Source organism: Candidatus Pantoea persica, assembly GCF_013753875.1.
In the GTDB taxonomy this organism is placed as follows: domain Bacteria; phylum Pseudomonadota; class Gammaproteobacteria; order Enterobacterales; family Enterobacteriaceae; genus Pantoea; species Pantoea persica.
The window spans coordinates 1-97833 of sequence record NZ_SMDS01000023.1 but is presented as its reverse complement, the minus strand read 5'-3'; the positions used below and the strand labels follow the sequence as shown (position 1 = coordinate 97833).

Sequence of the window (97833 nt, the reverse complement as noted above, 5' to 3'; positions counted from 1 at the left end):
GAACCTGTGGTTGGATCACCTCCTTAACCTGGATTCTGCCTTCGAAGTGCTCACACAGATTGTCTGATAGAAAGTAATGAGCAAAACGGCTTGCGAAGCCGCGACGCGTTTACGTGTCCCCTTCGTCTAGAGAGGAGGACACCGCCCTTTCACGGCGGTAACAGGGGTTCGAATCCCCTAGGGGACGCCACTTGCTTGGTGACAGGTGAAAGGTGTCTCCACGAAGTATCTCAAAACTGGCCTCAGGGGCACGTTTGAGATATTGCTCTTTAACAATCCGGAACAAGCTGAAAACTGAAACGACACGTCGCGTTCATTCCCCGCAACAGGATTGAGATAGCGATGTGTTTGAGTCTTTCAAATTTTCACATCCGCAGCGTCGCAAGACGCCTGTGGGTTGTGAGGTTAAGCGACTAAGCGTACAATGACCCGTGAGGCTTAACCTTACAACGCCAGAGGCGTTTTGCGAGACGCGATATTTTCAGCTTGTGACGGACAGATCTGCGCGGCCCGGCGGGCGGCGCGGAGCAAAAGGATTTGCCTGGCGGCCTTAGCGCGGCGGTCCCACTTGACCCTATGCCGAACTCAGAAGTGAAACGCCGTAGCGCCGATGGTAGTGCGGGGCCTCCCCATGCGAGAGTAGGAAACTGTCAGGCATCCAACCCGAAAAAGCCCCCTGCTGACGCAGGGGCTTTTTTACGTCCGCGTTCTGGCAAAAACGCTGGCGATCCCGCCGGCGTACGATCGTTCTGCTAAAGAAGCCCAGTCCCCAGAGCCTTCAGGCGCTAACCTCTCCAGCTTATAACTACTACTACTCTGCCGGTAAGGCCCGACTCTCCCACACTATCCTTCACTCTTTACCCTGCTTTTCCAGCCATGCAGTAATAAAAGAAACAATCATGTCAGGCTGATTCAGATCGAGCCAAGACTGGGCAACATCCACTCTGAAATCGCTGGCCACCGACACCACATGTTCATCCAGCAGCGGCAAAACATCATCTTTCATGCCTGCGCGCCACAGGATAATTTTTGGCACAGGCTCATGTTTGAACCCCTCAACCAACACGATATCCAGCGAAGCGGGATCCATCCGGCTAACCAGATAGTGCAAATTTAGCTCGTCGCTTTGCGGCGTTTTGCACATCAGCGCCCAACGCTGCGTGCTGGCGACGATAACCTGATCGGCGCCCGCTTTGCGCAGCAGATCGCTGTCTTTTCCCGGTGTGTCGATCTCCATCTGGTGATGCGTATGTTTAATCAGGCCCGGATGAACGCCCGCCGCTTTCAGTCGCGGGATTATTTGCTGCAGCAGCGTCGTTTTTCCTGTTCCGCTCCATGCCGCGATAGCCAGTAAAAGCCGAGTCATTTAGCGCGCCTCCTGTAAATCGTCCAGCGTATTCATATTGCGAAAAGCCGCCTCATCCTGCGTCAGCGTAATCGCATGGCCACCCTGTTCCCGTAAAAACTGCATCAAACGCCGCTCTCCCTGCGCCAGATAAGCCGCAAGTGGTTCAGCGAGCTGACGGTTCACCAAAGCCGGCGCCGGATGGTCGTGCTCGCTTGAACGCGCCCAGACCGCAGGCGCGCGCTTCTTTTGCTGCCACAGCTGCTGAATATAGTCCTCAGGGATTAACGGCATATCACAAGAGCAAAAGGCCACCCATTCCTTTTCGGCGACGAGCAGGGCGCTCAGCATGCCCTCCATCGGGCCAGGATAGTCAAGCAGCGTATCCTCTCTTACAGAAACTGGCGCAGGAATCTGGTTTCGGTGGCCCATTAAGTGAATTAACCGATGACGTCTTGATTTACCATCTGAAAATGCGCGACGCCGACAAGCATGCGGAAATCCCCGGTCACCAAAAAGATTATGAAACGGATTTTAAAACGGCGTTGCTACGTGCGCATGGTGTGATTCGGGATGAGGAGTGATGTTATGCTTGCCGGCTCTCAGTAAAAGACAAAACAGGTAACTCCATGGATGCCGCTTTTAACTTCCGGATGCTCAATCCTGACGCCATCCTTGATGCGCTGTGGGAGACCGGAATTCAGGTTGAGTCTGGATTAACCGCGCTTAACAGCTATGAAAACCGCGTCTACCAGTTCAGCTATGATGAACGGTGCCGTTACGTGGTGAAGTTTTGTCGCCCACAACGCTGGGACGCGGCGCAAATCGAAGAGGAACATCAGTTCACGCTCGATTTGCAGGCTGATGAAGTGCCGGTTTCCGCGCCGCTTGCCCTACAGGGAACAACGCTGCATAGCCATGCGGGCTTCCTGTTCACCGTCTTTCCCAGCCTCGGCGATCGTCAATATGAGACAGACAGCGACGAGTAGCTGGAAGGCGTGGGCCGTTTCCTGGGAAGCGTACACCAGACCGGGCGTAAGCAGCGCTTTCAGCATCGCCCGACAATCGATCTTGAGGAGTATCTGCACCAGCCGTGCGCTGAGCTGGCCAGCAACGATCTGGTGCCCGCCGCGCTGATGCAGTCGCTGGATAAACTGGGCGCCGAGCTGCTGCAGCGCTGGCATCGCGACTGCCATCCTGGTAATATCCTGTGGCGCGACGGTCCGCTATTTGTCGATTCGACTATGCGCGTAACGGACCCGCGGTGCAGGATCTCTGGATGTTGATCAACGGCGATCGGCAGGAGCAGCGCATCCAGTGAGATATTTTGCTGGAGGCGTACAGCGAGTTCAGCGACTTAGATATTAATGAATTGTCACTGATTGAGCCTTTACGCGCGATGCGCATGGTTTATTATCTCGCCTGGGTGGCGCGCCGCTGGCAGGATCCGGCATTTCCTGGCGCATTCCCCTAGATGACTGATGAAGATTTCTGGCGCAGGCAGATTTCGCAATTTACCGAGCAGGAGAAGCTATTGCAGGAACCTCCGCTGCAGCTGGCCCCGCTATTTTAAATAGAGAAGTCAGGATCATTTTTCACAATGAAAAAGATTTGGTTTGCACTGGTTGGTTTAGTGCTGGCTTTCAGCGCCTCTGCTGCCCAGTTTACCGATGGTCAGCAATATGTCAGCCTGCCAAAGCCGGTTGCCGGCGAACCGCAAGTGCTGGAGTTCTTCTCCTTCTTTTGCCCGCACTGCTACCAGTTTGAACGTATTTATCACGTCAGCGAGACTGTGAAGAAAAATCTGCCTGCGGATACCAGATTCACCAAATACCACGTTGATTTCCTCGGCGGCGATTTTGGTCCAGTGTTAACGCACGCCTGGGCTGTCGCGATGGCGCTGGGCGTTGAAGACAAAATCACTGCGCCGCTTTTCGACGGCATTCAGAAAACCCAGACCATTACGGATGCCGCCAGCCTGAAATCGGCATTTACCGCGGCGGCCGGTATCTCCCCGGCGGAGTATGACGCGGCCTGGAAAAGCTTTGCAGTGAAAGCGATGGTGGTGCAGCAGGAAAAAGCAGCGTCAGATGTCGATCTGCGCGGCGTGCCGGCGATGTTCGTTAACGGCAAATATATGATCAACAACGGCGGTCTCGACACCAGCTCGATGGACAACTTCGTTGCGGAATACGCGAACATCGTAAAATTTCTGGTAAGCCAGAAATAAGCGCGTCAGATCTTCTGTGAGCGCCGGCGATGCCGGCGTTTTTTTTTACTCTTTATTATTCCCCAAAACAGCCTGTTTGCTGCGCGTTTGATTTAATATCCACATAAGCCTCTGCCTGTGCAGAAAGCCCTTCCCAGTTGCGGTAATAATATAACTTAATGAATTAGATAATTTTTATATTTTTCTTCGGCATTTTATGGTGAAAGACGTAAGGCGTTATGAATTTTGCGCACAAAGTTATCCACAGAAAGATCCTTACGATCCGCGCCGCGTCCGCAGCAAATAATGGCCGTTCCACCCACCCGCATTCAACATTCTGCTCAAGCTGTGGCATCCTTATAGTTCAATCCCTGGAAACGAAGATTACATAGACTTATGGCGCAAATTGCAGAAAATCCCCTGATTCTGGTTGATGGCTCATCCTACCTTTACCGTGCTTATCATGCGTTTCCGCCGCTCACCAACAGCGCGGGAGAGCCTACCGGCGCCATGTATGGCGTGCTCAATATGCTGAAAAGTCAGTTGGCGCAATATAACCCAAGCCATGTTGCCGTGGTGTTTGATGCCAAAGGCAAAACCTTCAGGGACGAGCTGTTCGAAGATTACAAATCGCACCGTCCGCCTATGCCTGACGATCTGCGCGCGCAGACCGCACCTTTGCATGAGATAGTCAAGGCGATGGGACTGCCGCTGCTGGCGATAAGCGGCGTCGAGGCGGACGACGTTATCGGTACGCTGGCGCTGCAAGCGGAAAAAGAGGGGCGCGCCGTGCTTATTAGCACCGGCGACAAAGATATGGCGCAGCTGGTCACGCCTAATATCACCCTGATCAACACCATGACCAATACCATCCTCGGCCCGGAAGAGGTCGAGCAAAAATTTGGCGTGCCGCCCGCGCTGATCATCGATTTTCTGGCGATGATGGGCGACAGCTCAGACAACATTCCAGGCGTACCGGGAGTAGGCGAAAAGACCGCGCAGGCGCTGTTGCAGGGCCTTGGCGGCATGCAGGCGATCTATTACAACCTGGATAAGGTGGCGGATCTCTCCTTCCGCGGCGCGAAAACCATGGCGGCGAAGCTGGAGCAGAACCGCGACGTCGCCTTTCTCTCCTATAAGCTCGCCACCATCAAAACCGACGTCGAGCTGAAGCTGACCTGCAGCGAGCTGACGGTCGCCGAGCCGGATTTCGCAGCGCTCCAGACACTTCTCGGCCGCTATGAATTCAAACACTGGCTGAGCGATCTGCAGGACGGTAAATGGCTGCAGGGCAAAAAGAGTAATCTGAAAGCGCAGCAGGCGCCGCTGACGGAAGAGGCGCCACCGCAGCCGGAAGCGACCAGCATTCTCGCCTCAGACGGCTATGTCACTATCCTCGATCAGGCCACGTTTGAGACGTGGCTGGAGAAGTTGAAAAAAAGCGGCCTGTTCGCCTTCGATCTGGAAACGGATTCGCTCGATACGCTCAGCGCCAATATCATCGGCATCGCCTTTGCCGTCGCGCCGGGCGAAGCGGCCTATTTGCCGGTCGCCCATGATTACCTGGATGCGCCGCCACAGCTGGGTCGCAGCGCGGTGCTGGCGCAGCTCAAGCCGCTCCTTGAGGACCACAGCGCGAAGAAGGTGGGGCAAAACCTGAAGTACGACCGCGGCGTTCTGAAAAACTACGACATCGAGCTGGGCGGCATCCAGTTCGACACCATGCTGGAGTCCTATATGCTGAACAGCGTGGTCGGCAAGCATGATATGGACAGCCTGGCAGCGCGCTGGCTGAATCACAAGACGGTGACCTTTGAAGAGATTGCCGGCAAGGGCAAAAATCAGCTGACCTTTAACCAGATTGCGCTGGAGCAGGCGGCGCACTATGCGGCGGAAGACGCCGACGTTACGCTTCAGCTGCATCTGAAAATGTGGGCAGAGCTGGAAAACGAGGTCGGACCGAAGAAGGTCTTTGAAGAAATCGAGATGTCACTGCTGACGGTAATTTCTCGCGTCGAGCGCAACGGCGTGCTGATCGATCAGGGCATTCTGGCGCAGCACTCGAAGGAGCTGACGCTGCGACTGGCAGAGCTGGAACAGCAAGCGCACGAGCTAGCGGGCGAACCCTTTAACCTCTCCTCTCCCAAACAGCTGCAAATCATCCTGTTTGAAAAGCAGGGCATCAAGCCCACCAAAAAAACGCAGGGCGGCGCGCCTTCGACCAGCGAAGAGGTGCTGGCGGAGCTGGCGCTCGACTATTCGCTGCCCAAGGTCATTCTGGAGCATCGTGGCCTGTTGAAGCTAAAGACTACCTATACCGATAAACTGCCACAGATGATTAACCCGCTGACGGGGCGCGTACATACCTCCTATCACCAGGCAGTCACCGCGACCGGGCGACTCTCATCAACCGATCCGAACCTGCAAAACATTCCGGTGCGCAACGAAGAGGGGCGCCGCATACGTCAGGCGTTTATTGCGGGCGAAGGCAACCGCATCGTGGCGGCGGACTACTCGCAGATTGAGCTGCGCATTATGGCGCACCTGTCGCAGGACAAGGGGCTGCTGGACGCTTTTGCCCACGGTGAGGATATTCACCGCGCCACCGCTGCGGAAGTCTTCGGCGTTGCGCTGAGCAAAGTGAGCAGCGAGCAGCGCCGCAGCGCGAAGGCGATCAACTTCGGTCTGATTTACGGCATGAGCGCGTTTGGCCTGTCGCGCCAGCTCAATATCGGCGCCGGCGAAGCGAAAAAGTATATGGGTCTCTACTTTGAGCGCTATCCTGGCGTGCTGCGCTATATGGAAAACACGCGTCAGCTGGCGGCCAGCAAAGGCTATGTCGAAACTCTCGACGGACGCCGCCTGTGGCTGCCGGACATCAAATCCAGCAACGCCATGCGCCGCAAGGCCGCCGAGCGTGCGGCGATCAATGCGCCGATGCAGGGAACGGCGGCGGACATTATCAAGCGCGCCATGATCGCGGTGGATGAGTGGCTGCAACAGCAGCCAACGCCGCAGGTCAGAATGATCATGCAGGTGCACGATGAACTGGTGTTTGAGGTGGCGGGCGACGCCGTCGAAGCCGCCAGCCAGCAGATCCGCGCACTAATGGAGGGCAGCATGAAGCTGGACGTGCCGCTGCAGGTTGAGGTCGGCGTTGGTGATAACTGGGATCAGGCGCACTGATAGCCGCTGCGCAGGTCGACAGGCGATTAACGCTGTCGGCCTGGCGTGCGACATAAGAAAACGGTCTGTTTAACCGATTCAGCTGAACAACAAATTTGTGGCAGTTTCTAACTGCCTCTCGGCTAAGCATTTTTTAGTAATTAAACTACAGGCAAAGGCATTTTTTGTGATGAATACATGAAAAATCGTGCAGTTTTCTGAAAATTAACCACAAAAAACCCTCTGTGCGTCAGAAAAAATCAGGTAAAGTTCGAGGCGTAGTGTACAGAGGTAAGATGTTCTATCTTTTAGACCTTTTACTTCACGTAATCGGATTTGGCTGAATATTAGCCGCCCAAGTCATTATATGACTGGGGCGTTTTTTATTGGATTTTTGCCGACAAACTGGCGCCTTTTACGCCTCGGGCGCAGCCGCTTGAGCAGGCTCCAGCTCGTCGAACCAGAGATCCAGTTTTTGACGCAGCTTATCGACGCCCATCTTTTTCAGAGATGAGAAGATCTCTACCTGCACATCCCCCATAAAGGCCAGCGAGGCTTCGCGCACCATATTGAGCTGCGCCTTGCGCGCACCAGAAGCGAGCTTATCCGCTTTGGTCAGCAGCACCATCACCTGGATCTGGCTCTCTACCGCCCACTGGATCATCTGCTGATCGAGATCTTTAAGCGGATGGCGAATATCCATCAATACCACTAGCCCTTTCAGTGCTTCGCGCTTTTGCAGGTATTCGCCCAGCGCGCGCTGCCATTTACGCTTAATCTCTTCCGGCACTTCGGCATAGCCGTAGCCGGGCAAATCGACCAGGCGCTTGCCGTCAGTCACTTCAAACAGGTTGATAAGCTGCGTGCGCCCTGGCGTTTTACTGGTGCGCGCTAGGCTTTTTTGGTTGGTCAGCGTGTTCAGCGCGCTCGATTTGCCCGCGTTAGAACGTCCGGCAAAGGCGACTTCAATACCGGTATCCGCAAGCAGATGGCGAATATCCGGGGCGCTTAGAATAAAATGGGTAGCGTGATAGTTCAGTGCAGACAAAGTTAAACTCCAGAAACAAAGGCGGGCATTGGCGCTGATTATACGCGTTATGGCGCAAAAGTGCCCGGCCGCGTCGATCGCCGTTATTTTGTAAGAGATTGACCATAAATTCTGCCAATTATCATAGTTTTTATAGCAAAACCAAAAAAAATAAAATCACTAAAATTAAAATATTTAATAAAATTAAGGCGCGAAAGTGTGCAAAAGAGGCTGCGGTCAGGTTGTGGCTTTCGTCTATTGGTCTATAATATTGGGCAGTGTAGGGCAGCACCCATCAGGATGATGTGCTCAGGAGCTTTGGGATAATCGCGAGCAGTGGAGAGGAAATGGCCAGGGGAAGCGGCCGGAAAAGGACAAGGATTCGCTCAGGAGTTGAGCAGGCGCGGGATTGACCGGGACGTTGTGAGCCAAAACGGATTAAAAAGATGATTCCTTCCTAGGAAGGTGCGAAAAAAGGCGACAGCATTAAGCTGTCGCCTTTTTTCTTTGCTCGCTTTCTGCTAGATTTCGCCGCAATTCTGTACCCTTTGTTATCCGGCGCCCCTGTCAACGCGAGACTTGCTGGCAGGTGCGCATCGCCGACAAAAAAGCAGCGTCAAAGGTTACGGGTATATACTGATTAAAAAACATCCAGACCGACTGTAATTAAGCAACCTGTACGCGGCGCGCAGGGTAAACCCGTAGCCAAAGCAAAACGTCAATTGCGCGAAGATCTTAAACAGGCCGCGCGCGATAAAAAGCATCGCGGCAACGCGGCCGGCAACTACGCCAATCCGGAGACGCAGACGGCAAAGTCGGGCTAGGGCAAACTGGCCAAAGATTCGCGTATCGGCAGTAAAAAACCGATTCCGCTGGTGGCCGAGAGCGCACCGGTCAGCAAGCCGGAGAAAAAAGCGGCGAAGCCTGCGGTGGAAAAGGTGCGCTTCAGCCCGGAAGAGGAGCTGGCGCAGCTGGAAAACAGCGAGCGGCTGGATGCGCTGCTGGATCGCTATAGAGAGCGGCGAAACGCTGTCGGCGGAAGAGCAGGCCTAGCTGGATGAAACCCTGGATCGCATCGACGAACTGATGGAGCAGCTTGGCATCGACATGGATGACGAGGCGGACGATGAGCAAGCGGAAGAAGATATGTATCGCCTGCTGAAAGGCAACTGAGTCTTCGATCGGCATGCGCGACGGCGCATGTCACGCCAGACAGGTAAATCGTTATGTTTTGGCCTGGATCAATTTTAGCGCTGCTGCTGACATGTTATCTCCTCTGGTTATTGGCTAAACTACGCCGCCTGTCGCGTCTGAAGTCACGTTTACGTCGGGTTCAGTCCCGTTCACCTCTCCTCTCTTCTGCATCGCGACTTTCTCTCAGACGTCACCGGAAGGAGTAAGCATGTCTTTGCAACCCGTCTCTTGGGACCAGCGGCTCATTGAAAAGTATAACTACGCCGGTCCGTGCTATACCTCTTTATCCTACCGCGCTGGAGTTTAGCGAGGCTTACGGCGAGGCGGACTTTTAGCGCGCCGTTGCGCGCTATCCCGATCGTCCGCTGTCGCTCTACGTGTATATCCCGTTCTGCCATAGCTCTGCTACTTCTGCGGCTGAAACAAGGTAGTGAAGTGCCAGCTGCATAAAGCCGATCACTACCTAGACGCGCTGGCGCAGGAGATACACTACCGCGCGCCGCTGTTTCGTCAGCGCCGCGTCACGCAGCTGAACTGGGGCGGCGGCACGTCGACCTTTCTCAACCACGATCAGCTCTCCCGGCTGGTGGCGCTGCTGAGAGAGCACTTCAGCTTGGCGGACGATCTGGAAATGTCGATTGAGGTCGATCCGCGCGAAATCGCGTCCGATACCATCACCCATCTGCGCCAGCTCGGCTTCAACCGGCTGAGCATGGGTGTGCAGGACTTCAGCAAGGCGGCGCAGGAGCGCGTTAACCGCGTGCAGGATGAAGAAGCGATCTTTACGCTGATGGCGCGGGCGCGCGAGCAGGGTTTTCACTCCACCAGCATCGATCTGATTTACGGTCTGCCGCTGTAAACGCCGGAGAGCTTCGCCTGGACGCTTCAGCGCGTGATTCTGAATCCGGACCGCCTGAGCGTCTTCAACTACGCGCATCTGCCCACGCGGTTTGCGGCGCAGCGCAAAATTAAAGAGCAGGAGCTGCCCTTGGCGCAGCAAAAGCTGACGCTCCAGCAGCAGACCATCGCCACGCTGACGCAGCAGGGCTATGACTTTATCGGCATGGACCACTTTGCGAAGCCGCAGGATAAGCTGGCGCAGGCGAAACGCGCCGGTCTGCTGCACCGCAACTTTCAGGGCTATACTACGCAGGGCGATAGCGATCTGCTGGGGCTGGGCGTCTCCGCCATCAGCATGATTGCCGACAGCTACGCGCAGAATGAAAAGGCTCTAAACCGCTGGTATGACGCGGTGGCGACGCGCGGAGAGGCGCTGTGGCGTGGCGTTAACCGACGACGATTGCCTGCGCCGCGATGTGATCAAGACGTTAATCTGCAACTTCGCGCTCGATTTTCGCGCCGTCGAAGCGCAGTACGCGATACGCTTCAGCGACTACTTTGCCGAGGATCTGGCGCTGTTGCAGCCGCTGATTATTGAGGATAGGTTGGTGGTGCGGCGTGCTGAAGGATTACAGGTCACCGGCGCGGGCCGGTTGCTGATCCGCAACATCTGCATGTGCTTTGATATCTACCTGCGGAAAAAGGCGCGCCAGCAGCAGTTTTCCCGCGTGATTTAAGGCAGATGCGACAACAGCGCGCCATTATCCGCTTGCCGGCACAGCAATTAGTTAAACAGATTGACTATAATGGCGCACAGCGCGGCGGCGAAGAGTGCCTGCGGCGAATGGCCGGCGGCGCTGCCAATGGCGGCGACGTTGTGCGACATCATGTGAAGGAAGGATTCAAACATTGCTTCATTTCCCCACAGCCGCCGGTATGATACTGAACGGCTTCGGTGTGTAAAGCGGGGCAAGGCGAAAAAACGGGACAACCGTCGCCTTACTCTGCGTGGCGCTACTCCATGCCTAACTCTTTCAGCTTGCGGGTGAGGGTATTGCGCCCCCAGCCCAGCAGCCTGGCCGCTTCCTGCTTGTGTCCCTGCGTATGGCGCAGCGCCGTGGTCAGCAGGGTGCGCTCCATTTCCGGCTGCGCTTCGGACAACAGGTTTTGATGACCGGAACGCAGCGCGCGGTCGGCCCACTGCGCCAGCAGCGTCGCCCAGCTGTCCGGCAGCGACTGCACCGGGTTCTCCGGCGTGCTGGACTCAAACAGCTCGGGCGGCAGATCCTGGATCAGCACCTCCTGACCGGCCGCCATCACCGTCAGCCAGCGGCAGGTGTTCTCCAGCTGGCGAACGTTGCCGGACCAGTGCAGACGCGTCAGCGCCGCCTCGGTTTCCGGATGCAGGATCTTCGCCTCGACGCCCAGCTCGCGCGCTGCCACCTGCAGGAAATAGCGCGCTAGGCGCGGAATATCCTCGCGGCGCTCGCGCAGCGGCGGCAGATGGACGCGGATCACGTTCAGGCGATGGAACAGATCCTCACGGAACTTGCCCTCCTGCACCCGCAGCTCCAGGTTCTGGTGGGTGGCGGCGATAATACGCACGTCCACTTTCACCGGCGCATAGCCGCCAACGCGGTAGAATTGGCCGTCGGCCAGCACGCGCAGCAGGCGCGTCTGCACGTCTAGCGGCATATCGCCAATCTCATCCAGAAACAGGGTGCCGCCGTCCGCCTGCTCGAAGCGGCCCTGGCGAATCTGATTGGCGCCGGTAAACGCGCCTTTCTCGTGGCCGAACAGCTCTGACTCAATCAAATCTTTCGGTATCGCCGCCATATTCAGCGCGATAAACGGCGCCTTGGCGCGCGGGCTATGGCGATGCAGCGCATGCGCCACCAGCTCTTTTCCGGTGCCCGACTCGCCGTTGATCAACACGCTGATCGACGAGCGCGACAGGCGGCCGATAATGCGGAAAACATCCTGCATCGCCGGCGCTTCGCCGATGATATCGGTGGTCGGCCCGCTGACCGGCTGATTGCGCGGCTGCTGCTGCTCCTGATAGTGGCTGATGGCGCGTTCAACCAACGCCACCGCCTCATCAATATCGAAAGGCTTCGGCAGGTAGTCGAACGCCCCTTGCTGATAGGCGCTCACCGCCGCGTCCAGATCGGAGTGCGCCGTCATTATGATGACCGGGAGCATCGGATGACACTGTTTAATCTGTTTCAGCAGCGCCAGCCCGTCCATGCCCGGCATGCGAATATCTGACAATAAAACGTCTGGGGTTTTGGACGAGAGCGCATCCAGCACCTCGCTGGCGCTGTCAAAGGTGGCACAGCTTAAACCGGCTCCAGTGAGCGCGCGTTCAAGCACCCAGCGGATGGAGCTATCGTCATCGACGATCCAGACTATCCCTCGTTGCATAGAAATCTCACTGGCGAATAGGCAGATAAACCGAGAATTCGGTGTATCCAGGCCAACTGTTAAACTCAATTTTTCCTGAATGCTGATCGATCAGGCTGCGGGCGATAGAGAGGCCCAGTCCGGTGCCGCCTTCGCGCCCGCTGACCATTGGATAGAACAGCGTGTCCTGCAGATGGGCCGGGATGCCCGGACCGTCATCTTCAACGTCGATGCGCGCCACCAGCCGGTAGCGCGTGCCGTGCAGCGTCAGCTGAAAGGCGGTGCGGGTGCGCAGCACAATGGTGCCGCCATCTTCGCCCAGCGCCTGGAGCGCATTACGCACCACGTTAAGCAGCACCTGCTCAATCTGATCGGGGTCGAGCGGCAGTTCCGGTAGGCTGGGATCGTAATCGCGCACCAGCGCGACGTTCTCCGGCAGCTCCATCGACACCAGATTCACCACGCGTTCTGCGACCTGATGAATGCTTTGCGTGATATGCATGCCGGGCTGCTGCGGGCCGAGCAGGCGATCCAACAAATTACGCAGGCGGTCCGCCTGCTCAATGATCACTTTGGTATATTCGTTCAGCGAAGGATCGGGCAGCGCGCGCGAAAGCAGCTGCGCCGCGCCGCGTAGTCCGCCGAGCGGGTTTTTGATTTCGTGGGCGAGTCCGCGCACCAGATCGCGCGCCGCAACCTGCTGCGCATGCTGAAGCTGCTCCTGGCTCAGGCGGCGCTGATTATCCATCGGCGCCATCTCCAGCAGAATAAAGCCGTCTGGCAGACGCTGCGCCGTCAGCGCCATCACGTGCGCACGGCCGTCCACCACCAGCGTTACCTCGCTGTCGGTAAAGCCCTGGCCCGCGGCAAGACTCTCGCGCATCACGTCGATATTCAGCGAAAAATAGCCAGTTAAATCGGGCAGCGGCGTACCGAACAGTTTGCGTGAGCTTTGCGCCAGCAGTTGCTGCGCCGCCGGATTGGCACAGTGAATAACCAGCTCGTCATCCACCAACAGAATGCTGTTAATCAGGGAGTTGAGAATTTGCCCCGCATCGGGCAGGGTGCCAGTTGCCATACAGCGTTCCTCTGCACTAATTCAGTGTATTATACTCTTCCACGCCCAATTTCAGGCGGCTGAACGATGAATTCGCGGCGAAAAAAGCCCATCCGTAGATGGGCTAAAGTTTCCACGCCAAAAAAAATCTTCTGCGTCTTGCGCGTCGCCGCTGCGTCAGCAGCCCTTTATTCATCCCGGCAGGGATGTCTCCGGTTACCGCTCTGCGCGGCAACGCGAACTGTGCAGAATAAAGATTAAACGCTGTAGTAAAGTTCGAACTCAACCGGGTGCGGCGTCATGCGAACGCGGTCGCTTTCCTCTTTGCGCAGTTCAATGTAGGCGTCGATAGCGTCGTCAGCGAACACGCCGCCGCGGGTCAGGAACTCGCGGTCTTCGTTCAGCGCGTTCAGCGCTTCTTCCAGCGAACCGGCCACTTTGGGAATCTCCGCTTCTTCTTCCGGCGGCAGATCGTACAGGTTCTTATCCATTGCATCGCCCGGGTGGATCTTGTTGATGACACCGTCAAGGCCAGCCATCAGCAGGGCGGTGAACGCCAGGTACGGGTTCGCAGCCGGGTCCGGGAAGCGCGCTTCGATACGACGCGCTTTCGGGCTGGCAACAACCGGGATACGGATAGAGGCGGAGCGGTTACGGGCAGAGTAAGCCAGCATAACCGGCGCTTCGTAGCCAGGCACCAGACGCTTGTAAGAGTTTGTGGTCGGGTTCGTAAGGGCGTTGATCGCTTTTGCGCGCTTGATGATGCCGCCGATGTAGAACAGTGCGGTATCAGACAGGCCGCAGTATTTGTCGCCGGCGAACAGGTTAACGCCGCCTTTAGAGAGCGACATGTGGCAGTGCATGCCTGAACCGTTGTCGCCGAACATCGGCTTCGGCATAAAGGTCGCAGTTTTGCCGTAGGCGTGCGCGACGTTATGCACAACATATTTGTAGATCTGAATTTCGTCCGCTTTTTTTGTCATAGTGTTGAAGCGGGTGGCCACTTCGTTCTGACCGGCGGTCGCCACTTCGTGGTGATGCGCTTCAACAACCAGGCCCATTTGCTCCATGGTCAGACACATGGCGGAGCGGATGTCCTGTGAGGAGTCAACCGGCGGAACCGGGAAGTAGCCGCCTTTCAGGCCAGGACGGTGGCCTTTGTTGCCGCTTTCGTACTCTTTACCGGTGTTCCACGCCGCTTCGATGTCGTCAATCGCGACGTGCGAGCCAGAGGTAGAGGAACCGAAACGGATGTCGTCGAACAGGAAGAATTCCGGCTCCGGTCCGAACAGGACGGTATCCGCGATGCCTGAAGAACGCAGATACTCTTCCGCGCGCTTGGCGATGGAACGCGGGTCGCGGTCGTAGCCCTGCATGGTGCCTGGCTCGAGGATGTCACAACGGATGATCAGCGTCAGGTCTTCGAAGAACGGATCCAGTACCGCCGTGGTGGCGTCCGGCATCAGCACCATGTCTGATTCATTAATGCCTTTCCAGCCGCCGATAGAGGAGCCATCAAACATTTTGCCTTCTTCGAAGAAGTCAGCGTTAACTTGGTGAGCAGGGATAGTAACGTGCTGTTCTTTACCTTTGGTATCGGTAAAACGCAGGTCCACAAACTTAACTTCGTGCTCGTTCATCATCAAGAGAACGTGTTCAGCGGACATACTCAACTCTCCTGGATATGGTCATTATGGTCGTGGTGAGAGGCTGCGTCGTCTGGCATCGTTGTGTCGTGTCCGACCGTCATCCCCAACCAACCTATCTCGGCAAGCGCTTCAACCGTCGTGCAACTGCTGTTTTTGCTTGACTTGAGTAAGTATAAGGCGAATTCTGTGCCAACTTTTTTCAACGTGGTTAAATCGCCCTTGCGTGCACGCTTTTAACGCCTGCCGGCTGCATCAGTCTGGCGATAACGCACCAAACAGATGCTTTAGCACTCTTGTTAAGTATCATAATGGTGCATATTACTAACTCAGTGCATAAGCTGCACCGCGTCTCGCGCAAATTTCCGGCAGTGCAATAAATAAACTTGAGTGGAAAAGTGTGATCGTGTTCAGTATCCCGCTTAATCCGTGTACAATAGCGCGCTATTTTCTAATGCCTGAGGCAAAGTTGTGATCGAAAATTTGCGTAACATCGCCATCATCGCGCACGTTGACCATGGTAAGACCACCTTGGTTGATAAACTGCTGCAACAGTCCGGTACCTTTGACGCGCGTACCGAAGCGACTGAGCGTGTGATGGATTCCAATGATTTGGAGAAAGAGCGTGGAATTACCATCCTCGCGAAAAACACCGCCATCAAATGGAATGACTACCGTATCAACATCGTTGATACCCCGGGACACGCTGACTTCAGTGGTGAGGTAGAGCGCGTCATGTCCATGGTGGATTCGGTGCTGTTGGTTGTCGATGCGATGGATGGCCCTATGCCGCAAACCCGCTTCGTGACCAAGAAAGCCTTTGCCCACGGTTTGAAGCCGATCGTCGTCATCAATAAAATCGACCGTCCGGGCGCACGTCCTGACTGGGTGGTAGACCAGGTCTTCGACCTGTTCGTTAACCTGGACGCGACTGACGAGCAGCTCGACTTCCCGATCATTTACGCATCTGCGCTGCAGGGCATCGCCGGTCTTTATCACACCGACATGGCTGAAGATATGACCCCGCTGTACCAGGCGATCGTTGATCACGTCTCTCCGCCGCAGGTGGAAGTCGAGGCGCCGCTGCAGATGCAGATCTCGCAGCTGGACTACAACAACTACCTGGGCGTGATCGGCATCGGCCGCATCAAGCGCGGTAAAATCAAGCCGAACCAGCAGGTTACGGTTATCGACAGCGAAGGCAAAACCCGCAATGGTAAAGTCGGCAAAGTGCTGGGCCACCTGGGTCTGGAGCGTATCGATACCGATCTGGCGGAAGCGGGCGATATCGTCGCCATCATCGGTCTGGGCGAGCTGAACATCTCTGACACCATCTGCGATCCGCAAAATGTGCAGGCGCTGCCGGTGCTGAGCGTCGACGAGCCGACTGTTACCATGTTCTTCAACGTCAACACCTCGCCGTTCTGCGGTCAGGAAGGCAAGTATGTGACCTCGCGTCAGATCCTTGAGCGCCTGAACAAGGAGCTGGTGCACAACGTGGCGCTGCGCGTGGAAGAGACCGAAGACGCCGACGCGTTCCGCGTTTCAGGCCGTGGCGAACTGCACCTGTCGGTGCTGATCGAAAACATGCGGCGTGAAGGTTTCGAACTGGCGGTATCCCGTCCGAAAGTTATCTTCCGCGAAATCGACGGCCGCAAACAAGAGCCGTTCGAAAACGTGACGCTGGATATCGAAGAGAACAATCAGGGCGCGGTTATGCAAACCATGGCCGAGCGTAAGGGCGATCTGAAAAACATGGATCCGGATGGCAAAGGCCGCGTGCGTCTTGACTACGTTATCCCAAGCCGTGGTCTGATCGGCTTCCGTAACGAATTCATGACCATGACGTCTGGTACCGGTCTGCTTTACTCCACCTTCAGCCACTACGACGACATCCGTCCGGGCGAAGTGGGCCAGCGTCAGAACGGCGTGCTGATCTCTAACGGCCAGGGTAAAGTGGTAGCCTTCGCCCTGTTCGGTCTGCAGGATCGCGGCAAGCTGTTCCTGGGCCACGGTGCTGAAGTGTATGAAGGCCAGATCATCGGTATTCACAGCCGCTCTAACGACCTGACCGTGAACTGCCTGACCGGTAAGAAGCTGACCAACATGCGTGCGTCCGGTACTGATGAAGCGACCACCCTGGTGCCGCCGGTTAAGATGACTCTGGAACAGGCCATCGAATTCATCGATGACGACGAGCTGGTGGAAGTTACACCGCAGTCGGTGCGTATCCGTAAACGTCACCTGAATGAAAACGACCGTAAGCGCGCGTCGCGCGGTCCGAAAAAGTAAGACGTTTCCCCTCTGAAAAAGCCCCGCTGAGCGGGGCTTTTTTATTCCCGCCGCCGTTCTCTCTCTGACGCCTGCTATCGCGTCGTCCGACCCGCCGTCTGCCAGCTGTAGCCTCGCATGCGCCAGCTTCCATAACGCATTTTTCTCCGGCCTGTTATCTGTTCAGCCCCTATCTTTGCCGCTAGAGTGAATGATCCAAGGAACCAGAGGAGTAACGCCATGTTGTACATATTTGACTTAGGCAATGTGATCGTTGATATCGACTTTAACCGCGTGCTGGGCGTCTGGAGTGACCTTGGTCGCGTGCCGCTGGCGCTGCTGCAAAGCCGCTTTCAGATGGATGAGGCGTTTGAGCAGCACGAGCGTGGCGAAATCAGCGACGAGCACTTTGCGGCGATGCTGTGCGAGCAGCTGGATATCGCGCTGAGCTACGAACAGTTCGTGGCGGGCTGGCAGGCGGTCTTTATGGGCGCGCGCGCCGACACGCTGGCGCTGATGAACCAGCTGCGCGCCGACGGCCATCGTGTGGTGATCCTCTCCAATAGCAACAAGCTGCACACGGAGTTCTGGCCAACGCAGTACCCCGAAGTGCGGGCCGCGGCGGACACCGTCTACCTATCGCAGGAGCTGGGGATACGCAAGCCCGAGGCGCGTATCTTTGAGCATGTGCTACAGCAGGAGGGCTATCGCGCCGATCAGGCGATCTTATTTGACGACAACGCGGCTAACATCGCGGCGGCAAACGCGCTGGGCATTCAGAGCGTGCTGGTCACCGACAGCAAAACCGTGCCCGCTTGGCTGGCAAGCCACCGCTAGACCATGACGTTACGCCCTTTTGAATCGTCTTGCCACGCGCTCTGGATGTGGCTGAAGCTGCTGTGGCGCCGCATCGACGATGACAATATGACCACGCAGTCGGGCAACCTCGCCTATGTCTAGCTGCTGGTGCTGGTGCCGCTTATCGCCGTGGTCTTCGCGCTGTTTGCCGCCTTCCTGGTCTTTTTCGAAGTCAGCGTCCAGCTGAAAAACTTCATCTTCACCAACTTCGTTCCGGCGACAGGCAACGTGGTGCAGCGCTATCTAGATCAGTTCGTGGCGAACATGCACCGCATGACCGCGCTGGGCGCGGTGGGCCTGATCGTCACCGCGCTGCTGTTGATGCACTCGGTCGACACAGCGCTCAATACCATCTGGCGCAGCCATAAAAAGCGGCCGCTGGTATATTCGTTCGCCGTCTACTGGATGATCCTGACGCTGAGGCCGCTGCTGGCAGGCGCCAGCCTGGCGATCAGCTCCTACGCGTCTTTCCGCTGCTGCTCTCTTGGTTCGCCTTCTGGCTACTTTACAGCATTGTGCCGCCGCGCAGCGTGGCTCCGCGCGATGCGCTGGTTGGCGCGCTGTTTGAGCTGGGTAAAAAAGCTTCGCCCTCTATGTTACGATGTTTCCCTCGTACCAGCTGATTTATGGCGTACTGGCGGTGATCCCGATACTGTTTCTCTGGGTCTACTGGACTTGTTGTATTGTGCTGCTGGGCGCGGAAATCACCGTCACGCTGGACGATTATCGCCAGCTCAGGCGGCATGAAGATGAAAAAACGAGAGGTGGCATGATTGCGTTGATTCAACGAGTGCTCAACGCCAGCGTCAGCGTAGAAAACAGCGTTGTGGGCGAGATTGGCCTGGGGCTGCTGGTGCTGTTGGGCGTAGAGAAAGGGGACAATCAAAAGCGCGCCGAGCGCCTGGTGGAAAAGGTGCTGGGCTACCGTATTTTCAGCGATGAGCAGGGCAAAATGAATCTCAACGTCCGCCAGGCGGGCGGCAGCGTGCTGGTGGTGTCGCAGTTTACGCTGGCGGCGGATACGCAAAAGGGGATGCTCCCGTCGTTTTCCGGCGGCGCCGCGCCCGATAAGGCGAACCGGCTGTATACCTGGTTCAGCGACTACTGCCGACGCCAGGGTGTGACGACGGCTAACGGACGCTTCGCCGCCAACATGCAGGTTGCGCTGGTCAATGATGGGCCTGTCACCTTCTGGTTGCAGGTTTGAGGCTGACAGCCGAGCGACACGGGATCGGCCACGCAAGCTCAGAACGAGAGAACCACTTTATGTATCATCTTCGGGTACCGCAAACCGCGGAAGAGCTGGATATGTACTACCAGTTCCGCTGGGAAATGTTACGCAAGCCGCTGCGCCAACCGCAGGGTTCAGAACGCGACGGCTGGGACGCGCTGGCGCACCATCAGATGGTGGTGGACGAGCATGACCAGCCGGTGGCGGCGGGGCGACTCTACATCAATGCCGACAACGAAGCGTCGATTCGCTTTCTCGCCGTGCATCCTTCGGTGCAGGGCAAAGGGCTGGGCACGCTGGTGGCGATGACGCTGGAGTCGGTGGCGCGTCAGGAAGGGGTCAAGCGCGTCACCTGCGCCGCACGCGAAGATGCGGTCGAGTTCTTCGCCAAGCTGGGCTACGTCAATCAAGGCGAAATCACCGCGCCGCAGACCACGCCGGTGCGCCATTTCCTGATGATCAAGCCTGTGGTGACGCTGGACGATATTCTGCATCGCGCCGACTGGTGCGGCCAGATTCAGCAGGCCTGGTACGACAATATTCCGCTCAGCGAAAAGATGGGCGTGCGCATTCTGCAGTTTACCGGCCAGAAATTCGTCACCACTATGCCGGAAACCGGCAACCAGAACCCACACCATACGCTGTTCGCCGGCAGCCTCTTTTCGCTGGCGACCCTGACCGGCTGGGGGTTGATCTGGTTGCTGCTGCGCGAACGCCACCTTGGCGGTACCATTATTCTGGCGGATGCGCATATTCGCTACAGCAAACCCATTACCGGACGTCCGGGCGCGATTGCCGATATTGGCTCTATAAGCGGCGATCTAGATCGCTTGGCGCGCGGCCGCAAGGCGCGCGTGCACCTTGAGGTAGAGCTGTACGGCAACGAAGAGCTGGGCGCGGTGTTTGAGGGTGTTTATATCGTGCTGCCCGCCGATCCCGACGAGCCGCTGGAAGAGGGTGGTTCCGGCGCGCGCATCAACTGAACGTCAGGGCCGATAATCCGGCCCTGAATGTTACTGTCTGACGTGCTGTTCGCTGGGCCTCGCCAGCCAGAGCACGTATCAACTCCGCCTCTCGCCGTTGCCAGTCGCGCATAGCGCGCCGTCAGAGGTCACTTTACCTCGCCCGCCTGCATCCGCTGCTCGATCTGCTGCATATCGGTACGCAGCGACAGCGTGCCGTTTGCGGAGGGTTTCAGCGGCGCATTCGCCTTGAGCGACGCCTCCAGTCGCAGCTGGAAATTACTTGCGCCGCTGGCCGAGAGCGGCGGCCAGCCCCAGTTTTGCAGCACGCTGGCCGGCACGGCCTGGCCTTTCAGCGTCAGCGCCACCGGGCGATCCGGCTGCTGGCCGATGCTGGCGCTGCCTTCCAGCAGGCCGTCGCCGCTAAAGGCGCTGAGCTCCGTGATTTGAATCTGCTGTTCGTCGGCGCTCAGCGCCAGCGACGGATGACGCAAGTCGGTGCGGTTGAAGGTCGCTTCCGCCGCGTTCAGGTTCAGCTTGCCCGCCCAAATCCCCCACTGATGCTGACGCGCCAGCAGCAGGTTTTCGCCGCTGCCGTCCAGCGACGTCATCTGGAACGGAAATGCCGGGTTGATATCGATAATCAGGTTGCGATTGGAGGTGAAGTGCGTCACCGCCAGGCTATCGAGCCACGCCGGCAGCGCATCCTGCCAGCGATCGCGCCACGTCTGCGGCAGGGCATACTCCAGCCCGGCGACCGCCAGATTGTTCAGGATCAGGCGCTTGTCGCTACGGCTCCAGCGGCCGTCGGCGCGGATGACGCCGTTGGCCCAGCGCGAGCTGAACTGCTTCAGGTCGATGCCCTGTGGCGAAAAGTCGAGATTGACGATGGGATCGTTCAACTCGAAGCGGCCATTGATGAAATTGCTGGCGTTCATTGAAAGCGAACCGTCGCTGCTGCGCCAGTCATCGCCCTTCCAGCTGAGGTTCTTCAGCGTTAAATCGAGATCGGTCACTGCCCAGTCAGGGCCCTGCAGGCGCGCATCGGTCATATCTAGGCGATTAACGGTAACGGACGGCAACGCCTGAATCGGCTGCAGAAAATCCTCCAGCGTCTGGCTGGTTTGCAGGCGAATATCGTTAAGGAGCAACTGGCGAATCAGCCAGTTGCCCTGTGCGTCGCGCTCGGCGCTGCCGGTTATGGAGCCGCGTGCCAGATCGGCGCCGACGTTGCTGAACAGCATGCGGCCCTGCGCTACGCTGCCCTGAATCAACACGTTAGCGCCCGCTACGTTGTTCAGCGTCATTGCGCTGGCGCTCATCTGAAACTGCGCATCGCTACCCAGCACATTTTCCGGCACCGGTTTCCACGGCACGATGCCGCCGTTGACCTGTTGCGCCGCAATCGGCAGCGGCGTCGCCGGGCTGTCGACGCGCATATTATTCAGCTGCAGGCGGCCCGCCTGGAAGGGTAGCTCATCCGCCGGCGTCAGGTTCGCCAGGTTGATTTCGCCGTCGCGCAGCTCAATGCTGGCGAAATGCAGCGGATCGCTGAACTGCAGCAGCGCGAGGCCCAGATCGACGTGTTTCGCCACCACCATGGCGGGCTGGCCGTCATGACCGAAGCTGAAGTCGTCGAGAATCAGGTGCGAAGGCGAAGAGAAGTTATGCTCTATTTTGCTGAGCGAGAGATGCCAGGCGGTCTTGTCGCTGAAGTTGCGGCTGAACCAGCCCGCGCCCCACTGCGTCTGCAGCAGGACGTACACAAACACCAGGCTCAGCGCCAGCAGCAGTACCGTAAGAAAAATTTTTCCAAGAAATTTCATTGCATCCATCCCGCCAACTTTCCGATCAGTGCTTGTTATGCCTGAATTACCGTTGTAGCTCAACAGCCTGGATGTAAATGCGAATAAATAGCAGAGGCGGGTATAGCGTATCAAATATTTTGCCTTTCGGTATCAAATGATTTGCCGCGCTATACGATCGTCACTTTCCGATACAGAAGCTGGAAAATATCTGTCCCAGCAGATCGTCAGAGGTAAACTCGCCGGTGATTTCGCTCAGCGCCTGCTGCGCCAGCCGCAGCTCTTCCGCCAGCAGCTCGCCCGCCCAGGCACCCAGCAGCTGCACCTTGCCCTGCTGTAAGTGCGTCGCCGCCAGCTCCAGCGCCTGCAGATGACGACGGCGCGCCAGGAAGCCGCTTTCCATATTGCCGGCAAAGCCCATCGACTGTTTCAGGTGATCGCGCAGCGCCTCGACGCCCGCGCCGGTGCTTGCCGAGAGGCTAATCAGCGAGTGACCGTTCACTCCCGTCAGTCCCAGGGTTTCGCCGGTGACGTCCGCCTTATTGCGCACCACGGTAATTGGCAGCGCCGCCGGCAGGCGCGAGACGAAATCGGGCCAGATCTGCGCCGCTTCCGTGGCGTCGGTGGTGGTACCATCCACCATAAACAGCACGCGGTCCGCCTGTTCGATCTCCTGCCAGGCGCGCTCGATGCCGATGCGCTCCACCTCGTCGCTCGTCTCGCGCAGCCCGGCGGTATCGATAATGTACAGCGGCATGCCGTCGATATGGATATGCTCGCGCAGCACGTCGCGCGTGGTGCCGGCGATATCGGTAACGATCGCCGCCTCGCGTCCGGCCAGTGCGTTGAGTAGGCTCGATTTACCCGCGTTCGGACGACCCGCAATCACCACCTTCATCCCTTCGCGCAGCAGACTGCCCTGACGCGTCTCGGCGCGCACGCCGTCGAGATCGGCGATCACCTCGTCAAGCTGCGCTTCGATTTTGCCGTCGGAGAGAAAATCGATCTCTTCGTCCGGAAAGTCGATCGCCGCTTCCACATAGATGCGCAGGTGAGTCAGCGTTTCTACCAGCTGGTTGATGCGTGTCGAGAAGGCGCCCTGCAGTGAATTAACCGCCGAACGCGCCGCCTGCTCGGAGCTGGCGTCAATCAGATCGGCAATCGCCTCGGCCTGCGCTAGATCGAGCTTGTCGTTGAGAAAGGCGCGTTCGGAGAACTCGCCCGGCTGGGCGATGCGTAAGCCCGGTAGCGCCACGATGCGCTTCAGCAGCAGATCCAGAATCACCGGGCCGCCGTGACCCTGCAGCTCCAGCACATCTTCCCCGGTAAAGGAGTTGGGGCCGGGAAACCACAGCGCGATGCCCTGATCCAGCACGCTGCCGTCAACGTCTTTGAACGGCAGATAGTCGGCGTAGCGCGCCTTCGGCAGTTTGCCGAGCACCTGCTGCGCCACCTCGGCGGCGCGCGCGCCGGAAATACGCAAAATACCGACGCCGCCGCGTCCGGGAGGCGTCGCCTGGGCGACGATAGTATCGCTGTGGCTCATGGGTTTCTCTCTCTCTCTCTCTCTCTCTCTCTCTAAAAAATAAGGCGGTCTAATGACCGCCTCAGGGTAAACCAGATTGTCAGACGGGCGTAAGCGCGTTACACCTTTTTCTTGTCGCGGCTGTGCAGACCGAGTTTTTCCAGCCCGCGATAGATCAGCTGCTGCTGCTGGATGGTTACCAAGTTGCTGACAATGTAGTACAGCACCAGACCTGATGGGAACCACAGGAAGAAGACGGTAAAGATAACCGGCATAAAGGTCATGATCTTCTGTTGCATCGGATCGGTCACGGTGGTCGGTGACATCTTCTGAATGAAGAACATGGTGATGCCCATCAGAATCGGCAGGATGTAGTAGGGGTCCTGCGCCGACAGGTCATGGATCCAGAGGATAAATGGCGCATGGCGCAGCTCCACCGAACCAGACAGCATGTAGTAAAGCGCAAGGAAGATCGGCATCTGAATAATCAGCGGCAGACAGCCGCCCAGCGGGGCGACCTTCTCCGCCTTATAGAGCGCCATCATCTCTTGGCTCATCTTCTGCTTGTCGTCACCCATGCGCTCACGCATCGCTTGGATTTTCGGCTGCAGCATGCGCATTTTCGCCATCGAGGTGTACTGCGCTTTGGTCAGCGGGTACATGATGCCGCGCACGATGAAGGTGATCACGATAATGGAGAATCCCCAGTTACCGATAAAGCTGTGCAGGAACTTCAGCAGCTTAAACAGCGGCTGAGAGATAAACCACAGCCAGCCGTAGTCTACGGTCAGGTCGAGATGCGGCGCGACGGCGGCCATCTTGTCCTGAATTTCCGGGCCGACCCACAGCGTGGCGCTCAGGTTCTGCTGCTGGCCTGCGCCGATGGTCACCGGCGCGGACTTGTAGCCGATCGCCGCTACGCCGTTGCCCAGGTTGCTGGTATAGAGCGTATTGGTGCCGGCGGTGGTGCGCGGTACCCAAGCGGTCGCGAAGTATTGCTGCAGCATAGCCACCCAGCCGTTGCTGGTGGTCGCGCTCAGGTTTTCGTTATCCGCGATGGTGTCGAATTTGTACCTTTCGTACTTCTCTTCGCTGGTGGAGTAGGCCGCGCCGCGGAAGGTATGCAACGCAAAGTTGTTGCTGCCGGTGTCGCGATGCTTCGGCAGATCGATGGTCTGCTTCAGTTGGCCGAACAGCGCCACTTCCAGCGGCTGCTGGGTGGTGTTGTTGACGCTGTACTCTACGTCAACCGCGAACTCGCCGCGCTTGAAGATAAAGGTTTTGGTGTAGACCACGCCGTTTTCAGAGGTATAGGTCATCGGCACGCGCAGTTCAGTCTGGCCGTCGGCCATTTCAAAGCGATCCTGTGTGGTGGTGAACAGCGGACGCGCGCCATTGTTCGGGTTATCCGGACCATTGCGGCCGGTCAGCCCGCTCTGTGCTTGGTAAACGAAGGACGGCGTGGTTTCCAACAGCTGGAACGGCTGGTCGGAACCCAGCTTGTCTGGGTAGGTCAGCAGCTGCGCTTGCTCGACATCGCCACCGCGGGTGTTGATATTCAATGACAGGACATCAGTCTTAACGGTGATCGTTTTGCCCTGGCTGCTGGCCGGTACGCCCTGGCTGGCGGCATCACCTACTGCGCTGTTGGTGTTCTGCGTGGTCTGGGTCTGCTGCGGCTGCGGAGCGTGGTCCGTCTGCCAAGTTTGCCAGATCATGAAAGACACGAACAGAAAAGCGATGAGAAAAAGATTGCGTTGCGAATCCATCGTTTATGTTCTCTGGTATCAATGGTTTTTTGGCGGCACAGGATCGTCACCACCCAGGTTCAAAGGGTGGCATTTTAATACGCGTTTGAATGTCAACCAACTGCCTTTTATCAGGCCAAACCTGCGTAACGCCTCAATTCCATAATGAGAACAGGTTGGCTGAAACCGACAGTGTGGTCCCAGCAATGGGCTGATGCCGCGTTGATAAACGCAGATCAGGACGATCAGGAGCCGCGTGCCAGGCGACAGTGACGACGCCATAATTTCTCCAACGCTTCCGTCAACGTACGGTTGTCGAGATCGGCAATCCCCTTTTTCGCCACAACGACAAAATCCATCGCCGGCAGTTCATGCTGGCACAGACGAAAGCTTTCCCGGGTCAGACGTTTGATCCGGTTGCGTTCGCGCGCGCGCTTGACGTGCTTTTTGGCGACGGTAAGACCGATGCGGGGATGCCCCTGCGAATTAAGGCGGCCGAGAATGGTGATTTGCGGCGTGCCAGCCCGTTGTGGCTGCTGGAAGACGAAGGTGAAGTTAGTGGGAGTTAACAAACGTAACTCCCTAGGAAATGCGAGCTTAACCACGAGGGGTAGCTTTTATTACTTAGAAACGGCCAAACGAGCACGGCCTTTAGCACGACGACGTGCCAGAACCTGACGACCATTTTTAGTAGCCATACGAGCACGGAAGCCGTGAGAACGGTTGCGCTTCAGTACGGACGGTTGAAAAGTGCGTTTCATGGCGATTTCTACCTAAACTTGAAAAACTTCACTGGGTGTGACGCGTTTTTGGGCCAGTAAAACGACCGACGCCTCAATGTGTCTTTAATAAAGAGGCGGGATTGTAATAATTGTACAGTCCGGAGTCAATTTACTTCGCTGGTCGCGGTACCTGGAAACCCGGATACAGCCCGCTGAGTCCGGGCATTGGGCATAGCGCGGCAACGCTGGGGGAGAATTATACGGTCTCCGCTTTAAAGCGCAAGGATCTGGCGGGATCTTCTTGCAATCGCCCTGCGGCGGGCGGCCTGAAAAAGCGCGCTTTTTCCTGACGATCCCGGCAGCTTTTTTCGCCAGCGAGCGTAAACCGATTTACCTGTCCACGGCCTGTGGATAAAAGGGATCAAAACTGTGTAGAAAGTGAAGATCTCTGCCTCGCTTTGCGCTATGATCCGCCTTTCCGCTGGCGATTCGGTTGCGATCGCAGGGACGGAAACCGTTGATAGCGGTCGCAGGCGCTTTCTACCGTCTGTGTCAAAAATGAACGTTTCTTTATTAGCGCCTACTATTTCTTATCGATTATGTACAAGTGGAGTCCGCCGTGTCACTTACGCTCTGGCAACAGTGTCTTGCCCGTTTGCAGGATGAGCTTCCTGCCACCGAATTCAGCATGTGGATTCGACCGCTGCAGGCAGAGTTAAACGACAATACGCTGGCCTTGTATGCACCAAATCGGTTTGTGCTCGACTGGGTACGGGATAAGTACATCAACAACATTAACGGTCTACTGAACGAATTTTGCGGCGTGGATGTGCCGTTGCTGCGTTTTGAAGTCGGCACGCGTCCGGTGCAGCAGCCGGCGGCGATGAGCCAGCCGGTGATGGCGAGCGTCAGCGCGCCCGCGCCGATCGAAAGCCGTCCCGCGCCCGCGCAGCCGATGCGACCCAGCTGGGACAACGTCCCGGCGCCGGCCGACGTGACCTATTGCTCCAACGTCAATAATCGCCACAACTTTGATAACTTCGTCGAAGGTAAATCCAACCAGCTGGCGCGCGCGGCGGCGCGTCAGGTGGCTGATAATCCGGGCGGCGCCTACAACCCGCTTTTCCTTTATGGCGGCACCGGCCTCGGCAAAACGCACCTGCTGCACGCAGTGGGCAACGGCATTATCGCGCGCAAGCCGAATGCCAAAGTGGTTTACATGCACTCCGAGCGTTTTGTGCAGGACATGGTGAAGGCGCTGCAGAACAACGCCATCGAAGAGTTCAAGCGCTACTACCGTTCGGTTGACGCGCTGCTGATCGATGACATCCAGTTCTTCGCCAACAAAGAACGCTCGCAGGAGGAGTTTTTCCATACCTTCAACGCTCTGCTGGAAGGCAATCAGCAAATCATTCTGACTTCCGACCGTTACCCGAAAGAGATCAACGGCGTGGAAGATCGTTTGAAGTCTCGCTTCGGCTGGGGGCTGACGGTGGCCATTGAGCCGCCAGAGCTGGAGACGCGCGTGGCGATCCTGATGAAAAAGGCGGATGAGAAAGATATCCGTCTGCCGGGCGAAGTCGCCTTCTTTATCGCCAAGCGGCTGCGCTCTAACGTGCGCGAGCTGGAAGGGGCGCTGAACCGCGTCATCGCCAATGCCAACTTTACCGGCCGCGCCATTACCATCGACTTTGTGCGCGAGGCGCTGCGCGATCTGCTGGCGCTGCAGGAAAAGCTGGTCACCATCGATAACATCCAGAAGACGGTGGCCGAATATTACAAAATCAAGGTCGCGGATCTGCTCTCCAAACGCCGTTCGCGTTCGGTGGCGCGTCCGCGCCAGATGGCGATGGCGATGGCGAAAGAGCTGACTAACCATAGCCTGCCGGAGATCGGCGACGCTTTCGGCGGCCGCGACCACACCACTGTGCTTCACGCCTGCCGCAAAATCGAGCAGCTGCGTGAAGAGAGCCACGACATAAAAGAAGATTTCTCTAATCTCATCCGAACTTTATCTTCCTGACACTATGAAATTTATTGTTGAACGTGAGCAGTTGCTAAAGCCGCTGCAGCAAGTCAGCGGCCCGTTAGGCGGGCGTCCGACGCTGCCGATCCTGGGAAATCTGCTGATGCAGGTCAACGACGGCACGCTGTTGCTGACCGGCACCGATCTGGAAATGGAGATGGTGGCGCGCGTGGCGCTGAGCCAGCCGTACGAGCCGGGCGCCACTACCGTGCCGGCGCGCAAGTTCCTCGACATCTGTCGCGGGCTGCCGGAAGGGGCGGAGATCAACGTAACGCTAGAAGGCGAACGTATGCTGGTGCGCTCCGGGCGCAGCCGCTTCTCGCTCTCCACTCTGCCGGCAAGCGACTTCCCGAATCTCGATGACTGGCAGAGCGAAGTGGAATTCAAGCTGCCGCAGGCGACGCTAAAGCGTCTAATCGAGGCGACGCAGTTCTCTATGGCGCATCAGGATGTGCGTTACTACCTGAACGGCATGCTGTTTGAAACCGAAGGTGAAGAGCTGCGCACCGTGGCTACCGATGGCCACCGCCTGGCGGTCTGCTCGATGCCGATTGGTCAGGCGCTGCCGAACCATTCGGTGATCGTGCCGCGTAAAGGGGTTATTGAGCTGGTGCGCCTGCTGGACGGCGGCGAAACGCCGCTGCAGGTGCAAATCGGCAGCAGCAATATCCGCGCGCACGTCGGCGACTTTATCTTTACCTCGAAGCTGGTAGATGGCCGCTTCCCGGATTACCGTCGCGTGCTGCCGAAAAACCCGGATAAGGTGCTGGAAGCGAGCTGCGATATTCTCAAACAGGCCTTTGCTCGCGCCGCCATTCTGTCGAATGAGAAGTTCCGCGGCGTTCGCCTTTATATCACTGAAAATCAGCTGAAGATCATCGCCAATAACCCCGAGCAGGAGGAGGCGGAAGAAATGCTGGACGTGACCTACGGCGGCAGCGAGCTGGAGATCGGTTTTAACGTCAGCTACGTGCTGGACGTGCTGAACGCGCTGAAGTGCGAGAACGTGCGGCTGCTGCTGACCGACTCGGTGTCGAGCGTGCGGATCGAAGATCTTGCCAGCCCGGCGGCTGCCTATGTTGTGATGCCCATGCGCTTATAGTTGTAGAAAATATCGGCTTGGCTTACTTGCTACTTTGCGTCTCGCCATCGCACAGCCACCGGAGCATACTGAAGTACGTGAGGATGGCGAGCACTGCCGGGACGCAAAGTAGCGGCGACGCCGATGGCCTGGTTATGGTTATATTGGGCTAGCTCGCTTCGCCGTTGATGCCTGGGATCGCTAAAAGGCGATGCCTCTTTTGGCCCTTCACGCTGGACTGATTCATGGCTTTAACCCGCCTCCTTATCAAAGACTTTCGTAATATCAAACAGGCCGATCTGGCGCTGGCGCCGGGATTCGATTTCCAGGTCGGGGCGAACGGCAGCGGCAAAACCAGCCTGCTGGAGGCGATCTATATGCTGAGCCACGGTCGCGCGTTTCGCAGTTTGCAGGCCGGGCGCGTTATCCGTCACGATGAGGCCGCCTTTGTGCTGCATGGGCGTATCGAGAGCGGCGAGCGCGAAATCTCGGTCGGCCTGACCAAAAACCGCGCCGGCGACAGCAAGGTGCGCATCGACGGCAGCGACGGCCATAAGGTCGCCGAGCTGGCGCGGCTGCTGCCGATGCAATTAATTACGCCTGAAGGGTTTACTTTGCTCAACGGCGGCCCCAAATACCGTAGAGCCTATGTCGACTGGGGCTGCTTCCATAACACGCCCGGCTTCTTTAACGCCTGGAGCAATTTGCGGCGGCTGCTGAAGCAGCGCAACGCCGCGCTGCGCCAGGTCACGCGCTACAGCCAGATCCGCGCCTGGGATCAGGAGCTGGTGCCGCTGGCCGGGCAGATCAGCCAGTGGCGCGCCGAATACAGTGAGCCCACCGCGGCTGAGATCGTCGCCACCTGCGGCCAGTTTCTGCCGGAGTTTGCGCTTACCTTCTCTTTCCAGCGCGGCTGGGACAAAGAGAGCGCCTACGCCGAGCTGCTGGAGCGCAATTTCGAGCGCGATCGCGCCTTAACCTACACCGCCAGCGGCCTGCATAAAGCGGATTTCCGCATACGCGCCGACGGCACGCCGGTGGAAGATCTACTGTCGCGCGGCCAGTTAAAACTATTGATGTGTGCATTGCGTCTGGCGCAGGGGGAATACCTGACGCGCCAGAGCGGACGCCGCTGTCTTTACCTGATTGACGACTTCGCCTCCGAGCTGGACGACAGCCGTCGACGCCTGCTGGCGGAGCGGCTGAAAGCCACGCAGGCTCAGGTGTTTGTCAGCGCTATTACCGCCGATCACGTCGTCGATATGAGTGACGAAAAGGGCAAGATGTTCCGCGTGGAACAGGGTAAAATAGCGATTCAACCTGAAGATTAAATGAGCGAGAAACGTTGATGTCGAATTCTTATGACTCCTCAAGTATCAAAGTTCTGAAAGGACTGGATGCGGTACGCAAACGTCCGGGTATGTATATCGGCGATACGGATGACGGCACCGGTCTGCACCACATGGTATTCGAGGTCGTGGATAACGCAATCGACGAAGCGCTCGCCGGTCACTGTCGTGATATCGTCGTGACCATTCATGCCGACAATTCCGTTTCCGTACAGGACGATGGCCGAGGCATTCCTACCGGTATTCATGAAGAAGAGGGCGTTTCCGCTGCGGAAGTGATCATGACCGTGCTGCACGCCGGCGGTAAGTTCGACGACAACTCCTATAAAGTGTCGGGCGGCCTGCACGGCGTCGGCGTCTCGGTGGTGAACGCCCTGTCGCAGAAGCTGGAGCTGACCATTCGCCGCGAAGGCAAAGTGCATCAGCAGACCTACGTGCACGGCGTGCCTGAGGCGCCGCTCCACATTACCGGCGAAACCGAGCTGACCGGCACCCGCGTGCGCTTCTGGCCGAGCCATGAGACCTTTACCAAAGTTACCGAGTTCGAATACGACATCTTGGCGAAGCGCCTGCGTGAACTGTCGTTCCTGAACTCCGGCGTCTCTATTCGTCTGGAAGACAAGCGCGATGATAAAGCGGACCATTTCCATTACGAAGGAGGGATCAAGGCGTTCGTCGAGTACCTGAACAAGAACAAAACCCCAATCCACCCGAACGTGTTCTATTTCTCTACCGAGAAAGACGGTATCGGCGTGGAAGTGGCGCTGCAGTGGAATGACGGCTTTCAGGAGAACATCTACTGCTTCACTAACAACATTCCGCAGCGCGACGGCGGCACGCACCTGGCGGGCTTCCGTGCAGCGATGACGCGCACGCTGAATGCCTATATGGATAAAGAGGGCTACAGCAAAAAGGCGAAAGTCAGCGCCACCGGCGACGACGCCCGCGAAGGCCTGGTGGCCGTGGTCTCGGTCAAGGTGCCGGATCCGAAATTCTCCTCGCAGACCAAAGACAAGCTGGTCTCCTCTGAGGTGAAATCGGCGGTGGAACAGCAGATGAACGAGCTGCTGAGCGAGTACCTGCTGGAAAACCCGAGCGACGCTAAAATCGTGGTCGGCAATATCATCGACGCGGCACGCGCCCGTGAAGCAGCCCGTCGCGCGCGTGAAATGACGCGTCGTAAAGGCGCGCTCGATCTGGCGGGCCTGCCGGGCAAGCTGGCGGACTGTCAGGAGCGCGATCCGGCGCTCTCTGAAATCTACCTGGTGGAGGGTGACTCCGCAGGCGGCTCGGCGAAGCAGGGCCGCAATCGTAAGAACCAGGCGATTCTGCCGCTGAAGGGCAAAATCCTGAACGTGGAAAAAGCGCGCTTCGACAAGATGCTCTCTTCGCAGGAAGTGGCGACGCTGATCACCGCGCTGGGCTGCGGCATCGGCCGCGACGAGTACAATCCGGACAAGCTGCGCTACCACAGCATCATCATCATGACCGATGCGGATGTCGACGGCTCGCACATCCGTACGCTGCTGTTGACCTTCTTCTATCGTCAGATGCCGGAAATCATTGAGCGTGGCCACGTTTATATCGCGCAGCCGCCGCTCTACAAGGTGAAGAAAGGCAGGCAGGAGCAGTACATCAAAGATGATGAGGCGATGGATCAGTATCAGATCGCCATCGCGCTGGATGGCGCGACGCTGCATACCAACGCCAGCGCGCCGGCGCTGGGCGGCGAGCCGCTGGAAAGCTTGGTCGCGGAGTTCAACAGCACGCAGAAGATGATCAAGCGCATGGAGCGCCGCTATCCGGTCGCGCTGCTGCGCGGGCTGGTTTACCATCTGACGCTGAGCAGCCTGAGCGATGAGGCAGAAGTCAAAGGCTGGCTCGACGGGCTGGTGGCTTTCCTGACCGAGCGAGAAACGCATGGCAGCGCCTACGTGGCGCAGGTGCGCGCCAACCGCGAGCAGAACATTTTCGAACCGGTGCTGCGCGTGCGCACTCACGGCGTCGATACCGATTATGTGCTGGACGCGGAGTTTATTCAGGGGCCGGAATACCGCAAAATCAACGCGCTGGGCGAGAAGCTGCGCGGCCTGATTGAAGAGGACGCCTATATCGAGCGCGGCGAACACCGTCAGCCGGTCGCCAGCTTCGAGCAGGCGATTGAGTGGCTGGTGAAAGAGTCGCGCCGCGGTCTGTCGGTACAGCGCTATAAAGGGCTGGGCGAGATGAACGCCGAGCAGCTGTGGGAAACCACCATGGATCCAGACAGCCGCCGCATGCTGCGCGTCACCATCAAGGATGCCATCGCCGCCGACCAGCTGTTTACCACGCTGATGGGCGATGCGGTAGAGCCGCGCCGCGCCTTTATCGAAGAAAACGCGCTGAAAGCGGCGAACATCGATATCTAAGCTGCCAGAAAACAAGACGCGGGCGGCATGGCGCGCAACGCCGCCATGCTCGCCCGGGCCGCGCTATCTGGCAGCGCCCCGGTGTTTTGTCTCTTTCCGCGTTGCGTGCTGTCAGCGTGATGGCTTCAGCCCCTTCCCTTCGGGAAGTTTTTTTATGCCCGCCGCCGCCGGTGGGTAAAAAGCCGCCATTAAACTGGTCAATGTGAGCTGAATCGCACTAGCATTTAAGCCAAACCCTGAATCAACGAGGAAGCTATGGCGATTAAACTGGTTGCAATTGATATGGGCGGCACGCTGCTTAACCCACAGCACGAGATTACCGCTGGCGTAAAGTCAGTCATCGATCGCGCGCATAAAAAAGGCGTTGCCGTGGTGCTGGCGGCCGGTCGTCCCTACGTCGGGATCCAGCGCTACCTGATGGAACTTGACTTGGTCAATGAGGGCCAATATCTGCATCAGCTACAACGGCGCGCTGGTGCAGGGCGAAAGATGGTGAATGTGTGGCGGAGATCACCCTTGGCTTCGACGACTATCTCTACGTTGAGCAGATGGCGCGCGAGCTAGGCGTCCATTTCCAGGCGTTAGACAAATCGTCGCTCTATACGCCGAACAAAGACCTGAGCAAATACACTATCCATGATGACCAGCATTCCGGTGTGCTATCGCGCCGTGGTGGAGATGGATCGCGCCACCCGTTTTCCCAAGCTGATAATGATCGACAAGCCCGCGCTGCTGGACAGCGCTATCCAGCGCCTGCCAGCTAAAGCCCAGCAAAACTACACCATTCTCAAAAGCGCGCCCTACTATCTCGAGATTCTCGATAAGCGCGTCAACAAAGGCCGGGGCGTGAAAATGCTGGCGGAGAAACTTGGCCTGGCGCGCGACGAGGTGATGGCGATCAGCGATCAGGAAAACGACCTGGCGATGATTGAATACGCGGGCACAGGCGTGGCGATGGGCAACGCCATCGACGCCGTGAAGCAGATCGCGTAGTTCGTCACCAAAACCAATATGGAAGATAGCGTCGCGCACGCGATCGAAAAGCTGGTGCTGTAACCGGCGCTGCGCAGGCGGCCAGCAAAAAAAAGTCGGCTGCATCTTTAGCGCTTTTGGCGTAGCGTGTGGGGCAACATTGTTAGCCAGGTTGCCCTGTGCGCGAAAAACAACTCACTTCAGCCCATGCCATCATCAACTGACCAACAGCAACGTCTGGGCCGCCGACAGCCAGTGGCTGGTGTTTGACGTTCGCCCCTCTGGCGCCTCGTTCACCAGCGAAACCATCGAGCGCGTCAACGTGTCGACTGGCGCGATCGAGGTGCTCTATCGGGCGACCGAAGGCGCGCACGTTGGCGTCGTCACCGTCAGCCCCGATCTGCCGCCGCGCTACCTCTGCATCCACGCACCGGAACATCCGGACGACACGTGGCGCTACGACTTTCACCATCGCCGCGGCGTTATCGTGCAAAACGGTCGCGCGCAAAACCTCGACGCCTGCGACATCACGCTGCCCTTTACGCCCGGCGCGCTGCGCGGCGGCTCCCATATGTATATGTTCAGCCCTGACGGCTCGCGCATTAGCTTTACTTATAACGATCATGTGATGCACGAGAGTGAGGTGAAAGCGGATCTGCGCAACGTTGGCGTAGCGGTGCCGCTGCGCGCGGTTATCCCGGAAAAGCAGCATCCGTGCGAATATGACGGCAGCTATTTTTGCGTGCTGGTGAGCCAGACCAACGTCGCGCCGCGGCCGAGCAGTGATGAGATCAACCGCGCCTATTGAAGAGGGATGGACAGGCACGCGCGGCTATCAACGGCCCGACGTAGGCTGGCAGCGCTGGGCCATCGCCTTTATCGGCGATACGCTCTCCGCCAGCGGCGAAAAGCGGCCGGAGGTCTTTATCGTCGATCTGCCGGAGGCGCTGGAGGCGTACGCCCGGCCGGGCGAGGCGCCTCTGGTGGGCACGGAAACGCAGCTGCCCGCCCCGCCGGCGGGCGTGCGGCAGCGTCGCCTCACCTTTACGTGCGGGCTGGCGCAGTTGGTACAGTCGGCATTCAGTTGGCATCCACAGGGTGACGCCATCGCCTTTATCAGCGACGATCGGATCATGCGTTGCGATATGTGCAGCGGCGGCTGCCAGCCGCTGACCGATCTCGTTGCCGACGAGCGGCGACGTGGTGGTCTGGTCGTCGGACGGAGAGCCGATTGCGTTTATACGCGACGTCGACGGCTGGTGGCAGCTGTTTACGGTGTCGGCTTAGCGGGCCAAGGCGCGGCCTGTGCCAGGTTTTCCTGCGTGTGGTTCAGCTTTTCGCTTTGCAGAATGCGTTCGCGCGGGGAGTAGAGAGATTTATCGTCGTCGTTGTGCGCATAATCCCACGGGACCAGCAGTGTATCCAGCACGGCGGAGAAGGGCAGATCGATCAGCACCAGCGGCTTGAGCGCCCAGTTGCTGTTGTCGTCGGTCAGAAGCGCGGCGCTGGTGACGATTCGGCCCGGTATGCGCCATCATGCTGGAGCAGCCGGAGGTCGCCACAGTGCAGCAGGCTAGTGCGTCAGCCAGAGGAATTGCCTGTAATAATTTCATTTTCATCATCCCTTCAGCCGCGGCGTCCGCCCCGGCTGAGTTGGCTTGTCTGATAACATTCCGGCTCTGCGGCAGGGTGCGTCATGTCAGAAGAAAGTCCCCTGAGTGTATGCCATATCAGTAGATTGGCGAAAAAAATTACGTTTTCGCCTCTTGAAAGCGTTGCTGGCATACCCATTTTATAGCTACGGATGCACCCGCTGTCGCCGACAGGGACATCGGAGCGCCGCACGGCCTGTCCATTGTGGAAGGTTGACAAAACTTGCTGAATATCAGGAGTCATTCCATGCGTAATTTTGATCTTGCTCCACTTTATCGCTCTGCTATCGGTTTTGATCGTCTGTTTAACCTGCTTGAATCGAACCAGAACCAGAGCAACGGCGGTTACCCTCCGTACAATGTTGAACTGGTCAGCGAAAACCACTATCGCATCACTATCGCGGTGGCTGGATTCGCCCAGAACGAACTCGACATCACCGCTCAGGATAACGTGCTGATCGTACGCGGCGCGCATCCCGAAGAGCAGATCGAGCGTAAATACCTTTATCAGGGTATCGCCGAGCGCAACTTTGAGCGCAAATTCCAGCTGGCCGACCATATCGTCGTACGCGACGCACGTCTGGAAAATGGCCTGCTAAGTATCGATCTCGAACGCATCGTCCCCGAAGAGGCGAAACCGCGCCGGATTGAAATCCTGAACTAATCAGGTTCAATAAAGAGAAAACGCCGCAGCAGCGGCGTTTTTTTTGCGTGCGCTCGGCGGCTCGCCGCCAGACAACGGCGCCGTTGCAGCACCGCGCTCAGGGATTGGGGCGCATGGTGAGATGCTGGCTGACCAGACCGCCGAAGACGTTCACCATCAGCCTCACGATAATCACCGAGGCGCCCAGCATCTGCTGCGCGGTGAGGTGTTCATCCAGCACTAACGCCGCGCTGAGCAGCCCCACCACTGGCACCTTGCGGTTGCGTAGAATAATCTTGTTGGTGATATTGCTTATTCCCCAGGAGAGCGCCGCCGCCAGCGTCAGCATCATGGTCGTCAGGGTAATGCCCGTCGCCGACTGCCCTTCCATGCCCGCCGTCGCCAGCATAAACATGCCGAGCGTGGCGATCATAATGCCGGCGATATGGTTCCAGCGCAGCTTCTCCGCCAGCAGCAGAGAGTAAAAAACGCCTGCGCCTGCAGTACCAGCGACGCTAGCTCGGCGGGAATGCCGAGCTTGATGGCGAGAAAGAGAAAGGCGAACTGCCCAAAGCTGATGGTCATGCCGTACACCACCAGCCAGCGCAGCGGAATGGCGGGACAGCGCACGAAAAAAATCGCCGGAAAGGTTATTAGGGTAAAGCGCAGACCCGCTAGCAAAAAGGGCGGCATGCCCTGCAAACCGAGCTTAATCACCACGAAGTTGATGCCCCAGGCGACGACGTCGCACAGCGCCAGCAGCATATCTTTAACTGACATAGTTTTTCCCCTGCCGTCAGGCGTTAACCGCCACGGGCGTGGCGATATCGGCGCCGCTGGCGTCGCCAACGATGCGGAAATAGTCCGCTGCGTTGAGGGTGATCGATTTTTCTAGCGCCCCGGCGTTGAACCACAGCGTACCGACGTCGCGCAGGCGCGTATCGACGCGCAGCGCCTGCCGGTCATCAAAACTAAAGGGCGGCACCGCGCCCATCACGCAGCGACATCTCCGGCGAGGCGAAGCTCGATTTTTTCCCGCCGATGGCGCGCGCCTCGCTTTTGAAGTTGATTTTGCTGTCGCCCGGAACGATCGCCAGCAGAAAGCGCTGCGCTGTCCGGCATCGTTACTTCCAGCACCATCGCCTTTGCCGCCTGGCTCAGCGCGTTGCCGCGCAGGGCGCTGATGACGTTGGTCTGGCCAATAGCCTCATGCTCCACAACGCGGTAATCGGCGCCGTGACGATCGAGCAGCCCGGTTATCTCTGTAAAGGTGGTTGTATCGTGTTCTCTTCGTCTTGCAAGGCTGCGCCTCAGGCGTCAGCTCCACGCAATCGCGTGTTTCATTTTTTTGTCGGTCAGGCCAAAGAAGAAGCCCATGGTGATGCGGGTATCGCCTTCAACCCGATCGATTTCATGATAAAAAGCGGGATTAAACATATAGATGTCGCCGCTGCGCGGCGAGAACTCGCAGATTTCGCTCTGCGCCACCACGCCAGTCTGGTAGCCCAGCTTGCTCGGCGTCTTGAGGCGCTCATCCTCCGGCAGCCATTTCTTATTGAAAATCCGCAGCGCGCCGCCTCAGCACCTGCGCCGCGTCAAAGTCGCCGTGCGCCAGAATCATTCTGCACATAGTAAATTTCCTCCTGAAATACGCGACGTCGCACGCACCATGTCGTTGAACATCGCCAGAATATTGTCCCGGCCGCCGGCGCTCAGGCGCAGAATACCGAGCAGGCCCGCATGGCGCGTCAGATCGGCGTAGAGCGACGAGAGACGCGAGACCTGCAGGCTGGGGGGATTCAGCAGCAGCAGCACCCCCTGCTGATGTTCGGCAATCCAGCTCTCCGCCTCTTTTCAGCTGCGCCGGCTGGTGCATGCGCAGCTGGCCCACCGCGCGTGGCGATGCCGGAAAGCGCAGCGCGGGCATATTGCCGTGCGCCGGAACGCCACCTCAGCCCATTTGATGTCGGTGACCTCCTGAATCAGATTCACCAGCCCCATGCCGGATAGGCGGAAGCCCATCTCCACAAAGTGCGGCACGCCGTCGACGACGATAAAATCGATATGAAACGCGCCGCAGCGGTAGTCAAAGGTGTCGCAGCAGTACGCCATCAGCCTGGCGAACGCTGGTGGCAGCGCGTCGTCGGCGACCGCGACGTGGCCGGATTCGTAAAAGTTGACGCAGCCCTGCGCGTCGCGCTGCTGCTCTATCACCTTCTGGCAGCAGGTAAAGGCGTGCGGCCGGCCGTTATGCACCAAGCCCTGCAGCGAATACTTATCGCCGTCGAGCAAGCTTTCGACGATAAAACCGCTAAAGCCGCGCCCGCCATAGTTCATAGTCTCCTCCAGCTTGCGCACTACGGCGCCTAGCTGCCCCGGCTCCTTTACCAGCCAGATGTCCAGCCCGCCGCCGCCATCCACCGGCTTGATGAAGCAGGGATAGATTAACGCCTGATGCGCGTCGAGAATGCTGAGCGGCGAGGCGAAGAAGCGGAACTCCGGCTGCGGAAAGCGCGGCTAGGCCTTTTTCAACGCCATGCGCTGGGCGTATTTATCCAGCGGAATAAAGGTGTGCGGCGCGTCAGGCCCCGCCAGTATTTCGCGCACCCGCCCGGCGCAGACGTTGTAGGCTTCGAAGCCCGCCAGCACCACGCGCGGATGCTCCAGCAGCCCAGCGCGCAGGCAGGCCTGCAGCACCTCCCAGGGATTTTCCAGGCGGTCGAGGCGCACGATTAAATCAAACGGCAGCGCGAGGCTCAGCGACTGGTAGTCGACAAAATCGCTCATCTCCGCCAGCACGGTGAAATAGCCCTTGCGCTTCGCCACCACGCAATAAGGGCTCTGGCCGTCGCGCGTCGCGCCTATTTGCAGAAAAATTTTCCTCATCGATCCGCCTTACAGGGATCAGCGCCCAGAGATCACTTCGGTCACGGTATCCTGCAGGACGCCGTTGTTTACCTGAATCACCGCCTTATGCGGGTCGAAGCGCAGCATGCGCGACAGCGGATCGCCGACTCCTCCAGCGCGATGCGCTGCTGCGTCAGCCAGCCGCGTAGTTCGCTGCCCTGTGCGCGATAAAGGGAATAGATCATGTAAACCAGCTGCGCCTCGCTGAGGCCGAAAGCCTCCTGTGCGAAGCGCGCCGCGCGCTGCCGCTGGATGGCGGCCTCATCATGATAGCGCGCCGCCATTTTGTCGATCAGTGGCGCCGGGAAATATTTTTGCGCCATCAGCCCGATCGCAAAGCGCACGTACTCGCGAACGCCTTTGCCGTAGCTGCGCTGCAGCAGCGTTTCCGCGCGCAGGCCGCGGATATGGGCCATCAGCGTTGGATTGCCGCAGTCCGATTCGGAAAAGCTGAACATCAGTGCATCGAAGCGAAAGCGAAAGCGCATAAAGTCGTGGAGCAGCGCCCAGTGCGCCCCAGCTTCGTAGGCGGTGTCCTGATAGATATTGAAGAACAGCGGATCGCGCGACAGCTGGTGCATGATGCGGTGCGCGGGCGTCACGCGCCTGGCGCCGTGAATGGCGGTGGAGTAGCGTTCGGCCACGCCGTCGAGCGTCTGCAAAAAGCCGCGAAAGCCCTGGCCCTTCTCGGCGGCAGGGGCGCTGAACAGGCGAGAACGGTAGCGCGCCCAGGCGACATAGGCGGTCTGCTCCTGCGGCGAGTCACCGGTGATAATCACGTCGACGCCGCCGTCGTAGTACGCGGCGAGGCCGAACGAATTCACCATGCTGAGGTTACAGGCGTTGCAGAAGGTGGAGCGCGCGTCGGCGCGGAAGCGGTGGCCGTTCATCAGAACGTCGTTGCGGTTCTGCTGGCGCACCGCCTCAGGAAATGGCAGATCGGCCTGAAACGGATGGATCTGCATGCCGTCGATCAGCAGACATTCGACAAAGGCGTCATGGGGAATAGCCAGCGCGCGGTAAACGCGATCGATATTCTCCATCACGCTGCTGCTCATTGCGGCGTGGCGGTTGATGCTAATGCGCAGGCGAAAGGTGTCACTGCGCTTGCCAGATAAGCCCCTGAATATAGCGGACGTAGGCCACCATGTAGCTGCTATCTTTGCCGCCGCCGTAGGCGAGCAGGTGCTGCGCGCACCGTTTAGCAGAATCGATGATTGTCGGCGTCAGGTAGCCTTCAATTTCTCTCATCATGGTGGACAGATTATTCATTTTTTGCGTTTTCCTTTGGCAGGTAAATTCGTTTAAATGCGACGGAAGTTGCTGATTCCATGAAAAACAGGCTATAAAGCGGGACGGTAATGAATCTGCTGGCCGCGGCGTTCGCCAGGGCGACGCGCAGGGAAAAGCGAGGCGAACGCGCGTCATAAAATAATTAAGAGATGCAGCCTAAATTACTTTGAATGTACTCTCTTGAATATACACAGATCTGGACGATATAGGGTGGAACAGATGCCGCTTGAAAGGGAAGAACAGGAGAGCCAGAGCAGCCGCTACCGCCAGATAGCCGAGCAGATTAAGCAGGCTATCCACAGCGGTTCTCTGCCGCCCGACAGCCGGTTGCCTTCGGTGCGCACGCTGACAGCTCGCTTTATCCGGTCAAAAAGATCGGGCTGCTGATGCGCCAGATGGGCTACAGCAAACCGGCGCTGCTTGGCACTACGGTAAAGGCACCAGCTACCTGCCGCTGAAGCATGAAATTGCTCGGCGCGCGGTGGAGTATGGCTGTAATATCAACGCTGACGACATCCTGATCACCAACGGCTGCATTGAGGCAGTGTCGCTGCGCGCCACCCTGACGCCCGGCGACGTGGTAGCGGTGGAGTCGCCCTGCTACTTTGTACTGTTACAGATGCTGCACAACCTGAACCTGCGCGTGATTAAGGTCGAGGCGGTGCCATAGGGCTACGTCGACATAGAGAAACTGACCGCGCTGTTCCGCCGTCGGGCGGTGCAGGCGTTTCTCACTATCAGCAACGTCAACAATCCGCTCGGCAAATAGATCCCCAACGAGCAGAAGGCCTATATTGCGCGTCAGGCGGACGAAAACGACGTAGTGATTGTGGAAGATGATATTTTGGCGACACCGCTTTCGGCGAGCGTCGCCCGTTTCCGATGCGTGCGTTCAGCCCCGACGCCATTCTCTGCAGCGGCTTCTCGAAAACCGTCGCGCCCGGCATCCGTATCGGCTGGGTGCACAGCACCAACTTTATGCGCAAGACAGCGTCGCTGAAGTACACCTCCACTATGGGCACCTCAACGCTGTCGCAGGCGGCGATTGCCGAACTGATGCGCAGCGGTGGCTGCGACGCGCACCTGAACAAGCTGCGGCGCGAGCTGGCAAGTCAGATCCAGCGGATGCGGCAGGTGCTGCTACGGGAGTTTCCGCCGGGCATGTGCGTCTCCGATCCGGAAGGGGGCTATGTGCTGTGGGTGGAGAGATGCCGCCGTAGGCGCTGAACGTGCACGCGCTGTTTCTGAAGGCGCGCAACGCCGGCATCGGCATAGCGCCGGGCCATAATCGCTACGACCACTGCTTCCGGCTGAACGCGGGATTTGGCTGGAATGAGGAGGTGGCGCAGGCGATCTGTCAGCTGGCGGCGTGGTGCCGGGAGTCGCTGGCGTAGGTGCCCGCGCCGCGCGGGACGTCACGTTCCGGCGCGATGCTGTGTCAGACCGCCCGGCATCGTGCCTAAAGGCCGCGCGCCATAGCGCCGCCGCCGACAGCAGTTAACGCCGCGCTTCTCCGGCTGACCACGCGCCTTGCGCCGTCAGGCCGCCTGATCCGTAAACGCCTTCTCGATCTCTTCCGCCAGAATATTCACCGCGCGCTCGATATTTTCTGCATCCGGCACGTAGTTCATGCGCATGCACTGATGGATATTCGGCCACGCCTGCTCCAGACCGGGGAAGAAGACGTGGTCCGGCACCATCAGCACGCCGCGCGCCTTCAGGCGCTGATAGAGCGCTTCGTTGGTAATCGGTAGGTCGCGGAACCAGAGCCAGAGGAAAATCGCCCCTTCGGGCTTGTGGATCAGGCAGCGCTCCTCGGAGAGGTGGCGGCGCAGGATGGCGCTGGTCTGGGCCACCTTAGCCTGGTAGAAGGGCTTAATCACCTCCTTCCGACAGACGCAGCAGATCGCCGCGCTGGATCATCTCGGCGGTGATCGCCGGGCCGATGCTGCCTGGCGCCAAGCTGATAATGCCGTTCATATTTCTCAGGGCGCTGATGGTCTTCTCGTCGGCGACGATAATGCCGCAGCGCGCGCCCGGCAGGCCCAGCTTCGACAGGCTCATGCAGAGAATGATGTTGGGATTCCACAGCGGACGCGCGTCGCTGAAAATAATGCTAGGGAAAGGCACGCCGTAGGCGTTGTCTATCAGCAGCGGCACGTCGTGCTGCTGCGCCAGCGCGTCGAGCTGCATCAGCTCCTCGTCGGTCACCACGTTGCCGGTAGGGTTGGTCGGACGCGACACGCAGATCAGGCCGATGTCGTTATGCAGCGGCAGATGGTAAAAATCGATGTGGTATTTGAACTGGCCTTCTGGAGACGAACAGCCCCTCGTCCAGTCCGGCGTCGGCATCGCCGAGATATTCAGGCGCCAGCGGAAAGAGCACGCGCTTTTTGCCGCCGTCGGCGCGGCGGCCGGCGAACAGGTTAAACAGATAGAAAAAAGCGCTCTGGCTGCCGTTAGTCAGGGCGGTATTTTGCGCCGTCACGGGCCAGCCGCGCGGGCCGTCATAGTTGCAGAGCGCTTCGCTCAGCTTGCCCTCGTTGTGCATCTGCTGCAGCTGCTGAAAATAGTTATTTATCGCCGGGATCTGCGCCGGATTGCCGCCACCGAGCATAATGGTGCCGGGGGTGCGCAGGCCCGCGCCCATATCTTCCATCAGGTGGGAAATGCCGGTGTGCTGGGTAAACTTGTCGCCGAACTGAGAAAAAGCCATATAAAAGTTAAAAATATGTGACGAATGGGGGGGATTAACGATAACGCCCGCCAGCGGCGGGCGTGAATGGGAAGGGCGGATTACTTCAGGATGTCCGGGTGGACGTAGTTTTTCTCGACCTTGCCGCTAAGTGCGGCGATCAGGTTTTCCACCGCATCCTGCGCCATGCCGTAGGGCGTTTCGTGAGTGGCGGAGCCAATGTGCGGCAGCGCCACCACGCTGGGCAGCGAGAAGAGCGGCGACGCCTGCAGTGGCTCTTTCTCAAACACGTCGAGGCCCGCGGCGTGGATCGTGCCCGCTTTCAGCGCGGCGATCAGCGCCTCTTCATCGACCACCGGCCCGCGTCCGGCGTTGATCAGAATGGCGCTCGGCTTCATCATCTTCAGCTGCGCCGCGCCGATTGGTGGGTCTGCTCGGTCAGTGGCAGTCTTATGCAGACGAAGTCGCTCTCTTTCAGCAGCGTCTCCAGATCGCAGCGCTGCGCGCCGAAGCGCGACTGCGCCTCTACACGTTCGCGGCACGCGTTATAGAGCACCTTCATGCCTAAGCCCAAATGGGCACGCTGCGCCAGCGCCATGCCGATGCGGCCCATGCCCAGAATGCCGAGGGTTTTATGGTGCACGTCGATGCCGAATTTGTCCGGGCCGATACTCTGATCCCCGTGACCCGCCTTCACCCAAGCGTCCAGCTCGGTGACACGGCGCGCGCTGCTCAGCACCAGCGCCATCATGGTATCCGCTACTGTCTCGGTGAGCACCGTTGGCGTATGGATCAGCAGCACCTCGCGCTGATTAAGCGCCTCGACGTCAAAATCCACAGCACCGTCATCGGGTTGCCGAGGATGAGAAAGGTGTTGGCGCGCGAACGCTCCGATTTGGTGAACCAGTTGATGATGTAGATCAGCATGGCGGGCATCACCGCCGCTTCCACCACCCCGAGCGCGAAGCGAATCGCCGCCAGCATCGGGATATTGCTCACCACGCCGGTCAGCTAGGCGCAGACGCCCCACAGCACCAGACACCAGAAGATCAGCTTTTTCACGCTGCGGCGTTCGGCATAGACCGCGCCGGGGATCTGAAAAAAGAAGTAGCCGAGAAATAAGAGCGCGCTCAGCAGCGAGGACATGCCTTTGGTAATGCCCAGATCGTCGTTTATCCCTGCCGCAGAGGCGAAGCTAAAGTTTTCGCGATCGAGATACGCCAGACTGTAGGTAATAAACACGATGGGCATGATATACCACTAGCGTTTTGGCGCGATTGTCTGCGATTCCATGGTGTACTCCTCTGATAATGCGGTTTCGGGTGCAGATTAATAATCGCCCAGCTCGCTGCGCGTCGGCAGCTCTTCGCTGTCGCCGATCACCCGAATCGCCAGCGAACCAATTCTGTTGCCGCGCCGGATGGCCTGAGGCAGCGTTTTACCTTCCAGCAGGGCGCTGATCACCCCAACGGCGAAGCCGTCGCCCGCGCCGACGGTGTCGACCACGTTCTCCACGCGCATCGCCTCGACCTAGCCCTGTTCGCCGTCAGCGATTTTATACTAGGGCCGTCGCAGCCGGTTTTAATGATGACCGCCTTTACCCCTTTATCGAGGTAAAAGTCAGCTATCGCCTCCGGCTGGCGATAGCCGGTGAGGATATAGCCCTCTTTTTCGCCCGGCAGCACCCAGTCGGCGTACTCCGCCAGATGGTTAAGCTGCTGGCGCATCACCTCTTCGCTGCGCCACAGCACTGCGCAAATTGGGATCGAAAGAGAGGGTTTTGCCGCGCGCGCAAATCTCTTTCGCACTGTGCTTCAGCTGTGCCAGCGAACTCTCGGAGAGCGCCGAGGCGACGCAGCTCAGGTGCAGATGGCGCGCGGCGCCGAAATAGCCGCTGTTGAAATCGTCGACGGAAAGATGGCTGGCGGCGGAGCCTTTACGGAAATACTCCACCAGCGGATCGGAGCCGTCATCAACTTTGGATTTCAGCTGAGAGCCGGTGAGATAGCGCGTGTCCTGCGTCACCTAGCTGTGGTCGACGCCTTCGCTCTCCAGCACCTGACAAATAAAGCTGCCAAAGCTGTCGTCGCCGACGCGGCTCACTCAGCCGACCTTGAGGCCGAGGCGCGCCAGGCCGATAGCGACGTTAAGCTCGGCGCCCGCCGCACGTTTGACGAAGGTTTCGGCGGCAGCGAGATCGCCGGTTTCGCGGGCGACGAACATCGCCGTTGCTTCGCCGATGGTCACGACGTCCAGCGCGCCGTTGTTCTGAATAGCCATGTTCTCTCCTTACAGATTGCGTAGCAGCGTCACGTAGTAGCGCGTGACTGCCAGCAGATCGTCGCCTTCCTGCTGCCGCCAGTCTTCATTCGCCTCATCCAGCGCGATGGCGCGGAAGCGGTCGCCGTGCGGCACCGCGGCCTTGACGTGGATATAGCGCACGAAGCGGCCCAGCTGATCCGCCGCTGCCGCCGCATTTTCCTGCGCCCAGAGCCAGTTGTCCATGTCGAAGGTCATTACCACCGGCAGGTTGGCCTGCTCCGCCGCCTAGAAAAAATGGCGCAACGGCGCCAGCTTGCCGTTGAAGGCGCCCAGCGCTAGCTTCAGGCGCTGAGCCTGCAGCTGCTGCGACTTTTTAAGGTAGTTCTCCAGCTGCGGATTGAGCGTGCCGTCATCACAGAATAGCGTGTCCGGCACCGAGTAGCGTCGGTGTAGCCCACCACGTTTACCGCGGTTTTCGGATACTCTTTCAGCGCCATCGCCACGCCGCTCTGCGTATTGGCGCCGGCCGGTTTCAGGCTGCTGCTGCTGGAGTCGAAGGTGACGTTATTCGGCATATTCAGCACGATGTTATCGCCCTAGCGGGTAACGCTGACGCTGGTGCCGCGCATCTTTTCACGCAGCTTCGTTTCCTGCACGTCCATGTAGTAGCCGATGCCGCCCGCCCATCGCCTGACGCTGCTCCGATCAGGGCACCCTTGCCACGATCTTTTTTCGAGGAGGAGAGAACGCCAACGCTTGCGCCCATCAGCGCGCCAAGGCCCGCGACGATGCCGGACTTACCCGCCTGCGATTCGTTGGTGTAGGGGTTAACGGTGCAACCAGACAGCGAAAGGCTGCCGCTCAGTAACAGGCAAATCGTCAATGTTTTTTTATACGTGCTCATTCCTAAATCAAAAAAGAAAGATACTAAGTCTTTCAAGCGGCAAAATTATGTCGTCTGAAAAGAGAGAATGAGTGGGGGAAACTCCTATTTTTCAGTCTCTGGCTTTAAAAGGTTGTCGGGATGGCAAAAAAAGTTGGTCTGATGGTCGCTGACCAGCCCGCAGGCCTGCATAAAGGAATAGCAAATTGTCGGACCGACGAATTTAAAACCACGTAGTCTGAGCGCCTTCGACAGCGCAAACGCCTGCTCTATGGTGGTGGATGCCGCTTTGTAATCTGCATAGCAATGCACAATGGGCTGGTTATCGACAAAATGCCAGACGAAACGGGCGAAATCCTCGCCCTGCGCCTCCATCGCCAGCAAGGCGCGCGCGTTGCTGATAATGGCGGCCAGCTTGCCGCGATGGCGGATCAGGCCGCTGTCCTGCAGCAGCCGCGCCAGATTCTGCTCATTCATCAGCGCTACCTGCTGCGGATCGAAATCGTGGAAGGTGCGGCGGTAGTTGTCGCGCTTCTTCAGCACCGTGATCCACGACAGCCCCGCCTGCTAGCCCTCAAGACAGATCATCTCAAACAGCGCTCGCTTGTCGGTTTGTGCAATGCCCCAATCCCGATCGTGATAGGCGATATAGAGTGGATCCTGCGTTACCCAGCCGCATCGTTGCATCGTCGACATCCTTATAAAGATAAAATTTCAGCGCTGTGCTTGATCTTACATAGTGTCGGTTAATAGTTATACAGCAGGCGCGGTAAATGGCTGCTTTATTGACGCCTGCATCTCTTCCTCAGCATCGCCTGGAGTGTTTCATGTTGCAAATAAAGTCACTGTCGTCGTCTTCGCGCCGCCGCGTCGGGGCTGGAAAGTGCTTTGCTTTTTTGCGTGGCAACGCCCCTGTTCGCCTGGAGCAATACTACGTTCTCCCCAAAGGAGAGCGGCGCGGGCGCGCGCCCCGATTACAATGCCATCCTTGCGGAGAAGATCGCCCAGGGCGGGCTGGCAGCGGGCAGTGATGAGGCGCGCGCCGATTTTCTTGACGCCGCGCTCAATCCCACGCAGGCGATGATGACGCTGCGCGCCGAGCCTGCACCGGATGGCACGCGCTACCGTGCAGACTGGGCGTTGCTGCTGGGCGCCTCGCTCACCACCGGGCCGGTGGCGCAGTTCGCCGCGGCCGCGGGCCCGCTCAGCTGTCCGGACTGCGTTTTCAGCCGCGACGGCGTCGCCACCCTCGGCTGGCGCATTGATTCCCGCCTGGGCTGAATCGCCCCCCTATGCGCAGTTGGGCTACTGCTACCAGACAGCCGATGGCGCGCATCGCGACGGGCAGGAAAGCTCCAGCGGGCGCGCGCCACGCGAACAGGGCACGCTGGACGTCAGCATCGGCGCCCATCTTCCCTTTAACGATCGGCTGACCGCTTTCGCCGCCTTTTCGCAAAGCGACACCTTCAGTAACGGCGAGCCGCTGATTTATAGCCTGGGTGTGAGCGCCAGTTTTTAACATGGGGCATAAAATGAGAAAGAGCGGGTAGCTGACGTCACATGATGAGCGCACTAATTATTATTTTGATAATAATATGCGCGAACAAGTTTTAATCCTCGGCCGTGAATGCGCGGCTTTTTTATTTGCAACACTATTATTCCTTGTGCTGATGATGTCGGCCGTCTATATCGACGTCAACTGGATGAACGAAGCTATGCATGAAACCTCGCTGACCGAGACGCTGCAGGAGATCATGCTCGCCTCAATGGCGGGTCTGTTTTTCTGGTCGGCGCGTCAACGTCCCGACGCGCTGATGCTGATCGGCGGTTTCTAAAGCTGCATGCTGATCCGCGAGCTGGACTTCGTGTTCGACCTCGTTGAGCACGGCAGCTGGGTATGGTTCGCGCTGGCGAGCGCCCTCGTCTGCCTGGCGCTGCGCGCGCCACGCGCCACGCTCGCCGGGCTGGTCGCCTTCGTCACCGACCGCAGCTGGCTGATGACTGCTTCTGGCCTGCTGGTCTTGCTGGTCTTTTCCCGCCTATTCGGCATGCATCAGCTGTGTCAGCATCTGATGCTGGAGGGCTACAACCGCGTGGTGAAAAACATGGCGGAAGAGGGGACCGAACTGCTGGGCTACAGCCTCTGCTGGCTCGCCTCGGCGCGCTATCTATAGCATACCCGCCCGGCGCGCGTGACCGCCGCCGCAGCGCCGGCCCTCTCGCCGCTGGCGATAAAGCTCGCCTCCTTCTCTTCTTAACGCCCGCTTTTTTGGCGATCCTCCGCGCCAAAAAAGGTACAATACTTACTTATACGCCGGTGTTCTGCCGGCGCAACGTGCTGGTTAACGTCAGGTTTCATCATGTCAGTCAAAATTCTTACCTCTACGCTTATCGGCCTGGAAGCTTTCCGTCAGGATCCGCGCCAGGCGCTGCATCAGGCGGAAAACGGCACGCTGGCGGTCCTAGATAACTATACGCCGGTACTTTACGCCGTGACGCCCGAGCGGCTGGCGCAGCTGCTGGCGCTGGAGGCGGCAGTCCAGCAGTCCAGCGACGTTACGCTGGATGACAGCCTCTATAACGATGCTCCCGCCGTGCCATCCGCGCCAGTCGGCAAGTTCGCCATGTACGCCGGCTGGCAGCCTAACGCCGACTTTCAACGCCAGGCCGCCATCTGGGGCGTGGCGCTGAGCGAGCCGGTGACGCCCGCCGAGCTGGCCGCGTTTATCGCCTACTGGCAGGCGGAAGGCCGCCTGTTCCACCATGTGCAGTGGCAGCAGAAGCTGGCGCGTAGCGTGCAGATGAACCGCGCCGCCAGCGGCGGCCAGCCGAAACGCGACAGCACGCAAATCAGCAATACTGATTACAACATTCCCGATGGGTTCCGAGGTGAGTAATGAAAACGCCGACCGATCTGTTCAGCCGTCTGAAGAAAATGATGCCCGCCAACGTCCAGCCGAAATTCACCAGCGGTGAAGAGTTGCTGGCCTGGAATCAGGAGCAGGGCCGCCTGCGTTCGGAATCTATCGTGCGTGAAAACCGCGCCATGAAGATGCAGCGTGTTATGGGCCGCTCCGGCATCCGTGAGCTGCATATGAACTGCTCGTTCGACAACTATCGCGTTGAGAACGGAGGCCAGCGCCGGGCGCTGGCGATGGCGCGCCAGTATGCGGAGGAGTTTGAGGGCAGTATCGCCAGCTTCGTTTTTTCTGGCCGCCCCGGCACTGGTAAAAACCATCTGGCGGCCGCCATCGGTAACGACCTGATTTTGCGTGGCAAAAGCGTGCTGATCGTCACGGTGGCGGATCTGATGTCCAGTATGAAGGGGACCTTCAGCGGCGGCAGCGATATCACGGAAGAGCGCCTGCTGCAGGATCTCAGCAGCGTCGATCTGCTGGTGATCGATGAAATCGGCATGCAGAGCGAATCGCGCTATGAAAAGGTGATCATCAACCAGATCGTTGACCGCCGCTCTTCCTCTAAGCGTCCGACCGGGATGCTCTCCAACCTTGATCCCGCCGGCATGAATATGCTGCTGGGAGAACGCGTAATGGACCGCATGCGTCTCGGTAACAGCATGTGGGTGCGCTTCGACTGGGAAAGCTACCGCAACCGCGTGCGCGGCGACGAATACTGATGCCGCTGCGCGGCAAGCGAACCGGGCCTGGCCCGGTTTTTTTTCGCCCTTCTTTGCTTAACGGCGACTTGTGTGAAACAGCGCGCAAAAGTGTCAGATAACCGGCGGCGCAGTGCTGTTACACTTAAGATCTTGATGTTCACTAGGTAAGCGCCATGAAAAACATGGGTAAAGGTCCTGCACTCCTCAGACTCAACAACCAGAAGCGCGTGATGACGCAGCTGCGTCGGTTGCGCGTCACCTCCCGTCAAGATTTGGCCCACATATTGTCCCCTCAGCAAAAACACGGTTTCGCTGATTGTGGATGAGCTGCTGGAGCAGAAGCTGGTGCAGGAGCTGGGGCCGGTCAGCGTGGCCGCGGACAGACGGCCGAAGATCGAGATCGCGCTGCGCCCGGAGTAGCTAAAAAGCGCCTGGGTGATGGTGGAGCGCAACGCGATTTACTGGCGCGTTTGCGACTACTTTTCACAGGTGATGGAGGAATAGACGAGACGTATCGATACCGCCAGCCCGGCAACCGTAATGCAGGAGGTAGCAGCGGTGTGCAGCGGACTGGCGGAGAAGCATCCGACGCTGCTGGGTATCGGGCTGGGCTTTCCCGACATCGTCGATCCGCAGCGCGGCTGGATGTATCAATATGTATCAGTCGGTTCACCTTGGCTGGCGCGATGTCGATCTCCTGTCGCCGATTCGGAAAAAAGTCGCGCTGCCGCTGCGCGTCATGAACAACGTCAAGGCGTCTGCGCTGCTGGCGGTGCAGCAGCTTGGGCTGGAAGCGGCGAGCAGCCATTTCTATCTGTGCATCGCGGACGGCGTGGGCGGCGCGCTGGGGCAGCAGGGCCAGGTAGTGATCGGCAATAGCTGGACCGCGGGGGTGAAGCGGGGCACATTATCGTGCAGCCGGATGGCCCGCGCTGTCACTGCGGACGGCAGGGCTGCATCGAGACGTTGATCAGCATGCCGGCGGTGCAGCAGCAGCTGGCGCAGCGTCGTCCCGGTTTAAGCTGGCAGACGAGTGACGAGGCGCCGCCGGTGGTGGATGAGGTGATGCGGCAGGCGGGTGGCCTGCTTGCGAAGGCGATAGGCCAGATTATCCTGCTGCTCAATCCCGCCAGCCTGATCGTCGACGCGCCCTGGAATCTGCACCCCTTGTTCTGTGAAACGGTGCGTAAACGCGTCGAATCCGGCACGCCGAGCTATACCTTCCAACATACTCCGCTGTATTTTTTACAGACGCGCCTCGATCCGGCCGTGAGGCTGTCGCTAGGCGTGATCTAACAGTTTGAAAAGCGTCAGGAGTAACAGGCGAGGGAGAGATGCAGCGGTCGCGTAGCCTAACAGGCGAATAAGGCAGAGCGTAGCGTAAAGCGGGACGCGACTGGGAAAGCGCCAGCGCGATCGGACAATGCGCTGGCCCTGAAACGAACGCACCTCCGGGCGGAGGTGCGTATCAGAGCTGATGGGGATGACGAACAGCGCGCGTGCGCTGCGTCCTCTGTACCCGCCGTTAACCGACAGGTTCAGGCAGGGCTGCCCTGGCCGTTGCGGTTACTGCGCGACGGCCACCGGCGTCGCAGCTTGGTCGTCGTTCGCTTCCGGGGTCAGCGGCGTATAGTCGAGCTGTAGCACGCGGCTGGTTTCCGACAGCTCTTTCTCCGTCGCCGCCACGTTGCCGTTCAGCTTCTAGCCATAGGAGGGGATCATCTCCTTCAACTTGCTCTGCCAGGCGTCGTACGCAACCTTCTCTTTAAAGACCTTTTCCATCAGCGTCAGCATGATGGGCGCAGGGTTGACGCGCCAGGCGAGGCGCCCAGCAGCGCGGAGATAGAGCCATCTTTCGACGCCACAACTTCGGTACCTAGGCGCAGCACGCCGCCTTTCTCCGCATCTTTCTTGATGATCTGCACGCGCTAACCAGCAATTGCCATACGCTAGTCCTCTTTCTTCGCTTCCGGGAAGTACTCTTTCAGCACGGCAAAGCGGTCATCGTCTGATAGTATCAGCTGGCCGATCAGGTATTTCACCAAGTCGAAGTTATCCAGACCAACATGCACCATCGGCATAAAGTTGGAGGTGGTCGTCGCGGCGAACATATCCCATAGCGAACCACTCTTCAGGTACTTGGTGGAGAAGGTAGCGAAAGTTCCGAACAGCAGCACCTGCTTGCCGTCCAGCGTGCGGGTATCCAGATGCGGCACCGACATCGGCGGTGCGCCGACCGAGGCTTCACCATATATCTTCGCCAGATGACGCTTCACCACGTCCGGGTTTTCCGTGACGAGGAACTCGCCGTCCACCGGGAAGCCTGCGTAGTTGTCCTCTTCCGGGATGCCTGACTTCTGCAGCAGCAGCAGCAGCAGCAGCAGCAGCAGCAGCAGCAGCGCCGCGCCGCCGGCGCCGATAAACACGAACTTCGCGTGCACCAAGTGCTCGGCGTTGTTGTTGTGCAGATCGGCGATGGTCACGTTCCAGCCGCCACCGTCGGCGCGCTTGATGTCGCGCACTTCATGGCCAGTCTCCAGCGAGAAGCGATTGCTTTTTTGCAGCGAGGCTACCAGCTGACGGGTGATTTCGCCGAAATTAACGTCGGTGCCGATCGGAATGCGCGTGGCCGCCACTTTCTGTTTAGGATCGCGCCCTTCCATCACCAGCGGGATCCACTTCTCGATCTGCGCATTTTCTTTGAATATTCCATGCCGCGGAACAGCGTGCTCTGCTGTAGCGCTTGTGCAGGAAATTCACGTTGTCGTCGCCCCAGACAAAGCTCATGTGCGGCGTGCTGTTAATAAAGCTTTTCGGATTGGTCAATACGCCGAGCTGAACATGATAGGAGCAGAACTAACGGGAAATCTGGAAAGATTCGTTAATTTCTACTGCCTTGCTGATGTCGATGCTGCCGTCATCTTTTTCCGGCGTGTAGTTCATTTCCGCCAGCGCAGAGTGGCCGGTGCCGGCATTATTCCAGCCATTAGAGCTCTCTTCCGCGACTTTATCGAGACGCTCGACCATCTCAATATTCCACTGCGGCTCAAGCTCCTGCAAATAGGTTCCCAGGGTGGCACTCATTACACCGCCGCCAATCAGCATGACGTCGACATTTTTCTGCTCATCGGCCCAGGCCGAGTGTTGCGCCGCTAGTTAAAGGGGCGCAGAGAGCCAGAAGTTGTGCAATTTTACGCATGAAAAACATCTTCAACCGCTATTCGTGATAACCGGCAAGTGATATCGCGCGCCTTCTGCGGAGGCGCTGCGATCTCCATTTAAATTCAGCTCACATCTGGTGCGAAGCAGCTGCTTGTTAAACAGCAGTTAAAAGCGCGACGGAATATAACATTCAATACACATGCATTAAAAAGAATTACAAATATTGTAACTTTTGAAAGCAGCAAGAGCGCAGAGGTCAAATAAAAGGCGGGGCCTGGGCGGCGACGTTATTTTTCGCGTCGTTTCCCTGCGGCTGAGCGGATTAACCGCAGGGAAGGAAAAATAGTCACTGGCATTAACGCGGCGCGCAGAGCCGGTTTATTGCATCATGCCCGCGCCGTGGTGCTGGCGATACTCTTTCGGCGTGGTGGCGTAGCGTTTTTTAAACACCGAGTAGAAATATTGCAGCGAGGGATAGTCGCACATCTGCGAAATTTCATTGATATTGAGCGAGGAAGAGGCCAGCAGCTCACGCGCTTTATCCAGCTTCTCGCGGTGGATCATGGTGTGAATGGTGTCGCCGGTTTCGTCGCGGAAACGTTTCTCCAGGTTAGAGCGCGACATGCCGATGGCGTCGAGCACCTGCTCCACCTTGATGCCTTTACAGGCGTTGAAGCGGATATAGTGCATCGCCTGAATCACGCCGGGATCGCGCAGCGAGCGGAGGTCGGTTGAGCGTCGGGCGATGACCTTTACCGACGGCACCAGAATACGCTGCAGCGGCTGCTTGTCCAGCAGGTGGTGCAGCACCCGGGCGGCCTGATAGCCCATCTGTCGGGTGCCCTGCGCCACCGAGGAGAGCGCCACGCGCGACAGATAGCGCGTCAGCTCCTCGTTGTCGATACCGATCACGCTCAGCTTCTCCGGCACCGGGATCTTGAGATGCTCGCAGGCCTGCAGCAGGTGGCGCGCGCGCGTCGGTGACGGCGATAATGCCGGTTTGCTGCGGCAGGGTTTGCAGCCAGTCGGCCAGCGCGGTTTCCATGCCCTGATAGATAACGCCCTGATAGCGTTCGCGCTGCACCAGCTGGCGGAAGGCATACTCGCGCTCCTGCGCCCAGCGCTTGCCGTTAGAGGCGGGCAGGCCGTAAAAGGCGAAGTGGTGCAGCCCTTTCTCCTTCAGATGCAGAAAGGCGCTCTCCACCAGTGCCGCGTTATCGGTGGCGATATAGTGCACCGGCGGATAGTCTTGCTGGCGTTGGTAGGAGCCGCCGATGCAGACAATCGGCACGTTGACGTTCGCCAGCAGCTGGGCGATAGAGCTGTCGTCGTAGTCGGCGATCACGCCGTCGCCCAGCCACTCCCCGATATTTTCAATGCGGCAGCGAAAGTCCTCTTCGATAAAGATATCCTAGTCGCTCTGCGACGCCTGCAGATATTCGCCGACACCCTCAACGACCAGACGGTCATACACTTTGTTGGCATTGAACAGCAACGTAATGCGATAGCGTTTTTCATGCATAGTGGCGCGAATCTCAGCGCAATGCATAGCATGGCTGAATGAACAGCAGAAATTGTTTGCGCCACGTTGTGATCGCCGACGCGATTACACCCGGCGGCGTGTAGCGGTATCCATCCACACCGCCAGCAGCAAGATGGCGCCTTTGACGATGTACTGCCAGAAAGTCGGCACGTCCATCATGCTCATGCCGTTATCTGGCGAGGCCATGAATGAAGGCGCCCATCACCGCGCCCGCCACCGAGACGCCGCCGCCCGCCAGGCTGGTGCCGCCGATCATGCAGGCGGCAATCGCATCCAGTTCGGCGAGATTGCCCGCCGATGGCGAACCCGCGCCGAGGCGCGAGCTGAGGATCATCCCAGCGATCGCCACCATCACGCTGTTAATGGCGAATACCGCCAGCTTGGTGCGCGCCACGTTAATGCCCGACAGCCGCGCGGCGTCCAGGTTGCCACCGATGGCGTAGATGCGGCGGCAAAAGGCGGTGCGCGTCGCCATAAACATGCCGCCCAGCAGCAGCAGCACCGGCGTCGGCACGCAGCGGTAGTCGTTCAGCAGCCAGATGGCGCCTGGCGAGCCAGCGTGCCACCGGCGGCGGGCTGCGTCAGCCAGAGCTGCTGGCGACGCAGTCGCAGCCGCCACTGCCACTGCCACTGCCACTGCCACTGCCACTGCCACTGCCACAGCCACAGCATAAACAGCGCCAGCCCGGCGATGCCGAAGCCGACGCCGTCGGAGATATAGCTCTGCCCGATTTGCGACATGGCGGGCGTGGTCGGCGCCACCGCGGTGCTGTTGGTCATGCCCACCAGAATGCCGCGAAACGCCAGCATCCCGGCTAGGGTAACAATAAAAGGAGGGGACTTTGCGGTAGGCGACCCACCAGCCGTTCCAGGTGCCCAGCAGCAGCCCCATAACCAGCGTCACCGCTATCGTCAGCCGAGCCAGACGTCGAAGATAGCCGCCGCGCCGCCCAGCAGCCCCATCATCGAGCCGACGGAGAGATCGATCTCCGCCGATATAATTACGAACACTATGCCGACCGCCAGAATGCCGGTAATTAGGCGCCGTCGGTGGTCCAGGTAAAGAACAGAGCGATCGCTAGGATTGCGCCCAGCATCACTAGCACCTGCAGGTTAGGCAGCGAGAACTTGCCTGGCGACGGCGCACCCGGCAGCGCGCCCTGACGACTTTCGATTTTAAGCATAATGTTCACTCCGCAGGGCCGCTTCCATAACTTGCTCCTGAGTCTGGTTGTTATTAACCAGATCCGCCCTCCATGCATAACCAGAATGCGGTCGCTCAGGCCCAGCACTTCCGGGAGTTCAGACGAGATAACGATCACCGCGATCCCCTGCTGCACCAGGCTCTCGATCAGCAGATAGATCTCTTGGCGCGCGCCGGCTCGTCGAGGATCAAAATGCGTGGATTGAGAAGCAGACATTTGGCGAGGATCGCCTTCTGCTGATTGCCGCCGCTCAGGCGGCCGATCGCCAGCTCCGGCGAAGAGGTCTTTACCCGCAGCCGCACGATTGAGGCATTGATGGTCTGCTGCTCACACGTCTCGTCCAGCGGCGCGAAGCGGTGGCTGAACTGATCCAGTGCCGCGATGCCATCTTTTTACGATCTTCCGGCACCATGGCGATACCGTGGGCAATCGCCTGCTGGCAGTCGCGAATCTGCACCTGCTTGTCGTCGATCCAGATCTCGCCCTGCCAGCGCCCCGGCCAGACGCCAAACAGGCACTAGGCGGTTTCGGTGCGACCAGTGCCCACCAGCCCGGCGATGCCGAGGATCTCGCCGCGCTTCAGGCTAAAGGAGACGTCGTTGACGAGGCGCACGTAGTGGTTAACCGGATGCCAGGCGGTAAGGTGCTCTACCCGCAGTATCGTCTTGCCGACGGTGTGCTGCTGATGGGGATAGAGCGCCGTCAGCTCGCGCCCGACCATCATGGTGATGATATCCTACTCGCTTAGCCCGGCGGCCGGGCGCGTGGCGATATGCTAGCCGTCGCGGATCACGCAGATGGTGTCGGAGATGGCTTTGACCTCGTTTAGCTTGTGCGAGATATAGATACAGGCGATGCCGTGCTCGCGCAGATTCTGAATAATCTCCAGCAGCACCACGGTTTCGCGCTCGGTCAGGGAAAAGGTCGGCTCATCGAGGATCAGTAGCCGCACCTGCTTGTTCAGCGCGCGGGCGATCTCCACCAGCTGCTGCTGGCCCAGACCCAGTTCGCCCACTCTGGCGTGCGGCGAGACGTCGAGGCTGACGCGCGCCAGCAGCTGCTAGCAGCGCAGTGTCATGGTTTCATCGTCCACGATGCCGAAGCGACCCAGCTCCTCGCCGAGAAAGATGTTCTCCATTACCGTCAGCTGCCGCACCAGCGCCAGCTCCTGATGAATAATCACAATGCCTTTGCGTTCCGTATCACGAATGGTCTGCGCCTGAATCTCGTCGCCGGCGAAATGAATACTTCCCTCATATTCGCCGTGCGGATAAAGCCCGCACAGGATCTTCATCAGCGTCGATTTCCCCGAGCCGTTTTCGCCGCACAGCGACAGCACTTCGCCGCTCTCCAGCCGCAGGCTGACGTTATCCAGCACCTTTACCGCGCCGAAGCGCTTGGTGATATGATTCATTTCAGCAGCATTGACCTCTCCTCCTCACGGCAGCCGCGTTCAGAGCTCGCTCTGTTTATGGAAACCGTCTTTCACCAAGGTGCTCTCGATATTCTCTTTATTGACCTGAATCGGCGTCAGCAGGCGCGAGAGCACCTCTTTCAGGCCGTTGTTCAGCTTGCCGTTGCCGGCAGGCGCTTTATCGTTGCCCAGCTCAATGGCGATGTTGGCCGCCTCGGTGGTGAGCTGGGTAATCGGCTTATAGACGGTCATGGTCTGCGTGTCATTGATGATGCGCTTAATAGCGGCGAGATCGGCGTCCTGGCCGGAGATGGCGACTTTGCCCGCCAGCCCCTGCGCGCTCAGCGCCTAGATGACGCTGCCGGCGGTGGCGTCGTTGGAGGCGAAGACCGAGTCGATATGGTTGCCGTTGGCGGTCAGGGCGTTCTCCATGATTTTCAGCGCGTTTCCCGCCAGCTAGGCATCAACCCACAGATCGCCGACCACCTTGATGCTGCCCTTGTAGATATAGGGTTTTAACACCTTCATCTGGCCTTCGCGGAACAGGCGGGCGTTATTATCCACCGGCGATCCGCCCATCAGAAAATAGTTGCCCTTCGGCACCTGCTTAACAATACTTTCCGCCTGCAGTTCGCCTACTTTTTCATTATCGAAAGAGATATAAAAATCGATATCCGCGTTATTAATCATGCGGTCATAGGCGAGCACTTTAATGCCTTCGCGTTTAGCTTCGGCGACCACGTTACTTAATACCTGGCCGTAATAGGGAATGATTACCAGTACGTTGACGCCGCAGTTGATCATATTTTCAATCTGCGACATCTGCGTCTCTTCATTGCCGTTGGCCGACTGTACGAACACTTTCGCACCCTGCGATCCCGCCTGCTTAACGAAAATGTCGCGATCCTTCTGCCGGCGCTCTAGGCGCAGGTCGTCGATCGCCATGCCGATTTTCACTTCTTTCGCCATACCGGTATGAGAGAACAGCGCCAGCGCGGCGCAGGCAGCTAACAGCGTGAGTTTTATTTTCATCGTTTTCATCCTGTAGGTAGAGGCTATCGTGGTTATCGCAGTAGACTCGGCGGATGAATTGTTGACCTGGCTTTAGGACAACATCAATTACTGATTTTTATCCGGCGATTACGTTTTTTGTTTTATTTGCGTTTTATGAATGCGATCGAGATTTAACTCTTTTCAGAGTGCTGTAAGCCTGTTTTCGGAGGCGCTTCGCAAAGACGATTAATATTTTTCGAGCGGCTACACAAAAAATAATTCTCTTAACCAGGGTGTGAAATATTGTAATTGAGCAGGCGAAAAATCCGCACGCAATATAAAGGCTCACTGCTGTCTGTTTGGGTTTTCACGCTGAGGAGCGAAACATGCACGCCTGTTTCGACCAGATCGAACGCGTTCGTTTTGAAGGGGTAAAGAGCATCAATCCACTGGCCTTTCGTCACTACAATCCTGACGAGGTGCTCCTCGGCAAAACCATGGCGCAACATCTGCGCTTCGCCGCCTGCTATTGGCATACGTTCTGCTGGAGCGGCGCGGATATGTTCGGCGTCAGTGCCTTCGATCGTCCGTGGCAAAAGAGCGGCGACGCTCAAGGCGGACATGGCGTTTGAGTTCTTCCACAAGCTGAACGTGCCCTATTACTGCTTCCACGACGTCGACATGGCGCCGGAAGGGGACTCACTGCGAAGCTATCAGCAAAACCTCTCGGTGATGACCGACAAGCTGCTGGAAAAGCAGCAGGAGAACGGCGTGAAGCTGCTGTGGGGCACCGCCAACTACTTCCCCCATCCGCGCTACGGCGCCGGCGCGGCGACCAGCCCCGATCCGGAGATTTTCGCCTGGGCGGCCAGCCAGGTGTGCAGCGCCATGCAGGCGACGCAGACGCTCGGCGGCAAGAATTATGTACTGTGGAGTGGGCGCGAAGGCTATGAAACCCTGCTGAATACCGATCTGCGCCAGGAGCGGGAATAGATTGGCCGCTTTATGCAGATGGTGGTGGAGCACAAGCATAAAATCGGCTCACAGGGTACGCTGCTGATTGAGCCGAAGTCGCAGGAGCCGACCAAACATCAGTATTATTACGATGTGGCGACGGTCTACGGCTTCCTGAAGCAGTTCGGGCTGGAGAAAGAGATCAAGGTCAATGTCGAGGCGAACCACGCCACGCTGGCGGACCACTCGTTCCACCATGAGATTGCTACCGCCATCGCGCTCGGCATTTTCGGCTCGGTGGACGCCAACCGCGGCGACAGCCAGTGCTGCTGGGATACCGATCAGTTCCCCGTCAGCGCCGAAGAGAACGCGCTGGTGCTGTATGAGATTATCAAGGCGGGCGGCTTCACCACCGGCGGCCTCAACTTTGACGCCAAGGTGCGTCGCCAGAGCACCGACAAGTACGATCTCTTTTACGGCCACATCGGCGCGATGGATACCCTGGCGCTGAAGGTGGCGGCGCGCATGGTGGAAGAGGGCGAGCTGGACCGGCGCGTGGTGCAGCGCTACAGCGGCTGGAATGGTGAGTTCGGCCAGCAAATCCTCAACGGAGGATTTTCACTCTCCTCGCTGGCGGCGTATGCTCAGCAGCAGTTCAATCCGCAGCACCGCAGCGGCCGCCAGGAGCAGCTGGAAAATCTGGTGAACCACTATCTTTATGATTTCTGAGACAATCGGGAGCAAGGCATGTATATCGGGATCGATTTAGGCACCTCCGGCGTCAAGGTCGCGCTGCTGGATGCGCAGGGCGAGGTAGCGGCGGTGACGAGCGCGCCGCTGCAGGTATCGCGCCCGCGTGCGCGCTGGAGCGAGCAGGACCCTGAAAGCTGGTGGCGAGCGACCGACCAGGCGATGCAGGCGCTGGCGCAGCAGCCGCCGCTGGGCGAGGTGAAAGCCATCGGCCTGAGCGGCCAGATGCACGGCGCGACGCTGCTGGACGGCGCCCATCGCGTTCTGCGGCTGGCCATCCTGTAGAATGACGGACGCAGCTACGAACAGTGCCGCGAGCTGGAGCGGCGCGTGCCCGACGCGCGCCAGATTACCGGCAACCTGATTATGCCCGGCTTTACCGCGCCCAAGCTGCTGTGGGTGCAGCAGCACGAGCCGGCAATTTTTCGCTAGGTGGCGAAAGTGCTGCTGCCGAAAGATTGCCTGCGCTGGCGGCTGAGCGGCGACTTCGCCAGCGATATGTCCGACGCAGCCGGCACCCTGTGGCTCGACGTGGCGTGGCGCGACTGGAGCGACACTATGCTCGCCGCCTGCCGCGCGCGCAGATGCCGCAGCTGTTCGAGGGCGACGCCGTGACCGGCGCGCTGTCGCCTGACATCGCGGCGCGCTGGGGCATGCCGCCGGTGCCGCTGGTGTAGGGCGGCGGTGAACACTGCGGGCGCGGCGGGGGCCGGCATGACCGAGCCGGGCCGGGGGATGCTGTCGCTCGGCACCTCGGGCGTCTACTTTGTTGTCAGCGACGGCTACCTCAGCAAACCGCAGCGCGCGCTGCACAGCTTCTGCCATGCGCTGCCGCAGCGCTGGCATCTGATGTCGGTGATCCTCAGCGCAGCCTCCTGTCTCGACTGGGCCGCCGAGCTGACCGGCTGCGCGGACGTGCCGCAGCTACTGGCGGAGGCGGAGCGCGCCGACGAGCAGGCGCCGCCGCTGTGGTTTCTGCCCTGTCTCTCCGGCGAGCGCACGCCGCACAATAACCCGCGGGCGAGCGGCGTTTTCTTCGGCCTGACGCATCAGCACCGGCGCCCCAAGCTGGCACGGGCGGTGTTGGAGGGCATCGGCTACGCGCTGGTGCAGGGCATGGATGCGGTGCATGAGTGCGGCGTTACCCTGTCCAGCGTGATGCTGATCGGCGGCGGCGCTCGCAGCGCGCTGTGGCGGCAGATGCTGGCCGATATCAGCGACCAGATGCTCGACTACTGCCGGGGCGGCGAAGTCGGTCCGGCGCTATCAACCGCTGCGCGAGGCCTTCGCCCGGCTCTTTACCCAGCTGGCGCCGCTGATGCAGTAAAGCTGTCCCGCCCTGTCACTCTCTTGTCCCGTTCTGGCCTTCTGTCAAAGCCTCAGGCCCCGTCATTATGGGCCTGAACTTACCTTATCAGGAGACATAATAATGGCACAGGCGGCCCTGTTAGTGATTGACGTTCAGCAGTCCTTTCTGCACCGCGATTTCTGGCGTGAGACAGATTTTCCCGCCTTCCAGCGCAGCATCAGCGCGCTGATCGAAGGCTGCGAGGGCAAGGGCATTCCGGTAGTGGATGTGTTTCACGTTGCGCCGCAGGGGCCTTTCTCACTGGCGTCCGGCTGGGTTAAGCGGATAGATTTTTTGCAGCATCAGGCGACCTTCAGCGTACAGAAACGGGTGCACAACGCCCTGACCGAATCGGGCCAGCTGCCCTGGCTGCAGGCGCGCGAGATCGATACGCTGATTATCAGCGGAATCCGCACCGAACAGTGCTGCGAAACCACCGCAAGCGTGGCGTCCGATCTCGGTTTTAAGGTACTGTTTGTCAGCGAAGCGACGCGGATCTTCCCGATGACGCACGACGGCATTACCCTCAGCTGTGCAGAGCTGATTCACCGCACCGAAACCGTGCTGGTTAACCGGTTTGCCGAGCTGTTGAGCGTGGAGGCGTGATGGCGCTGGATCTGACCGGCCCAGCGGAAGCGCTGGTGGCTGGCTGGCGATCGCTTCGCGCTGCGTTATATCGGCCTGCAGGCGTCGTTGATGAGCTCAACGCAGATGACTAACGCCGACATTGCGCCGCTGCCGGCGAGCCTGCTGCTCGGCAGCCTGCTGGTGGTGCCGGGCGTATGCGACTCCGCCGTCTGGTTCAGCACCCCGCAAGCGGAGCTGGCTGACCGGGCTGCAGCCGCAGCTGCATACGCGGCAGCTGACCCTGATCTGCGTCTGCTCCGACGCTCTGCTGGCGGCGCAGGCGGGCTTGCTCAACGGCGTCCAGTGCACCCCCCATCACCACGTGCTGTCGCGCCTGAAGGCGGCCGCGCCCGCCGCGCTGGTAAAAGCGAACCGCGTGTTTGTCGATGACGATAATATCTGGACCAGCGCCGGCATTACCGCCGGCATCGATCTTTCGCTGCACCTGATCGGTCGGCTGTGCGGCGCGCAGACGGCGCTGGAGGTGGCGCGCGAAATGGTGGTATGGTTCCGCCGCTCCGGCGACGATCCGCAGCTGTCGCCTTGGCTGCGCTATCGCAACCATCTTCATCCGGCGATCCATCGCGTGCAGGACGCGATGATCGCCCATCCCAAACGCAGCTGGCCGCTCGCCGATCTCGCTCGCCGCGCACGCGCACGTCAGCGGCCGTCATCTGGCGCGCCTGTTTCGACAGCACCTGGGAATCAGCGTGCGCGAATATCATGAGCAGCTGCGGCTGGGCATCGCCCGACAGCGTGAGCAGCAGGGCGAAGGGGCGGAAAAGGCCGCGCTGGCGGCGGGCTTCTCCTCGGCGCGGCAGCTGCGCCGCGCGCGCGATCGCTGGCGCGATCAGCTGACCCAGTGATGTTTATCGAGGCGTCTGAGGGCCATCGCCAGCAGCAGGCTGCCCGCCAGCGTCGCGCCAAATATCTAGGGCAGATCGAGTAGCGGCTGTGACATATCGTCATAGTGGCGCGTGCGCAGGAAGTGAATAAACAGCGCGTGGAAGCCGTAGATCGGCTGCGAATAGCGGGCTAGCGTGCCGAGCACCGGTAGCGTCCGCCGGTTCAAAGTGTTTTTAAACAGCACCAGCAGGCTTATGGCGGCGATAAACACCAGCGGGCCGCAGTATAGATACCAGCGGTCGTTGAACGCGCTGTTAACGATCAGCGCCTGCCTGGTGCCGAGCGTAATGCCCACTACGCAGGCGGCGAATAGCCCCGCCGCCAGCGGTATCCATAGTGCCGATGGCGCGACCCAGCAGGGCGTAAAGCAGATAGTAGATGCTGTCGCCGCTGACATAGAGATTCACCGGCAGCCAGTGAAACGGCCCGACCGCCTGATCCACCGTATTCGGATTCGCCAGCACCGCCAGCACCAGCAGTGCCAAGTAGTGCGCCTGCACCTGCTTGACCTGGATCAGCGGCGACAGCAGGTAGATGCCGATCAGCGCGAAGAAAAACCATAATAGAAGACCGGTTTTTGCAGCATTTTCAGCAGCGATCGCTCTTCGCTGATGGGCGTCAGCCAGGTGATATAGGCCAGCGCCACCGCGCTGTAGAACAGCAGGCATAGCACCAGACGCGCCAGATGGCTCGGCTGCGCGCTGCGCTCGCCGAAGAACAGGTAGCCGGAAATCATAAAAAACAGCGGCACGCAGACGCGCGACGCCAAATTAAGCAGGTTGGCGATATCCCACCAGTGCCCGGTCACCACCATCGGCCCGGTGATATACCAGGTAGTGGTATGAATTACGATCACCATCAGACAGGAGACCGCGCGTAAATTGTATCCAGCAAATCTTTTGCGCCATCTGGCCCTCACGCGCATCACGTTGGTGCGAAGAAGGGGAGTCAGTCGCGATGCGAGCAACAACCTCTGTCAGCACGATTTGGAGCCGTCTGCACTACAGTGACGCCCCACAGAATTTCCGGCTGCATATTGCGCGGTCAAAGAGTATACTGGCGAACTATTTTTTCATCCACCCGACTCGCGTGCGAAATCATCATGCAAAAGTTTGATACCAAAACCTTTCAGGGCCTGATCCTGACATTGCAGGATTACTGGGCGCGTCATGGCTGCACCATCGTTCAGCCGCTAGACATGGAAGTGGGCGCTGGTACTTCACACCCTATGACCTGTCTACGCGCACTCGGACCTGAGCCGATTGCCGCAGCCTATGTACAGCCTTCGCGCCGTCCGACCGACGGCCGCTACGGCGAAAACCCGAACCGCTTACAGCACTACTACCAGTTCCAGGTGATCATCAAGCCGTCGCCGGACAATATTCAGGAGCTGTATCTCGGATCTCTGAAGGCGCTGGGTATCGATCCCACCGTGCATGACATTCGCTTCGTTGAAGATAACTGGGAAAACCCGACGCTGGGCGCGTGGGGCCTCGGCTGGGAAGTGTGGCTCAACGGCATGGAAGTGACGCAGTTCACCTACTTCCAGCAGGTGGGCTGCCTGGAGTGCAAGCCGGTCACCGGCGAGATCACCTACGGCCTTGAGCGTCTGGCGATGTATATCCAGAGCGTCGACAGTGTCTACGATCTAGTCTGGAGCGACGGCCCGCTGGGTAAAACCACCTACGGCGACGTGTTCCACCAGAACGAAGTCGAGCAGTCTACCTACAACTTCGAATACGCCGACGTTGATTTCCTCTTCACCTGCTTCGAGCAGTATGAAAAAGAGGCGCAGAAGCTGCTGGCGTTGGAAAAACCGCTGCCGCTGCCTGCCTATGAGCGCATCCTTAAAGCCGCGCACAGCTTCAACCTGCTGGACGCGCGCAAGGTGATCTCCGTGACCGAGCGCCAGCGCTATATCTTGCGCATCCGCACCCTGACCAAAGCCGTGGCTGAAGCCTACTACGCCTCTCGCGAGGCGCTGGGCTTCCCGATGTGCAATAGCAACAAGTAAGAGAAGAGGCAGCCATGACTGAAAAAACGTTTCTGGTGGAAATCGGCACCGAAGAGCTGCCGCCAAAAGCCCTGCGCAGCCTGGCTGAATCCTTCGCTGCGCACGTCACAGCCGAGCTGGACGCCACCGGCCTGGCGCACGGCGAGGTGCGCTGGTACGCCACGACGCGCCGTCTGGCGCTGAAAATCGCACGTCTGAGCGCCGCGCAGCCCGATCGTGAAGTCGATAAACGCGGTCCGGCCGTTGCCGCTGCCTTTGACGCCGACGGCAAGCCGACCAAAGCGGCAGAAGGCTGGGCGCGCGGCAACGGCATTACCGTCGACCAGGCGGAGCGCCTGAGCACTGATAAAGGCGAATGGCTGGTTTACCGCGCGCAGGTCAAGGGCGAAATCGCCCAAGCGCTGCTGCCTGGCATGATCGCCGCCGCGCTCGGCAAGCTGCCGATCCCGAAACTGATGCGCTGGGGCGCCAGCGACGTACAGTTCGTGCGTCCGGTGCATACCGTGACGCTGCTGCTGGGCGACGAGCTGATCCCGGCGACTATTCTGGGCATCAAGTCAGACCGCATCTTGCGCGGCCACCGCTTTATCGGCGAGCCGGAGTTCACCATCCACAGCGCCGATCACTATCCCGATATTCTGGAAACGCGCGGCAAGGTCATTGCCGACTACGCCAGGCGCAAGGCGCAGATCAAGGCCGACGCCGAAACGGCGGCGCGCCAGCTGGGCGGCAACGCCGATCTGAGCGACAGCCTGCTGGAAGAGGTCACCTCGCTGGTGGAGTGGCCGGTGGTGCTGACGGCGACCTTTGAAGAGAAGTTCCTCAAGGTACCGGCGGAAGCGCTGGTCTACACCATGAAGGGCGACCAGAAATATTTCCCGGTTTATGACAACGCGGGCAAGCTGCTGCCGAACTTCATCTTCGTTACCAATATCGAGTCAAGCGATCCGCAGCAGATTATTTCCGGCAACGAGAAAGTGGTGCGCCCGCGTCTGGCGGATGCCGAATTCTTCTTCAACACCGACCGCAAAAAGCGCCTGGAAGATCATCTGCCGCGCCTCGAAACCGTGCTGTTCCAGAAAGAGCTTGGCTCGCTTCGCGATAAAACCGACCGCATTCAGGCGCTGGCGAGCTGGATCGCCGCGCAAATCGGCGCGGATGTGAATCACGCCACGCGTGCCGGCCTGCTGTCCAAGTGCGACCTGATGACCAACATGGTTTTTGAGTTTACCGACACCCAGGGCGTCATGGGCATGCACTACGCGCGCCACGACGGCGAAGCCGAAGATGTGGCGGTGGCGCTTAACGAGCAGTATCAGCCGCGCTACGCCGGCGACGATCTGCCCTCTAACCCGGTAGCGTGCGCGCTGGCGATCGCCGACAAAATGGACACGCTGGCGGGCATTTTCGGCATCGGCCAGCATCCGAAGGGCGACAAAGATCCCTTTGCGCTGCGTCGCGCCGCGCTGGGCGTGCTGCGTATTATCGTCGAGAAGAATCTGCCGCTCGATCTGCAAACCCTGACCGAGGAAGCGGTGCGCCTGTACGGCAGCAAGCTGAGCAACGTCAACGTGGTTGATGACGTGATCGACTTTATGCTGGGCCGCTTCCGCAGCTGGTATCAGGAAGAGGGTCACAGCGTCGATACGCTGCAGGCGGTGCTGACGCGTCGTCCAACCCGTCCGGCCGATTTCGATGCGCGCATGAAGGCGGTGTCGCACTTCCGCACGCTCGACGAAGCGGCGGCGCTGACAGCGGCCAACAAGCGCGTCTCCAACATTCTGGCGAAGTCGACCGAAATGCTGAATGAGAGCGTGCAGGCGTCGCTGCTGAAGGAGAACGAAGAGATCCAGCTGGCGACCTTCGTGACCGCGCTGGGCGACAAGCTGCAGCCCTATTTCGCCGAAGGGCGCTACCAGGACGCGCTGATCGAACTGGCGCAGCTGCGCACGGCGGTAGATAACTTCTTCGACAAGGTGATGGTCAACGCCGAAGACGCTGAGGTGCGTATCAACCGCCTGACGCTGCTGGCGCAGCTGCGAGCGCTGTTCCTGCAGGTGGCGGATATTTCGCTACTGCAGTAAGCGGGCAATCAGCCGTCAGCAAGTAACATAAAGAAAAGGCCGACATCTCGTCGGCCTTTTTACGTTCAGATTTGCCTGCCTCTTTTCCCGCACTTCCGCTTCTTGCTAAACAGATTATTGATCAGCCGGGAGACGAGCGGCGGATTTGATCCTACCAGTAAGGAAGACTATAGTAATGGCTACGAGTTGCATGGATGCAGAGGCAGATATGGGCGTTTATTTGACGCCTGATTTCGATAAGGAGCGCAGGCGGCTGGGGATTACAGATAAGATTATTTGTAAAACAGCGCGCAAGGTTTTTAGCGGACTCAGAGGAAATCAGCTGGGGAAATTTACCTATAAAAGGAGAATTGCCCTGCCGAAGGTAAGCGAAAGAGATGGCGCGCGCTCTATCATTTTCTTTAATGACGGCAAGCACCTCTACTTTTTTTACCTCTACGCCAAAAGCAGCCTTGCAAAAAAGAAAAGAAAGGCAAAGAGATTGAAGATGCAGAAACAGACGTTTTTTGTCATATTGCGCCGGATTTTATAGCAACGGATGATGCGTGCATAAAATATCTTCTTGAAAAGAAACAATTGTCCGAGGTTGAGTGCGATGAGTGAAGATTTGAAAAAAATTTACGCTATGGTGAAACGCTATAACAAGCATGGCGTCGTAGTAAAAGATGACACGCTGCAATCTATTGAGTTTCGCATCAAAGCCGCAGATATTCCTGAAGTCCGTCCGATGACAGGCGAAGAGATTAAGGCGGTCCGTCAGCACTGGAAGTTATCTCAGTCCGTTCTGGCGCGAACAACCGGTATGTCTGTTGAGAGCGTATCTAAATGGGAGCGCGGAGAAAGTAAGCCAAATAAAGCGGTGCTGCGCATCATTAATATGATTTCTGACAATGGGCCGGAAATATTTATGCGTTGAGGCCGCTTTGCCCGCGTTAAACCATCAATCATTCCCTTACTGCTAAAGCAAAATGCCTTTTCTTTTCACGGCTCACGGCTTATTCGCCACGGTTATTCCGCGCCGCGCGTTTAGCTTTATGCTGCAGCTCCAGGATAGCAGTCACTCTCTTCAGCGCTGAGCATCATTACAAGTAAACGCATGTCACTGGCCGCTAGGCCGTTAACGGCGGCGCCGTGCGGGCAAAATTCTCTTGCTGAAACAGCGTCTCCGCCAGCTTCACCAGGGCCGGGCGGTCGACACACCCGTTGGGCACCACATGGCGAAAGTTGATATGGCCGATCATGCAGCCCGCTGCGATATCGGCCAGATTTAGCGTGCCGCTGTTCAGCCATTTTCCCTTGGCAGTGAGCGCCTCCAGCTTATCCAGCCCAAACAAAATCTTCTCCCGGTGGTGTGTCAGCACCTCTGCGGACTGCTGCTCGGGGGCGCGCAGCTTCTCGCGTACGATAATGCTGGCTCAGTCGCTGATGCCGTCCCCGCTCGACCTGCCGCACGTGCAGCGCTTGTCTGGCGTCGTGCGGCAGCAGCACGATGATGGAAGAGTCGAAACAGGCGTGCTGCTCGTCGTCAACCAGCGTCGGCACCTTGCCCAGCGGATTGTGGAGCGAGACGTGGCTGTCGGGGCTGTAAGGCGCATCGTTGATAAACTCAAACACAATGCCCTTTTCCAGCAGGATGACAGAAATCTTCCGTACAAAGGGACTGGTATAGCTACCAATCAGTTTCATCGCGCTTCTCCGTCATCAAAGGATTAATCAGCTCTCATCGGGAAACAGAAAAGGGTTCAGGCTGCTGCGCGAAAAGCCTTCCTGTTCCATGCGCACATCCAGCACCAGTGAGGCGAGATCGTCCGCGACCGGCTCTAGCGCCGGATCTCTCTCCTGATAGAGCATCTTCTGGTAGGTGCCGCAGTCGCCGCAGCTCTCCGCTTTTACCGACGCCTGCTCGCTGTCCAGCGACCAGTAGTGCAGATCGCGGGTCTGCTCGCAGTTGGTGCACTTGCTGCGCGCCACATACCATTCGCTCTCGCACAGGTTGCAGTGCAGATAGCGCAGGCCCTGCTGCATGCCGAGATGCACCACGCTCGCCACCGGCATGCTGGCGCAGACCGGGCAGAACTGGCGATGCTCGCCATACTCGGCGCGCGCTTTGCCGGGGATCAGTGCCGCCATCTGCGCCCAGTAGACGGAGAGAGCCGCCCAGATAAAGGGCGCCTTATCGCTGCTGGCCAGCGCAAACTCCCTCGCCAGCAGCGCGTCGGCCAGCGTCTCCAGCTCTCCGGCGGAGGTTTTCTCTAGGTTTTCCAGCACCGCCAGCGCTTGGCCGCTCATCTCCGGCTTTAGCTCGGCTATCAGCGAGTGCAGCAGTTGCTGCCAGTGCGCCTCGCGCGGCAGCGTCTGGATATCGAGCGGCGGCTTATCCTCGGCGGCGCTCTGCACCAGCCGATCGCGCAGATCGCGATGCAGCGGATGGTCATACAGCACGATCTCCTGCGCCTGCGCGATCTTCGCGGCGAAGCGCAGATAGTCGCCCAGCGGGTTTTTGTCGGCCAGATCGCGCAGGCGCGCCGCGCGACGGCTATAGAGGTTCTTCAGCCGTGGAAAGAGCAACGGCGGAATGGTTTCCGCAGTTGCCTTTTCGCGCTTCTCCAGCTGGTCTTGAGGGATAATGCGAATACTCATTAGGGGCATTTTTCCTGTTGTGTTGAGCGGTTGCGCTGCTCGCGATACCAGCGAGGGGGATGTTTCTCCGCCCAGGCGGCGCTCAACCAGCCTTCGACCATCCCATAATGACGAGGATTAGACCTACGGCGGAAACAGAGTGCAGCACCAGCGCCGCTCGGATAAGCGGTATGCTGAAGGTGCCGGCGAACCAGGGACACCATATCGCGATACCACTGAACAGCAGCAGCAGGCAGATAACCGCAGCCCAAAATAAACACCTCTGGCCAAAATTATAGCGACCAGTATCGCCCACCTCTTCATTAAGGGCAATTTTGTGGATGTTGCGCGCCCACAGCAGATCCACTTTGTTCACCAGATTGTGTGCCAGGGGCGGAAAAACATCAGCGTAAAGGCGACAAACATCGCCACGCTGATAAAGGGATGCAGGATGCGCGCCATCTGCGGCGTGCCGAAGACGTTCATCAGCCAGTTGAAGGCGGGAAAGAGAAAACCCAGCCCGCTCAGCGCCACCAGCATAAAGCAGATGGCGACGATCCAGTGGTTGATGCGCTCCGTCGCGCGATAGCGCACGATGCGCTCAGCCGTTGTTCATTCTTCCTCCTCCTTGTGTCGCGTCTCTTCTACGTGGTTCGGACCGACGCCGACGTAGTGAAACACCGACGCGGCAAAGGTGGCGGCAAAGCCTATCGCCGCCAGCGGTTTCCAGATCCCTTTCCAGAAGGTGACGGCCGGGCTGATACCGGGATTTTCCGGCAGACCGTGGTAGAGCTGCGGCTTGTGGGCATGGTGCAGCACGTACATTACGTGGGTGCCGCCGACGCCGGCAGGATCGTAGAGGCCGGCGTTGTCAAACCCGCGCGCCTTGAGCTCGGCGACGCGCTCCGCTGCCCGCTGCTGCATCGCCTCTTTGCTGACGAAGTGGATGGCGCCGGTTGGACAGGTTTTGACGCAGGCCGGCTCCTGGCCGACGCTGACGCGACGCAGAGCGTGCACTTGTGGGCGCGGTTGTCCTGCGGGTTAATGCGCGGCACGTTGAAGGGACAGCCGGCGATGCAGTAGCCGCAGCCGATGCAGTGCTCAGATTGAAAGTCGACAATGCCGTTGGCGTACTGCATGATCGCGCCCGCCGACGGGCAGGCTTTCAGACAGTCCGGATCGGCGCAGTGCATGCAGCCATCCTTGTGGATTAACCACGCCAGGCGGCCGTTCTCCTCGACTTCGGAGAAGCGCATTACCGTCCAGGCTTTGGCGTCGAGATCGGTCGTGTTATCGTAGACGCCGAGGTTATAGCCGACCTTGGCGCGGATATCGTTCCACTCCGAGCAGGCGACCTGGCACGCCTTGCAGCCGATGCAGGCGGTGACGTCGAGCAGCTTGGCGACCTGTCGCTGATGGTCGCGCGCCTGCAGCGCGGGCGTCAGTGAACTGGTTGCGGAGCGACGAATAATGTCCAGGGAGAGATAAGCCATGTGCGTTCTCCGTTACGCCTTTTTCACTTTAACTAAAAAACCTTTGTATTCCGGCGTCTGCGAGTTGGCGTCGCCCACCGACGGCGTCAGCGTATTGGTGAGAAAGCCTTTGTGCGTCGCGACCTCAAAGCCCCAGAGACAGGGAATGCCGACGGTATCGATCGGCTTGCCGTCGACCATCAGCCGCGGCAGACGTCGTGTCACCACCGCCTTCGCTTTGATATAGCCGCGTCGCAAGGTGACTCGAACGCTATCGCCCGACCAGATGCCTTTTTCCGCCGCCAGCTCGATGCCTATCTCGACAAACTGCTCGGGCTTCGCGATGGCGTTTAGCAGGGCATGTTTGGTCCAGTGGCGGAACAGCTCGGTAATGGAGTAGGTGGTGGCGACGCAGGGATAGTCGGCGGCCTCGCCCAGCTGCGCGGCGTCGCCTGCGAAGAGGCGCGCTGCCGGGCTGTAGCGCTGCTGCGGATGCAGCGGGTTGACGTCGAGCGGGCTTTCCATCGGCTCGTAGTGCTCAGGAAAGGGGCCGTCCGCCATTTTGTCCAGCGCAAAGAGATGGCCGAGACCGTCCGGCTGCATAATAAGCGGCCCCGCCTGCTGTTGCGGTGCCAGCGCCAGCGGATAGTCCGGCACGTCGATGCCCTGCCAGCGCGCGCCGTCCCACTCGATCAGGCGTCGGTTCGGGTCCCAGGCTTTGCCCTGCTCGTCGGCGGAGGCGCGGTTATAGAGAATGCGGCGGTTCGCCGGCCAGGCCCAGGCCCAGCCGGAAACCGCGCCCAGCCCAGAAGGATCGCCGTTGTCGCGGCGCGCCATCTGGTTGCTGTCGGGCGTCCAGCTGCCGGCGTAGATCCAGCAGCCGCTGGCGGTGCTGCCGTCGTTGCGCAGCTCGGCGAAGGAGCGCAGCTGCTGGCCCTTTCTCAGCAGTAGCTTGCCGCTGGCGTCGTAAACGTCGCGCAGCGCCCGGCCGTTGCTCTCCTTCGCCACCTCTTCCGGCGACGGATCGGCAGGGTTGCTGTAGTCCCAGCGCATCGCCATCAGCGGCTCCGGCGCCACGCCGCCTTCCTCGCGGTACAGCTCGCGCAGGCGCAAAAAGAGCGTTCCGAGAATATGACCGTCGTGCAGCGCCTCGCCCAGCGGCCCAGTGCCACTGCAGCCAGCGCGACGAGTTGGCCACCGAGCCCTCCTCTTCGGCGAAGCAGGAGGAGGGCAGGCGAAAGACTTCCGTGGCGATCTGCGCCGGATCGACGTCGTTGAATTCGCCGTGCGGTTGCCAGAAGCTGGCGGTTTCGGTGCTGAGCGGATCGATCACCACCATATATTTCAGGCGCGAAAGGGCGCGGCAGGCTTTGTTTTTATCCGGGAAGGCGGCCAGCAGGTTGAAGCTCTGCACGAGGCAGCCGTTGATGGCGCCCTGTTCCATCATCTCCGCCTGCGCCATGCAATCGTAGCTTTTGTCCCACTTAGGCAGCCAGTCGTAGCTCCACTGATTCTCCTGCGTGGCATTGTCGTCATAAAAACACTTCATAAGGCTGATGAAAAACTTGTCGGTGTTTTGCCAGTAGTTGACCTGGTTCGGCAGCGCGGCGATCTTTTCCGACAGCAGCGGCAGATAGCCAGTCAGGCTCTGCCACAGCAGGCCGAGATCGGTATAGCCCTGCACGTTGGAGTGGCCGCGCAGCGCGTTGATGCCGCCGCCCGGCATGCCGATATTGCCGAGCAGCAGCTGGATCATGGCGGCAGTGCGGATAATCTGTAAGCCGTTGGTGTGGTGCGTCCAGCCCAGCGCATAGAGCAGGGTGGCGGTGCGGTCGCGCACGCTGGTGCTGGCAAACTGCTGGCAGACGGCGAGGAAATCCTCCTGCGGTGTGCCGCACAGGCGCGTCACCATCTCGGGCGTATAGCGGCTGGCGTGCGCCTTCAGCAGATTCAGCACGCAGCGCGGATGGGTGAAGCTGTCGTCGCGGCGCGCGTGGCCTGCCTCATCCAGCTCGTAGCGCCAGCTGCGGCGATCGTACTGGCGCGTCTGCGCGTCGTAGCTGCTAAACAGCCTGGAGGTGCCGACAATAAAGACCTCCACGCCGGAGGCGGCGATTTGCCTGTAAGGTGCGCGCGTTGCAGGAGCCGTCGATCTCGGTGAGGTAGCGATAGCCTCCCTGCTCGCGTATCTCAATCAGCCGGCCGATTTTATCCAGCGTCTCGGGAATAAAGTGCTGCCCGGCGAAACCGGGATCCACCGACATCACGGTGACCTTGTCGAGCAGATAGGCATATTCGCGAATCGCGTCGGTGGGCGTGGCGGGATTTAACACCACGCCGCAGCGGCGACCCGCGTCCTTTATCTGGTCCAGCAGGCGAAAGATTTTGTTGCTGGCCGTCTCGGGATGAAAGCTGATGATATCGGCACCCGCATCGAGACAGAGCGGGATAATATCTTCCGGGTGATTGACCATTAAATGCACGTCAATCGGCACGTCAGTTATCTTGCGCAGGTTTTCGATAAAGAAGGGCGACAAGGTAATATTCTTCACGTAGCTGCCATCCATAATATCCACATGATAAAAGGCAGCGCTTTTATTCATGGCTTCGATCTGTTCGCGAAAGCGCGTTAAATCCATGCATGTCAGTAAAGGTGAAAATTTTGCACGCATGTAGGTTGCCTCATTGAGCAAGCGGCGCGCGCCGCTCGCACGATTAACAGAAAAATGCGATGAGATGGCCGAGAATGATGCCGACGATGCCGAAGTCCGCGTCACCGAAGGTGTTGGAGGCGAAGCACGGCGCCGCGCCGTCCGCCGGTGATATTGACGTAGACGCCTGCGGTCGCGCCGCAAAAGAAGTGCGGCACCAGGCCGGGTACGATCACGCTCAGTCCAAACAGCGGGCAGAGAAACATACTGAGCAGCCCGGCGGCGAAGCTGGAGAGGAAGCCGATAATCACCGCGTTTGGCGCAAAGGGAAAGACGGTGGGGCAGTCCAGCGCTGGTCTGGCGTTGGGCACCAGCTTGTCGGCAATGCCTTTAAAGGCCGGCACGATTTCCGCAATCGCTATGCGCACGCCGGCCAGAATGATATAGACGCCCGCCTGAAGGATGGCGAAAACTAGGAAGTTCTGGCCGCCGCTAATCTGCGTTTCGGTAAAGGTTTTGCCCGCCATCAGCACCAGCGCGATAAACAGGATAATCATGGTCAGCGAGATGGCCACCGACGAGTCGCGCAGGAAGTTGAGGCTCTTCGGCACCTTGAGCTCTTCGACAGAGGGACTGCCTTTGCCCACCGCTTTGCCCGCCAGCGCCGCCATCGCATCGGTATTCGGCACCACGCCCTGAATGGCGAAAGAGTGCTCAAACAGCTGGCTGAATATCGTCAGGATAGCGGCGATAATATTGGCGCCGGCAATCAGAATAACGAAACCCATGATGGTTTTCAGCGTGCCGGAAATAACGTCTGACACAGGTTCTTTTGCACAAGCAAACCGATTAGCGAGAAAAGGCCGACAAGAATGGCGGGTGTTCCCAGAACATCCTTAATAATAAACTGCATCATAATGACTCCCTGTGGGCGGATTCGCCCGAGTAATTACAGGTGTTCAGCCAGGATGGTTTTGATTTGCGCATCGTCCAGCAGGTTGGTCAGGCTAAAAACCTGCGCGCGATGGCCGGTTAATCGGTCAGCAATATCTTTGGCGCTGATAATTAAATCAGCAGGCTCTAACATCGCGGAGGTCAGGTCGGTATAACTGACCTCGGCCACGATCTTCTTGACGTTCATTTCCACGATAAAGCTGCTGCCCAAACCATTGCCGCATACGATTAAAACTTTTTTCATGACGAGACTCGCTGCTGGTTAAGCGTTAAAGCTGCCTGAATAGCAGCGGGCGAGGTGGCCGAAAGCAGCTGCTGCAGGCGAGATTCATCACTGAAGAGTTCCGCCAGCGCGGCGATCATCTGCAAATGCTCGTCGCCGTTCACGGCGCTGAGCATCACGATCACCCGTACCGCGTCATTCTCTCCCGCTTCGAAGCACACTCCTTGCTGGATGCGCAGCGCGTCCTGCCAGTTTTCCATCCTGTCCACCACGCAGATGGCGTCCGGTTTTAGCCACTGGTTGATCATCGCAAGCTCTTGTTGGTTGCTGAATAGGCTGAATAATGGGCGATCTCTGAGGCGTTTTACTGTGAAGTTGTCCCCCCCCCCCGGAGTTAGCTCTAACACAAAGATGTTATTTTCTGTGTTATTGCTAACATTTCTGGCTATGCTCTTTGCACAGCGGCCGGCAAGCCAGGAGACTGACTGTTTACGCGATAACCTCAGGCATTAGACATCACGGAAAAGCGGTTCGAGCGTTGCATGCCGCCGCATTTGGTTTTAAGCTGCGTCCAACGCACGCACACGCAACACACGCACACGCAACAGGAGAGCAGACAGGAGAAGGCATGGCAGAGAAACGGCGACGCAGTACCGGCAAAAGCACGCTGGCCGATGTTGCCCGTTTGGTAGGGGTGAGCACCATGACCGCATCGCGCGCGCTGCGTATGCCCGAGAAAGTCTCGCTGGACATCCGTGAAAAAATCGAAGCGGCCGTGGCGGAGCTGGCCTATGTGCCCAACGTGCAGGCGCGTAACCTGGCGTCCGCTTCGTCGCGCCTGATTACCATGGTGGTGCCGTCCTTTGCGACGCCTGGCTGTGCGGCGGTGTCAGAAGCTCTGCAGCAGGTGCTGAATCCCCGCGGCTATCACGTCATGCTGGCCGAAGCGGACTACTCGACGGCCAAAGAGAGAGAGCTGATTGAGATGCTGCTCTCTTACAATCCCGCGGCGATCGTGCACTTCAGCTTCGACAACACCGCCGACGTGCATCGTCTGCTGAGCCATTCCGGCCTGCCGGTGATGGATATCGGCGGGGTGCATCGCGAGTCGGCCGGCATCAGCATCGGCGTGGACTATGCCAAGGCGATCCGCCTGCTGGTGCAGCATCTGGTAGAGAGCGGCTATCGCCATCCCGGCCTACTCTGCACTCAAACCAACAGCACGATTTTCCGGCAGCTGCTGAACGGCTGGCACAGCGGCATGCTGGCGCTGAATCAGTCGCCGCACCGCGTCGTCAGTTCGCCGCTGTCGGCCTCTTTCGCCGTCGGCCACAGCCTGCTGCCTAAAATCCGTATGACTTGGCCGGAGCTGGACGTGTTGATCTGCACCAGCGACGAGGTCGCCTGCGGCACCATGATGGCGTGCCATGCGGCGGGCATCGCCGTGCCCAGCCAGCTCGCCGTCGCCAGCATTGGCGGCGGGCCGCTTTCTGCCGTCTGCTCGCCGCCGCTGACCACGGTAGCGCTGCCCTATGAAGAGATGGGCGCGCTGGCGGGCAAGCGGCTGCTGGCGGCGCTCGATGGCGATGAGCCGACGATTTTCAATGAGCTACCGGCGATCCTTAAACCGCGCGCCAGCAGCGGCAGAGTGTAAAAACAACGGTTTGCTTGTGAGAAATTTGTAAATTCCTTATGGTTAATGGGGCATTGATTACCCTTTTCCGGATCATGAATTTAACTATAATGGTTCGATTGCTTACGCGGCACGCCATCGGGCGCCGCTGCCCAAATATGAATATGAAATGGAGAGGAAGAACATGAGTTATTCACTGCCATCCCTGCCTTACACTTACGACGCACTGGAACCGCACTTCGACAAGCAGACGATGGAAATCCATCACACCAAACATCACCAGACCTACGTTAACAACGCTAACGCGGTGCTGGAAGGGACCGAATTCGCTGACCTACCGGTCGACGAGCTGATCACCAAACTGGATCAGGTACCGGCAGACAAAAAAACTGTACTGCGCAACAACGCCGGCGGTCACGCTAACCACAGCCTGTTCTGGAAAGGCCTGAAAACTGGCACCACGCTGCAGGGCGACCTGAAAGCGGCTATCGAAAAAGATTTTGGCAGCGTTGAGAAATTCCAGGAAGAGTTTGAGAAAGCCGCCGCAACCCGCTTTGGTTCAGGCTGGGCGTGGCTGGTGAAAAAAGGCGACAAGCTGGCCGTGGTTTCTACCGCTAACCAGGACAACCCGCTGATGGGCGAAGCGATCTCTAGCGCATCAGGCTACCCGATTCTGGGCCTGGACGTGTGGGAACACGCCTATTACCTAAAGTATCAGAACAAACGCCCTGACTACATCAAGGCGTTCTGGAACGTGGTGAACTGGGACGAAGCAGCAGCGCGTTTCGCCTCTGCAAAATAAGTTCGTCTTTATTGAGAGCGAAAACCGGCGAAGCGATTCGCCGGTTTTTTTATCGCGTAAGCGCAAAAAAATAAACCGCAGCTAAACGTCCGCGCAGTTGGCTTTTAACTTTTTCGGACATTGACCCGCCGTTGAGTTTTGGACGAGTATGCTAAAAAGCTCTCAAGTCAGAGAATTAACATTATGTCTATTATAATATCGCCTGTGCCGGCCATCGCGTCGTCGGCTTCGCTGTTTTTCCAGTTAATCAGCGGGAAGTATATCCCGAATAAACTGTGGTTGAGTAAAAGCTTTCGCCTGAAATTCGTCCTGAGAACGCTGGCGTTTCCCGTGACGACGCTGCGTTATTTAAATCAGCTGTCGCATCTGCCGGATATACGCCAGCTGATGAGCGTCCAGGGATTATTACCGGTGAAGCCGCATCGCCCCTATTTACGCGCCGGCATCAGCGTGGCGGCGCGCGCGCAGGCGATTCTCGATCACTATCATCTTATCGCCTCGCTGCCGAACGGCACGCTGCGCCAGCTGTTGCAAAGCCCGGGCGATAATCTGCTGGCGACGCTGCAGGGCAAAAACGGCGAGCGCTTTTCGCTCTTCTCCTGTCCCGGCCGCTTCGACCGCGAGGGCGAAGTTACCCTGGTACTGCGCTATCAGGACGATGTTATCGCCTCGCTCTCTTTTTCACTGATCAATGAAGAGGGGCGGCGCACGCTGTTGATCGGCGGCCTGCAGGGACCGCGCAAGCACGTCTCCAACGAGGTGATCCGCGAGGCGACCAAGGCGGCGCACGGACTGTTTCCGAAACGGCTGGTGATGGAGGTGGTGTTTATGCTGGTGCAGCAGTGCGCGGTGGAAAAGATCGTCGCCGTCGGCGACAGCACGCACGTGTTCCGCAGCCTGCGCTATCGCTACAGCAAGAGCGAGTATTTTTTCGCCAGCTACAGCGAGTTTTGGGCGTCGCTTGGCGGCGTGGCGCGTGAGGATAGGCTGTTCCAGCTGCCGTTCAGCATGCCGCGTAAGCCGCTGGAGGCGATCGCCAGCAAAAAGCGTGCGGAGTATCGCCGCCGCTATGAACTGCTGGATGCGCTGGCGCAGCAGGTATTAACGGCCGTCGGCCAGCGCAGCGAGGATCAGGCGGCCGCCTGATCCCCAACTCAAATGACGATGGGGCAGGCATGTCCGCCCCAAGGACATTCATGCAGAACGTTTAGGCGGTCGCCGTGCTGCCTGACAGCAGATCCAGCACTTCCTGCACGTTGGTGGTATGCGCCAGCTTCTCAATCACGCTCTCGTCGTCCAGCGCGTTGGTCAGGCTGGTGATCACCTGGATGTGCTCGTTGCTGCGCGCCGCGATACCGATAACCAGACGCGCCACGTCATCCGCATCCTCGCCGAACAACACGCCTTGCGGATACTGACAGAAGACCACGCCGGTTTTCAATACGCGATCTTTCGCTTCCAGCGTGCCGTGCGGCACAGCGATCGATTCGCCCAGATAGGTTGCCGTCAGCGCTTCACGCGCCAGCATCGTGTCAAAGTATTCCGGCTGCACGTAGCCGCCTTTCACCAGCTGCTCGCCAGCGAAGCGGATTGCCTGCTCTTTGTTGCTGGCGCTCAGGCCGAGGAACACATTGTCCGCGCCCAGCTTAAACAGGTGCGCATTGCTGGTGTCGTAACTGTCCGCCAGCACGCTCTGCACCGTTTCGCAGTGCGCTTCGCTGCGGTTCACCGCCATCAGACAGACGGTCAGTCAGGTTGCTGTAGAGCGCGCTGTCGAGGAAGTTGTTCAGCGAAATATGCTGCGCCTGCGGCGCCTGGCGCATCGCGCGTTCGGTCTGGTCGCTGTGGGTGATTACCAGATCGACGTCGCCCGGCGGCGAGTTAATCGCGCTGTTGATGACAGAGACGTTAGTCAGACCGGCGTCCTGCACCTTTTTACGCAGCACGCCCGCGCCCATCACGCTGGAGCCCATACCAGCGTCGCAGGGACGATAATTTTACGCACGTGGTGCACGTCAATGCTGTTGGCGTCGGCGACGACTGGCGCGTCCGCTACGGCTTGGCCTTTGGACTGCGCTTTCATATCCTGCATGCGATGGGTCGCCGCTTCAATATCATCATCCTCTTTCACCTTGCTGGTTTTCAGCAGATAGAAGAGACCACGAAAGAGACCGCAAAGGCTGCGAAGATCGCCGAGATATTAGCGAAATAGGCGCCTTTCGGCGTCATCGCCAGCACCGCCAGGATTGAGTCGGGCGACGCGGGAGATACCAGACCGCCGTTGAGCAGCGTCAGGGGGAAGACGCCGGTCATGCCGCCCAGAATCACCGCCAGCAGCAGGCGCGGCGCCATCAGCACGTACGGGAAGTAGATTTCGTGGATGCCGCCGAGAAAGTGGATGATCGCTGCGCCGCCCGCAGACTGCCTGGCGCTGCCGCGGCCGAACATCATATAGGCCACCAGCACGCCCATGCCTGAGCCTGGGTTGGCTTCAATCAGGAAGAAAATGGACTTGCCTGCTTCGCTCAGCCTGCTGAATACCCAGCGGCGAGAAGATGCCGTGGCTAATGGCTTATTGAGGAACAGGATTTTCGCCGGTTCGACAAAGATCGAGGTCAGCGGCAGCAGGTAGGAAATCATCGGACCCACCAGCTTTGCCAGCGTGGCGTTCGGGATCCAGCCGGTTGGAATAAACAGCGCAGTGATGATACCTGAGATGCGCCGCAATATAAGAGAGCGCGTTTGTTTTTGTTAAGCCAGCACGGCGGGGAGCCCCGTGGCTATTACTGTATGCACGCGGACTCTAGCACGCGAATATGACGCTGCGTAGCGGTCGGACTAAGTGTGATCTGGATTACCTATTCAGGGCGGGGTCGGGGGATATTTTAGTGAGTAAGATAACAAAAAAGGGCTTTAAAAACAGCGTTTTACTGCTTTTTCACCGCAACTAGACTGAGTTTGTGATAAATATCACTCTTTTGCCTGGGCGGTTTGTTTAATATATGCAATCATGATAGCAAACAATTTGGGGGCAAAAATGCGGCATATCACACCCCGCTGTGCGGTGGCCTGAGGAAATTCTGAAAGGAAGAAGAGAAAGGCAGGCACGGCGTCGTTTTTGAAGCTGACGTGAGGGCCCTGCTATTCAAGGAAGTCGCCCGCCTGTACCGCGACTTGGCTTAGCTTCGGCACCAGCTGATTTGCCGGCTGCGTGACGACCTTATCGTAGACGCCGTCATAGACTTTTTTCAGATCATCTTCCTGCTCCAGTGCGGCTTTTTTGCTTTTCGCCTGCATTTTAGCGCTCTCCAGCTGCTGCGTCACGATGACCAGTGCGCCGTTCGCCTGGCGCGGCGCGTCAGATAATCCTGCGGCACGCGGATAGCCGACAGCCTGTCCACCTCCGGACGCATAACCTGTTCCACCGCCTTGTTCACCTGCTGGGAAAAGCCGTACAGAATGGCGTGGTCGCCGGCAAATTTACCAAAGTTCTGCTTCTGATTTTCGTTCAGGCTTGGCAGATGCTCGCCGCTGCGCATCACGGTATTTTGCAAGAAGTCGATAAAGACTTTGCGCTGCTCGCCTTCTTTGTCCCCGCACGCAGCGAGGTTAAGCACCAGCAGTGCGGCGCCGAGCAACATGCCGGTCCGCATTCAGATGCGAGAGATTCCTGACGCCATCATAGTGGTAACTCCTGTAATTGAAAAAGGTATCTGACTGATGAATGGTTCTAAAGAATAGAGCAAAGTAGCGGGCGGATATAACGTCCGCAGGCGAATCGCGCGCTGGGCGCAGAAGAGAGCCGGGCAGTGGTCTGCCCGATCTGAGGCGAGGTTAGCCGGTGTTGCGTATGCCGGCCGCGACGCCAGCGATGGTAACCATCAACTCCTGTTCGACGCGCGGATCGGGCTCTTCGCTGCGCGCTTCCTGCTCGCGCGAACGCTGCAGCAGCTCCGCCTGCAGCACGTTGAGCGGATCGGTATAGACTTTGCGCAGCGCGATTGACTGGGCGATCCACGGCTGGTCGGCCATCAGATGCTTGTCGTTGGCGATGGTCAGCACCGCTTTAATGTCGGCGTCCGGGCAAAGATCCACGGAATGGCGCGCAGCGATTCGACGCCGCCGGTCGGGCGACGCTTCGCCGGTCGCGAGCCGAGGGGCAGTTTGCCCAGCTCCTGCTCCGGCGTGGCGGAGCGGAAGTAGGGCACGAAGTCGGGATTTTCGCGCACGTAGCCGCGATACATAGCGCAGGAATGCGCCGACAGCTGATCCATAATGCTGTGCCACTCCTACTTCGGCTCCGGCGGCGGCGGCAGGTTGGCCTCCAGAATCGCGCCGGTGTAGAGTGACAGGCTGGCGATGGTGACTTCCGGCAGACCATATTTAAAGCGGATCATTTCGCCCTGCTCGGTGACGCGCAGGCCGCCCTTCAGGCTGCCCGGCGGCTGCGACAGCAGCGCCGCATGCGCTGGCGCGCCCGTGGAAAAGCGTCAGCGCGATGCCGGCTTTTTCGCAGGTTTTGATCAGCGCGTCCTGCGCCTGATACTGCGCCCAGCTGGTGGCCATCACGCCGGCGTCTTTCGCCGAGTCGGAGTAGCCGATCATCACCATCTGCTTGCCCTGGATAAAGCCGCGATACCAGTCGATGCTCAGCAGCTGGCTCATCACGTCGTTGGCGTTGTTGAGATCGTCGAGGGTTTCGAACAGCGGCGCCACCGGCATGGAGAAGGTGATGCCCGCCTCTTTTAGCAGCAGGTGCACGGCCAGCACGTCGGACGGGGTTTTCGCCATCGAGATAACGTAGGTGGCAATCGAACCTTGCGGCGCTTCGGCGGCGACGCGGCAGGTTTCGAGCACCTCGCGCGTCTCGTCACTCGGCGTCCAGTTGCACGGCAGCAGCGGGCGCTTGGAGTTCAGCTCGCGCACTAGGAACGCCTGCTTGTCGGTTTCCGAATAGCTTTCGTAGTCGCCCAGGCCGAGATAGCGCGTCACCTCGGCGATCGCCTCGGTATGGCGCGTGCTCTCCTGACGCAGGTCGATGCGCACCAGCGGCACGCCGAAGCACTTCACGCGGCGCAGCGTATCCAGCAGCTGGCCGTTGGCAATAATGCCCACATTGCACTGCTGCAGCGACTGATAAATGGCGTAGAGCGGCGTCCAGAGCTGATTGTTGAGACCAGCAGGTCTGCCGGGCGCGGCAGCTGCTCGCCCTTCAGGCGGCGCTCAAGCCAAGCCTGGGTAGTGAGAAGCTGGCTGCGCATGCGCTTCAGAATCATGCGGTAAGGCTCGATCGCCTCTGGATCGCCGCACAGCTCGCGCACTTCGTCGCTGCATTCCGACATCGACAGCTCGGAGATCAGCACGCCGATATTGCGCAGAAAGAGATCGGCGGCCTTCCAGCGGCTGAGCTGCATCGCATGGCGCGTGATAGTGGCGGTCACGTTCGGGTTGCCGTCGCGATCGCCTCCCATCCAGGAGGTAAATATCACCGGTATAAAGTCGACCGGCAGCGTAATGCCGAACGCCGCTTCCACCTGTTCGTTCAGCTCGCGCAGAAAGGCGGGCACGCCTTCCCACAGGCTGTTTTCCACTACCGCGAAGCCCCATTTGGCTTCGTCGATCGGCGTCGGGCGATATTTACGGATTTTGTCGGTGTGCCACGCCTGCGCCACCAGCTTACGCAGGCGGCGCAAAATCTGGTTGCGCTCGTAGTCGGAGACGCCGCTGTGGTCGAGCTGCTTCAGGCAGCTGTTAACCTTGACCAGCTTATGGATCAGGGTGCGGCGGGTGATTTCGGTCGGTTGCGCGGTCAGCACCAGCTCTAGCGACAGCGACTCGATCGCCTCGCAAATGGCGCTTTCGCTGACGTCCGGCTGCTGTTTCAGGCGCTCAAAGGTGCGCTTCAACAGCTCAGGATGGTTGGCACCCTCGCCGCTGCGGGAAATGGTCTGGTACTGCTCGGCGACGTTGGTGAGGTTGAGAAACTGGCTGAACGCGCGCGCCACGGGCAGCAGCTCGTCGTTTGACAGATTTTGCAGCGTCGTCAGCAGCTCCTTGCGATGAGTGTCATTTTCCCGCGCGGGACGACTTTGAGAGTTTGCGGATGGTCTCCACCCGATCGAGGATGTTCTCTCCTAGTGCATCCTTGATCATATCCCCGAGCAGTTTGCCAAGCATACTGATATTACTTCGCATTGCGGAATATTAGTTCGTTCATGTGACCCTGACACCCTTATCATCTTTGTAAACATCTACACCCACAGTTTCCGAGCATAACATCACCTTTTATCTAGCTACGTAAATCCGGCGACGTCAATGCGCATCAGCGCCTGGTAACTTGCGGAAATTCAAATATTTTAATTTGAGAAGAGCGGGATAAGTTATTCTTATCGGCAAATCCCGCACTTTGATCAGGAAATTTACTTACTTAACAGTCGATTGCCCTGTTAATTGCATATCAGTGGCAAAAATGCTGGACAACCTGCGCGATCAGGGCGCGCGTCGGCTTAATAAATGCAGTATCGATAAATTCGTCTGGCTGGTGCGCCTGATCAATCGATCCTGGCCCCAGCACCAGCGTCGGGCACAGCTCCTGAATAAACGGCGCCTCGGTGCAGTAGTTGACCACTTCTGTCGGCGTGCCGAGCAGTTTTTCCACTACGGCGACCAGTTCGTGATCGGCCGGACACTCGTAGCCTGGGATCGGTGGATGCAGCTCGCCGACCGTCAGGCGGCCTGGCCAGCGCGCACTGACCGGCGCCAGCGACTCGTTCAGTAACCCTTCCAGATCGCTCAGCGTCAGGCCCGGCAGCGGGCGGATATCCATATGCAGCTCGCAGCAGGCGCAGATGCGGTTCGCCCCGTCGCCGCCGTGAATATGGCCGAAGTTCATGGTCGGGTAGGGAATGGCGAAGCCGTCGTGGTGATAGCGCTCTTTCAGCGTATTGCGCAGCTGCATCAGATGGCCGATGGCGTCATGCATCAGCTCGATGGCATTGACGCCGCGCGCCGGATCGCTGGAGTGGCCCGACTGACCCTGCACGCGAATCGCGTGCGACAGATGGCCTTTGTGGGCGCGCACCGGCTTCAGCGAGGTCGGCTCGCCGATAATGGCGCAGTCCGGGCGGATGCTCGCCATTTCGGAGAAGTACTTCGCGCCCGCCATCGTCGTCTCTTCATCGGCGGTGGCGAGAATATAGAGCGGCTTGCTGAGTTTGCTGACGTCGACGTCGCGCAGCGTGTCGAGGATAAAGGCGAAGAAGCCCTTCATGTCGGCGGTGCCCAGGCCGTAGAGCTTGTTGTCATGCTCTGTCAGGGGAAAGGGATCGCGCGTCCAGCGGCCGTCGTCAAAGGGCACCGTGTCGGTGTGGCCGGCCAGCAGCAGGCCGCCCGCGCCGCTGCCGCTATGCGCCAGCATGTTGAATTTATGCCGCGTGCCTGGCACCGGCTGCACCTCGACGCTGAAGCCGAGGTCGCGAAACCAGCCCGCCAGCAAATTGATTAAAGTTTCATTGCTCTGATCCAGCGCCGCATCTGTCGCGCTGATGGTCGGGGTCGCGATCAGCTGGCAGTAGAGTTCGATAAAAGAAGGTAATTTTGTCTTCACTGTTGACGGTCCTTGAGTTATATTCATGCATTAATAGTGAATAAAAATACATTAACGCCGGTTGCCTGGGAACCAGAAAACCAGAAATTTCCCGCAAACGGCATTGTGGGCAATTGGGCAAGGCCGCGACCCGGAACGTGTAACTGTAAAAAGGTATACAGCCTGATGTTGAATACGCTGATCGTTGGTGCCAGTGGGTACGCTGGCGTAGAGCTCGCCACCTTCTTCAATCGCCATCCACATATGAACATAACCGCTTTGGCGGTTTCAGCGCAAAGCCCGGATGCTGGAAAGCGTTTGTCCGATCTGCATCCGCAGCTGAAAGGCGTGGTGGATCTGCCGCTGCAGCCGCTAAGCAGCGCGGCGGAGTGGGCCGACAAGGTCGATGTGGTGTTTCTGGCGACCGCCCATGAGGTGAGCCATAATCTGGTACCCGACTTCCTTGCGGCGGGCTGCGTAGTGTTCGACCTCTCCGGCGCGTTTCGCGTTAACGACGGCAGCTTCTATCAGCAGTTTTACGGCTTTACTCATCAGCACGGCGACTGGCTCGATAAGGCGGTCTACGGCCTGGCGGAATGGAACCATGAGAAAATCAAAGAGGCGCAGCTGGTGGCCGTACCGGGATGCTATCCCACCGCGGCGCAGCTGGCGCTGAAGCCGCTGGTCGACGGCGGCCTGCTGAATCCCGATCAGTGGCCGGTGATCAACGCCATTAGCGGCATAAGCGGTGCGGGCCGCAAGGCGAGCGTCACCACCAGCTTCTGCGAAGTGAGCCTGCAGCCCTACGGCCTGTTCAACCACCGTCACCACCCAGAGATTGTGGTGCACCTCGGCGCGCCGGTGATCTTCACGCCGCACCTCGGCAGCTTTCCGCGCGGCATTCTGGCGACCATCACCTGCAGCCTCCAGCCGGGCGTCGGCCACGCCGACGTGGCGGCGGTGTTCGCGCGCGCCTACCATGATAAGCCGCTGGTGCGCGTCTACGGGCAGGGCGTGCCGGCGCTGAAGGCGGTTGTCGGCCAGCCCTTCTGCGATATCGGCTTCGCGCTGCAGGGCGAGCACCTGATCGTCGTCGCGGCGGAAGATAACCTGCTGAAAGGCGCCGCGTCGCAGGCGGTGCAGTGCTTGAATATTCGCTTCGGCTTCCCTGAAACGCAGTCACTGATCTAACGAACAAGGACGCACATGACGACTCCACTGATTATCAAACTGGGCGGCGTGCTGCTCGACAGCGAAGAGGCGCTGGCGCGGCTGTTTGACGCCCTGCAGGCCTGGCGCAACGCGCATCAGCGTCCGCTGATGATCGTTCACGGCGGCGGCTGCCTGGTCGATGAACTGATGAAGAAGCTGTCGCTGCCGGTGAAAAAGAAAAACGGCCTGCGCGTCACGCTGGCCGATCAGATCGACATCATTACCGGCGCGCTGGCGGGCACCGCCAACAAAACGCTGCTCGCTTGGGCGAAGAAGTACGGCATTAAGGCGGTCGGCCTGAGCCTCGGCGACGCCGATCTGGTCAAGGTGACGCCGTTCGACGAGGAGCTGGGCTACGTCGGCCAGGCAGAGCCGGGCGATCCGGCGCTGCTGACGACGCTGCTGGCGGCGGGCTATATGCCGATCGTCAGCTCTATCGGCATTACCGACGATGGCGCGCTGATGAACGTCAACGCCGATCAGGCCGCAACTGCGCTGGCGTCAACGCTGGGCGCCGACTTGGTGCTGCTCTCCGACGTGAGCGGCATTCTGGACGGCAAAGGCCAGCGCATCGCGGAGATGACCGCCGAAAAAGCGGAGCAGCTGATCGCGCAGGGCATCATTACTGACGGCATGATTGTAAAAGTGCACGCGGCGCTCGACGCCTCGCGCACGCTGGGCCGCCCGGTGGATATCGCCAGCTGGCGCCACGCGGAGCAACTGCCCGACCTGTTTAACGGCGTGTCGATTGGCACCCGGATCCACGCTTAACGACTTAGATGCTAGGATGACGACATGAGCACGCAAAATATCAAAAAAATCGTACTGGCTTATTCCGGCGGTCTGGATACCTCCGCGATTATTCCGTGGCTGAAAGAGAACCACGGCGGCTGCAAAGTCTTGGCGTTCGTGGCGGATATTGGCCAGGAGCGTAGCGATCTGGAAGGCGTGGAGAAGAAAGCGCTGCAGTCTGGCGCCTCTGAATGTCACGTCGTCGATCTGCGCGAAGAGTTTATCAGCGATTACGTTTACCCGGTGCTACAAACCGGCGCGCTCTATGAGGGCACCTATCTGCTGGGCACCTCAATGGCGCGTCCGATTATCGCCAAAGCACAGGTTGAGCTGGCGCTGAAAGTGGGCGCGGATGCGCTTTGCCACGGCGCAACCGGCAAGGGCAACGACCAGGTGCGTTTTGAAACCACCTATACCGCGCTGGCGCCGCAGCTGAAAGTGGTGGCTCCGTGGCGCGAATGGAATCTGCGTTCGCGTGAAGCGCTGCTGGACTACCTGAAAGAGCGCAATATCCCGACCACCGCGTCGCTGGAGAAAATCTACAGCCGCGACGAGAACGCCTGGCACATCTCTACCGAAGGCGGTGTGTTGGAAAGCCCGTCTAACGCCCCGAACAAAGATTGCTGGGTGTGGACCGTGGATCCGCTGGAGGCGCCGGATCAGCCGGAGAACGTCACCGTCACCGTGGAAAAAGGCCGCGTTGTCGCGGTAAATGGCGAGCAGCTGAGCCCGTTCCAATGCTTGGATAAGCTCAACGCGCTGGGCGCGAAGCATGGCGTTGGCCGTATAGACATCGTGGAAAACCGTCTGGTCGGCATCAAGTCGCGCGGCTGCTACGAAACCCCTGGCGGCACCATCATGGTCAACGCGCTGCGTGCGGTTGAGCAGCTGGTTCTGGACCGCGACAGCTTCAAATGGCGTGAGCAGCTGGGCCATGAGATGTCTTATGTCGTATACGACGGCCGCTGGTTCGCGCCGCTGCGCAAATCAATTCAGGCGGCCGCCGAGTCGCTGGCGGAAGAAGTCAACGGCGAAGTGGTGCTGCAGCTTTACAAAGGCCAGGCGACGGCGATTGAGAAACGCTCCGCCGACAGCCTTTACTCGGAAGAATTCGCCACCTTCGGCGAAGACGAGGTTTACGACCACCGTCACGCCGGCGGCTTTATCCGTATCTTCTCGCTCTCTTCGTGCATCCGCGCCCTGAACGAGCAGAAGCAGAAGTAATCATGCGGCGAGGCGCGCCTCGCCCAGCCAGATTTCGCAAAGGCGGCTTCGGGCCGCCTTTTGTTTAAGGATTCAGAGGAGTTTCACATGGCACTTTGGGGCGGACGCTTTACCCAGGCAGCAGACCAACGGTTCAAACAGTTCAACGACTCGCTGCGCTTCGACTATCGTCTGGCGGAGCAGGATATTACCGGCTCCATCGCCTGGTCCAAAGCGCTGGTCACGGTCAACGTGCTGAGCGCCGAGCAGCAGCAGCAGCTGGAGCAGGCGCTGACGGCGCTGCTGGCCGAGGTGCAGGCCAGTCCCGAGCAGATCCTGCAGAGCGACGCCGAAGATATTCACAGCTGGGTTGAAGGGCAGCTGATCGAGAAAGTGGGCGCGCTGGGCAAAAAGCTGCACACCGGCCGCAGCCGTAACGATCAGGTGGCGACCGATCTGAAACTCTGGTGCAAGGCGCAGGTCGAGGCGCTGCTGGGCGCGACGCGCGAGCTGCAGCAGGCGCTGGTGGCGACCGCCGAGGCGAATCAGGATGCAGTGATGCCGGGTTATACCCACCTGCAGCGCGCGCAGCCGGTGACCTTCGCCCACTGGTGTCTTGCCTACGTAGAGATGCTGGCGCGTGACGAAAGCCGCCTGCAGGACACGCTGAAGCGCCTCGACGTCAGCCCGCTCGGCTGCGGCGCGCTGGCGGGCACCGCCTACGATATCGACCGCGAGCAGCTGGCCGGCTGGCTGGGCTTCGCCTCGGCGACGCGCAACAGCCTCGACACCGTCTCCGATCGCGATCACGTGCTGGAGCTGCTGGCGGACGCCTCTATCGGCATGGTGCACCTGTCGCGCTTTGCGGAAGATTTGATCTTCTTCAACACCGGCGAAGCGGGCTTCGTTGAGCTCTCTGACAAAGTGACGTCCGGCTCGTCGCTGATGCCGCAGAAGAAAAACCCGGACGCGCTGGAGCTGATCCGCGGCAAGTGCGGCCGCGTGCAGGGCGCGCTGACCGGCATGATGATGATGCTGAAAGGGCTGCCGCTGGCCTACAACAAAGATATGCAGGAAGACAAAGAGGGGCTGTTCGATGCGCTCGACACCTGGCTGGACTGTCTGCATATGTCGGCGCTGGTGCTGGACGGCATTCAGGTGAAACGTCCTCGCTGCCAGGAAGCGGCGGAGCAGGGCTACGCCAACTCAACCGAGCTGGCCGACTATCTGGTGGCGAAGGGCGTGCCTTTCCGTGAGGCGCACCATATTGTGGGCGAAGCGGTGGTCGAGGCGATCAAACAGGGCGTGGCGCTGGAAGCGCTGTTGCTGGCGCAGCTTAAAACGTTCAGCGCGACGATTGAAGAGGATGTCTATCCGGTGCTGGCGCTGCGCTCCTGCCTGGAAAAACGTAACGCCAGGGGCGGCGTCGCGCCGCAGCAGGTGGCGTTCGCCATCGCCGACGCGAAAAAGCGTCTTGGCTGATCGACAGGCAAAAAAGCGGGTATAAATGCCCGCTAACCTCTAGCTTCGGAATTTCATTCTATTTTTATAGGCACATCATCAAAGGGTCAGCACTCCCGGCTGATGCAGTGATTCTTTTACGCTGAATGCAGGTACTGTTCCAGATCGTCGCTGCCGCCAATATGGCGTCCGCCGATAAAGACCTGCGGCACAGTGGGCGCGGCCCGTTACGGCGCGCAGGCTGACGGTGGTCGCATCCTGACCCAGCACGATCTCTTCAAACGGCATGCGGTTATCCATCAGCAGCTGTTTCGCTTTGGTCCAGACGGGCAGCCTGGTTTGGTAAACAGCGCCACGGGTGCCTACACTTTATATTCGGGCACCAGATAGCGCAGCATGGTGTCCGCGTCGGAGATCTCAAAGGGATCGCCCGGCGTTCAGCTCGACGAACATCTTTTCAATTACGTACGCCGTCGCGCACCAGCATCGAATAGCGCCATGCGCGCGCGCCGAAGCCAACGTCCGCCTTTTCAACAAGCATGTTCAAGCATGTTCATCCCACGCGTGAAGTCGCCGTTGCCGTCGGGAATAAAGGTAATGTTTTCCGCACGCTGCTCCGCTTTCCAGGCATTCATCACAAAGGTGTCGTTGACCGACATGCAGAGAATGCTGTCGACGCCATGCTGCGCAAACAAGCTGTACAGCTCATTGTGGTGCGGCAGATGGCTCGACGAGCAGGTCGGCGTAAAGGCGCCCGGCAGGGAAAAGACGATAACGGTTTTCCCCGGCAAACAGATCGTTCGTGGTGACGTCGACCCAGCGATCGCCCTGACGGGTATGGAAGATGACCTGAGGAACAGCGTTACCTTCCTGACTTGCAAACATATTTCCCTTGGGGCAAGAATCGCTTAAATTTGATGCGTGCATTAATCTCATCATTGCTTGATAGGGCTAATCGTTCATTGCTATCCTATCTATCGTCACAGGCTATCGTGGTCTGGAGGATAACAATGAAAATTCGCGATCTTGAATATCTGGTTTCTCTTGCGGAACATCGCCATTTTCGTCGCGCGGCAGATGCGTGCCACGTCAGCCAGCCCACGCTGAGTGGACAGATCCGCAAGCTGGAAGGTGAACTGGGCGTGATGCTGCTGGAACGAACCAGCCGTAAAGTGTTGTTCACCCAGGCGGGCATGCTGCTGGTCGATCAGGCGCGCACTGTGCTGCGGGAAGTGAAAGTCTTAAAAGAGATGGCGAGCCAGCAGGGCGAAGCCATGTCCGGTCCGCTGCATATCGGGCTGATCCCCACCACCGGCCCCTATCTGCTGCCGCAGATTATTCCCATGCTGCATCAGACCTTTCCCAAACTCGAGATGTACCTGCATGAAGCGCAGACCCAGCAGCTGCTGGCACAGCTCGACAGCGGCAAGCTCGACTGCGCGATTCTGGCGCTGGTGAAAGAGAGCGAAGCCTTTATTAAGGTGCCGCTTTTTGACGAGCCGATGAAGCTGGCGGTCTATCAGGATCATCCGTGGCGCGATCGCGATCGCGTTCCCATGTCCGATCTGGCGGGCGAAAGGTTGCTGATGCTGGAGGATGGCCACTGCCTGCGCGATCAGGCGATGGGCTTCTGCTTTGAAGCGGGCGCCGACGAAGATACCCATTTCCGCGCCACCAGTCTGGAGACGCTGCGCAATATGATCGCGGCCGGTAGCGGCATCACGCTGCTGCCTGCGCTGGCGGTGCCGCAGGAGCGCGTGCGTGACGGCGTATGCTATCTGACGTGCTATAAGCCCGTGCCGCAGCGCACCATCGCGCTGGTCTACCGTCCCTGCTCGCCTCTGCGCAGCCGCTATGAGCAGCTGGCAGAAGCGATTCGTACCCATATGCAGGGCTATCTGGACGCTTTGTTAAAACAGGTGGTTTAAGCCGTTCAACGCGGCCACGCGATAGGCTTCGGCCATGGTGGGGTAGTTAAAGGTAGTGTTGACGAAATACTCAATGATATTGCCGCCGTTTTTCTGCTCCATGATCGCTTGGCCGATGTGAATGATTTCCGCCGCGCGCTCGCCAAAACAGTGAATGCCGAGGATCTCTTTGGTTTCGCGGTGGAACAGGATTTTCAGGCTACCGACGTTCATGCCGACAATCTGCGCGCGCGCCAGATGCTTGAACTGCGCGCGGCCCACTTCATACGGCACTTTCATCGCCGTCAGCTGCTGCTCAGTTTTGCCCAAAGAGCTGATTTCCGGAATGGTATTAGAGCAGGTAGTCCGCCTTGATCTTTTTGCCCGACTTCAGGTGCATAATCACACCGTCGTCGACGCCTTCGATTTTCTCAAACTCTTCGTTGTGGCGGATAACGACGCTGCTGTTCCATAAGTGGTAAGAGAGCGAGTCGGACATCTCCTGATCGAGAAACGCCGTTCGACCTCGATGGTGTTGGCGTCGATAAAGTGCGCGTCGCCCTGAAACAGCTCGCAGCAGTTGCGCTCGAAAAAGCACTGGCGCATTGCGGTCTGCTGGCTGATGACGTTTTCCGTGTGGTTAAGAATGTCGGCGAACGACGAGCGCAGCAGGCGAGTGTGATCGCTGTAAAGCGGGTTTTGGTTGAATTCGATGATGCGACTGACTGCGTGGCGAAGCGCTTTAGACGGGATCGTGCCCCAGGGCGAACAACCGCCGCCGATGTTATGGTAGCGTTCGATCATTGCGATGCGCGCTCCCTGCTTCACTAGGCCCATGGCCGCGCCTTCACCTCCCGGTCCGGAGCCAATCATGATGACATCGTAATCGTAAGACTTTTGCATACCAGTACGCCCTATGTTTCTATTTTACAACGAGATTCTAACATCTCGCCGCGCACATCTGAATTCTAACAGTGAAATTCCACCCGGTTTGACAAAGCGAGAGGTTCACAGGCAAGTCACAAAGTTTGGCCTATGTTCGCTGATAAGTTTGTTATAGTGACCGTCTAACACGTCACAAGGTAGAGAGAATGGGTGTCAGAGCGCAACAGAAAGAACGTACAAGACGTACGCTGATCGAAGCGGCATTTAGCCAGCTCAGCGCCGAACGCAGCTTCGCCAGTTTAAGTTTGCGCGAGGTCGCCAGGGAAGCCGGTATCGCGCCCACCTCTTTTTACCGCCATTTTAAAGATGTTGATGAGCTGGGTTTGACCATGGTCGACGAGAGCGGGCTGATGCTGCGCCAGCTGATGCGCCAGGCGCGCCAGCGTATCGCTAAGGGCGGCAGCATTATCAAAACCTCGGTCTCCACCTTTATGGAGTTTATCGGCAATAACCCCAATGCGTTTCGGTTGCTGCTGCGCGAGCGCTCCGGCACCTCCGCCGCGTTTCGCGCCGCGGTCGCGCGCGAAATCCAGCACTTTATCGCCGAGCTGGCCGATTACCTTGAGGTTGAAAACCGCATGCCGCGCAGCTTTACTGAGGCGCAGGCGGAAGCTATGGTGACTATTGTCTTTAGCGCGGGAGCGGAAGCGCTCGATGTCGATATTGAGCAGCGCCGCAAGCTCGAAGATCGGCTGGTGCTGCAGCTGCGCATGATTGCGAAAGGCGCCTATTACTGGTATCGCCGCGAGCAGGAGCGTCTGGCGGTTACCCTAGAAAAACCCGAAGAGTAACGATAAGGATAATGCTATGACACAACCGACTTCCCGCGATAAGGGCACGCTGCTGCTGGCTTTTGTCACCGGTTTGGCGATCAACGGCTCGTTTTCCGTGCTGTTCAGCGCCTTTGTTCCGTTTTCTGTCTTCCCGATTATCGCGCTGGGGCTGGCGGTCTGGAGTCTGCATCAGCGTTACCTGAACCACAATATGCCGGATGGCATGCCGGGCTTGGCGGCGGCGTTTTTCCTGCTGGGCATTCTGGTTTACAGCGCGCTGGTGCGCGCGGAGTATCCCGATATCGGCTCGAACTTTATTCCCACTATTCTGATGGTGGCGCTGGTGTTCTGGATCGGCGTGAAGATGAGGCGCCGTAAGAAAAACGACTGACAGACAAACGGGAACCTCAAGTTCCCGTTTTTATCAGGTGTCGATCGTGCCAACGCAGGGGGGATTCGCCGTTTATCCGGTTTTACGCGTCAGCCACACGCCGCACTCCATATGGTGCGTGTAGGGGAACTGATCGAACATCGCTAGGCGGGAGACGTCGTGCGTCTGCGCCAGCGTCTGCAGATTCGCGTACAGCGTCTCAGGGTTGCAGGAGATATAAAGGATGCGCGGATAGGCCTGCACCATCTTCACCGTCTCATTATCCAGCCCGCTGCGCGGTGGATCGACAAGAATGGTTTCGCATTCGTAGCTCTTCAGGTCGATGCCCTGCAAACGGTTGAAGCTGCGCACACCGTTCATCGCCTGGGTAAACTCTTCCGCCGCCATGCGGATAATCTGCACGTTATCGATCTGGTTGGCGTCGATATTGAACTGCGCCGCCGCCACTGACGGCTTAGCGATTTCGGTCGCCAGCACGCGGCGGAAATTGCACGCCAGCGCCAGCGAAAAGTTGCCGTTGCCGCAGTAGAGCTCCAGCAGATCGCCGCGCGAGCCTTGGGTCACGTCCAGCACCCACTCCAGCATCTGAATATTCATCGCCGCGTTGGGCTGGGTAAAGCTGTTCTCGACCTGGCGATAGATCATCTCGCGGCCCGCTACCGGCAGACGCTCGTCGATATAGTCCTGGTCGAGGCAGATTTTGGTTTTGGTGGCGCGGCCAATCAGCTGCACCGCATAGTCTTTGATGCGCAGCGCGTCACGCAATGCGCTGGCCGCCTCGATCCAGTCGGCCTCCAGCTTACGGTGGTAAAGCAGCGAGATAACGATCTCATTGCTCATGGTCGAGAGGTAGTCGATCTGGAAAAGCTTATGACGCAGCGCGCGGTTATCGCGGATCGCCGCGATCATCTCCGGCATCAGCGCGTTGATCAGTTCGCTGGCGGCCGGAAAGCGATCGACGCGGATACGCTGGCGCGTCTCCTGATCGAAAATAATATGGTAGAGATCGTAGCCATCGTGCCAGAGGCGGAATTCGGCACGCATCCGGTAGTGGCTGACCGGCGAGCGAAACACCTCCGCCTGCGGCGCGGCGAACGGCGTCATCATCGTCTGTAAACGGCTGACTTTCTCGGCCAGTTGCGCGTCGTACTGTTCGGTCGGGAGATGTTCGGTAATCATGATCGGTCCGGTTAATAGCAAACTTGCCGGGCGATTGTAGGCATTCACCTGACGATGTCCAGCGCTGCGCGCGTCAGGACAGATGGCTGTCTGGACTTCAATTATGGCTGCTGTAGACTGCGAGCGCCGCCCTCAGCCCGAGTTAATGGGGAATCCAGTGCAAATCTGGAGTTGACGCGCAGCGGTAAGGAATGTCGTGGCGATCGCCTTGCAGACACTGTCCATGCGGATGGGAAGTCTTCGTCACTTATGGTTCCCAGCCCGAAGACCTGCCGGCGTGACGTCGCAACTCGTACGGTTATCGCGTGCTATCGATCGTATGCCTGCGGCATCCTGCTTGAGTCTTATGGATGCTTATAACAATGAAAAATCACTCGGCTTCACTGTTCGCGTTTAGCGCGACGGCGCTTGCTCTTTGGGCGCAACCTGGTTTCACTCAGGATAATGATGATACGCAAGTCGTTACCGCCAACCGCTTCGCCCAGCCGGTCTCCTCGGTGCTGGCGCCGACGACGGTGGTGACGCGCGCCGAAATCGACTGCTGGCAGGAGAAAAGTCTGACCGACGTGATGCGTCATCTGCCCGGCGTCGATGTGGCGCAGAACGGCGGCCTCGGCCAGAACAGCTCGCTGTTTACTCTCGGCACCAATTCCAGCCACGTGCTGATCCTGATTGACAGCATTCGCCTGAGTCAGGCGGGCATCTCCGGCTCCTCCGATCTCAGCTAGATTCTGCTGTCGTTGGTGCAGCGCATCGAATATGTGCGCGGCGCGCGATCGGCGGTCTACGGGTCGGACGCTATCGGCGGCGTGGTGAATATCATCACCGGCCGCGGGCAGCCCGGCACCACGCTTACCGCCGGCGTCGGCTCGAAGGGATATCAGTCCTGTGACGGCGCGACGCAGTAGTGGCTGGGCGACGCCACCCGACTGACGCTGGCCGTAACTACACCTACACCCGCGGCTTCGACGTTGGCGCAGGCTATCCCAATGATTACGGTCCGACGCAGGGCGACCGCGACGGGTTTATGAGCAAAACCCTCTACGGCAACCTTGAGCATCAGTTCAGCGATGCGCTAAGCGGCTTTGTGCGCGGCTACGGTTTCGACAACCGCACCGCCTATGACGGCTATTATAGCTATGATGACAGCTCCCCGAATATCGTCGGCCTGGCGGATACGCGCTAGCTCTACAGCCAGATCTGGGACACCGGCCTGCGCTTCAACCGCGACAGCTATTCGACCCAGCTGATAGCCAGCTACGGCCGCACCAAAGATATCAACTACGATCCGCGTAACGGCCGCTATGGCGCTGCATCGACCTTTGATGACGTGACGCAGTATAACCTGCAGTGGGGCAATACCGTGAGGGTGGGGCAGGGCGCAATCAGCGGCGGCGTCGACTGGCAGAAAGAGACCACTGAACCAGGCACCAACTATCTGGCAGAAGGGTATGAGCAGCGCAATACCGGCGTCTATCTGACCGGGCAGCAGCAGTTCGGCAGCGTGACCTTAAAAGACGCGGTGCGCGACGACGACAATAACCAGTTCGGCTGGCACAACACCGGGCAAACCGCCGCCTCGTGGGAGTTTATCTCAGGCTACCGCGCGTTCTCCTCTTACGGTTCCGCCTTCAAGGCGCCGAATCTGTCGCAAGTTTACAGTATAGGCTACGGCAATCCCGACCTCGATCCGGAAAAGAGCAAGCAGTGGGAAGGGGGCGTCGAGGGGTTGACCGGGCCGGTTAACTGGCGAGTATCGGGTTATCGCAACGATATTGATAACCTGATTGACAGCGATCCGGTGACCCATCGCTACTACAACATCAGCAAGGCGCGCATTAAAGGCGTCGAGGTAACTGTGTCGTTCGATACCGGCCCGCTGGGACATCAGATCTCCTATGATTATGTCGACGCGCGCGACGGCGAAAACGATGAGCAGCTGGTGCGCCGTGCGAAACAGCAGGTTAAGTATCAGCTCGACTGGACGATTTATAACCTCGACTGGTCGGTGACGTATCATTATCTGGGCGACCGCTTCGATAATGACTACAACAGCTATCCTACACGCCGCGTTAAACTGGGCGGCGTGAGCCTGTAGGATCTCGCGGTGTCGTATCCGGTCACATCTCAGCTAACGGTTCGTGGTAGAATTGCCAACCTGTTTGATAAAGATTACGAGACAGCGTATGGCTATCGAACTCCAGGAACGAAGTATTACCTCTGCGCCAGCTACAGCTACAGCTACAGCTACAGCTACAGCTACAGCTACAGCTACAGCTACAGCTTCTGATCTGCGCCCAACCGTGCTGGTGTTTGACTCCGGCGTCGGCGGACTCTCCGGCTATGGTGAGGTCCGTCAAGTGCTGCCGGACCTGCACTATCTCTACGCTTTCGATAACGCGGGCTTTCCTTATGGCGAAAAAAGTGAAGCCTATATTGTTGAGCGCGTCGTCGACATCGTTGGCGCGATAGCCAGCCGTCATCCCCTTTCGCTCTGCATTATCGCCTGTAATACCGCCAGTACGGTTTCCTTACCGGCGCTGCGCGCGCGCTTCGGCTTTCCCGTGGTCGGCGTCGTGCCCGCCATCAAGCCTGCTGCGCGCCTGACGCGCAACGGCGTGTTGGGATTGCTGGCGACACGCGCTACGGTGCGCCGCGCCTATACCCATGAGCTGGTGGCGCAGTTCGCTACCGCCTGCAAAATCGAAATGCTGGGTTCGGCAGAGCTGGTGGAGCTGGCCGAAGAGAAGCTGCACGGGGAGTCGGTCGCGCTGCAGGATGTGCGGCGTATTGTGCAGCCCTGGCTGCGCATGGCCGAGCCGCCGGATACCGTGGTGCTGGGCTGTACTCACTTTCCTTTGCTGCGCGACGAGCTGCAGCAAGTGTTACCCGAGGGAACATGCCTAATTGATTCCGGCGCGGCAATTGCCCGTCGCACGGCATGGCTGCTGGAGCATGAGGCGCCTAAAGTGCAGTCTTCACAGATCAACTGCGCCTTTTGTACAGAGTTAAACAGCGAAGCGCTGCAATTATCGCCGGTTTTACAGCGTTACGGCTTCCCTTCGCTGGAAAAAGTAGCGATTTAGGGATAGTTTGATGAAAAAAACGACACTCAGAAATTAATTTGCAATTAGCCCTTGTCAGCTGGAAAGAACTCCCTATAACGCGCCTCCACTGACACGGCACAACGGCTTACGGAATGCGGTGTTCAGGAGGTGCAGGCAGCTGAGTCG

At 58.7% G+C, this 97833-nt stretch carries 60 protein-coding genes, 1 tRNA gene, 1 rRNA gene, 40 pseudogenes and 1 riboswitch; of the genes and pseudogenes, 49 read left to right on the top strand and 53 right to left on the bottom strand.

The genetic code is table 11. The features are described 5' to 3' along the window. The first annotated feature begins 115 nt into the window (after positions 1-115). Both EIO60_RS15945 and rrf read left to right on the top strand, forming a co-directional pair. Positions 116-190: transfer RNA gene (locus EIO60_RS15945), tRNA-Glu, on the top strand. Positions 191-540: 350 nt separating this feature from the next. Then, positions 541-656, top strand: a 5S ribosomal RNA gene (rrf, locus tag EIO60_RS15940). A gap of 194 nt (positions 657-850) precedes the next feature. On the opposite strand, the gene mobB is transcribed toward rrf, so the two are convergent. Both mobB and EIO60_RS15930 read right to left on the bottom strand, forming a co-directional pair. Then, a complete protein-coding gene (gene mobB, locus EIO60_RS15935) occupies positions 851-1366 on the bottom strand; it encodes a molybdopterin-guanine dinucleotide biosynthesis protein MobB (RefSeq protein ID WP_258577378.1) in 516 nt (171 codons plus the stop codon). Continuing rightward, on the bottom strand, positions 1367-1705 hold the full coding sequence (locus tag EIO60_RS15930) for an NTP transferase domain-containing protein (protein ID WP_258577377.1): 339 nt from the start codon (positions 1703-1705) through the stop codon (positions 1367-1369). A 32-nt stretch (positions 1706-1737) separates the two neighbouring features. Between EIO60_RS15930 and EIO60_RS15925 the strand changes: the two are divergent. From EIO60_RS15925 to spfP, 5 genes and pseudogenes are all read left to right on the top strand, one after another. Beyond that, a pseudogene (locus EIO60_RS15925) lies at positions 1738-1929 on the top strand (DUF1040 family protein); the annotation flags it as partial. 45 nt (positions 1930-1974) lie between these two features. Continuing rightward, positions 1975-2918: pseudogene (locus EIO60_RS15920) on the top strand (serine/threonine protein kinase). Between the two features lie 27 nt (positions 2919-2945). Continuing rightward, positions 2946-3575: a thiol:disulfide interchange protein DsbA gene (gene dsbA / locus EIO60_RS15915; protein WP_258577376.1), complete on the top strand. Its 630-nt coding sequence runs from the start codon at positions 2946-2948 to the stop codon at positions 3573-3575. A gap of 375 nt (positions 3576-3950) precedes the next feature. Further along, the gene (polA, locus tag EIO60_RS15910) at positions 3951-6740 is read left to right on the top strand and encodes a DNA polymerase I (RefSeq protein WP_258577375.1); all 2790 of its coding nucleotides are present in this window, start codon (positions 3951-3953) and stop codon (positions 6738-6740) included. Positions 6741-7015: 275 nt separating this feature from the next. Next, the gene (gene spfP, locus EIO60_RS17190; RefSeq protein ID WP_445082602.1) at positions 7016-7063 is read left to right on the top strand and encodes a small protein SpfP; all 48 of its coding nucleotides are present in this window, start codon (positions 7016-7018) and stop codon (positions 7061-7063) included. A 71-nt stretch (positions 7064-7134) separates the two neighbouring features. Here the strand turns inward: spfP and yihA are convergent, their stop codons facing one another. Then, the gene (gene yihA, locus EIO60_RS15905) at positions 7135-7767 is read right to left on the bottom strand and encodes a ribosome biogenesis GTP-binding protein YihA/YsxC (protein ID WP_258577374.1); all 633 of its coding nucleotides are present in this window, start codon (positions 7765-7767) and stop codon (positions 7135-7137) included. 644 nt (positions 7768-8411) lie between these two features. On the opposite strand from yihA, the pseudogene yihI reads away from it, so the two are divergent. Together yihI and hemN are read left to right on the top strand one after the other, a co-directional pair. Next, positions 8412-8919, top strand: a pseudogene (gene yihI, locus EIO60_RS15900) (Der GTPase-activating protein YihI). Between the two features lie 229 nt (positions 8920-9148). Then, positions 9149-10517: pseudogene (hemN, locus tag EIO60_RS15895) on the top strand (oxygen-independent coproporphyrinogen III oxidase). Between the two features lie 47 nt (positions 10518-10564). Here hemN and EIO60_RS15890 read toward each other — a convergent pair. The 4 genes from EIO60_RS15890 to glnA form a co-directional block, all read right to left on the bottom strand. Further along, entirely contained in the window at positions 10565-10690 is a 126-nt protein-coding gene (locus EIO60_RS15890; RefSeq protein WP_258577373.1) for a YshB family small membrane protein, read from the bottom strand. A gap of 104 nt (positions 10691-10794) precedes the next feature. Further along, positions 10795-12204 (bottom strand): nitrogen regulation protein NR(I), encoded by a 1410-nt coding sequence (gene glnG, locus EIO60_RS15885; protein ID WP_258577372.1) that lies wholly within the window; start codon positions 12202-12204, stop codon positions 10795-10797. A gap of 7 nt (positions 12205-12211) precedes the next feature. Then, on the bottom strand, positions 12212-13261 hold the full coding sequence (gene glnL, locus EIO60_RS15880) for a nitrogen regulation protein NR(II) (RefSeq protein WP_258577371.1): 1050 nt from the start codon (positions 13259-13261) through the stop codon (positions 12212-12214). A gap of 236 nt (positions 13262-13497) precedes the next feature. Next, a complete protein-coding gene (glnA, locus tag EIO60_RS15875; RefSeq protein WP_258577370.1) occupies positions 13498-14907 on the bottom strand; it encodes a glutamate--ammonia ligase in 1410 nt (469 codons plus the stop codon). A 450-nt stretch (positions 14908-15357) separates the two neighbouring features. On the opposite strand from glnA, the gene typA reads away from it, so the two are divergent. The 5 genes from typA to fabY all read left to right on the top strand — a co-directional run bounded on the left by typA (position 15358) and on the right by fabY (position 20229). Further along, on the top strand, positions 15358-17178 hold the full coding sequence (gene typA, locus EIO60_RS15870) for a ribosome-dependent GTPase TypA (protein ID WP_258577369.1): 1821 nt from the start codon (positions 15358-15360) through the stop codon (positions 17176-17178). Positions 17179-17397: 219 nt separating this feature from the next. Beyond that, positions 17398-17994 (top strand): glucose-1-phosphatase, encoded by a 597-nt coding sequence (yihX, locus tag EIO60_RS15865; protein ID WP_258577368.1) that lies wholly within the window; start codon positions 17398-17400, stop codon positions 17992-17994. A gap of 129 nt (positions 17995-18123) precedes the next feature. Continuing rightward, positions 18124-18762: a YihY family inner membrane protein gene (locus EIO60_RS15860; protein WP_508278757.1), complete on the top strand. Its 639-nt coding sequence runs from the start codon at positions 18124-18126 to the stop codon at positions 18760-18762. Beyond that, complete coding sequence (dtd, locus tag EIO60_RS15855) at positions 18656-19222, top strand: D-aminoacyl-tRNA deacylase (RefSeq protein WP_508278756.1); 567 nt, start codon at positions 18656-18658, stop codon at positions 19220-19222. Before EIO60_RS15860 ends, dtd begins: the two co-directional genes overlap by 107 nt. Positions 19223-19281: 59 nt before the next feature. Next, entirely contained in the window at positions 19282-20229 is a 948-nt protein-coding gene (gene fabY, locus EIO60_RS15850) for a fatty acid biosynthesis protein FabY (protein WP_258577367.1), read from the top strand. A gap of 128 nt (positions 20230-20357) precedes the next feature. On the opposite strand, the gene EIO60_RS15845 is transcribed toward fabY, so the two are convergent. The 6 genes and pseudogenes from EIO60_RS15845 to rpmH all read right to left on the bottom strand — a co-directional run bounded on the left by EIO60_RS15845 (position 20358) and on the right by rpmH (position 26047). Continuing rightward, positions 20358-22034, bottom strand: coding sequence for an AsmA family protein (locus EIO60_RS15845; protein ID WP_258577366.1), 1677 nt, complete (start codon positions 22032-22034; stop codon positions 20358-20360). A gap of 160 nt (positions 22035-22194) precedes the next feature. Beyond that, entirely contained in the window at positions 22195-23559 is a 1365-nt protein-coding gene (gene mnmE / locus EIO60_RS15840; protein ID WP_258577365.1) for a tRNA uridine-5-carboxymethylaminomethyl(34) synthesis GTPase MnmE, read from the bottom strand. 98 nt (positions 23560-23657) lie between these two features. Next, positions 23658-25307 carry a membrane protein insertase YidC gene (yidC, locus tag EIO60_RS15835; RefSeq protein ID WP_258577364.1) on the bottom strand — a complete coding sequence of 550 codons (1650 nt, stop codon included), beginning with the start codon at positions 25305-25307 and terminating at the stop codon, positions 23658-23660. Positions 25308-25312: 5 nt separating this feature from the next. Further along, positions 25313-25568, bottom strand: a pseudogene (gene yidD, locus EIO60_RS15830) (membrane protein insertion efficiency factor YidD); the annotation flags it as partial. Further along, positions 25532-25891, bottom strand: a complete 360-nt coding sequence (gene rnpA, locus EIO60_RS15825; RefSeq protein WP_258577363.1) for a ribonuclease P protein component — start codon at positions 25889-25891, stop codon at positions 25532-25534. The gene rnpA and the pseudogene yidD, both read right to left, overlap by 37 nt. Positions 25892-25906: 15 nt before the next feature. Continuing rightward, positions 25907-26047, bottom strand: coding sequence for a 50S ribosomal protein L34 (gene rpmH / locus EIO60_RS15820; RefSeq protein WP_258577362.1), 141 nt, complete (start codon positions 26045-26047; stop codon positions 25907-25909). Positions 26048-26627: 580 nt separating this feature from the next. On the opposite strand from rpmH, the gene dnaA reads away from it, so the two are divergent. From dnaA to EIO60_RS15790, 6 genes and pseudogenes are all read left to right on the top strand, one after another. Continuing rightward, on the top strand, positions 26628-28031 hold the full coding sequence (gene dnaA, locus EIO60_RS15815) for a chromosomal replication initiator protein DnaA (RefSeq protein WP_258577361.1): 1404 nt from the start codon (positions 26628-26630) through the stop codon (positions 28029-28031). A gap of 4 nt (positions 28032-28035) precedes the next feature. Beyond that, positions 28036-29136 (top strand): DNA polymerase III subunit beta, encoded by a 1101-nt coding sequence (dnaN, locus tag EIO60_RS15810; RefSeq protein ID WP_258577360.1) that lies wholly within the window; start codon positions 28036-28038, stop codon positions 29134-29136. Positions 29137-29360: 224 nt separating this feature from the next. Then, on the top strand, positions 29361-30446 hold the full coding sequence (gene recF, locus EIO60_RS15805) for a DNA replication/repair protein RecF (RefSeq protein ID WP_258577359.1): 1086 nt from the start codon (positions 29361-29363) through the stop codon (positions 30444-30446). A 17-nt stretch (positions 30447-30463) separates the two neighbouring features. Continuing rightward, the gene (gene gyrB / locus EIO60_RS15800) at positions 30464-32872 is read left to right on the top strand and encodes a DNA topoisomerase (ATP-hydrolyzing) subunit B (protein WP_258577381.1); all 2409 of its coding nucleotides are present in this window, start codon (positions 30464-30466) and stop codon (positions 32870-32872) included. A gap of 255 nt (positions 32873-33127) precedes the next feature. After that, a pseudogene (gene yidA, locus EIO60_RS15795) lies at positions 33128-33928 on the top strand (sugar-phosphatase). An 88-nt stretch (positions 33929-34016) separates the two neighbouring features. Continuing rightward, positions 34017-35131: pseudogene (locus EIO60_RS15790) on the top strand (YidR family protein). Here the strand turns inward: EIO60_RS15790 and EIO60_RS15785 are convergent. Beyond that, positions 35115-35457: pseudogene (locus EIO60_RS15785) on the bottom strand (YceK/YidQ family lipoprotein). The pseudogenes EIO60_RS15790 and EIO60_RS15785 sit on opposite strands and share 17 nt — an antisense overlap. Before the next feature lie 286 nt (positions 35458-35743). Between EIO60_RS15785 and ibpA the strand changes: the two are divergent. Beyond that, positions 35744-36160, top strand: coding sequence for a small heat shock chaperone IbpA (ibpA, locus tag EIO60_RS15780; protein ID WP_258577358.1), 417 nt, complete (start codon positions 35744-35746; stop codon positions 36158-36160). A 97-nt stretch (positions 36161-36257) separates the two neighbouring features. Here ibpA and EIO60_RS15775 read toward each other — a convergent pair. Next, positions 36258-36919: pseudogene (locus EIO60_RS15775) on the bottom strand (EamA family transporter). 16 nt (positions 36920-36935) lie between these two features. Then, positions 36936-37453: pseudogene (locus tag EIO60_RS16300) on the bottom strand (YbaK/EbsC family protein). Between EIO60_RS16300 and EIO60_RS17185 the strand changes: the two are divergent. Further along, entirely contained in the window at positions 37349-37771 is a 423-nt protein-coding gene (locus EIO60_RS17185; protein ID WP_309484726.1) for a hypothetical protein, read from the top strand. The pseudogene EIO60_RS16300 and the gene EIO60_RS17185 sit on opposite strands and share 105 nt — an antisense overlap. On the opposite strand, the gene EIO60_RS15760 is transcribed toward EIO60_RS17185, so the two are convergent. The 5 genes from EIO60_RS15760 to EIO60_RS15740 form a co-directional block, all read right to left on the bottom strand. After that, positions 37757-37954 carry a hypothetical protein gene (locus tag EIO60_RS15760; protein ID WP_258577355.1) on the bottom strand — a complete coding sequence of 66 codons (198 nt, stop codon included), beginning with the start codon at positions 37952-37954 and terminating at the stop codon, positions 37757-37759. The two genes, EIO60_RS17185 and EIO60_RS15760, sit on opposite strands and share 15 nt — an antisense overlap. 39 nt (positions 37955-37993) lie before the next feature. Beyond that, positions 37994-38560, bottom strand: coding sequence for an ATP-grasp domain-containing protein (locus tag EIO60_RS15755; protein ID WP_374058215.1), 567 nt, complete (start codon positions 38558-38560; stop codon positions 37994-37996). A 96-nt stretch (positions 38561-38656) separates the two neighbouring features. Continuing rightward, on the bottom strand, positions 38657-39025 hold the full coding sequence (locus EIO60_RS15750; protein ID WP_258577354.1) for a hypothetical protein: 369 nt from the start codon (positions 39023-39025) through the stop codon (positions 38657-38659). Positions 39026-39102: 77 nt separating this feature from the next. After that, on the bottom strand, positions 39103-40104 hold the full coding sequence (locus EIO60_RS15745) for a hypothetical protein (protein WP_258577353.1): 1002 nt from the start codon (positions 40102-40104) through the stop codon (positions 39103-39105). Between the two features lie 40 nt (positions 40105-40144). Further along, positions 40145-40318 carry a hypothetical protein gene (locus EIO60_RS15740; protein WP_258577352.1) on the bottom strand — a complete coding sequence of 58 codons (174 nt, stop codon included), beginning with the start codon at positions 40316-40318 and terminating at the stop codon, positions 40145-40147. Positions 40319-40558: 240 nt separating this feature from the next. Between EIO60_RS15740 and EIO60_RS15735 the strand changes: the two are divergent. Further along, positions 40559-41733, top strand: a pseudogene (locus tag EIO60_RS15735) (aminotransferase-like domain-containing protein). A 144-nt stretch (positions 41734-41877) separates the two neighbouring features. Here the strand turns inward: EIO60_RS15735 and EIO60_RS15730 are convergent. The 7 genes and pseudogenes from EIO60_RS15730 to EIO60_RS15700 all read right to left on the bottom strand — a co-directional run bounded on the left by EIO60_RS15730 (position 41878) and on the right by EIO60_RS15700 (position 46866). Then, positions 41878-43055: pseudogene (locus tag EIO60_RS15730) on the bottom strand (valine--pyruvate transaminase). A gap of 80 nt (positions 43056-43135) precedes the next feature. Continuing rightward, positions 43136-43782, bottom strand: a pseudogene (locus tag EIO60_RS15725) (NAD(P)-dependent oxidoreductase). 83 nt (positions 43783-43865) lie between these two features. Beyond that, positions 43866-44285 (bottom strand): annotated as a pseudogene (locus tag EIO60_RS15720) (MFS transporter); the annotation flags it as partial. Positions 44286-44363: 78 nt separating this feature from the next. Further along, positions 44364-45314: pseudogene (locus EIO60_RS15715) on the bottom strand (sugar kinase). A gap of 9 nt (positions 45315-45323) precedes the next feature. Beyond that, positions 45324-45551: a hypothetical protein gene (locus EIO60_RS17030; RefSeq protein ID WP_374058214.1), complete on the bottom strand. Its 228-nt coding sequence runs from the start codon at positions 45549-45551 to the stop codon at positions 45324-45326. Between the two features lie 182 nt (positions 45552-45733). Continuing rightward, positions 45734-46200, bottom strand: a pseudogene (locus tag EIO60_RS15705) (YMGG-like glycine zipper-containing protein); the annotation flags it as partial. Positions 46201-46284: 84 nt separating this feature from the next. After that, positions 46285-46866 (bottom strand): annotated as a pseudogene (locus EIO60_RS15700) (DNA-3-methyladenine glycosylase I). A gap of 213 nt (positions 46867-47079) precedes the next feature. Between EIO60_RS15700 and EIO60_RS15695 the strand changes: the two are divergent. The 6 genes and pseudogenes from EIO60_RS15695 (at position 47080) to EIO60_RS15670 (ending at position 51094) form a co-directional block, all read left to right on the top strand. Next, positions 47080-47460, top strand: a complete 381-nt coding sequence (locus EIO60_RS15695) for a hypothetical protein (RefSeq protein ID WP_258577351.1) — start codon at positions 47080-47082, stop codon at positions 47458-47460. Next, the gene (locus tag EIO60_RS15690) at positions 47441-47698 is read left to right on the top strand and encodes a hypothetical protein (RefSeq protein ID WP_258577350.1); all 258 of its coding nucleotides are present in this window, start codon (positions 47441-47443) and stop codon (positions 47696-47698) included. Before EIO60_RS15695 ends, EIO60_RS15690 begins: the two co-directional genes overlap by 20 nt. Positions 47699-47774: 76 nt before the next feature. After that, positions 47775-48353 (top strand): annotated as a pseudogene (locus EIO60_RS15685) (hypothetical protein). A 186-nt stretch (positions 48354-48539) separates the two neighbouring features. Further along, entirely contained in the window at positions 48540-49076 is a 537-nt protein-coding gene (gene dnaT / locus EIO60_RS15680) for a primosomal protein DnaT (protein WP_258577349.1), read from the top strand. Next, positions 49076-49816, top strand: a complete 741-nt coding sequence (dnaC, locus tag EIO60_RS15675; RefSeq protein WP_258577348.1) for a replicative helicase loader DnaC — start codon at positions 49076-49078, stop codon at positions 49814-49816. Before dnaT ends, dnaC begins: the two co-directional genes overlap by 1 nt. Positions 49817-49971: 155 nt before the next feature. Continuing rightward, positions 49972-51094 (top strand): annotated as a pseudogene (locus tag EIO60_RS15670) (ROK family protein). 270 nt (positions 51095-51364) lie between these two features. On the opposite strand, the pseudogene mqo reads toward EIO60_RS15670, so the two are convergent. The 7 genes and pseudogenes from mqo to xylF form a co-directional block, all read right to left on the bottom strand. Continuing rightward, positions 51365-52903 (bottom strand): annotated as a pseudogene (gene mqo / locus EIO60_RS15665) (malate dehydrogenase (quinone)). A gap of 435 nt (positions 52904-53338) precedes the next feature. Further along, the gene (locus tag EIO60_RS17025) at positions 53339-53662 is read right to left on the bottom strand and encodes a helix-turn-helix transcriptional regulator (protein ID WP_374058216.1); all 324 of its coding nucleotides are present in this window, start codon (positions 53660-53662) and stop codon (positions 53339-53341) included. An 87-nt stretch (positions 53663-53749) separates the two neighbouring features. Further along, positions 53750-54482: pseudogene (locus tag EIO60_RS17020) on the bottom strand (substrate-binding domain-containing protein); the annotation flags it as partial. A gap of 84 nt (positions 54483-54566) precedes the next feature. Beyond that, positions 54567-55053, bottom strand: a pseudogene (locus tag EIO60_RS17340) (ABC transporter permease subunit); the annotation flags it as partial. A gap of 112 nt (positions 55054-55165) precedes the next feature. Then, positions 55166-55618: pseudogene (locus EIO60_RS17335) on the bottom strand (ABC transporter permease subunit); the annotation flags it as partial. 61 nt (positions 55619-55679) lie between these two features. After that, positions 55680-57122 (bottom strand): annotated as a pseudogene (locus EIO60_RS15650) (xylose ABC transporter ATP-binding protein). 39 nt (positions 57123-57161) lie between these two features. Further along, positions 57162-58154: pseudogene (gene xylF, locus EIO60_RS15645) on the bottom strand (D-xylose ABC transporter substrate-binding protein). 347 nt (positions 58155-58501) lie between these two features. Between xylF and xylA the strand changes: the two are divergent. The 4 genes and pseudogenes from xylA (at position 58502) to EIO60_RS15625 (ending at position 62660) form a co-directional block, all read left to right on the top strand. Further along, positions 58502-59798: pseudogene (gene xylA / locus EIO60_RS15640) on the top strand (xylose isomerase). Between the two features lie 18 nt (positions 59799-59816). Next, positions 59817-61124, top strand: a pseudogene (gene xylB / locus EIO60_RS15635) (xylulokinase); the annotation flags it as partial. A 124-nt stretch (positions 61125-61248) separates the two neighbouring features. Beyond that, positions 61249-61773, top strand: a complete 525-nt coding sequence (locus EIO60_RS15630) for an isochorismatase family protein (RefSeq protein ID WP_258577347.1) — start codon at positions 61249-61251, stop codon at positions 61771-61773. Beyond that, positions 61773-62660: pseudogene (locus tag EIO60_RS15625) on the top strand (helix-turn-helix domain-containing protein). Before EIO60_RS15630 ends, EIO60_RS15625 begins: the two are co-directional and overlap by 1 nt. Here EIO60_RS15625 and EIO60_RS15620 read toward each other — a convergent pair. Continuing rightward, a pseudogene (locus EIO60_RS15620) lies at positions 62645-63608 on the bottom strand (acyltransferase). The pseudogenes EIO60_RS15625 and EIO60_RS15620 overlap by 16 nt on opposite strands. A 194-nt stretch (positions 63609-63802) precedes the next feature. Between EIO60_RS15620 and glyQ the strand changes: the two are divergent. The 4 genes from glyQ (at position 63803) to EIO60_RS15600 (ending at position 67714) form a co-directional block, all read left to right on the top strand. Further along, positions 63803-64714, top strand: coding sequence for a glycine--tRNA ligase subunit alpha (glyQ, locus tag EIO60_RS15615; protein ID WP_258577346.1), 912 nt, complete (start codon positions 63803-63805; stop codon positions 64712-64714). Between the two features lie 14 nt (positions 64715-64728). Further along, positions 64729-66798, top strand: coding sequence for a glycine--tRNA ligase subunit beta (gene glyS / locus EIO60_RS15610; RefSeq protein ID WP_258577345.1), 2070 nt, complete (start codon positions 64729-64731; stop codon positions 66796-66798). A gap of 190 nt (positions 66799-66988) precedes the next feature. Continuing rightward, entirely contained in the window at positions 66989-67330 is a 342-nt protein-coding gene (locus EIO60_RS15605) for a type II toxin-antitoxin system RelE/ParE family toxin (protein WP_258577344.1), read from the top strand. 63 nt (positions 67331-67393) lie between these two features. Beyond that, complete coding sequence (locus EIO60_RS15600) at positions 67394-67714, top strand: helix-turn-helix domain-containing protein (protein ID WP_258577343.1); 321 nt, start codon at positions 67394-67396, stop codon at positions 67712-67714. Between the two features lie 193 nt (positions 67715-67907). Here EIO60_RS15600 and EIO60_RS15595 read toward each other — a convergent pair. From EIO60_RS15595 to EIO60_RS15550, 10 genes and pseudogenes are all read right to left on the bottom strand, one after another. Further along, positions 67908-68484, bottom strand: a pseudogene (locus tag EIO60_RS15595) (glutathione S-transferase). Positions 68485-68511: 27 nt separating this feature from the next. Continuing rightward, entirely contained in the window at positions 68512-69438 is a 927-nt protein-coding gene (fdhE, locus tag EIO60_RS15590; protein ID WP_258577342.1) for a formate dehydrogenase accessory protein FdhE, read from the bottom strand. After that, positions 69438-69957 (bottom strand): annotated as a pseudogene (locus EIO60_RS15585) (cytochrome b family protein). Before EIO60_RS15585 ends, fdhE begins: the two are co-directional and overlap by 1 nt. Before the next feature lie 72 nt (positions 69958-70029). Next, positions 70030-70910 (bottom strand): annotated as a pseudogene (fdxH, locus tag EIO60_RS15580) (formate dehydrogenase subunit beta). A gap of 12 nt (positions 70911-70922) precedes the next feature. Continuing rightward, entirely contained in the window at positions 70923-71726 is an 804-nt protein-coding gene (locus EIO60_RS15575; protein ID WP_258577341.1) for a molybdopterin dinucleotide binding domain-containing protein, read from the bottom strand. Continuing rightward, positions 71635-72801: a molybdopterin-dependent oxidoreductase gene (locus tag EIO60_RS15570; protein WP_258577379.1), complete on the bottom strand. Its 1167-nt coding sequence runs from the start codon at positions 72799-72801 to the stop codon at positions 71635-71637. Before EIO60_RS15570 ends, EIO60_RS15575 begins: the two co-directional genes overlap by 92 nt. Positions 72802-72918: 117 nt before the next feature. After that, positions 72919-73561 (bottom strand): annotated as a pseudogene (alsE, locus tag EIO60_RS15565) (D-allulose 6-phosphate 3-epimerase); the annotation flags it as partial. A gap of 43 nt (positions 73562-73604) precedes the next feature. Then, positions 73605-74456: pseudogene (locus EIO60_RS15560) on the bottom strand (PTS transporter subunit IIC). A gap of 33 nt (positions 74457-74489) precedes the next feature. Continuing rightward, positions 74490-74738, bottom strand: coding sequence for a PTS sugar transporter subunit IIB (locus EIO60_RS15555; protein ID WP_258577340.1), 249 nt, complete (start codon positions 74736-74738; stop codon positions 74490-74492). Further along, positions 74735-75025, bottom strand: coding sequence for a PTS sugar transporter subunit IIA (locus EIO60_RS15550; protein WP_258577339.1), 291 nt, complete (start codon positions 75023-75025; stop codon positions 74735-74737). Before EIO60_RS15550 ends, EIO60_RS15555 begins: the two co-directional genes overlap by 4 nt. Positions 75026-75345: 320 nt before the next feature. Here EIO60_RS15550 and EIO60_RS15545 point away from each other — a divergent pair, with 320 nt between their 5' ends. The 3 genes from EIO60_RS15545 to EIO60_RS15535 all read left to right on the top strand — a co-directional run bounded on the left by EIO60_RS15545 (position 75346) and on the right by EIO60_RS15535 (position 78298). Continuing rightward, the gene (locus EIO60_RS15545; protein ID WP_258577338.1) at positions 75346-76371 is read left to right on the top strand and encodes a LacI family DNA-binding transcriptional regulator; all 1026 of its coding nucleotides are present in this window, start codon (positions 75346-75348) and stop codon (positions 76369-76371) included. Between the two features lie 163 nt (positions 76372-76534). Continuing rightward, a complete protein-coding gene (gene sodA / locus EIO60_RS15540; RefSeq protein WP_258577337.1) occupies positions 76535-77152 on the top strand; it encodes a superoxide dismutase [Mn] in 618 nt (205 codons plus the stop codon). Between the two features lie 183 nt (positions 77153-77335). Continuing rightward, positions 77336-78298, top strand: coding sequence for a VirK/YbjX family protein (locus tag EIO60_RS15535; RefSeq protein ID WP_258577336.1), 963 nt, complete (start codon positions 77336-77338; stop codon positions 78296-78298). 61 nt (positions 78299-78359) lie between these two features. Here EIO60_RS15535 and EIO60_RS15530 read toward each other — a convergent pair. The 4 genes and pseudogenes from EIO60_RS15530 to argE all read right to left on the bottom strand — a co-directional run. Further along, positions 78360-79864, bottom strand: a pseudogene (locus tag EIO60_RS15530) (PTS mannitol transporter subunit IICBA); the annotation flags it as partial. 432 nt (positions 79865-80296) lie between these two features. Beyond that, positions 80297-80805 (bottom strand): annotated as a pseudogene (locus EIO60_RS15525) (DUF3053 family protein); the annotation flags it as partial. A 181-nt stretch (positions 80806-80986) separates the two neighbouring features. Then, a pseudogene (ppc, locus tag EIO60_RS17330) lies at positions 80987-83347 on the bottom strand (phosphoenolpyruvate carboxylase). Positions 83348-83609: 262 nt separating this feature from the next. Beyond that, positions 83610-84758 carry an acetylornithine deacetylase gene (argE, locus tag EIO60_RS15515; RefSeq protein ID WP_258577335.1) on the bottom strand — a complete coding sequence of 383 codons (1149 nt, stop codon included), beginning with the start codon at positions 84756-84758 and terminating at the stop codon, positions 83610-83612. Positions 84759-84923: 165 nt separating this feature from the next. Here argE and argC point away from each other — a divergent pair, with 165 nt between their 5' ends. The 4 genes from argC (at position 84924) to argH (ending at position 89426) form a co-directional block, all read left to right on the top strand. Further along, positions 84924-85928 (top strand): N-acetyl-gamma-glutamyl-phosphate reductase, encoded by a 1005-nt coding sequence (argC, locus tag EIO60_RS15510; protein WP_258577334.1) that lies wholly within the window; start codon positions 84924-84926, stop codon positions 85926-85928. A 15-nt stretch (positions 85929-85943) separates the two neighbouring features. Continuing rightward, positions 85944-86720, top strand: a complete 777-nt coding sequence (gene argB, locus EIO60_RS15505; RefSeq protein ID WP_258577333.1) for an acetylglutamate kinase — start codon at positions 85944-85946, stop codon at positions 86718-86720. Positions 86721-86744: 24 nt separating this feature from the next. Next, positions 86745-87965 carry an argininosuccinate synthase gene (locus EIO60_RS15500; RefSeq protein ID WP_258577332.1) on the top strand — a complete coding sequence of 407 codons (1221 nt, stop codon included), beginning with the start codon at positions 86745-86747 and terminating at the stop codon, positions 87963-87965. An 87-nt stretch (positions 87966-88052) separates the two neighbouring features. Beyond that, entirely contained in the window at positions 88053-89426 is a 1374-nt protein-coding gene (argH, locus tag EIO60_RS15495) for an argininosuccinate lyase (protein WP_258577331.1), read from the top strand. Positions 89427-89542: 116 nt separating this feature from the next. Here the strand turns inward: argH and EIO60_RS15490 are convergent. After that, positions 89543-90290: pseudogene (locus EIO60_RS15490) on the bottom strand (glutathione peroxidase). 125 nt (positions 90291-90415) lie between these two features. Here EIO60_RS15490 and oxyR point away from each other — a divergent pair. Beyond that, entirely contained in the window at positions 90416-91333 is a 918-nt protein-coding gene (gene oxyR / locus EIO60_RS15485) for a DNA-binding transcriptional regulator OxyR (protein WP_258577330.1), read from the top strand. On the opposite strand, the pseudogene EIO60_RS15480 reads toward oxyR, so the two are convergent. Beyond that, a pseudogene (locus EIO60_RS15480) lies at positions 91316-92215 on the bottom strand (oxidoreductase dimerization domain-containing protein). The gene oxyR and the pseudogene EIO60_RS15480 sit on opposite strands and share 18 nt — an antisense overlap. 188 nt (positions 92216-92403) lie before the next feature. On the opposite strand from EIO60_RS15480, the gene fabR reads away from it, so the two are divergent. Together fabR and EIO60_RS15470 are read left to right on the top strand one after the other, a co-directional pair. Further along, the gene (gene fabR / locus EIO60_RS15475; RefSeq protein ID WP_033755575.1) at positions 92404-93048 is read left to right on the top strand and encodes an HTH-type transcriptional repressor FabR; all 645 of its coding nucleotides are present in this window, start codon (positions 92404-92406) and stop codon (positions 93046-93048) included. A gap of 16 nt (positions 93049-93064) precedes the next feature. Next, the gene (locus tag EIO60_RS15470; protein ID WP_258577329.1) at positions 93065-93421 is read left to right on the top strand and encodes a YijD family membrane protein; all 357 of its coding nucleotides are present in this window, start codon (positions 93065-93067) and stop codon (positions 93419-93421) included. Between the two features lie 72 nt (positions 93422-93493). Here the strand turns inward: EIO60_RS15470 and trmA are convergent, their stop codons facing one another. After that, the gene (gene trmA / locus EIO60_RS15465; protein WP_258577328.1) at positions 93494-94600 is read right to left on the bottom strand and encodes a tRNA (uridine(54)-C5)-methyltransferase TrmA; all 1107 of its coding nucleotides are present in this window, start codon (positions 94598-94600) and stop codon (positions 93494-93496) included. 111 nt (positions 94601-94711) lie between these two features. Next, positions 94712-94891: riboswitch (cobalamin riboswitch) on the top strand. 71 nt (positions 94892-94962) lie between these two features. Here trmA and btuB point away from each other — a divergent pair. Both btuB and murI read left to right on the top strand, forming a co-directional pair. Then, positions 94963-96890: pseudogene (btuB, locus tag EIO60_RS15460) on the top strand (TonB-dependent vitamin B12 receptor BtuB). After that, positions 96787-97686: a glutamate racemase gene (murI, locus tag EIO60_RS15455; protein ID WP_258577327.1), complete on the top strand. Its 900-nt coding sequence runs from the start codon at positions 96787-96789 to the stop codon at positions 97684-97686. Before btuB ends, murI begins: the two are co-directional and overlap by 104 nt. Positions 97687-97833: the final 147 nt, after the last annotated feature.

What these genes read in the sequence shown, in the direction of transcription:
- mobB (WP_258577378.1), bottom strand. Translation starts at nt 1,366, where the DNA reads ATGACTCGGCTTTTACTGGCTATCGCGGCATGGAGCGGAACAGGAAAA.
- EIO60_RS15930 (WP_258577377.1), bottom strand. Translation starts at nt 1,705, where the DNA reads ATGGAGGGCATGCTGAGCGCCCTGCTCGTCGCCGAAAAGGAATGGGTG.
- dsbA (WP_258577376.1), top strand. Translation starts at nt 2,946, where the DNA reads ATGAAAAAGATTTGGTTTGCACTGGTTGGTTTAGTGCTGGCTTTCAGC.
- polA (WP_258577375.1), top strand. Translation starts at nt 3,951, where the DNA reads ATGGCGCAAATTGCAGAAAATCCCCTGATTCTGGTTGATGGCTCATCC.
- EIO60_RS15890 (WP_258577373.1), bottom strand. Translation starts at nt 10,690, where the DNA reads ATGTTTGAATCCTTCCTTCACATGATGTCGCACAACGTCGCCGCCATT.
- glnG (WP_258577372.1), bottom strand. Translation starts at nt 12,204, where the DNA reads ATGCAACGAGGGATAGTCTGGATCGTCGATGACGATAGCTCCATCCGC.
- glnL (WP_258577371.1), bottom strand. Translation starts at nt 13,261, where the DNA reads ATGGCAACTGGCACCCTGCCCGATGCGGGGCAAATTCTCAACTCCCTG.
- glnA (WP_258577370.1), bottom strand. Translation starts at nt 14,907, where the DNA reads ATGTCCGCTGAACACGTTCTCTTGATGATGAACGAGCACGAAGTTAAG.
- yihX (WP_258577368.1), top strand. Translation starts at nt 17,398, where the DNA reads ATGTTGTACATATTTGACTTAGGCAATGTGATCGTTGATATCGACTTT.
- fabY (WP_258577367.1), top strand. Translation starts at nt 19,282, where the DNA reads ATGTATCATCTTCGGGTACCGCAAACCGCGGAAGAGCTGGATATGTAC.
- EIO60_RS15845 (WP_258577366.1), bottom strand. Translation starts at nt 22,034, where the DNA reads ATGAAATTTCTTGGAAAAATTTTTCTTACGGTACTGCTGCTGGCGCTG.
- mnmE (WP_258577365.1), bottom strand. Translation starts at nt 23,559, where the DNA reads ATGAGCCACAGCGATACTATCGTCGCCCAGGCGACGCCTCCCGGACGC.
- yidC (WP_258577364.1), bottom strand. Translation starts at nt 25,307, where the DNA reads ATGGATTCGCAACGCAATCTTTTTCTCATCGCTTTTCTGTTCGTGTCT.
- rpmH (WP_258577362.1), bottom strand. Translation starts at nt 26,047, where the DNA reads ATGAAACGCACTTTTCAACCGTCCGTACTGAAGCGCAACCGTTCTCAC.
- dnaN (WP_258577360.1), top strand. Translation starts at nt 28,036, where the DNA reads ATGAAATTTATTGTTGAACGTGAGCAGTTGCTAAAGCCGCTGCAGCAA.
- recF (WP_258577359.1), top strand. Translation starts at nt 29,361, where the DNA reads ATGGCTTTAACCCGCCTCCTTATCAAAGACTTTCGTAATATCAAACAG.
- gyrB (WP_258577381.1), top strand. Translation starts at nt 30,464, where the DNA reads ATGTCGAATTCTTATGACTCCTCAAGTATCAAAGTTCTGAAAGGACTG.
- ibpA (WP_258577358.1), top strand. Translation starts at nt 35,744, where the DNA reads ATGCGTAATTTTGATCTTGCTCCACTTTATCGCTCTGCTATCGGTTTT.
- EIO60_RS17185 (WP_309484726.1), top strand. Translation starts at nt 37,349, where the DNA reads ATGCTCCACAACGCGGTAATCGGCGCCGTGACGATCGAGCAGCCCGGT.
- EIO60_RS15750 (WP_258577354.1), bottom strand. Translation starts at nt 39,025, where the DNA reads ATGAGGAAAATTTTTCTGCAAATAGGCGCGACGCGCGACGGCCAGAGC.
- EIO60_RS15745 (WP_258577353.1), bottom strand. Translation starts at nt 40,104, where the DNA reads ATGAGCAGCAGCGTGATGGAGAATATCGATCGCGTTTACCGCGCGCTG.
- EIO60_RS15740 (WP_258577352.1), bottom strand. Translation starts at nt 40,318, where the DNA reads ATGAATAATCTGTCCACCATGATGAGAGAAATTGAAGGCTACCTGACG.
- EIO60_RS17030 (WP_374058214.1), bottom strand. Translation starts at nt 45,551, where the DNA reads ATGACCTTCGACATGGACAACTGGCTCTGGGCGCAGGAAAATGCGGCG.
- dnaT (WP_258577349.1), top strand. Translation starts at nt 48,540, where the DNA reads ATGTCAGTCAAAATTCTTACCTCTACGCTTATCGGCCTGGAAGCTTTC.
- dnaC (WP_258577348.1), top strand. Translation starts at nt 49,076, where the DNA reads ATGAAAACGCCGACCGATCTGTTCAGCCGTCTGAAGAAAATGATGCCC.
- EIO60_RS15630 (WP_258577347.1), top strand. Translation starts at nt 61,249, where the DNA reads ATGGCACAGGCGGCCCTGTTAGTGATTGACGTTCAGCAGTCCTTTCTG.
- glyQ (WP_258577346.1), top strand. Translation starts at nt 63,803, where the DNA reads ATGCAAAAGTTTGATACCAAAACCTTTCAGGGCCTGATCCTGACATTG.
- glyS (WP_258577345.1), top strand. Translation starts at nt 64,729, where the DNA reads ATGACTGAAAAAACGTTTCTGGTGGAAATCGGCACCGAAGAGCTGCCG.
- EIO60_RS15605 (WP_258577344.1), top strand. Translation starts at nt 66,989, where the DNA reads ATGGATGCAGAGGCAGATATGGGCGTTTATTTGACGCCTGATTTCGAT.
- EIO60_RS15600 (WP_258577343.1), top strand. Translation starts at nt 67,394, where the DNA reads ATGAGTGAAGATTTGAAAAAAATTTACGCTATGGTGAAACGCTATAAC.
- fdhE (WP_258577342.1), bottom strand. Translation starts at nt 69,438, where the DNA reads ATGAGTATTCGCATTATCCCTCAAGACCAGCTGGAGAAGCGCGAAAAG.
- EIO60_RS15575 (WP_258577341.1), bottom strand. Translation starts at nt 71,726, where the DNA reads ATGGCGCGCCGCGACAACGGCGATCCTTCTGGGCTGGGCGCGGTTTCC.
- EIO60_RS15570 (WP_258577379.1), bottom strand. Translation starts at nt 72,801, where the DNA reads ATGGTGACGCGCCTGTGCGGCACACCGCAGGAGGATTTCCTCGCCGTC.
- EIO60_RS15555 (WP_258577340.1), bottom strand. Translation starts at nt 74,738, where the DNA reads ATGAAAAAAGTTTTAATCGTATGCGGCAATGGTTTGGGCAGCAGCTTT.
- EIO60_RS15550 (WP_258577339.1), bottom strand. Translation starts at nt 75,025, where the DNA reads ATGATCAACCAGTGGCTAAAACCGGACGCCATCTGCGTGGTGGACAGG.
- EIO60_RS15545 (WP_258577338.1), top strand. Translation starts at nt 75,346, where the DNA reads ATGGCAGAGAAACGGCGACGCAGTACCGGCAAAAGCACGCTGGCCGAT.
- sodA (WP_258577337.1), top strand. Translation starts at nt 76,535, where the DNA reads ATGAGTTATTCACTGCCATCCCTGCCTTACACTTACGACGCACTGGAA.
- EIO60_RS15535 (WP_258577336.1), top strand. Translation starts at nt 77,336, where the DNA reads ATGTCTATTATAATATCGCCTGTGCCGGCCATCGCGTCGTCGGCTTCG.
- argC (WP_258577334.1), top strand. Translation starts at nt 84,924, where the DNA reads ATGTTGAATACGCTGATCGTTGGTGCCAGTGGGTACGCTGGCGTAGAG.
- argB (WP_258577333.1), top strand. Translation starts at nt 85,944, where the DNA reads ATGACGACTCCACTGATTATCAAACTGGGCGGCGTGCTGCTCGACAGC.
- EIO60_RS15500 (WP_258577332.1), top strand. Translation starts at nt 86,745, where the DNA reads ATGAGCACGCAAAATATCAAAAAAATCGTACTGGCTTATTCCGGCGGT.
- argH (WP_258577331.1), top strand. Translation starts at nt 88,053, where the DNA reads ATGGCACTTTGGGGCGGACGCTTTACCCAGGCAGCAGACCAACGGTTC.
- oxyR (WP_258577330.1), top strand. Translation starts at nt 90,416, where the DNA reads ATGAAAATTCGCGATCTTGAATATCTGGTTTCTCTTGCGGAACATCGC.
- fabR (WP_033755575.1), top strand. Translation starts at nt 92,404, where the DNA reads ATGGGTGTCAGAGCGCAACAGAAAGAACGTACAAGACGTACGCTGATC.
- EIO60_RS15470 (WP_258577329.1), top strand. Translation starts at nt 93,065, where the DNA reads ATGACACAACCGACTTCCCGCGATAAGGGCACGCTGCTGCTGGCTTTT.
- trmA (WP_258577328.1), bottom strand. Translation starts at nt 94,600, where the DNA reads ATGATTACCGAACATCTCCCGACCGAACAGTACGACGCGCAACTGGCC.
- murI (WP_258577327.1), top strand. Translation starts at nt 96,787, where the DNA reads ATGGCTATCGAACTCCAGGAACGAAGTATTACCTCTGCGCCAGCTACA.